Genomic DNA, 115,343 nt, shown 5'->3' with positions numbered 1-115,343 from the left:
AAACCGGATATTTTATTTGGTGCTGCGTATTCAGCCTTCCAATCCCAAAAATACGAGATGGCTATTAAACAATTAGAGGAATTGAAAGAGTTAGATCCTGATTACTTCTCAGCTTACTTATTGCTAGCAGAAAGCTATGCGATGACAGAGGAAAATCAAAAAGCCTATGCGGCAATCCAAGAGGGATTAAAACGCGATGAATATGATAAAACACTCTATTTATTTGCTGGGAAAATGGCATTGAAAAATAGTTTGCCAGTAGATGCAGAGCAATATTTACGAGAAGCAATAGCGTTAGATCCTGAATATATGGAAGCCGTATTAGCACTTATTTCTGTGTTAGGTCAACAAGAACGGAATGAAGATGTTATCGAATTATTTGAGACTCTACAGCAAAATGATTTTGAATGGAGCACGTTATACCCATTTGCGGCGGAGGCATATGAAAATTTAGAATTGTACGACCGTGCATACGAATTTTACCGTTTGGCATATAATGATTTTAAGGAAGACGCAACATTTTTAGAAAAATATGTGTACTTTTTATTAGAGGAAGGAAAACGTTCAGAGGCGAAAGTGGTTCTTGAACAATTAATGAACATTCAACCAGGTGAACCAGAATGGCAAGAGAAGTTAGAAGCCTTAGAATTTGAGTAAAGGAGGGAGTGGGTATGACTGCTTCTGTATCAGTTGTTGATAAAAAAGCATTTGTTCGATGGTTTTTAAAAAATTATCAATTGAAACGTCGTGAGTGTGTTTGGATTTTAAATTACTTACTTAGCAATGATGACTTATTAAAACGAATCCGATTTGTGGAAGAAGCTCACTATTGCCCGAGAGCAATGGTGATGTCAACAGTTGATTCAACAGGTGTTCCTTTTCGTTTCTATAAAGGCAATGTAATGACAGCAGACGCCGAAAAGTCTTTCCATGATTTACGCTTACACGAGCAAGAAGATATGTATATACAGTTGAATTTTCCAAATATACCACCAAGTGCACAATACTTAGCAGTTCTAGAAGAAAACCCTTATATGCCAGAGACACTGTTAGTTAGTGAAAAAGACCGTTTACTGGCAGAAGAACTGCTTTCCAATAGCTTACTCGTATTCCAAGAAGAAAAATTACTTGCACAAATTGATGAAGCCCTCGATCAGGGAGACGAAGAACGTTTTTATGAATTGTCTAATTTGTTACAAGCATTAAAGGAAACGGCTAATTTACCTTAGTTATAGGTAAAAATTGAATGTCCTTTACCCACTTCAATATGGTAACATTACTAGTGAATGAATGATTGTTTTCACTTTTAATTGGGTATCCTATTTGAAGAGTGGAAAAGGGCATTTTTTATTATGCGACAAAGGAGGTTTGTTGAATGTACTTTAATGCAAACGATGTGACATCGTTTTTGGGACAGAAGGATTTCATCGATACTGCGATAGTTCCGCTCATATCCATCGATTTGGCTCCTGAGAAAATGAAACAAAGTGGTGCTGAGGTAGATTTTCTAATGTCTTTAACTTCTTTCATAGAACAACAGTTTAAAGGCCGTTTACTAGTCATGCCACCTTTTTCTTATATGGCTTCTTTAAAAAACGAAGAATTACCGAAGCAATTTGAAACACAATTACATAATGCTGGCTTTAAGCATGTGTTCTTCATTACTTGTGACCACTCTTGGACAAATATTGGAGATATAGTAAATATTATTTGGTTACCAGCAATTCCGTTAGAAAGTATGGATGCAGGTGTGAAAAAATCCATTCTCGAAGATCAATTACGACAAGTGGTTCCGATGCTTTCGACCAAATGGGCACAGATTTAACAATTAGTTTCAATAAATGTTCACATTCTCCAGCTTTCCACAGAATGCTATATTGACCAAGCTATGGACTTGATATATCATATATATGTCCTAGTATTACTATTTGTAAAAGTATGTCCGTTGGACTGACCTTTAAGTTAGAGGGGGGAAAATAATGAGTAATAATCGAGTTTCACGTCGTCAATTTCTAAGTTATACTCTTACTGGTGTAGGTGGATTTATGGCGGCAGGTATGCTAATGCCAATGCTTCGCTTTGCAATTGATCCTGTGCTACAAAAGCATGAGGGTGGAGATTTTGTAAAAACAGAGCATAAAATCGCTGACTTGACTGAGGAGCCTGTAAAAGTTGACTTTTCATATGAACAAGTGGATGCATGGTACAAATCACAGGTTACAGATGTAGCTTGGGTTTATAAAAGTGGCGATCAAATCATTGCCCTTTCACCTGTTTGTAAGCATTTAGGATGTATGGTTGACTGGAATGGAGATTCTGCACACCCAGGTCAATTCTTCTGTCCATGTCACGCAGGACGTTATGAGAAAAACGGGAAAAACATTGCAGGTACACCGCCTCTAGGTCCGTTGGATGAATTTGAAGTACAAGAACAAGATGGCTATTTAATGATTGGTCCAGCTAAAGCAAATACTCTAGTTAAATAAGTAAGGGGGTACGACAACAGTGCTAAATAAAATTTATGATTGGGTCGATGAACGCCTAGATATTACACCTATTTGGCGTGATATTGCCGACCACGAAGTGCCAGAGCACGTTAACCCTGCACATCATTTTTCAGCATTCGTTTACTGCTTCGGTGGATTAACATTCTTCATCACAGTAATTCAAATTCTTTCTGGTATGTTCCTAACAATGTATTATGTACCAGACGTTGTGAATGCATGGAAATCAGTTTATTATTTACAAAACGAAGTAGCGTTTGGTGAAATCGTGCGCGGTATGCACCACTGGGGAGCTTCATTAGTTATCGTAATGATGTTCTTACATACACTTCGTGTATTCTTCACAGGTTCTTATAAGAAACCTCGTGAGTTAAACTGGATGGTTGGTGTAGGTATTTTTGGTGTAATGATGGGTCTTGGCTTTACAGGATACCTATTACCATGGGATATGAAAGCATTATTCGCTACTAAAGTAGGTATCGAAATTGCAGCATCTGTACCGTTTATCGGTTCGATGATTAAAGTATTATTAGCGGGTGACACTACAATTCTTGGTGCTCAAACGTTAACTCGATTCTTTGCGATTCATGTATTCTTCTTGCCTGCAGTATTGTTTGGGTTACTTGCAGCACACTTTATCATGATTCGTCGTCAAGGAATTTCAGGGCCGTTGTAATTGTCTTGACGGTTCGATGATCTTTAAAAGGAGGGGACACTATGCATCGCGGAAAAGGAATGAAATTTGTCGGCGATTCTCGTATTAAAGCGAATCACAGAATGCCGAATGTTCCAAAGGATTATTCCGAATATCCAGGTAAGACGGAAGCTTTCTGGCCGAACTTCTTACTGAAGGAATGGATGGTAGGTGCTGTATTTTTAATTGGATACTTATTATTAACTGTCGCTCACCCGTCACCACTTGAAGGGCCGGCAGATCCAACTAGAGCATATACACCGCTACCGGACTGGTACTTCTTATTCATGTATCAACTTTTAAAATACTCATTTGCTTCTGGTCCATACAATGTAATTGGAGCGATTGTAATTCCAGGTCTTGCATTTGGAGCGCTATTATTAATGCCATTTTTAGACAAGGGTCCAGAACGTCGTCCATCTAAACGTCCATTACCGACAGCGTTTATGTTATTAACTCTAGCTGCTATGTTCTACCTAACTTGGGAGTCAGTTGTTAACCACGACTGGGAAGCTCAAAAAGCTATGGGTGCAATCGTAGAAACAGTTGAATTCGATAAAGAATCAGAAGGTTATAAACTATACGCTGGTTCAGCATGTATTACATGTCACGGTGAAGGCTTAGAAGGTGGAGCAGGTGCACCAACTCTAATGAACACTGGATTAACAGCTGATGAAATTAAGGACATTGCTCATAATGGTCGTGGTAACATGCCACCAGGATTATGGACAGGTTCAGATGAAGATCTTCAGAAACTTGCTGAATTTATCGAAAGTTTAAAAGCTGAGTAATAGTAAAAGAGTCAGGAAACTGGCTCTTTTTTTTCGACCTTGTTATAATATTGGGACTGAAAGCTAGGCGAAAAGGTTCCCTTGTCCTAAGCAATTTAGCGAAAAATGTCGAAAAAAGATAAAAGTGAATGAATTCAATCCAATAGCACATATTGAAGTTGTGGAAATAATTTCACCTGAAAATAAGAATCATCCCTATACATAACAAAGAATTATTAGTAAAGCGCAAGGAGTTGAATTTATGCAAATAACACGTGCAAATCTTTGGTATCTTCTAAACCATAAGTCATTCTTAATAGCGCTGCTTATTATTAATCTATTAGGCACAATTTATGGCTATTATTGGTATGGATGGCAGCTTGCCATGACTAAGCCTATTTTTTATATTTTTGTTCCTGATAGCCCGACAGCCAGCTTATTCTTTTGCTTTGTGTTAATGGCTTGGATTATGGGGAAAAGATGGCCGCTAATGGAAGTATTAGCGCTTGTAACATTAGTGAAATATGGTTTGTGGGCTGATGTCATGAATATTTGGACATTAGTTGAAACGGGATCGATCGGTTGGCAAGGTTGGATGCTAGTTGGCTCACATTTTGCAATGGCCGTTCAAGCTATATTATATATGAAGAAATATGTATTCACTTATTGGCATGTAGTGATAGCAGCTGTCTGGACGCTCCATAATGATGTCATTGACTATGTGTTTGGCCAGATGCCTATGTATGGGGATTTAGTCAAGTACACAAGCTATATTGGCTACTTTACATTTTGGTTATCAATTGCATGTATTCTCCTTGCGATTTTCTCAATTAGGTGGCGCAAATATTTGCCGAATTAGGGTATAAATTATAGAATTATAGTATCGAGGTAGAAAGGGGTTAGAATATTGTCAACAAGCATGTATATTGTTTATTTTATTATTATTATGCTGCTGCCACTTTATGCACAAATGAAAGTAAAAGGCACGTATAATAAATTTGCGAAACAACGTACAATGAAAGGCCAAACAGGTGCAGAGGTAGCGCGTGCGATTTTAGATGCGAACGGCTTATATGATGTACGAGTTGTGCCAACACAGGGTGTGTTGTCTGATCATTACAATCCGGCAACCAAAACAGTTGCTTTATCAGAAAGTAACTTTTATGAAGCGAGTGTTGCAGGTGCTGCGGTAGCTGCCCATGAGGTAGGTCACGCCATCCAACATAAAGAAGCTTATTCTATGCTTACATTACGTAGTAAGCTAGTGCCCGTGGCAAATATTTCTTCGAATGCGTCTTGGATTTTCGTAATGATTGGTATTTTTGCGAGTAGTACGAATTTCTTGCTTTTAGGTATCATATTATTAGCAGCAGGTGTTGTTTTCCAATTAGTGACACTTCCAGTGGAGTTTGATGCTTCAAAGCGAGCATTAGTTCAAATGAATTCGCTTGGCATTATTACAAATGAAGAAGAACGACCAGCACGAAAAGTATTGAGTGCTGCAGCATTAACATATGTAGCAGCGGCAGCAGTAGCTGTACTAGAGTTATTACGTTTAATTTTAATTTTTACGAATATGCGTAGCGATGACTAAGAAAAAAACTTGTTATGGTGGTACACCACTATAACAAGTTTTTTATCTTCAAACCCTTAATGAAGCGGTTGTTTTTGTTCATCAAGAGTGAAGCCTTCTCCTGCTACATCGCGTACTTCTATAATAGAAACGAAAGCGTGCGGATCCACTTCATGAACAATGGATTTTAGGCGTACAACTTCGTTGCGACCGATCACACAATAAATAACTTCCTTCGGCTGTTTAGTAAAGTGTCCATGACCTTCTAATATAGTGATCCCGCGTTCCATTCGTAGGGCAATTGTTTCCGCAATAACACCTGACTTCTCGGATATAATGAGAGCACCACGCGCTGCATAGGCACCTTCCTGTACAAAGTCAATAACACGAGCCCCTACAAATACAGCGACTAATGTGTACATCATGGAACGAGCATCTAAGAATGTAAGCCATGAAAGGATGATGACAATGGCGTCGAAGACAAACATCGTTTTACCCATACTCCAGCCAAAATATTTATGCCCAAGTCGTGCCAAAATATCGACGCCGCCAGTAGTGCCACCAAAGCGGAAGACAATTCCTAGGCCAAGACCGACGAATATACCCGCGAACAGAGCAACGAGTAACATATCATCTTCTAAATGAATGGTAAACTGATATTTCTGGAAAATCTTTAGAAAAAGAGAAACAGATAAAGTGCCAACAAGCGTATAGACAAAAGATTTCTTTCCGAGTAATCGATAACCAATTATAAACATGGGAATATTTAATAATAGGTTCATTAAGGCGGGGTCCCATCCTAATGTAAAGTATAGTATGAGTGTAATTCCACTTAGTCCACCTTCACCTAGCTGATTTTGAATGTTGAAGTGAACAAAGCCAAAGCTAAAAATGGCTGCTCCGAGCATTATTGCGATAATATTACGTATTTTAATCTGTTTTAACATTTGACCTCCTGTAGTTCCAAACAAATGATGTAGTGATATCTATTATCTGACATTTTATTGGTTTTGACAACAACGGTGTAAATTATATAGGATGGTAAATAGGAGTGTGATTTTAATGACCGATCAACTAACTATGCAAGCATTACAACAGCGTGTTGATAATTATATAGGACAATTTAAAGAAGGATATTTCCCACCATTCGAACTGCTAGCTCGTTTAACAGAGGAATTAGGAGAGCTATCTCGCGAGGTTCAGGATGTATATGGACAAAAAAAGAAAAAGAATACAGAGGAAATAAACAGTATTGAAGAAGAGCTTGGTGACTTTTTCTTTGTTTTAGTATGCTTTGCCAATGCTCAGGGCATTAAATTAGATGAAGCTCTATTAAGAGTCATACATAAATTTGAAACAAGGGATAAGGATCGTTGGACGAGAAAGGATGAAGAATGATGTCGATTCGTGTAGCTATTGCAGGAGCAAGAGGAAAAATGGGGGCTGAGGCTGTACATACGGTCATGAAACATGACAAAATGGAATTAGTAGCTGTACTAGATTATAAGGAAGTAGGAAGAACATTAGCTGATTTAGACATGTTCCCAGCGAGCTATACAGTACCTGTATTTACAGAAATGCATGATCTTGTAGAAGCAACTTCTCCAGACGTATTAGTGGATTTAACGAACCCACATGCTGTATATAATCATACTAAAGAAGCATTGAATTTAAATGTACGACCAGTAATTGGTACAACAGGATTTACTGATGCACAACTAGAAGAATTATCAACCATTGCTAAAGAAAAAGAGTTGGGCTGCATTATTGCACCAAACTTTGCGATTGGCGCTATCCTGATGATGAAATTTGCGAAAGAAGCGGCCAAATACTTACCAGATGTAGAAATTATTGAAATGCATCATGATCAAAAACTGGATGCACCATCTGGAACAGCAGTGAAAACGGCTCAATTAATTCAAGAGGTACGTACGCAAAAGACTCAGGGGCATCCAGAAGAAAAAGAAACCATTGAAGGTGCAAGAGGTGGAGATTTTGATGGCATGCGCATTCACTCTGTTCGCTTACCTGGTTTAGTGGCACACCAGCAAGTATTATTTGGTGGAGATGGGCAGCTTTTAACGATTCGCCATGATTCATTGAATCGGAATTCTTTTATGTCAGGCATTGCCTTTTGCGTAGAAGAGGTTATGAAAATGGATCAGCTTGTTTATGGTTTAGAAAACATCATCTAAAGATTGGGATGGAAGCTATATGAAAATCGCATTGATTGCACATGATCGTAAAAAAGATAATTTAGTACAGTTTGCTATTGCTTACAAAGAAATTTTGCTTGAACATTCACTTTATGCTACCGGTACAACAGGACAGCGTGTCATTGAAGCTACTGGTTTAGAGGTAATACGTTTTCGTTCAGGCCCACTTGGTGGCGACCAACAAATTGGCGCAATGATTGCCAACAATGATATGGATATGGTTATTTTTTTCCGTGATCCATTAACAGCACAACCACATGAGCCAGATGTTTCTGCACTTATCCGTCTTTGTGATGTTTACCAAGTGCCACTGGCGACAAATATGGGGACAGCAGAAATATTATTAAAAGGCCTACAAGAAGGCTTTGTGGATTGGAGACTGATACAAGAAAGACGTAACTAATAAAAGACGTGATTTAGAAAGGATGATCATCGAATGAAAAAGCTAAAAATCGGCATTACCTGTTATCCAACAGTTGGAGGCTCTGGTGTAATAGCAACAGAATTAGGCAAAATGCTTGCAGAAAGAGGACATGAAATTCATTTCATTACCTCAAGCGTACCATTTCGATTGAATAAAATTTATCCAACCGTCTTTTTCCATGAAGTCGAAGTTAATAATTATTCAGTGTTTCAATATTCACCATACGATATTGCATTAGCGAGTAAAATGGCAGACGTCATCAAGGATGAAGAGTTGGATGTGTTGCATGTGCATTACGCAATTCCACATGCAGTATGTGCTGTGTTAGCACGTGAAATGAGTGGGCGAGATATTGGCATCGTTACAACACTTCATGGCACAGATATATCGGTGCTTGGGCAGGATTCTACGCTTTCACAGGCCATTAAGTATGGAATTGATAAATCTGATATTGTGACGACCGTGTCACACGCATTAAAAGAACAAACGTATGAATTAATTGATACAGTTAAGCCTATTGAAACAATTTATAACTTTGTGGATGAACGTGAGTACTTCCCTCGTAATTCAGGAAACCTAAAAGAGCAATTTGGTATTTCAGAAGATGAAAAAGTCCTCATCCATGTCTCTAACTTCCGTAAAATCAAGAATCTTCCGCATATCATTGATGCCTTTATGAAAATCCGTACTAATGTGAAGGCAAAACTCTTATTAGTCGGTGATGGGCCAGAAAAGCATCGTGTAATGGACCAAGTAAAGGAAAGTCCATATATGAAGGATGTTCTATTTTTAGGGAAGCAAGAAAATTTAGCTGAACTATATGCCATTAGTGACCTAAAGCTGTTACTTTCTCAGCAGGAATCGTTTGGATTGGTTTTACTAGAGGCAATGGCTTGTGGGGTGCCTTGTATTGGAACAAATGTAGGAGGTATCCCGGAAGTCATTGAACATGGCGTGGACGGCTTTATTGTGGAATTAGGAGATACGGAAGCCGTCGCTGAATATGCTGTTCAGTTATTGCAAGATGAGGAAAAATTACTGCGTTTCAGAGAAGCGGCCATTCATGCAGTCAGTGACAAATTTCACTCGTCCAAAATTGTAGAACAATACGAAAATCTGTACGAGAAGGTTGCGGAAAGAAATCATGCAAAACAATAAAGAATGGCAAACAGCCTATTCAGTAATAGAACAATTAGAACAAGCGGGCTTTGAGGCGGTTATTGTTGGTGGAGCTGTTAGAGATGCTTTACTGAATCGTCCTGCACATGATGTCGATGTGGCGACAAATGCCTTGCCTGAAGAGGTAAAAACAGTTTTTCAACGGACAGTTGATATTGGAATTCAGCATGGGACGGTACTTGTTATCGTACCTGCTGGGCCAGTTGAAGTAACTACTTATCGTACAGATGGGGAATATACAGACCATCGAAGACCAGATAAAGTGCAATTCGTTCGCTCTCTACAAGACGATTTACAACGCCGTGATTTTACAATGAACGCCATCGCTATGCGACGTGATGGCTCTTTTGTTGATTATTATGGTGGTCGTCAAGATATTGATCTTCGTATTATTCGAGCTGTTGGAGATGCTCAAGAACGCTTTACTGAGGACGCCTTGCGCATGTTACGAGCAATCCGTTTTTCAGCGCAGCTTGATTTCACAATAGCGGAAGATACATTGATGGCGATACAACATAGAGCGGCCGATATCGCTTTTATTGCGAAAGAGCGAATCAAGGCAGAGCTAGATAAGCTATGGCTGGGAACGACTGTTTTTAGTGGCCTACAAAAATTAGAGGAAAGTGGCTTGGCAGCTTATTTACAAGGGAGTTTTCAGGCTGATCGCTGGTATGAATTTCAGACTGAGGACAAGCATGTAGGCTGGGCTTATTTTGCGCTACTTCAAGGCGCAAACTGGCGCGAGATTTTGCGGGATTATCGATTGTCCAATAAAGAAATGGCGTTTGTTAAATCTGTTTTGACAGCATATGAAGCGTTAAAAAGTGGCTGGACAAACTCCCATTATTTTACCTATAAAGAACAGGAGTTGGAAGCAGCAATATATTTTGCAAAACTGCTCCAAGCGGACGTTTGTGTACCAAGCGAGCCTATTCGTATACTGCAGGACAAGCTGCCGATTCGACAAAAGCAAGAAGTTGCGGTGAATGGGGCGGATTTACTTAAATGGTCTGGCAAAAAAGGAGGCCCTTGGGTAAAAGAAGCATTAGAGGACATACTGGAAGCGATACTTCATAATGAGCTTGCAAATGATCAGCAGCAAATAAAAAGTTGGCTGGATCACAACTATTTCCATGAAACATGAGTATATATACCTTACAACAAGCCGTCTCAGGAAAGTGTGGGACGGCTTGTTTTTTATATCACTGATGGTCATTTCAGTTGATTTACAGTATGATTAAATTTAGTTACATAAAAAGCAGAGTTTACAAAAGGATTGATGTGAACATGACAATGTCCATGAAAGATGAAATTTTAAAAAGAATACTAGCTGCCAATGGAGAAGCGGTTTCAGGTCAAGAATTAGCGGATTCTCTTGGAGTCTCAAGGACGGCTGTCTGGAAACATATGCAGACGTTACAAGAAGAGGGCTACACATTTGAAACAATAAAGAAAAAAGGCTATGTATTAACAGGTGTACCAAATAGTTTAAGTCCCACACAAATTGAACTTTTTTTAAAAACAGAGCATTTCGGAAGAGAAATTCATTATTTCGATGTCGTAGATTCAACACAAACGATTGCCCATAAGCTGGCACAGGAAGGCGCACCACATGGCACAGTCATTATTGGTGAAGAGCAAACAGCTGGTCGTGGTCGGATGGCTCGTCCATGGGAATCAGTTCATGGTAGTGGTATTTGGATGACCGTTATCGTTCGACCAGATGTCACACCTCAACAGGCATCCTCTTTTACGCTTGTCGTAGCAGTCGCTGTCACTATGGCCATTAAAACACTATATAGCGATATGGAGCCAGCTATTAAATGGCCAAATGATCTATTAATTAATGGTAAAAAATGTACAGGCATTTTGACGGAGATGCAGGCGGAGGCAGATCTTGTACAGGCACTACTAGTGGGCATTGGAATAAATGCTAACCAGGAGACGGCTGATTTTTCACCGGATATTGCAGATATTGCTACTTCCCTACGATTAGAAGCAGGAGAAGAAATTAATCGTGCGGCACTTGTAGCCTTAATTTTACAGTATCTAGAGCAATTTACAGAGCTATATATCGAAGAAGGCTTTGCCAGTATTAAAACCCTATGGGAACAGCTGTCTTGTACAATTGGTCAACGTATTGAGGTGACGACAATACGAGAGCGCTTTGAAGGAATTGCTAGTGGAATTACAGATGATGGGGTGCTACAGCTTACGCAAGATGATGGATTGGTCCGAACTATTTATGCAGGAGATATCAAAATACTATAAAAAAGAAGCTGCAAGGTGCGTACCTGCAGCTTTTTTGATGGCTTCAATTATTATTATTGGAGTGAAACATTGACATCACCATGCGATAAAGAAACGTTTAGCTGGTCATCACCTTTATAAGGCTGAGTGATTGTGCCACTTTTTTCTGTACCATTAACCGTTGTATCGCCAAAACTTGTCTTTACTTCATAGCCAAGATCACTTTGTTTATTTTGTAAGTGAAGCGTTGCATCTCCAAAGCTAGATGTAATTGTTGATGTCCCATGTAAAGTTCCAGCAATATGAATATCACCATGCTCGCTTTCAATGTTTACACCCTTACTAGAAAATTGCTTGAAAGTTAAATCACCAAAGTCTTGTGTAATTTCTGTGTTCTCTCCAGTTATGCTGTTGAAGGTAATATCTCCGTAATTTTGCATCAGATTCAGCTGTTGATAATGCAAACCACGAAGGGTTGTATCGCCAAAATCACTATCGATTACAATCGTCTTGAGGTTAGTATTTGCTGGAACATATATTTTGATAGAGGGAGAAGAAAAGCTAGAGAAGCCAAATTCAAACCCATTTTTTTTCTTAGCCTTTGTTTCTATCTGTAAAGTTCCATTTTCAACACGATATGAGACGTCTTGTTGTTCGAGTACTTTCGTTTCTAGTTTATATTGGTCTTCAGTGGCAACAATAGTAATATCCCCATAATCATTCGCTATATTGATACTAGTGAACTGATCTAGGTTATACGATTCACTAACTAGTTTATTGCTTCCTGGCACGTGAATGCCATCCTCATCTTTGATAATGAACCATCGACCGCCTGAAAAATAGCCGACCAATGCTAGTAAAATACCTAACGCAATTATGGTCATGGCAATAAGGGTATTTTTAGAAGCCATTTACAAGCCCCCTTTCCTTGTTTTCGTTATTTTGTGGAATAATCTGCCCAATGTTTCTACAGAGAGAAGGACGGTTTTCTTAATGAAACGGGCAACGAATGGAAAGAGTAAGACACTCAACCCTGTAATGATTAAGCCAATACCCATAAATAATAAGGCGGTTGGCCAATGCTCTGTTAAAATAAAGAGGCCTGAAATAAGGGCTGCAATTCCCCCAATAAATATACTTAAAATACCTGCTCCAATCGCAAAAATCAAACTAATAATGACAGCACCAAATGATAATATAAGGGCGATAGCTGTTGCAAGAAGTGGTAAAGAAAGTGGTGCAGAAAGTATAGCAAGAATAATAAGCCATAAAGCTGTCATATTCTTTTTAGTCGATTTCTCCGAAGTGTTTTCTAAATCCTTTAAGGCAAAATCAGCCAATATTTGTGAGGCAACATGAGAAGGGGAGCCTAGTTCTGAAATAACCTTTTGCTCATTACTCTCTCCTGCTTCATCAAAGTATTCTTCATAATAGGCAAGAGCAGCGTCTAGCTCTTGCGCAGGAAGGCGCCGTAATTTCCCTCGTAGCTTTTTCAAATAACTAGCTCTATCCATCTATATTCCCTCCTAAAAGTACACAATCAACCTTTTCCTTATAGACACGCCATTCTTTTAAAAGCTCTAATAAGCGTATACGGCCATGCTCTGTAATTTGATAATAGCGTCTATTTCTACCTTGATAGGGCTGATCGTAGGTAGTTAAATAATCTGCTTTTTGTAAGCGACGTAATACGGGGTACAATGTAGACTCTGAAATATCCATGACCGATTGTACTTGCTGCGTTAAGGAATAGCCATAAGCATCCTCCTTGTCAACAATGGCCAATACACAAGCATCCAGTAAAGCTGAGCCAAGCTGAAATGTCATCTTTCCACCTCACATTCATTACTTATACTTCATTTTATATTATATGCCATATAGTATGTGGATAGTATATGATGTATAGCATTGATTGTCAAATTTTATAAATAAATGTTTTTACTATTAGAAAATAATATTTGAAGATTACAAGTTTTCTTGTTATAGTATGTGCTGAAGGGCAGTATCCATTGTGAACGGCACCTTCAAAACGTAAGATCTCATACTAACAAATATCTGCCTTGATCTTTATGACAGGGACGGAAGAAAACAATGCGTTCAAAAAGTAGCTTCCTTTCTAAGTGAAGCTAGTACCTCTTGCTGAGTGAGGCAGGGGCTTTTTGCTAACGAACGAAACACAACCCTTCTGTCCATTTTGGAACCGAGGGGTTTTTCTGTTTTCTTCCCTTAAAAAGGAGGACTACAAAATGAGAACGACAACAGATTTTTTAAAGATGAAAGCGGCAGGCGAGAAAATTGTGATGGTGACTGCCTATGATTATCCAGCCGCTAAATTTGCAGAGGCTGCCAATGTAGACATGATTCTAGTAGGGGATTCACTTGGAATGGTTGTCCTTGGCTATGATTCTACAATGCCGGTGACGGTAGAGGATATGATCCATCATGCGAAAGCATCGCGACGTGGGGCAAAGGACACTTTTGTTGTAGTAGATATGCCATTTGGTTCCTATCATGGTGATGTCAATGAAACATTGAAAACAGCCATTTATATGATGCAAGAAACAGGTGCTGACGCTTTAAAAGTGGAAGGGGCTGGTGATGTCATTCCGGTCATTCGAAAGCTAACAGCTGCAGGAATTCCAGTGGTTGCTCATTTAGGCTTGCTGCCACAATCAGCGGGAGTACTTGGTGGCTATAAGGTGCAGGGGAAAACGGCTGAACAGGCAACGCAGCTGATTGAGGATGCCAAGCAGTGTGAAAAGGCTGGTGCATGTGCGGTCGTTTTAGAATGTATCCCACATCAGCTAACAGAATTGGTGTCTGCTAGTCTTGTAATACCAACTATAGGTATTGGAGCGGGTGTCGAAGCAGATGGCCAAGTGTTAGTTTATCATGACATGTTAAGCTATGGCTCACACCATGTGCCAAAGTTTGTTCAACAATTTGCGGATATGGGGAAAGAGGCAAGTGAAGGAATGGTTCGCTATGTGGAAGCAGTCAAAGCGGGTGCTTTCCCAGCTCAAAAGCATTTCTTCACAATGAAAGAGGATGCGCTAGATCAGCTATATGGGGGCGTCAAATCATGAAAGTCATCACAACGATACAAGCATTAACAGCTGAAATTCAGGCGGCAAAACAAGCCCATAAAACTATTGGTCTTGTTCCAACTATGGGCTATTTACATGAAGGCCATTTAACATTGGCTCAAACAGCACGTGCAGAAAATGATTTAGTTGTTATGAGTATATTCGTTAACCCCACACAATTTGGGCCAAATGAGGATTTTGAAAGTTACCCACGGGATTTGCCAAGAGATATTGCGTTGGCAGAGTCTGTCAGTGTTGATCTTATTTTCGCTCCAAGTGTAGAAGAAATGTATCCGCAGGATGGAGGAATTCGTATCCATGCTGGTGAACAGGCCATGATTCTTTGTGGTGCGAGTCGTCCAGGTCACTTTGATGGTGTGTTACAGGTTGTAGCCAAACTATTCCACCTTACGCTTCCAACAAGAGCCTATTTCGGTCAAAAAGATGCCCAGCAAGTGGCCATTATTACAACAATGGTACGTGATTTTAATTTTCCGTTAGAAATGCGTGTTGTACCTATTGTTCGTGAGGAAGATGGGCTAGCGAAATCTTCGCGCAACATTTATTTAAGCGAATCGGAAAGAGAAGAGGCTCCTGCCATACATGAGGCACTACAATTGGCTCAGGATAGCTTTTTAGCGACTGGAGAGGTTGGGCACGCATTAGCAAAGGCTAAAGCCCATATTCAGGCACGAACTCATGGCCGAATTGACTATATTGAATTATTAGCCTACCCAGATTTGATACCAGTGACTGAAACGACACAACAAGTATTATTGGCAGCTGCTGTGTATATTGGGCAGACTCGCTTAATTGATAATAGTATCTTTACTGTGAAAGAGGGACTATAAATATGTTACGAATGATGATGAATAGTAAAATCCACCGTGCAACAGTGACTCAGGCGGATTTAAATTATGTGGGTTCCATAACAATCGATGAGGATATTTTAGATGCCGTCGGTATGCTGCCAAACGAAAAGGTACATGTTGTTAATAATAATAATGGCGCACGTTTTGAAACGTATATTATTGCAGGTGAGCGTGGTTCAGGTGTAATCTGTGTAAATGGAGCAGCCGCAAGACTTGTACAGCGTGGCGATATTGTCATCATTATTTCCTATGCGTATGTGGATAATGATGAGGCAAAGAATCATAAGCCGACTGTGGCCATTATGGGAGAAGGCAATACGATTAAAGAAATGATTTCCTATGAGCCTGAAGCAACAGTGATGTAAGTTAAGAAAATTGTCCAGAATCAACAATGAGGAAAGTTGCTGGAAAATAGATATCAAATAGGAGGATGGCAAGGCTCAATTAGTGTAGCCGAATAGCCATCCTCCTTTTTTTATGTGGTTAAAACTACTACCAAAGTACTGGTAAAATTTTGTTTTTCTAACTATTAAACTAGTTTGTGAAATTAAAATTTTACAAATGTTCTAGTATTTTATGAGATATTTATGTAGAATTTAGTTGTTAGTACATCATTTTACTAGTGGAGGTATCATTTGTAATGGAAAATAAACGTAACAAATTTTTAACAGCTACTGCAGCAGCATTGGCTATCACAGCGGTAGCAGCAGCACCAGCATCAGCAGCTAGTCCATTTTCGGATGTAAAGGAAAGTCATGCAGATTATAAGGGCATTTCGACTCTTTATGCGGCAGGTATTATTAGTGGATTCCCAGATGGTACATTCAAACCTGATACAAATGTCACGCGTGGACAAGCTGCAAAAATGATTGCAGGCGCGTTAAAGCTAGACACGAAAGAAGTTGTAAATCCAAACTTTAAGGATATCGATACAGCTAATACGTATTACGGCCCAATCGCTGCATTAGTAGGATTAAAAGTTGTTTCAGGCTATGGAGACAACACATTCCGTCCAAACCAAACGATTACACATGGTGATTTGGCAAAAATCTTATCATCTATTCCTAACTTACCAGAATTAGAAGGTGCTAAAAATCATGAAGCTAGTAAAAGCGTAACACGTGGACAACTAGCAACATTGATTGCAGAAGCTCTCACAAAATTAAACACAGAAACGCCTGAAAAACCGGAAGATGCATTTACATTATCAGTTCTACATGTGAATGATACACATGCTCGCGCAAATGAATTACCGAAACTAGCAACTGCTGTAAAAGAGCAACGTGAAACAAAGAAAAATGTTTTAACATTACATGCTGGCGATGCATTTAGCGGTACTTTATACTTCAACGAATTCCATGGTCAAGCAGATTTAGCGCTATTAAATGAAATTGGCTTTGATGCTATGGTATTTGGTAACCATGAATTTGATTTAGGTTCATCACCTGAAGGACATCAAGCACTTGCAGACTTTGTTAAAGGTGCTAAATTCCCATTTGTGGGTGCCAATACAGATTTCTCAGCGGATGATAAATTTACAGGCTTATTTACAGATTTAGTTTCAAGTGAGCCTGAAAACGGTAAAATCTATTCAGGTATTGTAAAAGAAATTGATGGCGAAAAAGTCGGTATCTTCGGTTTAACAACAGAAGAAACTTTGGATATTGCTTCTCCAGGTAAAGTGAAATTTACTAACTATATTGAAGAAGCGAAAAAGGCGGTAGCTGCATTTGAGGGTATGGGCGTTAATAAAATTATCGCTTTAACACATATTGGTTACAATGATAATCCAAATGTAGATAATGATATTTTACTAGCTAAAAATGTACCAGGAATCGATATAATTGTAGGTGGACATGACCATACAAAATTAGACGAGCCATTTGTTGTAGATACAAATACTGTAGGCGAAGCAAAAGATGCAACATTAATCGTACAAGCTAATGAATATGTAAAATATTTAGGAACATTGGATGTAACATTTGATGGCAAAGGTGTTGTCACTAAGTATGGTGGCGAATTAATCGACCTTGGTAAAGTTGCTGAAGATGCAGCATTAGTAAAATTACTAGCGCCATATAAAGCAAAAATTGATGAAGTCAACAACAAAGAAATCGGCGTGAAAATTACTCAGGAGTTAGCAAATCCACGTGCAACTGAAACAAACTTAGAAAGTGTACGTAGCAATGAAACAGCTCTAGGTAATATCATTACAGATGGTATGTTGGCAAAAGCACAAAAATATACAGATAAAACAGTTGTCATGGCACTACAAAACGGTGGTGGTATTCGTGCAGCGATCCCAGCTGGCAATATCACTGTTGGACAAGTGATTACAGTATTACCATTCGGTAACACATTAGCATTAATGGATGCTACAGGAGCTGAGCTTAAAGCAGCATTTGAAGTTTCCTTGAAAAATGCACCAAAAGAAAATGGTGGTTTCCTACACATTGGTGGAGCGAAATTACAATATGATTCATCAAAAGAAGCAGGCTCACGTGTTGTTTCAATCGAATATTTAGATAAAACTGGTAAGTATGTTGCACTAGAAGATGGTAAAACATATACAGTGGCAACAAATGCCTTCACTGCTAAAGGTGGAGACGGCTTTGATATGTTTGCTAAAGCATATGAAGAAGGTCGTGTAACAGATTTAGGTTTATCTGATTGGGAAAACCTACAAGAGCAATTACTATCATTAAAAGAAGTGAAAACAACAGCAGAAGGTCGTATTGTTGATGTTGCTAAAAAGCAATAGTACCTTCGATAGAATAGCTTACAAACGACATTCGCTTTAAATTTGTCACATCGCTATTTCCGCAACCTTAAGGATAACCTTGAGGTTGCGGTTTTTTATTGTACGGCAGCAAATGGGTTTGAATATTAGACGGCATATAGGGGAGAAAGGATGCCGCTGAACCGAATATATGATAAAATTCTTCTTATCTAATGTGAACTGTGAGTTGAGATGTATGATGGAAAGTCAAAAATATGCCATTGTGGATTTGGAGACAACGGGTCATTCACCAGCAAATGGGGACCGGATGATTCAAATTGCCATTGTTATTATGAAGGATTGGGAAATTGAGCGTACCTATACGAAATTTATTAACCCGGGAAAAGCCATTCCATCGTTCATTCAAGATTTAACGCATATAACGAATGAGGATGTTAAGGATTCATACCCTTTTGAGGAACATGCGGATTACATATATGAGCTACTGGCTGATTGTGTTTTTGTAGCCCATAATGCCGATTTTGACTTATCATTTTTACAAGCGGAATTTAAACGGGCTGGCCTTCCAAAGTGGCAAGGTAAAAAAATGGATACTGTAGAGCTGGCAAAAATTTTGTTTCCGATGTCACTCGGCTTTAAGCTAGGTGACTTGGCTTCAGAATTAAATATAGAGTTGGCCAATGCACATCGAGCGGACGACGATGCTCGTGCTACTGCTGAGCTGTTCAAATGTTGTTGGAAAGAGCTTTTAAATCTTCCTCAATTAACATTAGAACAAATGCATAAGCGTTCATTTCGCTTAAAATCGAATATTTCTCAGCTTTTTTTCGAGGCCTTACAAATAAAACGTCAACATAAAACAAGCAATGAGAATGTGCATTATTACCGGAATTTTGCGATTTGTAATGGGCGTAATAAACATGACCATGCATCAGAGACAATTGATTATCCGCAAACAGTGGCTAATAAAACGGCATTAATGACAAAGGCCCTCCCCAATTTTGAGGAACGTCCAGCTCAATTCAAGATGATGGATACGATTTGGCAAGCTCTACATGAACAAAAGGAATGCGTAATTGAAGCCTCTACGGGTATTGGCAAAACGGCGGGATATTTACTGCCAGCCATCGTATATGCTCGTACTGTCCATAAAAAAATCGCGATCAGTACCTATACATCCTATCTGCAAGAACAGCTTGTAGAGGAGGAGCTACCAAAGATAGAAAAAATCTTGGGAACAAAAGTAAATATTTGTGTACTCAAGGGGATGCAGCATTATATTGATCTAGATCGTTTTGAACAATCCATGGCATATGCGGACGAATCCTATGATGATACGTTTTCTATTTTACAGATTCTCGTTTGGCTGACGAAAACAGAGACCGGAGTGTTAAGTGAGCTAAATGTTTCAGGTGGGGGACAACTGTTTTTAGAGAAAATCCGCAAAATACCAAATGACAAACCATCTAAAGGCTTTGATTTCTATGAACAAGCGTTAAAGAACAGCGCATTTGCTGACTGTATCGTGACAAACCATGCTATGGTTTTAAGTGATTTAGTTCGTCAAACGCCGATATTTACACAAATAGATGGCTGGATCATTGATGAGGCACATCAATTTATTCAGGCTGCGATGCAACAGGATGAAATTGTCTTCTCCTATACGCAATGGAAATATATTTTTGGTCAAATTGGTACAATGGAAGACACAGCACTTTATCAACTTTTTTGTGATGCGGCGAAGAAGAAACAGCGCGTATCCATGCAAAGTTTACAGCGCCTGGATGCTCAATTTATACGGTTACAGCGTGCATTTGATGAGACCATTCAACGAGCAGCACAAAGCATGCAACAACAGATGAAGGGCAAGCGAGCTAGTAGTAAGTGTACCTTATTTATAGAGGATGTAACGCTTGCCAAAGAGTCATTTTTACAAGTAAGCAAATTAACGCAGCAATGGCTTGATCTTGCGACTGAAGCAGCTCAAGGATTTGAAAATAATATTGAGCAGTTAGATAAAAATGATAGGTATATTTTATCCGAATGGCATTATTGGATTCGAGAAGTGAAAATTAAAATTGCAGAGTGGGAAGACATTTTCCTGTCATCGCACGATGGAAGTTCGGTTTGGCTAGAATTCGACGTTCGAAGTGTTCCAGGCAGTTTACATGTTTTTAAGAAGCCAGCCAATGTCACACCGATTATTGAACAAGTGCTTGCACCTCTTCGCAAGCAAGCGAGCATTGTATGGACATCAGGTACATTAACGGTACCAGGCAATGAGCGCTTTGTTACACGACAATTAGGAATTTCTGATAGCGTTGAAGTGATAAAACTACAGGCACCCCCAGCCTATTACGCAGGTGCAAAAGCTTTTATTGTCACGGATATGCCAGACATTCAGCATGTCAGTCAAGAAGAATATATTGAGGCAGTTGCTCATGCGATTACGAGGACTGTTAGAATGACGGAAGGTCGTTGCTTTGTGCTCTTTACAGCTCAGGATATGCTGCGGAAAACAGTCGAGCTCATTCAAGATAGTGAACTTTTAGATGATTATATGCTTTTTGCGCAAGGTGTTACAGGTGGTAGCCGTATGCGCATTCTGAAATCATTTCAAAAATTTAGCCATGCTGTTCTTTTTGGAACAAACAGTTTCTGGGAGGGTGTCGATGTTCCTGGAGATGCTCTTGCCTCTGTTATCGTTGTACGGCTGCCATTCTCTTCACCAGAAGAGCCTGTCTTTAAGGCGAGAGCTAAGCATCTTACAGCGCAAGGACGCAATTCCTTCACAGAGTTGTCATTACCCGAAGCTATTATGCGCTTTAAGCAGGGCTTTGGTCGCTTAATTCGTTCCTCTCAGGATAAAGGCGCATTTATCGTCCTAGACCGTCGAATAACTAGCAAATCCTATGGGAAGGAATTTATTAAAGCACTACCGCCAATCGATGTAAAGAAATTGCAGCTACCCGAATTATTAAAAGAACTGAATCATTGGCAAAAATAGCAATTACCCCTTTTAGCATGAGCTAAAAGGGGTTTTTAAGTGGTTGCCAATACATTTATGACTGTTGGTTGTTATGTTCCTCATCAAAAAGATTGGCATTTCGAACAATCTTAGTAATATAGCTCATAACGATTTCTGTTGCTTGTTGGGCATCATAGCTTTTTCGATTATTTAAAAGGTTAGTAAACATACCTTGCCAAATTAAGAGGGTGATTTCATTAATGGCATCCACATTACCCTCAGTTAAATAGCCTTCTTTTAAAGCGATCTCTAACATAGAACGCCCCCGTTTTGTCAGGCTGTGCTGAAACAGTATAGTCTTTAAATCTTCAGGAATATTAATTAAATCATTGGGGTAAAAGTTATAATAATTTTCCAATAGTTTTTCTGGTGTTTCCCCTAAATCCATAATAAAGACGGCATGAAAAATTTGTGGCTGTTTGAAGGAGTATTGGCAAAAACATTCCCAAGCTAATAAATATTTATCAATAGGGTCCTTGCCTCTTTCTATGTAACGAGCAACTTCGTTCGTATAATCTTGCATGCATCTCATCGATGCAAAAAAGAGGAGATGAGAGATTTCTGAAAAATAATTGTAAATGGTTGCACTGTTATAACCTGCCTTATCGGCAACCTTTCTAATCGTGACATTTTCCATTCCTTCTTCTTCAATAATTTCCGCTGTGGCGTCTACAAAGTATTTCCACATACGACTCCTTTGTATTTCCTTTTTTTTCAAAGTAATATCCTCCCGACATACAATGGTCATGTAAAATTATTAGTTTAATTCATATATTTCCCATTTTATAAGCTAGTTTATCCTTATTATAGCATAACAATTTTTATTGCCATCTCCCATTATAGCATTAGCATTTAGCATTTTCAGTGTTGTACATTGGATTTTCAGATGATATACTAATCACAATTATTTTATAATCATGATTACTAAATAATTAAGATTCGAAATAATTAGACGAAGTGGATGCAAGGACAAAAAGCTCAAACACAAGGGGAGGATTTATTCAATGAGTAAAAAAATTGTGACACAATTTGAGTGTACATATGAAACGATTGAAAACACATGGATTGAATTAGCAGACGGCACAAAGCTTTCTAGTCGAATTTGGTTACCGACCGTGGCGGCAGGACAAAAAGTACCGGCTATTCTGGAGTATATTCCTTATCGCAAAACAGATGGAACGAGAGCGAGAGATGAGCCTATGCACGGGTATTTTGCGGGGCATGGCTATGCTGTTGTACGTGTAGATATGCGAGGCTCTGGTGAGTCAGATGGCTTATTAAAAGATGAGTATTTAAAGCAGGAGCAGGATGATGCGCTTGAAGTCATTGAATGGATTGCTAATCAAAGCTGGTGTGATGGTAATATCGGGATGATGGGGAAATCATGGGGCGGATTTAACTCTCTGCAAGTAGCTGCTCGCAGACCAAAGGCATTAAAGGCGATTATTACAGTAGGCTTCACGGATGATCGCTATAACAATGACATTCACTATAAGGGTGGTTGTTTGTTAAATGATAACTTCTGGTGGGGCGCTATTATGTTAGCGTATCAACTCCGTCCGATTGACCCTCACATTGTTGGCGATAGCTGGCGTGAAAAATGGATGGAACGCTTAGAAAATATGCCTTTATGGATGGCACAGTGGATGGAGCATCAAACAAGAGATGACTACTGGAAGCATGGTTCAGTTTGTGAGAATTACGATGACATCGAAATCCCTGTTTTTGCACTAGATGGTTGGGAAGATTCCTATACGAACACAGTCTTAAGTTTAATGGAAGGGCTTTCTGTTCCTAGAAAAGGCATTATTGGTCCATGGGCACATGTTTACCCACATGATGGAGTTCCTGGTCCAGCAATGGGCTTTTTACAAGAGGCTGTGAAATGGTGGGATCATTGGTTAAAAGGAATTGACAATGATGTAATGGATGGACCAATGGTGAATGTTTGGGTTGAAGAAAGCATGGAACCTTCTGTTAAGAAACCAGTTAGCCGTGGCTATTGGATTGGACTGGAATCATGGCCAACAGCGGAAGAGGTACAAACGAAGGCGTATCAACTGACACATGGAAAATTAGTAGAGCATCATAGTGATCAACAAGAACAGGTGCAATTAAAAACACCACAAAATCACGGTCTATTATCGGGAGAATGGATGGGTGCTGGAGTACTAGGCGAAAGTCCAGCAGATCAACGAGTTGATGATGGAATGGCTATGGTTTTTGAAACGGACATGCTAGAGAGTCCACTAGGGATTGTGGGTTATCCGAAGTTTGAAGTGGAATTAATGAGTGATAAACCACATGCGATGCTATTTGCGCAGTTGTCAGACGTAGCACCAAATGGAGCTGTCACTCGTGTATCTTATGGGGTGATGAATTTAACACATTTGAATGGTCATGACCATGTAGAACTGTTAGCTCCTGGTGAAAAAGTGAAAGCCTTTGTGCAATTAGATTGCTGCGGACATCAATTTAAAGCAGGGCATCGTTTACGCTTATCATTAGCCACAACATTTTGGCCTATGTTTTGGCCGATGCCAGAAGATGCTACATTGACATTAAATCTTGAAACAGCTACTTTCACATTGCCTACCTTCCATGGACATCAAATAGCTGGACCAAATATGAATCCTGAGAGTGCACCTTTAACACCTATCACAACACTCCAAGAAGGAAGAGTGGATCGTTCTATCTCATACGATATTTTAACAGATACATGGACATGTATTACAGATGGAGTTGGAGGCGTTTTTGGTGAAGGGATATATCGCTTTGATGACATTGATGTCACGGTAGAACATAATTTGAAGCGGGAATTAACCTTAACGAATGCTGATCCATTGTCAGCTCAGTATACAATCTATCAAAAAATGAAAATAGGTCGTGAGGGTTGGTGGATTGATGCTGATATTACGGTTACTAAAACATCTACTCTAGAAAACTTCCAAATTGTTGGGGAAATGGCGATCAAAGAAAATGACAAACCGGTCTTCCATAAGGAATGGGATCAAAAAATTAAACGTCATGGCTTGTAAATAACATATAAGGGGTAAACATATGGAAGCTAAGTTAAAAAAGAATACAGCTACTTTAGTTATTTTAGCTGTTTCAGGTGCATTAATTTATGCATTACCGTATTTTAGAAATTACTATTATGATGTCTTTCTCGATGCATTTCATTTGACGAATACTCAAATGGGGACACTTGGTAGTGCCTATGGTGTTTGTTGTTTAATTTCCTATATCTTTGGAGGATTTTGTGCAGATCGTTGGAAAACAAAATATTTATTAACTATTTCTCTAGTGGCCACAGGGCTATTAGGTTTTACATTGTTACTGTATCCACCATATCCAGTGCTTCTCCTCATCCATGCGGCTTGGGGAATCACATCCATAATGACATTTTGGGGAGCACTAGTAAAAGCAGTACGTTCTTTAGGTTCTGAAAATGAACAAGGAAAAGCTTTTGGATTTTTTGAAGGTGGCCGTGGCGTAACCAATATTATTCAATCTGCTGTGATTTTAGGGATATTTGCTTTTTTTGCGAAGCATATGAGTGATAAAATGGCGCTCTCAGCGGTTATTACGGTGTATTCGGTCATTTGTCTTTTGTTAGGATTCATGATTATGATGCTTTATAAAGACCCCGATCAAGGGACTGAAACTAGTGAGCATAAAGATGGCAGTAAATCATTTGATTGGGCGGTCTTTTGGAAAGTGTTAAAGATGCCAACAACTTGGCTTGCAACTATTCTTATTTTTACGTCTTATGCGATGATCATTAGCTATTATTACATCACACCTTATGCAACAGCCGCATTTGGTGCATCTACGTTAATTGCTGCTGCTTTAGGCTACTTTTCTCAGTATTGTCGACCAATCGGCAGTTTTAGTGCAGGCATTATTGGTGACCGGATCGGTGTGTCTAATATGGTGTTAATCGGCTATATATTATTAGCACTAGGCTTAGTGGGACTTATCTTATTACCAGGCAAAGCTTCCTTTATCCTGATGCTTTTAATATTTATCGGGATTATTTATACATCCATGTATGCTTTGCAGGCGATGCATTTTGCTATTTTAGTAGAAGGGGATTATCCTGTTGAATCAACTGGAACAGTATCCATGCCGCTAATGATTATTGGCTATAGTGGGGAAATCTTTATGCCAATCATTGCAGGCGCTTGTTTAGATTATTGGGGTGGCACAGCAGGCTATAAAGTATTCTTCGGTATATTATTAGGTTTAGCTATAATTGGATTCGTTACAGTAGTCATTTGGCAACGTGTAACGAAAGAAAAACGCAAGGAGATAGCATTACAAAGAAGGCTTGCGAAGGAACAGGTACTTACTTAATTTAGCTTCAAAAAAATTCATAGAACGTCTTTCAATGAAATAAAAGATGACTTTGGTATAAGCCGAAGTCATCTTTTTCGTCAAGAGGTATCACAGGGTGGACGCCTCTTGATTAGTCTCTGCATTTATTTCATTCTGTAAAAATTCCACACGGTTTCTACCATATTCCTTTGCCTGATATAAAGCTTTATCACATCTTGATAATAAGGTATGAATCGTATCACCAATGACAATGCTTGTCACACCAAAGCTACTCGTCTTTTGATGAACAACTGGAAATGAATGTTGTTCAAGCTGCTGTCGTAGATTTTCAGACAGTTGCACAGCATCCTTTAAGCGAGTATGTGGACAAACAACTAAAAATTCCTCGCCGCCCCATCTACCCACGATGTCTTCTACTCGTACATGATTTTTCAAAATGTCTGCTGCATGACGTAATACAAGATCACCCACTTGATGGCCAAATTCATCATTCACAGCTTTAAAATGATCAATATCCAACAAGATAATCGATAGGGGTGTGCCATTTTCTGTAGCTTGTTCAAATTCTTTTTCTAATACGTCATCTAAGCGTACACGATTTGGTATTTGAGTGAGTCGGTCTGTGTTTGCTAATGCTTCAAGCTCAAGCTTGGCTGATTCAAGCTCTTTTGTCCGTTCCTGAACTTTATACTCTAATGTCTCATTTAATGTTTCTTGCATGAGTTGATGTTCTTTTTTAATAATGTTGATTTTATCACCCAATGCTAAAGATAAAAAAATGGATTCAAAAATAGCACCTATGGCTGGTACTTCCTCAAAAACTCGAGGATGGAATGGAATAATACTTAAAAAGGCCAGCGCTTGAACAATGATGGAGCTTAGTAAAACTGTCCAGCCAATGATATAGTATCGAGCCATCTTTTGCCCTTTTTTGAAAACGAAAATGCCAGACAGCCATAGAAAGATAAAGACTATGACCGCAAAGGTAGTTGTGAAATTATTAATAAATGCAACGTCAGGAAGAATAAAAGATGCCATTAAAGAACAGATGGTGATCCATAAAAGTAGTTTTCCGATTGTATGGAATGACGGTAGAAATTTTTTCAACTCCAAAAACTGAAGACAAAATAGGAGCATAAATAAAAGCAGTAGATTGCCGCTAATGGTTAATGATTTAATAAAAAATTCTTGCGATAACCAATTGCCCAATAATTCTATGTCTAGTGAATTTAACGTTGCTTGATAGAAAATAAAACTTAGCATATATAAAACATAGAAAAAGTAAGCTTTATCCTTCAGTGAAAAAAATAAAAATAAGTTATAAATTAATAGAGCTGATAAAAAACCATAGAAAATGCCAGTTAAAAATTTATATTCACTTATCTTATTTGTAAAACTTATTTCCGTATATAAAAAGGAGGTAATACTTAGTGGTAATGCCCCATCTAGCTTAATAAAAATTTCTTGAGTAGAAGGGTCTTGGATATGAAATAAATTAGAACGAGATGGAAGTGATTGTTCCCCTAGATTAGCAATGCCTCTTCGTTGCACATTATAGGAGCCGTCCGCTTTTACCGAGTACAACTCAATGCTATCTAATTTATCTGTCACCTCTAGCCAATAAGTTTCCTCTTTATCTAATAAAATCTTGTCCATAGATAAGCGTAACCAAATGGTATCTTGAGTATGCCAAAAGAATGGATAGGGTTGATCGCTGGCCACAAAGAGATGGTCATAAGTGCCGTTTAATATATCTTCAATAGTGACCTTTTTTGAAGGATCTCGAAAAATTTCAAAATGCTCTCCTACTATAATAGGGTCTACTAGCTCATCTGTTGGGCTCATAGCACTTACAGGTGATAGAAGGATGATAAAAGAAAGGGTAAAACAAATTAATAACAGAGTTTTTCTGATCCTTTTGTTGTTCATCAAAAATTCATTGCTCCCATTCTACCGTTACTAGGTGAAGTTGAATAGCTACAACATTTGTTTAATTTTCTCTTTTTAGAAATTTAAGTTAATTGATACCTCCTTATTATAGACTATAACAGCAAGATTGAGGACGAAATAAATGGGAATTTCCTGATAATATGAGGTCTAGTAAATGATAGGGAGGCTTTCAATATGTCAAACATTCAGAAATTCAATGATTTACATGAGTCGCAGGAGCTTTTATTTTTAGGGAATGCTTGGGATGTGTTATCAGCGATCATATTAGAAAAAGCAGGTTTTCAGGCGATTGGTACAACTAGTTGGGGAATTGCGAATTCACTGGGCCATGCAGACGGGGAACTGATTGATTTTCAGCGTCATTTGGCCATTATTCAAGCTATAACAGAGCAAGTAAATATCCCCGTATCAGCGGATATTGAAGCGGGGTATGGTCATGATGAACGAAGCATTATCGATAATGTGTTAAGGACGGCAGATGTTGGAGTAGCAGGGATTAATATTGAAGATTCATTTAAACATCAAGTAGGCTTAAGAAGTCTTACAGAACACTGTCATTTACTTACAAATATGAGGTCTATGTTAGATAATCGTGGTTATCCAAATTTTTTTATTAATGCTAGAACAGATACGTATTTTCAAGTTGAACAGCCATATCAAGAAACGATGGCTAGAGCAATAGCTTATGTCCAAAGCGGAGCAAGTGGTGTTTTTATCCCAGGCTTAACAAATGTGGATGAAATAAGAGCTATCACAAGCAATGTGGATGCACCGATTAATCTACTTTCTTTACCAGGTTTAACAAATTGCCAAACATTAAAAGAATTAGGGGTAAGACGCATGAGTTTTGGCAATGCACTTTCGGATAAAATCATTGCTTATTTGACAGAGGATGCTGCACAATTAGTAAAAGATCAAGATACTTCTTCTTTATATGTGTAATCTTGAAAGTGAGGTGAGCCATTCGTGGACAATGCAATCCATTTATCCTTTGAGGAGAAGTGGGAAAAGATTATAGCGTGTGATCAAACCTATGATGGACTATTTTATACGGCGGTTAAAACGACTAAGATTTATTGCCGTCCTTCCTGTAAATCAAGAAAGCCAAAAAAGATGAATGTTGATTTTTATGAATCTATTCAAGAAGTCGAGACAGCGGGCTATCGTGCTTGTAAACGATGTCAGCCTGAAATCGAATGTTCACCACATACACAATTGATTCAACAGGTAACTGCTTTTATCATTAGTGCGTATAAACAAAAGGTAACCTTGCAGGATATGGCAGAGCATGTTGGTATTAGTCCATTCCATCTTGAGCGACTATTTAAACAAGTGACAGCGGAGACGCCTAGAGCCTATCTTGAAAAAATAAGAATTGATAAGGCGGCCCACCTTTTAAAACATACAGACTATACAAATTTGGAAATTTGCTATGAAGTTGGATTTCAAAGTCCATCTAACTTCTATAAAGTGTTTCGACGATTAAAAAATTGTTCACCCACACAATATCGAAATCTTTTATAGGAAGGGGAAGGCTATGAACTGGATGAATCACGCTCATTATGTAGAAATCGAACCGCCAGCGGAATTTAATTTTACAGAGTGTTGGATGTTTTTAAAACGATCCAAACAAGAAATTCTCCACCAAATAAAAGAGGATGTTCTCTTTAAATTACTAAAAATAAAGGGTCAGCTAATTGTATGTAGAATAAGTGAGCAAGCTTATAAAATGAAAGTAGAATTTCCGATGAATCAGCCATCACTCCATGACAGAGAAGGAATTGTCCGCTATCTTATAGAATGGTTTGATTTAGAAACGGATTTGGCTTGTTTTTATCAGATGGCTAACAAGGATAATATTTTACAGCCCTTGACAGAAAAATATAGAGGATTACGTTTATTGGGAATACCTGACTTATTCGAGGCTCTCGTGTGGGCTATTATTGGACAGCAAATTAATTTAACGTTTGCCTATACACTTAAAAAGCGCTTCGTTGAACAATTTGGAGACCGTGTTACCTTTGAAGGGGAAAGCCACTGGTTATTTCCAACACCTGAAACAATCGCTACTATTCAAGTGGAGGATTTAAGGAACCTTCAGTTTACGCAAAGAAAAGCAGAGTACATCATTGATATTGCGAAATGTATAGCGAGCGGCCAATTGACAAAAGAAATGCTGCGTCAAAAAAAGGACTACGAGGATATGAAAAAAAGTTTAATGGCTATTCGGGGCATTGGGGCATGGACGGCCGATTATGTGCTAATGAAATCTTTCCAAGAGCTATCCGCATTCCCCATAGCAGATGTGGGTCTACATAATGCTCTAAAAAGGCAATTAGGTTTAGAACGAAAACCTACGATTGAGGAGATCACCCACTATTCGCAACATTGGCAAGGATGGCAGGCTTATGCCACCTTTTATTTATGGAGGTCATTATATGAAACTGTTTAAATTAGATTATAAATCACCGATTGGCATGATTGAAATCGAAGGACATGAAGAAGCAATTGATGGCATTAATTTTGCAGAACGAGAAGAGCTCATCCATGTTCCTCAACAAGACACACCAGCAGTCCTACTTGAATGTGCTAAGCAAATACATGAATATTTTATTGGTGAACGACGTGAATTTTCTTTTCCCTATGTTTTTAAAGGAACAGACTTCCAACAAGCCGTTTGGCATGCTTTACCTAACGTAGGCTACGGTGAAACAGCTTCCTATAAAGATATAGCTGTGGCTATTCACAATGAAAAAGCAGTGAGAGCTGTTGGGAGTGCCAATGGTAAAAATAATATTAGTATCGTCGTTCCTTGTCATCGAATTATTGGCTCTAATGGATCTTTGACTGGATATGGTGGTGGAATGTGGCGTAAAGAATGGCTTCTTCAACATGAACAATCTCATCAAATAAAGGGCAATACCAAAAAAGGCTAATTACACCTAGTCCATCTGGCACCTCGACCTGTATAAAAAAGTGGTTATTGCAAAAAATAAGACCGTCAATATGGCGGTTTTAATGACTAGTCTTTATCATTTTATCGCTTCTTATGACACCTCTCTGCTAAAAAAATTAGCTAGGAGTAAAAATGATAAAGGAGGTGTACTCATGAGCGTGCTCTATAGAATCGCATTAGTGTTAGTCATTATAGGGGCAATTAACTGGGGACTCATTGGATTCTTTAGGTTTGATTTAGTGGCTTATTTATTTGGCGGGCAAACAGCGGTTTTATCGCGATGGATTTACGCACTAGTCGGAATCGCTGGTTTAATTACTTTACCAATTTTGGTGAAGCGATTTGAAGACGAGGAAGACATAGATACTTATACACGTATCGATCGAAATCCTAGCTATGGCATGGAGGCTGGGGAAGAAGCAGATTTCACTGAAGTAAAGAAGACAACTGAAGTGAAAAAAGTGGAGAAGAAAGACAATATGTAAGCTTATGATAAAAACTGGTGGCCATATTTGGTTCGTCAGTTTTTTTCAAATAGAGGAAAAACTCGCGTAGTCCATTCAACGACTACGCAAGTTTGTTTATGCTTGATTGCTTGGGAAGGCAAAGGATGATGTAGTGTCATGATCCTGTGTGATCCATTTTTCTGAAATGGTCTTTGTTTTTGTAAAGAAGCGTACCTGATCTGGTCCAAACATGTGTCCCTCACCAAATCTTGAGCGTTTCCAGCCACCAAAATTATGATAGCCTACTGGAATGGGGATAGGTACGTTCACGCCAACCATCCCTACTTCAATTTCAGTGGTGAATTTACGAGCAGCTGCACCATCATTCGTAAAAATTGTCACGCCATTACCTAGTTCATGGGCATTGATTAAGGCAATCGCTTCATCCAATGAATCCACACGAACCATATTGCGGGCTGGCCCAAAAACCTCCTGCTCATACATTTCCATCCCTGGTTTAACATGATCGAGGAGAGTAGGACCTAGATAAAACCCTTTTGATTGTTTGGCAATTTCGGGATTTCGTCCATCACAAACAATGCTTGCGCCTTCCTGCAGGCTACGATCAATATAGCCAATAATCGTTTCCTTCGAATGCTGTGTAATAACTGGACCGAAATCAACGTCGGGGTCTGTATAAGGTCCCACTTTTAATTTGGCAATTTTATCAGCTAGGATCGTGACTAATTTATTCGCCGTATCCTCCCCTACTGGGATAATGGTAGAAATCGCCATACACCGTTGAGAAGCTGCCCCATAGGCTGCTCCTAAAAAAGCATTTGCGACATGCTCTAAATCAGCGTCTGGCATGACAACCATATTATTTTTCCCGCCACCTAGCGCCGTCACACGTTTCCCATGTTTAGAAGCTGTGGCGTAAATAGCTTCTGCAACAGGAGTGGACCCTACAAAGGAAACGGCTTCAATAAGTGGATTGGATAACAGCTCATTGACAGCATCTTTATCACCGTTGATGACCGTCCATACGCCATCTGGTAAACCTGCCTTTGACCATAGCTCTGATAAATATAGCGCAGAACAAGGGACACGCTCGGATGGCTTTAAAATTACACAGTTTCCAACAGCGACAGCCATGCTTGTAATGGCTAGTGGGACCATAACAGGAAAGTTGAATGGTGAAATGGCAGCCACTACGCCTAATGGTGCTTTTGTGGAATAAGCATTAATTTGACCACCCACATTAACGGAATACTCTCCTTTTAGTAAGTGTGGGGCATTGATGGCCAAATCAACCGATTCTAAACCACGTGTAATTTCGCCCTTGGCATCTTCTTTAGTTTTGCCGCTTTCCTTACAAATCATATCGATGAGCTCATCCATATTGTCCGTTAGTAATTGGCGAAACTTGAGCATAATTTCTGCTCGTTTCCCAACGGATAATGCGCGCCATGCAGGGAATGCCTTTTGGGCAGCATTAATCGCTTCTTTTACCTCTTGTTGTGTTGCTAGGGGCACTCTCGCAATGACAGTACCCGTGCTTGGATTGTATACATCAGAAAAATGTCCACTTTTTCCTAAAACAGTTTGTCCATTCATAAAATGACCTAATTCTTGAATATCTGTATTCGTTATCATTGAGCTGTCCTCCTACAATTTTATAGCATGTAAGGCTTGGGTGAATTTTTCCACAAGGAAGTCAATCTCCTCAGAGGAGACGATTAGTGGAGGAGATAGCGTTAAAACATTATTGTAGCCTGCAACAGTTACACCGTTCTTGCCAATAATTAGCCCCTGCTCCTTACATTGCGCAATAACTTTATTAACGAGTGTAACATCTAGTGGGGCTTTGCTCTTTTTGTCTTGTACAAGCTCTATACCGATCAAAAGCCCTTTTCCACGAATATCCCCGACATATGGGTGTTCCTTTAATTGCGCTCGTAAAGTTTTAAGGAGTGTTTCTCCTAGCGTAGCGGAATAATTAAATAAATTTTCCTCTTCCATAATGTCAATGTTTTTTAATGCCACGGCACAGGCAGCTGGCGAGCCACCAAAGGTGTTAACATGGCGGAAGAAGTCGTAATCATCATTTCCTGCAAAAGCCTCATAAATTTCACGTCGAACAGCAGTAGCAGATAGTGGCATATAAGCGCTCGTTAAGCCTTTAGCCATGGTCACAATATCAGGCTGTATGCCGTAGTTTTGGAAACCAAAAGCTTTGCCTGTACGCCCAAAGCCACAAATCACTTCATCCACAATTAATAATGCGCCATGTTTTTCACAAACTGCTTTAACCCCTTGTAAGTAATTCTCATGGGGCATGATCACACCGCCGCCAGTAATGATTGGCTCCATAATTACAGCAGCAATAGAATCAGACATTTCCCAAGTCATGACATGGTCGATTGCTTGGACGGATGGCAATGCACATGGATCTTTACTTTTAATATGGTCTTCATTGGCACGATACGAATCAGGTGGCGTGACATGGATAAAACCAGGTGCCAATGGCTCATATTTGTATTTTCGCTGAGCTTGTCCAGTTGCCGCTAAAGCGCCCATGGAGCTCCCGTGATAAGCACGATAACGAGAAATGATTTTCGTTCGATTGACATGTCCTTTTTGTTGATGATACTGGCGAGCGATTTTGAAGGCAGCTTCATTCGCTTCAGAACCACTGTTCGAGTAAAAGACGACATAATCATCTCCTAATAATTCACTAATCTTTTCACTTAATTGAATGGCTGGGATATGTCCGACAGATAAAGGTGTATACGTATTTTCTAGTAATTGATCATAAGCAACTTTAGCAATTGCCTCTCGACCATAGCCCACATTTACACACCATAAACCTGCCATAGCATCTAAATAGCGTTTTCCCTCAGTGTCAGTAATCCAGGCACCCTTAGAAGATTGGACAATCATCGTTGCTTTTGGGTTGTATGGCTTCATGGAGTGCCATACAAATTGTTCATCTTTGACTTGCCAATTTGGTCTTGTTACATTGGTCACTACATTCACTCCTTAAACAGGTAATGGCTGAACATACATACGTCTTAAGTCAGATGTGGACAACAAAAATGCAAAGTCGACCCCATTTGTACTTTATATGTATGTCTTAAGAGTTTTAGAAGGAATATTTCATGATAGAAAATTCGGATAATTAAATGGCTACATAGCTACTATTGATGTGTTAAAACATCCTCTATTAAAAAGGCAATATACAAATTTGTCTTAGTAAAGGGATTACTCAAGTCCATATCTAAAAGCATTTCAATTTTTTTTATTTTATAAAGAACCGTGTTGCGATGAATAAACTGACGCTCACTAATCCTACTTGTACTGCCATTTTCCTCAAGAAAAATGCGTAAAAATGGTACATAATCTGTGTTGTGCACATCATCATAGTGATAGAGATGACCAAGAATATCTTGGCTGAAGGATTTCATGAGTGATTGATTTTGCACAGCCATAATAATTTTATAGGCACCTATTTCTTTATATTTATATAAAAAACGATTGTTGTGGAGCTGCGCTAAATGAATGACCGTTAATGATTCATCATAGCTTTTACGGACATTTTCAAGCTCTTTGTGATAGTTGCCTTTTCCAATAATCATATCCAAGCAACCATTTTTTAACGTAATTTTTTCATAGATTTCTTCAACGATTTTTGAGAAGGGTATATTTGGTGTATTGATCTGTGTTTTATCAATTAAAAAGATGAGGTAGTTTTTATGTTTTAATTTTAAGAAGCGTTGATAGCGATTTTGAAAAGCGAATTGCACCAATACCTCATATCGATCAATGGAGGCTTGAGTGCCGACCGTTGTGCAAGTAATGATGGCTAATTCTCTCCCTTGAGGAAAACCGAGCTGTGCTAGCTGATCCTTCATGGTGTTAGCGTTTTGTTTGTAATGGAATAATAAATTGAACAGAACCTTTTCTTCGATGGATAGCTCCTGATGGTGGTTGGCGATAAACTGAAAGGTCGTTTTTAATAGATCGGCAATTCGAAAATTCCATGGCATTTGAAAAATAGGGAAATCATATTGATTGGCAAATGAGATGACGGCCTCTGGAATATTAGGAATGAATGGACCTGTATTAATAATAAAACCAGCTACTTTTTTAGCGTAGGCTTGTTTCACAAGTTGTTCTAATGAATTTACATCTGCATCTAAATGAATACCAGTTGTGACGACTAATTCATTGGGTCTACAAAACATGATTAAATCATTGCTTTCAACAACATTAATACCAGTAACTCTTCGATACGTACCACTATGTCCAGCGACTAATGTGAGCATTGGGAATTGAACTCCCTCCACAATTTTACGAATCGTCCCCATATTTCCCCCCCCTTAATTATGAACATAACTTACCATATATGATGTGCAGTTGCACATATTTTTTTAGTTTTCTATCCATATCTCTCAAATTTTATCTATTTTAGAATGTTTAATAACTACTGTGAAAGAGAGGACTTGCATATGTATAAATGTAATAGTAGACGATTGCAAGAGTTAATTGAACAATTTAGTCAATTTGGGGCTACTGAAAATGGTGGCGTCACACGTTTGTCTCTTTCGGATGAGGATGTATTAGCACGAAACTATTTTTGTGAGTGTTGTGAAGCTTTAGGTATGGATATTCATGTGGATGATATGGGCAATATTTATGCGACTCTTGCTGGGAAAAAAGATGTGCCACCAATCGTTATGGGTTCCCATTTAGATTCGGTGGAAAAGGGTGGAAGATTCGATGGTGTATTAGGCATCTTAACGGCTATCGAGGCAATTCGAACGATTAAAGAAAATGAAATTGAAGTGGATATTCCGCTCATGATTGTCAATTTTACGAATGAAGAAGGGGCTCGCTTTGACCCAGCAATGATGAGTTCGGGGGTAATTACCTCTAAATTTGCCAAAGAAAAGATGCTCCAATCCACAGATAAAAATGGTGTTCGCTTCCATGAAGCGTTACAAGCAAGTGGGTATGAGGGAGAGCAAGCCAATCGTCTGAAGGAAGCACTAGCTTATATCGAATTGCATATTGAACAAGGGCCGGTGTTAGAAGCGAAACAACGTGAAATTGGGGTTGTAGAAGGTGTGCTTGGCATGGTTTGCTACGAAATTACGATTACAGGGCAATCGAACCATGCTGGAACGACGCCTATGTCAATGCGGAAAGACCCGATGATTGTTGCCTCAACGCTCATAACAGAGTTACATGAGCAATTAGGAAAGATTGATGAGCAATTAGTGTTTACATTTGGCCGTCTGAATGTTTCGCCAAATATTCACACAGTCATCCCTAATCAGGTGACATTTACGATTGATTCTCGTCATCAAGATCCTGAGGTGATGGAACAAGTTGAGGATATTCTTCATGCGCTACCCGAAACGGCAGGAGGATGTAATATCCACCCAGTAAAGCTATGGGGTAGAGAAACCGTGTATTTTGATACAGCTATTTGTAATGAGGTAGAAAGAGCCTGTCAGAGCTTCGGTTATACTGCACATCGCATGTTTAGTGGAGCAGGACACGATGCCCAGTATATGGCGAGTATGGTTCCATCGGCAATGATTTTTGTTCCTAGTATTCAGGGGAAGAGTCATTGTGAGGAAGAGAAAACAACCTTTGAGGATTGTGCAAAGGGAGCAGATATTTTACTAGAAACAGTTCTAACGCTACAAACAAAATTTAGTATGAGCGAAACGTATACATGGCATTAAACATGGAGTAGTTTCTAATTTTGTGATGAAGGGTGAGGGGCACAGTGAAAAAAATGATTAAAGGTGGAAGAGTAGCAACTGCTGCGGATACATTTGAGGCAGATATTTTAATTGATAATGGCAAGATTGTGCAAATCGGACAAAATTTAAGTGAGGATGGCGCTGAAATCATTGATGCAACTGGTAAATATGTGTTGCCAGGGGGGATTGATCCTCATACACATTTAGATATGCCATTCAATAATACGGTGACAGACGATGATTGGAAGTCAGGAACGATTGCGGCGGCTTTTGGTGGGACAACCACTATTTTAGATTTTTGTTTAACAGCAGGTGAAGAAAAATTGTCAGCGGCCGTAGAAAAATGGCATGACAAAGCCAAAGGAAAGTCTGCTATTGACTATGGTTTCCATTTAATGATTGGTGATTTAACGCCTGAAACCGAAGCCGAATTACCTCAAATTTTAGAGCAAGAGGGAATTACCTCTGTCAAAGTCTTTATGGCCTATGCTAAAGAGTTCCAGGCTTCAGATCGAACACTTTTTAAGGCCTTTAAAATTGCCAAAGATCTTGGAGCATTGGTGATGGTCCATTGTGAAAATGGCTCTGTGATTGATGAACTTGTCGAGGAAGCAAGACGTGCAGGCCACAAGGAGCCGATTTATCATGCTTTAACACGTCCGGCTGAATTAGAGGGAGAGGCAACAAAACGTGCTATCGAATTAGCGCATATTGCCGGAGCAAAGCTATATGTAGTGCATGTAACATGTAAAGAAGCGGTGGATGAAATTATCGCTGCTCGTGAAAAGGGCTATGACGTCTATGGTGAAACATGTCCACCCTATTTAACACTTGATCAATCAGCTCTTGCCCAGCCAGGCTTTGAAGGAGCCAAATATGTTTGGTCACCTCCTCTTCGCCCGAAATATCATCAAGAACATTTATGGAATGCCCTAAAGGCGAAACAGCTTCAGACAATTGGCTCTGACCAATGCTCCTTTAGCTTTAAGGGTAAAAAACAGTTAGGCCTAAATGATTTCTCAAAAATTCCAAATGGAGGGCCTTTCATTGAGGATCGCTTCAGTATTTTATATTCTGAAGGCGTTGCCAAAGGTAGAATTTCAATTCATGAATTTGTCGATATGATTTCAACAAGTGCTGCAAAAATATTTGGTTTATTCCCGCAAAAGGGAACAATCGCCATCGGCTCTGATGCAGATATCGTTATTTTTGATCCAGAGGCAAAACGCCAAATTTCGGCTAAAACACATCATATGAACGTCGACTATAACCCATATGAGGGATGGGAAGTGACTGGCGAGCCTGTTAGTGTGCTAGTACGTGGCGAATATGTCATTAAAAATAAAGAATTTGTTGGTGTACTAGGTAGTGGACAATATATTAAACGTCCATTAAAAACAGTAGCTGCGGAAGCTCTGAAAATCTAGCTTCCTTCAGTTTAGGACCGACTGTTTTGGCTGGAGAACAAAACAATCGGTCTCGTAATTGGTGCACGGAAAAAAGAACACATGAGGGGGATGTGGAATGGTTCCGATTCAAGAAAAAGCGATGACCTTGCAGCTTAAACGTAATTTTGTGGAATTGAAAAACAAGATGACAAAGAATGAGGCGATTGAGGAAGCCAATCGTTGTCTTTATTGTTATGACGCACCATGTATTAAAGCTTGTCCGACAAGTATTCAAATCCCAAATTTCATAAAAAAAATCGCATCTGGTAATATGAAGGGCTCTGCTACGACTATATTAGAAGCAAATCCTATTGGTGCAAGCTGTGCAAGGGTTTGTCCAACGGAGGAACTATGCGAAGGAGCGTGCGTCTTAAATTCTTCAACAAAGCCAATCAAAATTGGGGAGTTACAGCGTTATGCAACGGATTGGGCAATGGAAACGAATGCTCAACTATTTAAACAGGGGCCAAGTAATGGTCATAAGGTAGCTATCATTGGAGCTGGTCCTGCAGGTTTATCGGCGGCACGTGAACTAAGTCGTTTTGGCTATCAAGTAACGATCTATGAGGCTGAAGCGAAGGCAGGTGGCTTAGGTAGCTTTGGTATTGTAGCGTTCCGATTACCTAATGACGTTGTTGATTGGGAAGTCGAGCAAATTGAACAGCTTGGAGTGGATATTCAAACTAATACGACGGTTGGCGTCGATATTACTGCAGATGAAATTTTGGCAGAATATGACCATGTTATTTTAGCTGTCGGTATGGGGGCTGTTCCTAATCTAGGCATTGAGGGAGAAGATTTAGATGGTGTCCACGATGCTATTGAGTTTATTAGAAAAACAAAAATGGGACCGCTTACAAATGAGATTGTAGGGAAACGTGTTGCTGTTATTGGTGCCGGAAATACAGCGATAGACGGTGCAACAAGTGCAGTGCGTTTAGGGGCAGACAATGTCCAAATACTTTATCGAAGAACGCAAAAAGAAATGACTGCCTATCAATTTGAATATGAATTTGCGAAGCAGGATGGTGTGGAATTTAAATGGCTCACAGCACCAAAGAAGATGATTGGCAATGAGGATGGCAGGGTAACAGGTATTGAATGCGTGAAAATGAAGCTTGGTGAACCTGGGCCTGATGGTCGACAAAGACCTGAGGAAGTGCGGGGCTCTAATTTTATCATCGAAGTGGATGCGGTCATTAAAGCCATTGGGCAAACTCGTTTTGTTTCATTAATTGAAGCATTTGGTTTAGCCCATACAAATGGCGTTGTGGATATAGATGAGACGACGATGCAAACGTCCAATGACAAAGTGTTTGCATGTGGAGACGTTGTCTTTGGCAATGGACAGGGAGAAGCGATGGTGGTGACTGCTGTACAGCAAGGAAAAGATGCAGCATACAAGATTCATGAACGTTTAAGAAAACCAAGTGAGATTGCATAAAGGGGGAACTTACATGGCAGACTTACGCATTAACTTAGCAGGCATCCAATCGCCGAACCCATTTTGGTTGGCTTCCGCACCACCTACAAATTCAGGTTATCAAGTACAACGCGCATTTGAAGCTGGATGGGGTGGTGCTGTATGGAAAACATTGGGGGATCCAATTTTAAATGTATCCTCCCGTTTTGCGGCTGTTAGTTTTAACGGTCAGCGTGTAGCGGGCTTCAATAATATTGAATTAATTACAGATCGACCGTTAGAAGTAAATTTACAAGAAATTTATGAGACAAAAAAGAAATTTCCTAATCACGCGATTATAGCCTCTTTAATGGTGGAGCCAAAGCAAGAAAAGTGGCATGAAATCGTAAAACGTGTAGAAGATGTGGGGGTTGATGGTCTTGAGCTTAACTTTGGTTGTCCACATGGGATGGCAGAGCGAGGCATGGGTTCTGCCTCTGGTCAAGTCCCTGAACTGGTGGAAAAACAAACGTACTGGGTAAAGGAAGCGGCACGTACACCTGTCATTGTGAAATTAACACCAAACATTACGGATATTACAGTTACGGCAGAAGCTGCAACAAGAGGTGGAGCAGATGCCATAAGTATGATAAATACGATTAATAGTTTGGCAGGTGTAGATTTAAATACTTGGAATACAGTTCCTCATGTTGCTGGTAAAGGAGCGCATGGTGGCTATTGTGGTCCAGCTGTAAAGCCGATTGCACTCAATATGGTAGCAGAATGTGCTCGTAATCCATTAGTCAATGTACCGATTTCAGGCATTGGCGGAATTTCTAATTGGCAGGATGCCGCAGAATTCATATTAATGGGTGCAACAGGCGTTCAAGTTTGTACAGCAGCGATGCACCATGGCTTTAGTATTGTGGAGGATATGATTGATGGGTTGAACAATTATTTAGACGATAAAGGTTTAGCTTCCGTCATGGACTTAGTAGGTCGCTCCGTTTCAAGATATTCAAACTGGGGTGATTTAGACTTAAATTATAAAATTGTCGCAGAAATTAATAATGATGTTTGTATTAATTGTAACAAGTGTCATATTGCTTGCGAGGATACGTCACATCAATGTATTGATCTTTATACTGAAAATGGACGTCCATTGCTAAAAGTTCGTGAAGAAGACTGCGTAGGTTGTAATCTATGCTCTATTGTTTGTCCAGTAGATGGTGCCATTTCTATGGTTGAACGTAAATCAACCGTTCCACCAATGACATGGAATGAACGCCAATCGCTCATTAGCAGTCTCTCAAAATAAAGACTTTTCATCTTTATTCAGTAGTAGACATTTATAGGGATGAGCTATAGCCTATCGAACACCAACTGAATGAAGATCAATGAATAAAATCGAAATTCCACCTTCCTTCATCAAGCGGGGATGGAGGAGGGAGAAACTTCAAGTAGGTTGTCACGGAAATTAGAGAAAAAGGAGAGAAACTTTATGGAACGTGAAGGGAATTATTTAAAATCCCCAGATTTACTTCCAGTGACACATCAACAAAGAAATATTGGAACATTTGGTTTTGCGGTGATTTGGATAGGAATGGCGATTGTTTTAGCGGCTTTTGCCATTGGCGGTTCAGCCATTATGAATTTATCCCTACCAATGGTTATTTTAGCTACGTTGGTGGGCTCCTGCTTGATCGGTGTCTTTATGACATTAATTGGTGATATAGGTATTGAGCATGGCTTATCATTCCCTGTTTATATGCGTGCACCATTCGGTACATTTGGCACTCATATTCCTTCTCTTGTAAGGGGCATAACAGCCGCATGCTGGTTTGGTCTTAATACGTATTTTGGAGCATTGGCGATAAACGGAATTTTAAATTTATTGTTTGATTATGATAATTGGTTTATTTGTTTCCTTGTATTTGCGGCACTTCAGCTCTTTAATACATCACTCGGCATTAAGTCCATTGAGCGCTTCGCTGATTTAGCAGCGCCTGTCATTATTTTAATTTCTTGCTGGATGTATTACACATTAGCTGATAATGCTACGTCCCAAGGGAAAAATATATGGACGTGGGTAGAAACGCCAACAACGGGCTTTGCTGCCTTTACAGCTTTTATGGTAGTGGTCATGGCAAACATGGGCTTTTGGTCAACACTGGCAGCTGATATGCCATCATTATCTCGCTTTTTTAAAGCACCTAAAAATGAACGCAATTGGTTCAAACGGAATAAAACACAGCTCGTAGGCTCATTAATTGTTATGCCAATAACGAACACATTTATTGTTACAATTGGTGCAGTTTGTTATATGGCTGTAGCATCTGCTGACCCTATCAATGCTTTACAACAAAGTGCGAGTGGTTTTATTTTAGGAGTCCTTTTGCTGATGATTGTGTTAGCACAATGGTCAACGAATACGTCTGCTAATGTTGTACCAGCAGCTACTATTTTCTCAAATATCGGTGGCCCCAAAGTACCTTTTTGGGTAGGGGTTGTTATTGCGGGGATTATTGGTATTCTTGCTCAACCATGGAGTTTATTCGATGTGATGGTCAATGTTCTATTGATTATAGGTGGAATATTAACGGCAATTGTAGGGATTTTATTTGCGGATTATTATCTCATTCGCAAACGCCGTGTACATGTCAAGGAACTCTATGAATTAGATGGGCAATTTAAATACTATAAAGGTTTTAATATCGCCGGGTTAGTGGCCTGGGTAATCGGTGGTGCTATCGCCAATATTTTTTCTACTTATTCTTCATTAGTAGGGTTCTTTGTAGGAGCAATTGTCTATTATGTCTTAGCGAAGTATTGGTGGTTTAAAAAATACCCTCAAGCAGAGCTAGAAGATCCAAGTGATGCGAAGTATTTAGGTATTACAGTCGGACATAATTTGGATGAATTATTTGGCCAACAAGTACATGCGCCACTGACAGATCAAGAGGAAGAAGAGTTAGTGGAGCAACCAGACCCTCTGCTAGAAATAAAAGGTGCCGAATAAGTGACACTACATCAAGACATTTTCAAAAGAAGGTGAGGTGATGGCATGTCTGAATTCCAACAAAGCAAAGAAGAAATACAAAAAGTGGATCATTATTTAGATAGCGGCTTTAAAATCAAATATGTCTATGAAAATTTAAGTGGGATGTTTGTAGAATTTGCTCGTCAGGAAGAAGTGACATTACTACAAATTCTAACGGCAGATGCACGAAAGTATTTCACAGCAAAATTACAGGAACAAACCTTACTATAATAACGAAGTAACCTCTATTTCATTCGCCAAGGATGGGATAGAGGTTTTTATGTTTGCAGTTGGTTTTATAACAATAGAGCAAACATCTAGTTTTATGGGAATTGACATCAAAGAAATTAAAAAAGATGTCCCTATGAGAGACACCTTTTTCTTATCCTTTATTCATTACGCTATGCTTTCGACCATAAACCAAATAAACAATCAAACCGATGATAAACCAAATACCACATGCAACCCATGTAAGGACAGAAAGCTGTGATATTAAAAAGAGACATAATAGGAATGATAAAATCGGTAGGACTGGGAAAAATGGTACTTTAAAGCCCCCAGAAGGTATATTTTTATTTTTACGTAAATACACCACACCAATGGATACAATGGTAAACGCGACTAATGTACCCATATTGACTAATTCGGCAAGCTTAGAAAGTGGTACAAATCCTGCACAAAAGGCAACTAGTATTGCGAAAATCCATGTGTTTTTCACGGGAGTTTTAAATTTGGGACTGAGCTCAGCCATGCTTTTTGGCAGTAAACCATCACGGCCTAATGCGTACAGTAGTCGGGTTCCTCCATAAGACATAACTAAGATAACAGTCATCATTCCAACTACAGCACCTAGTGAGATAATTCCCGCAATCCAATCTTGGTGGACCATCTGCATCACATAGCTAACGGGGTCACTTACATTTAACGCATGATAGGGAACGATACCTGTTAAAACCATTGATACGGCAACATAGAGCACCGTACAAATAAGTAAAGAACCGATGATACCAATGGGCATATTCCGCTGTGGATTTTTAACTTCCTCAGCAGCAGAAGATACCGCATCAAAACCTAAATAAGCAAAAAATACAAGTGCCGCTCCACTGAAGACGCCGCTTATGCCAAATGGTAGAAAGGGCTCCCAGTTAGTAGGTTTTACATAAAATACCCCTACGCCAATAAATAGTAAGATGACAGCGACCTTCAAGAAAACCATCCAAGTATTGAATCGAGTGGATTCTTTAATACCAAGCGTTAATAAAAATGCCGTAGCAAAAATAATCAAAATTGCAGGTACATTCATATATGTGCCTGCAGCAGGATTAAAGGCTCCTGAAATTGCTTGAGGCAAAACGATATGAAAGCCTGCAAGAAGTGAGTTTAAGTAAGATGACCAACCTGTTGCAACAGCGGCAACAGCCAGTCCATATTCCAAAAGCAAAGCCCAACCTACTAACCATGCGATAATCTCGCCAAAGACAATATAGCCATACGTATAGGCGCTCCCAGTTACGGGGACACTTGATGCAAATTCGGAATAACACATGCCTGCAAAAGCGCAAACAATGGCAGCGATAATAAAGGAAAAAACGATCCCAGGTCCAGCATGTGTTGCTGCCACCGTTCCAGGCAAAATGAAAATACCAGTGCCAACGATGGCACCCACTCCTAATAATATAAGATCAAAGGCACCTAACGTTTTCTTTAGTTGAATAGTCCCGTTATTTTGTAATAGTTCCTCGATTTTCTTTTTTCTAAATAATATTTTACTCACGATCAATCCTCTTTTTCTTAGAAATATGTAAAAATATTATACTTTTTTGATAATTAGGTCAATCTTTTTGTCGAAATAAAGTGAAAAAACTAATATATTTAGAAATTTCCGAACAGTGATAGTGAGGTAGCTACTCTATATGCCAAATCTATCAAAAAAACATTATTTTTTGTTTTTCCTAAAAATACAATTGTCTTTTTTAGAAAAATTGATTATGATTTTAAAGTATATTCAACGTAGAAAGAACAACAGGAAAAGAGGCGTTATGGAGTGGCCAACAAAGAATTACAACGAGGATTAGAGGCACGTCACATCCAAATGATCGCACTTGGCGGTACGATTGGTGTGGGCTTATTTATGGGTTCTGCAAGTGCCATTCAATGGACAGGACCTTCAGTACTCCTTGCCTATGGGATTGCAGGTATTTTTATATTTTTCATTATGAGAGCAATGGGTGAGATGCTTTATATGGAGCCAAGTACAGGCTCTTTTGCAACATTTGGCTATAAATACATTCACCCTCTAGCAGGCTATTTAACGGCATGGAGTAACTGGTTCCAATGGGTAATTGTTGGGATGTCAGAAATTATAGCCGTGGGAACGTATATGCAGTATTGGTATCCCGATTTACCAGCATGGATACCGGGTCTAATTGCGATGATAATATTAGGTTTGGCAAACTTTATTTCGGTTAAATCTTTTGGTGAATTTGAATTTTGGTTCGCCATGATTAAAATCGTAACCATTATATTAATGATTGTAGCTGGGGTTGGATTGATCTTCTTTGGCTTTGGTAATGATGGTATTGCGATTGGCTTATCAAATCTATGGAGTCATGGTGGCTTCTTTACGGGTGGCTGGACAGGCTTCTTCTTTGCTTTATCGTTAGTAGTTGCAGCCTACCAAGGAGTAGAGCTTATTGGTATTACAGCAGGGGAAGCAAAAAATCCACAAAAGACAATTACGAATGCTATTCAAAGTATTATTTGGCGCATTTTAATTTTCTATATCGGAGCTATTTTTGTCATTGTGACAGTGTATCCGTGGGATGAATTGGGTACGATCGGTAGTCCCTTTGTTGCGACATTTGCCAAGGTAGGTATTACAGCTGCTGCAGGTATTATTAATTTTGTCGTTATTACAGCTGCTATGTCTGGCTGTAACAGTGGTATTTATAGTGCAGGACGTATGTTATATACTCTTGCGATGAATGGACAAGCACCGAAATTTTTCGCGAAGCTCTCTAAAAATGGTGTACCTTTATTTGGTACAGCTGGCGTGCTAATTGGTTTAGTGATTGGCGTCATTTTAAGCTATATTGCACCACAGAATTTATTTGTCTATGTATATAGTGCAAGTGTTTTACCTGGAATGATACCGTGGTTCATTATATTAATTAGCCAAATGAAATTTAGAAAAGTAAAAGGTGAACAATTAGCGAATCACCCGTTCAAAATGCCATTAGCCCCTATTACGAATTATTTAACGATTATCTTTTTAATCATGGTGCTGGTTGGCATGTGGATTAATGACGATACGCGTATCTCATTAATCGTAGGAATTGTATTTTTAGTAGTTGTAACTATTAGCTATTATGCATTTGGTATTGGCAAAAATCGCTACAGTTCAGATCAAGCCGAATAGCAAAAAAGATGCTTCTCTCAAAAAGAGACGCATCTTTTTTTTTGCCTATTTTTGCTAGCATTTTTTTTACATAATCAGTCGTAAACATGCCAAACTATAAAAAATTACATGTGGACTGGTATTCGTTGAAATAAAAGGGGTTGAACGGAATGCACGAAATGCCTGAACAGCTTGTTGCAAAATTAAAAAAGGAAATAAATGATGTAGATGATGTCAAGCTAAATATGATTGCAACAGAAGAAGGGGATGTTACCCTTATCTATTTTTCCTCTCTTATAGAAAAAATGACGTTACAAACAATGGTATCTATTCCGTTAACCAATAATATTAAACAAATTCATCAAATGGCTCAATATGTGGACCCTAAAGATATACAAGGTGTCATTAAAAAATTGAACTCTGGGCAAACACTGCTATTTTTCCATGAAACCAATGCACTTTTAAGTATGGATACGTATAGTGCACCTACAAGGGCCATTACAAATACTGAAACAGAATCAACAGTTATAGGGCCTCAGGATGCATTTACGGAATCTTTGGAGACCAATATTTCTCTAGTGAGAAGACGAATTCAAAGCGCTCAGCTAAAAAATGAAAATCGTACTGTTGGTTCAGAGGCTAATATTAAAATTTCTATTATGTATATGGATAATATTGTGAATCATAAAAACTTAGATGATCTTCGGAATCGTATTGATCAGGTGGAATTCCCTTTATTTACGGATATTTCGGTGTTGAAGCAATTAATTGAGGATAATCCGCTATCCCCATTTCCCCAATATTATATGACAGTACGCCCTGATAGTATTTGTCGATACTTAATTGACGGCCGGATTGTCATGTTTATGGATAATAGCCAATTAGCGATTGTCTGTCCGACCTCATTTTTTGAAATGTTCGTGTCGATTGAGGATTATTATAACCGATGGACAACAGCCTCATTACTAAGGATGCTGCGCTTCTTTGGTTTTTTCTTAACGATCATGATTACGCCTATGTATATTTCTGCCTTAACCTTTCATCCAGAAATATTGCCATATGAGCTTTTGTTAAATCTTCAAGAGTCGAGAAGTAAAGTGCCATTTCCCCCTCTTATCGAAGTGTTATTTATCGAGCTTATTGTAGAGGTATTACGGGAAGCGGGTTCCCGAATGCCTGCCAAAGTCGGACAAACAATCGGTATCGTAGGAGGTATTGTCATTGGGACTGCGGCTGTGCAGGCAGGATTGCTTAGTAATATTCTCATTGTGTTGGTGGCCACTTCTGCACTATTATCTTTCCTACCACCGATTTTCTTAATGAGTAATACGAGCCGATTTGTACGTTATATTTTCATTCTATCTGCCGGGTTATTCGGTCTATTTGGACAAATGCTTGCCTTTGCTTGGCTAATACATCATTTACTAAGTTTAAAATCATTAGGAACTCATTATATGACGCCAGGTATACCAAGAAAACCAACGGATTTATTAGATAATGTCATCAGATTTCCTATCAACTATTTAACGAAAAAATCGGGTATTTCAAGGGCTCAGAAAAAAACGACAGAGGAGAAATGAGGTAAAAGACTTGGGCGCAGCTAACGTAAAAATGTTAAATCGCTATCACGTCATTTTTTTAGCCCAAAGTGTTATGGTTGGGACTGGCATACTGTCATTGCCACAAAAATTGAGTGCGATGGGCTATACTGAGTGGTTTATGCCTGTCATATTCGGACTAGTCGCTACGTTAACGCTTTGGCCAATGGTTTGGCTTTGCTCCAAATACCCGAATGACCATTTATTTCGTATCAATGAAATTCTTTTGGGAAAAGTGCTAGGGAAAGGCCTTAATTTCTTATTTATCATTCAATTTATTATCTTTAGTGCAGGAATTATTAGCAACTATATGCACCTCATCCAAAGTACAGCCTTACAAGAGCAAACGATCACATTACCTGTTTTTTGCTTCTTACTTTTACTGATTTATATTGTAAGTGGGGGCATTAAATCCATTGCTAGATTTTGCATGATGGCTTTTTTTATTACGATTGGAATGTTCTACTTTACACGATGGGCTATTGAAAAAGGAGAGGTAAGTCATTTACTTCCTTTACTTAATTTTAGTGGGAAAGATTTTTTGAATGCATTTAAAGATGGATATTTATCAATTCTTGGCTATGAATTAATTTTATTTTACTTTCCCTATATTATCGATCAGAAAAAAGCCTTTCGTCATTCATTGATTGGTATTTGGGTTAGTATTTTTCTTTGTTTTTTTACGACAGTAGTCAGTGTCATGTATTATTCTGAATGGCAGTTGAAAAATGTAGAGTTTTCCGTCTTAAATTTATTTAAAGCAGGTGAGTTTACCTTTGTTGAACGAATCGATATTATCGGTATTACATTATGGGTATTTTTAATATTATCGACAGCCACAGCCTATGTATGGTGTGCCAAACTAGGGGTGGAATCCGTGTTTAAAAAGAAAAATAGTTTTCCATTATATGTGATTGCAGCAATCATTTTTTTCATTATTAGAATGCCGTTTTCTCGAGAATTCCAAGAAAAGCTTTTTACAGCAAGCAATTATATTGGTTATATGCTAATTATTTGGCCAATCTTCTTAAGCCTGATCTATATAGTTCGAAAAAAGAAGGTGCAACAATGAATAGAAAGCTACTACTAGTCATATTTGTGCTTTTAGTGTTATTAGCCGGATGTTCAAGAAAAGAGCTGAAAGTACCATTAGAGGATATTGGTATGGTTGGCACTATGGCTTTTGATTATATAGATGAAGACCAAATGAAATTAACGGTAGCCATTCCTCAATATGCACCAGAAGCACCACAAAACACTCAAATTTTCTCGGTGTCTACAGATCTTGTATCGAATGGCATCGTAGAAATCGAAAAGCTTTCGGATAAAAAGATTGTCTTTAACCAATTACGGGTTGTACTCGTTAATGAAGAATTTGCACGAAAAGGTGAGATACGAAAGGTAATTCAGCATCTATACAGAAATGCTGAGGTGGGTAATAAAGTACTCATTGCTATTGTGAAAGATAAAGCAGAGGGAATTATAAAAGGAAATTATCCAGATAAACCAAATATTAATTTATACATTAATGATTTATTGGAACCAAGCATAAATACGGCTTTTAATCCGAATACGAATATTCATGATTTTATGTATACAATAACGAATCCTGTAACAGATACGATTATTCCATATCTTGAAAAGCATGATGATAAAATTGAAATTAAAGGTGTGGCTGTTTTTCAAGGGAACCATATGCATGATGTCATTAAGCCTGAGGAGGCACTTATTGTTCAGGCATTACTAGGCAGAAAAAGTCTAGCGCCTCTCCATTTAGATATACATGAGGGACATGGTGAGGAAAAATTGATGATAGATTTAATTGAGAGCTCTATCAACATGCAAAGTAATAAAAATATTGAATCACCAAAGCTCATCATTCGTCTAAAGATTAAAGGAACATTAAGTGAATACAAAGGAGCAAGAGAGTACAAGCTGAATACGATTGAGAGCATTAGCCGGTTAGAAAAAGACGTTAATAAGCAACTAGAAGTGGATATTACCAAGTTTTTAGATAAACTAAAAAATATGGATGTTGATCCTAGCGGGCTAAGTGAGAAATTTAGAATGTATGATCATGGAAAGTGGACGACCCAAAAAACGAGGGAAGTCATAGGCAAATTACAAACGGAAGTACATGTCGAGACGTCAATCATAAGTACAGGTACATTAAAATAAACAGGACAATCCTTCTGAAGTTAAAGTGGATTGTCCTTTTTGTTCCTTTAAGATTTTCGCATGATAAAGCTTAAATGTCTGCCTGCCTGTTTGTCCTGACGATAGGAGAAGCCATCAGGGCTAAGGAATGTACAAGTGGCATCAATTTGGATTTGCTCAGATGGAATACCAGCAAGCTCACATTGTTTTTTCACCGTTTTTTGATTATCAATATGGTATTTATTCGTCTCGGCATTCAAATACATAAATTCCTCTGCATAACCAAGGCTGCGGAACTTCTCATAAACATCAGCATCTACCTCGAATTTTTGCTGGCTTAATGCCATACCAATTTGAACGTGAAAATCCTCTGGTCGACATTGTTCTTCTTCCAACAGATGCTGAAACAGTTTAGGAGTAATTTCTTTAATAGTGCCCTGCCAACCTGAATGAATGACGCCCACTAAACCATTGACCACATTATAAAAAATCACAGGAACGCAATCTGCCGTAAAACTACATAATAATAAATTAGGCTCAGCTGTATAAAGAGCATCTGTGTTTTTCACAGCCGTATCCATTTGCTCGGCGCCACGTCCTTTATCGGCTAAGGTCACTCGATGGAAGTTGGCACTGTGCGTTTGTTCCGTACAAATAAAATCTTGTAGGTCGCAGTTCAATGCTGTTGCTAATTGTTGACGATTGTCAATGACATCATGGATATGATCACAAACATGCAACGCCATATTATTATGCTCTAATTCCATCGTATCCTTTAAGGTAGTGCCTGCGATAAATTGATCATTATCTACATATATTTTTGATTTCATTCAATCACCCCGCTTTACTATATAGGATTCCACTAAGAATGTATAGGTTCCATTCCCTTGAATAATTGTTACTCCTTTCCCTTACCCTACTAGCAAACTTTTAGACATAATGAATAGATTTCTTCACATATAGTATGGGGAATCATATGTGGAGGGAGAGAGTAAAAAATGGCTCAACTAGATATTTTATTAATATGCCAAATAGGCATGGGCCTCTTCTGGATCATTACATATCTATTAGTTATTTACAAAGGGTGGAAGGATAAAAAATACGGCATGCCTATGGTTGCTATTTGTGCCAATATTGCATGGGAATTTACCTTTACCTTCCTTTACCCACAAAATGACCTTCAACGATTGATTACGCTCACTTGGCTCATATTAGATGTCGTAATACTGATGCAGTTTTTACGCTTTGCACCACCAGAATATCGGAGAATCCTCTCTAAAAAATTATTATATGCCTCTTTTTTGGTCACTTTAATTTTCAGCATGTTCATGATTTTAGGGATGATTCATCAATTTCAGGATTTTGAAGGGAAGTACGCAGCGTTTTTGCAAAACCTCATGATGTCAGGATTATTTATCGGTTTATTATTGCGAAGAGGGAATTTAGATGGTCAATCCATGGGCATTGCTGTCTGTAAGATGATTGGAACATTGTTTGCTGCAGTTGGCTTTTATCTTTATTTTCGTACGCCGTTCATTACCATTATTTCTATGGCTACCCTTTTTTATGACTGTCTCTATATTCTATTAATTTTCCAAATGAAGAGGAAATTAGTAGCGAAGTAGGGTTTCTGCAGTAAATAGGGAAGGTTTATTTAGTTGGTAATGTTTGTAAATGACAATTAGATTGCAACTTGATGACAAGGTGCATCATGATAAATGGTGTTAAATTGGGATTCGTAAATTTTTGTTGTTTGTCTGTCATGTATTTGTAAAAATCCTTCCAAATATTTTGTGATGATTATTGCTCAAAAACTATTTACGATAATAGGAGAGCAAACAGGAAGGATGATAGACATGTTGAAAAAAGTAAAAAAAGCGGCACTTGCTTCAGTTATTGCGGCTTCATTAATAGTACCAGTGGGGGCAATGGCGGCTGAATCCTATACAGTCTCATCTGGTGACACTCTTTGGAAAATTGCATTGAAAACAGAAACAGGCGTACAAGAACTAATTGATGCAAATCCACAGCTTGCCAATCCAAATCAAATTAATCCTGGACAAAAAATAAATGTCCCTGTAAAGGAACAAGCAAGCGTTGAACAAGAGGTCATTAAACTGGTGAATGCGGAACGCGCCAAAGCAGGACTCTCAGCATTACAAGACGACTGGGAGTTATCAAGAGTAGCCAAATACAAATCTCAAGATATGCATGATAAAAAATACTTTGACCATACAAGTCCAACGTATGGAACGCCATTTACGATGATGAAAAATTTCGGTATTTCATATCGATCAGCCGGTGAAAATATTGCCAAAGGTCAACGCTCTGCACAAGAAGTCGTTACAGCTTGGATGAACAGCGAAGGCCACCGTGCGAATATTCTCAACAAAACCTATACACATATCGGTATAGGCTATGTAGCAGATGGCAACTACTGGACGCAAATGTTTATACAAAAATAAAAGAAGAATTGCCCCGTAAACGTTAGACACCCATCTAATTTTTACGGGGGTTTTTTACTAGGGTTTATAATTTCATTGGATATTCTAAGGACGTATATAATTATTTTGTACAAATATAAATAAATGAATCTTTATAGCAAAAGGCATCAGTGTCAGTCACCGATGCCTTTTAGGAGCTTTAATGTTTTTTGAGGGCAATCGCCTTAGCACGGGAGTTGACCCCTAGCTTACTATAAATTGTAGATAAATAAACACGAACAGTGCCTTCTGATAAATGCAAACGCTTAGCGATTTCACGATTAGTTATACCATCTACTAGCAAATCATAAATATCCTTCTCCCGTTGTGTCAGCATTGATGGAGTTTTTGCAGGAAATGCTGTCCCTTCTTTCAGATAACTAAAATAAACTGTTGGTATGGATTCCCATCTTTGATGTAGCTGTTCGAAATAAATTTCTAATAGTGGCTCCAAATCCTTTTCATCTAAAAAGGATCGAACATAATACAAGGGTGCTGCGAGTTCGAAAGCCTCGTGTAAAGTTTCTAAGGCAAGTTCTTGGTGACTTAGATGGTATTGACAAATAGCTTCAAGAATTGTGGCTTCAATAATTGTAGCAATTTGCTCTTCCTGCTGGCCCTTCATTTTTATCTGAATCAATCTCGTTAAGGCTTCGCTCGGCTTTTGCTTCAATAACAGTAAACGGGCGTGTACTAAGAGCCAGAATGGTTGCTTTGATTGGGTAGACTGTAAGATCAACTCAGCCTGATAACTATCGCCTGCAATAATATGACAGTAGGCTTGCATAATTTGTATAGAAGTTCGCCAATGCTTTTCTGTCACATCCTCTAATAGCTGGGTCAGCATAGCAACAGCTGAACTTATTTGATTTTGCTGGATATAGATTTTTGCTTTCAGGAAATACATCGGGATATATAATCCAGGATCTTGTAATTGATGGCCAAGCTTAAGTGCCATTTCGATTTCTTTATGGGTAAACGGTATTAGGTTGCGTTCATACAACGATTCGGCGGCAACACCATAGCTAAAAGCAGTTACATTGGCTGTTTGTAAAGACGTTTCTCGAAAAAGCTCGCTTATGACGGCTCCTTGTTCCATTGTTTGAAGTTTTCCTTTTGAGCCAATGCTTGTTCGTAAAAGCTTATATTCAAAACTATTATAGGGAATAGGCACATGATCCCATCTAGAAGGGATATGTCCTTTGGCGAGCTGTTTTCTCATTATTTGTTCCACTAACTGTAAATCACCACCAGCGGCAACGATAGCAAAAGCCTTTGCACTCTCATAAATATAGGTCATGGCCGCATGCTCCTCTTGCTCCATCCATTGGTCAGTCAGCTGTCGCAATTCAAGTTCCTCCATCAGAGATGACGCTACTTCAACTTCCGTGGTTGAAATCGATGTCAAAAAGCCAATGACGAGTATTTCATAGGTGACTTTATATTGGTTACGACGAAGCTGACGCAACCACCGCATAAACGTCGCTGTTTGACCTGATAAAAAAAGCTGAACAAGATGATCGGTCATCCAGAGCGTCGCAAGGTCATATTGTCCATGTTTAAGGGCTAATTCAATAGCTGAAATATAATCCCCTTGGTCATAAATGAATTGAGATGTTTCCAGAACAAGATTACGTATGTCCTGCTTCGAAAATTGTCTTGTTAATTCCATTTGCAATGCTTCTGCTAATAAATGATGGTAACGGAAAATAGGCTGTTTGGATTGCAGCCGAATAGTGAAAAGTCCTTTTGCTTCTAAATGTTCCAATTGTTTAAGACTATTTGTCTGTTTGGTCAATTGATCACAAATAGCAGGGTCCAGCTCCTGCAATAAAGAAGTACGCAGCAAAAATTGTTGTGTTTCAGATGGTAGATTATGAATAATTTCTTGCCATAAAAATTCTGAAATAAAGGGCTGTGCGGCTTCTTCCAAAGCTTCTATATCAGGGTCATACGCAAAGCTGGTTAACAATAATCCGGCTACCCAGCCTTCAGTTTTATCTAAAATAGCTTGCAGCTGTTGGTGGTTGAGCGTAGGTAAATGTTTGCAGGAAAAAAATCGCTTCACCTCCTGTAACGTAAAGCGTAAATGTCCCGAATGGATTTCATGTATCCATTGTTTCACTCGCCACTTCGCTATTGGTAGTGAAGGGACGGAACGCGAGGACATATAGATATGTACATGACTAGGTAAATATTCTACGAATTGTGTCATGAGTTGATGTATCACTGGATTTTCTATGACATGATAATCATCTAGTACAATCGAGATGGGCTGTTGAATGGCATTCATTTCTTCTAACAGAGAATAGATAAAAAATTCAAGTGTTGCAGGGTCCTGCGAGTTGAGGAGCGGTGCAAGAATCTGATTTATTTCACTGTTAAAAGACCTAGCAATAGCGTGTGAAATATATGTCCAGTAACGTATCGGATCATTATCAGCAGCATCTAGGGAAACCCATGCAGTGGTTTCTTTTTTATTTTTCAACCAGCTAGTTAGTATACTGGTTTTTCCATAACCCGCTGGCGCTCGTAAAATCGTTAATTTAACATGTATATGTTGATCGAATAAATCGAATAATTGAGTTCTTTCTATTAAAGTGGGTGAATGATGTGGCATTGTGATTTTAGAAGATAATAATGTTTGAGGCATCTTAACTTCCTCCTTTAGTTCAGAAAAGTTCCACAATTTTCATTGTACTAAACTATTATCAATTTTTCGTATGTTAATAGTCCTATCATTTCCATCTTTCATTTATTTTTTGGTGTCTAAATGTAATGGTAGTGGACAATCAAAACTGAGTCCATCGTTCTTCCTCTTTTTCATGATCCATTTCAATAGGTATATAGCCTATTGCCCTAACGCAATAAAACTAAAAATCTGTGCAACTCATGTAAACAACTAATCTACACATTTCACACAGGTTCAAATAGGTGAATATACAAGAAACCCAATTTTGTGGGCATATAGTAGCCATATATGTCTGGGAGGTTGTTCAGTGTGGGAAAAGAACAAAAAATTTTTAGGATCAAGTTTAAATCAAATCCAGGTTGTCATTGTCATTGCTGCGGTTTTTGTTGCCCTTGTCGTTGTAAGCATCCATTTTTACCAGTACCACCGACTTGTCACTATCTTGTCTATGTAACAGACGCTGGACAGGTAGCAACTCCTGATAACAGAGTATCAGTGATCGATACAGCAACCAATACGATAGTTGCTTCCATTCCAGTAGGAACAGCTCCACTAGAAGTAGCAATCACACCAAATGGTGCGTTTGGTTATGTGCCAGCACTCTTCTCCGATAATGTCACAGTTTTTGATACAGCGACAAATATGGTAGTCACTACGATTCCAGTAGGAAGTGAGCCTCTTGGTGTAGCGATTTCACCAAATGGTGCCCTTGCCTATGTCTCCAATCACGGATTAGGCGCTAACTCTGTATCTGTCATAGATACAGCGACAAATACTGTCACGGCTACTATTCCAGTAGGGCTTCAACCTCAAGGTATTGCCTTTACGCCGAATAGTGCGTTTGCTTACGTGGCAAACGAAAATTCAGGGAGTGTATCTGTTATAAATACAGCGACCAATCTGGTGGTTGCTACTATTCTTGTTGGCATCCGCCCAAGATCAATTATCTTCACATTAAATGGACAATTTGCTTATGTTACCAATGAAAATAGCAATAATGTATCGATCATTAATGTTGCAACCAATACAGTAGTTGGTACAATACCTGTAGGAACAGGGCCTGTAGGGTCAGCCATTACACCTGATGGAACACTTTTATATATCGTCAACAAAGGTAGTGATACCGTATCTGTCATCAGTACAGCGACAAATATGGTAATAGACACAATCCCTGTTGGAACTTCACCTGACCAAGTAACGATCTTGCCGAATGGCACTTTTGCATATGTTACCAATCAAACGGAAAATACGGTGTCTGTCATTGATTTAGCAACCAATATGGTAGTGGATGTAATCCCTGGGTTTAATGGACCGACTGGTATAGATACAGGGGTAATTTGTCTATAGCCTGTAAAAAAGGCGGTTAATTTCATCCACCAATGTTCTGGTAGCTCAAAGGTTTCTTTGGCGGCGCGTTCGTTTGAACCAAATTGGGTGTTAAAAAGAGATAGAAAAAATAATCACAAAATAATTGTTGAACATCATATTGGGGTAGCGGTTGTTTGTTTTAACATGTCTTGATGCCAAGCTATCCCAGCTTTACATAATAAAAAGCCAACCTTATTCACTGTGATCTTCCATAGTAAGCAGATAAGGAAGTTTCATTTTGTCAGACCAACAAATAAATATCTACAAAAACCACACACTATAAGCAATAGATGAATAAGATGTCTCTGTAGTATGACCATAGAGGTAGGTGTATATGTTGAAAAGGAAGTTAGTTTCTGCATTTTGTGTTTTATGTATGGTGGGACTAGTAGGGTGTCAAAGAAATTTGAACAACGACCAAAATCTAGAGCAAGAAAATCAACCATTAAAACAGCCAGTCGAAGAAATGAAAAAGCCAGTTACCTATGAGCAAGTTCCTCAAAATGGGCAGGCTTTTGTAGAGATAGTAAATCCGAAAACAAAGGAGATTATTAAAACCATTTCACCAAAGGATAGTGGCTATGAGACAAATTTGCAAGCCTATCAGCAGCATATTGAGCAGTTAGCAAAGGAATTAGCAAGAGGGACGGATGAAATGGAAGGCTATGACCAGCGAATGATGCTTGATCGATTGGATGAAGAAGGAAGAGTAATCAAGGGAAGACCGCAAATGATTTTAAAGGAAAGTGAATTAGTACAGAGAATTCTGGAAGCCTCTGCGACTGGTGGTCAAGTGGAGATACCGCTTTATTTGACGCAAAGTGGATATTCATTTGAGGACATTCCTTATTTAGAGGAGGTCGTTGTAGCATCCTATACGACGTATTTTAATAGCGCTGATTTGGGAAGAAATAAAAATATTGAGCTTTCTGCCGAGGCCATTAATAATGTTATCGTGGGTAGTGGGGACCATTTTTCATTTAATACGATGGTTGGACCTCGAGATGAGGCAAATGGTTATCAGCCTGCACCAGAAATTATTAATAAGAAAGTGGTAATGGGGATTGGTGGGGGGATTTGTCAAACTTCCTCGACCCTCTTTAATGCAGTGGATCAGCTACAAGTCAAGTATATAGAACGTCACCATCATTCTCTGGATATTGGATATGTGCCAAAAGGAAGGGATGCGACGGTTGCCTATGGAAGCTTGGATTTTAGGTTTCAGAACACTAGTGATGTTCCATTTTTAATTCAAACTACCTATGGAAAGGATTTTTTGACGATCGACATACGAACTGCTGAAAAATATGTAGAAATATTGACAAAGGGTTAATGCTGCAAAGAGACACCATAGGACGTTGGTGTCTTTTTATAAGTGTCATGATATAGTTAAAATGGAATAGTTAGTAAACATTTGGGGAGGGGGACAGACAATGCATCCAAAACTACTGGCCGTCATAGAGACGATGGATTTATATCAGGCAACATACCCAGAAGATGCTTGTGTCATAGTGGCAGACACTGAAAAAGTACTTGCCTATCAACCGGGGAAGCATGTTGACTTGAAGGTAGGTGTAGGTGAGCCTGTACATAAATATCGAGGAACAGCAACGGAAATCGCGTTGAGTTCAGGTCAATTCGTTAAAGAGGAACGAGGAGCAGAGGGGTTTGGTATGGCGTATATCGCCTCGGCGCATCCAATTTTTGACGGAGGTCAAATTATAGGCGTAGTAAGTGCCATCATTTCTAATGAAAAAATGGATCATATGCGTCTATTGGCGACGGATCTTTCGAGTGCGGTTGAAGAAATGACTGCCACGAATGAAGGATTAGCTACAGCCAGTATAGATGTTTCCAATCGTTTAGGGGCACTATCAAATTTCTCCGAATCAATGGCAGGTGATATTGAACAAATTAATGTAATTGTTCAATTAGTAAAGGACTTAGCGATGAAATCTAAAATTCTTGGCTTGAATGCATCGATTGAGGCGGCACGTTCAGGGGAGCATGGTCGTGGTTTTGCAGTTGTTGCATCTGAAATACAAAAAATGTCCCAAAGCAGTACAGAAAGTGCGAATAGTATAACGAAACAATTAGAAAGCATTAAGCAATCGATTGATCAGGTGAATGCTTCCGCAAATCAAGTGGCTGCCTTTACCCAGCAATTTGCGACGAGTATGCATGAATTAAGTGATGCGTATAAAGGGGTAAATCAGACAGCTGAAAAGCTCATGCACATAAGCGAAATCAAAAGTTAAACATAGAAAGGATAATAGCCAGTAAAGGGCTATTATCCTTCTATTAAATAATCTCTAAAATTTCCTCAGGTGTTGCTACCTTATATTCTGGTTCTTCATTTTGTATAACTTCAATGGCATCATAGCCCCATTCCACCCAAATAATAGGTACTCCAGCTTTTTTACATGCTACAATATCCCTTTGTTCATCCCCTATATATATCACTTCAGTTGCTGAAACATTCGATTCTTTTAAAAACTTCTTCATAACTTTATCCTTGCCAAAAATACGATTGGAGCAAAGGACATCTGTAACACAGTGAATGCCATTCATTTTGAGAAACTCTACAATATTGTCCTTCGAATTGGAAGAGATAATTAAAATCTTATACCCTCTTTTATCAATTTCGAGCAAAACTTCCTTCATCCCTTCAAAAAGATGAACATCGTTTAATGATTGGCGATATAATTTGTAAAATTGTGGTAAAATCATAGGTAATTTATACATTGGGAAGTCAAATAATTTACTACGTTCTGAAATCGATAATTTTTTTAAGGTATCAATTTCCTTCAATTCAATTCCTTTAAATTTATATTTTTGTGCTAACGTATTCCATGCTGATGCAAACACGGCGGTCGAATCTGCAAGCGTTCCATCAAAATCAAAAATTATATGCTTCATGGCAAACTTTCTCCTTTATCATCTAGTTGTATTGACGTTTTATGCAAAAAAATGTTACATGGAATGGGCAATTGATTGGGTCATGAAATAGGGAACAACAATCAAAATAAAAGGTCTGTAAACATCATATGGTAAATATTATCAGAAAATGCGGCGTTTGCAACGGAAATCATGCACACAAAAATCAACTAAGACACCTAATACGCTAAATAACGAAATAACTGGGCTTCATTTTAGCCCTATTCAATTTACAAGCCGTATTTTGTGTGTTGTACAATTTCAAATCTGAAATTTTGATGTTCTACTATTCCGCTGTTAGTGAGACGAATTAAAATGAAGAGTCTTTAAGGTGAAAGTTTTGACTAATTAACGATCAAGTCAGGTTCTGACTATAGTTAGAAGGTATATTTTTTGTTTTTTTTTATGGCTGTAACGTGTGCGTCAATTTATAACTGATTTCTTTACATCATTTTGCTGTTTCGAATTTGGAATTTTTAGCTATATCTCTGATACTAAAGGGGTAATAGCTTGTATCATTCATGCCAGTCAGGATGACATTATTGGGCTGAAAGCTATGAAATAATAATAATTGGACCGAAATTAATAGGGGAGCGATACGTATTTCCAGCACCTATCACGCTAAGGTGATAGGCCTGGTATATATGTGAGTGTTATTCTATTTTTTCTCGAGTTTTCACTAAATAATAAGCATTGATGGAGGAAGCGATAGGAATAATGAGGGCAATGCCGATGCCTGCGCAAAAAATCGTCATCATTTCTGCGCTAAAGACTTTGGAATTGACGATTTCCCCAATCGAATAAGAAAGATCCTTAAACCATATTAATAAACTTAAATAGCCACCAAAGAAAGCAAAAAATAAAGTATTTGTATCGGTTCCTAAAATGTCTCTTCCAATATTTAATCCAGAGGTAAATAGAGACTTTCTACTAATCGAAGGATTACGATTAAAAATTTCATACATCGAAGTCGCGATGGAAATGGCAACATCCATAATGGCGCCAATCGTACTCATAATAATGACCGATGCACCTATCTGCACGAAATTTACCCCAATATAGAGAGAAAAAATACTTATCTCCTCCGTTGATTCTTCGCCAAAGCCTTGAATCATCGTTTTTTTCGTTATCAACGTAATAAAAAGTAATAAAACAACGATCGTCACCATTGTAGAAATAAATGCTGTAATGGTTTTACTATTCGTTTTATTAATATAAAACAAACTAATGCAACTGATAACAGTGCATGCAATTAACGTCAGGACAATAGGGCTGTTTTTAGGGTTTGTCATAAGAAAAATAGTCACAAAAAGCACGCCGAAATTTAAAAATAAAGATAGAAATGAGCGTAAGCCTTGCTTTCCTCCGACTACCACCATTAAGAAACATAAAATGCCTGCCAATACAACGATAACATTCATTCTTTCACCCTCTTTCGATTAATGAAAAAAATAGCGGTGTATTGACTGATTGGTATGGTGAGGACCACTCCAATGCCCCCTGCAAGTGCACGTGCTAGCTCTAATGAAAGATTTAAAGATAGTGTTAGTCCTAATGTTGAAGAATTTTTCAAATAGAGTATGACCATTGGTATGGAGCCACAAATATACGCAAAAAATAAAATGCTTGTAATGGTACCCATAATGTCTTTGCCAATTTCATGACCGGATGCTTTTAAAGCTTGTAAAGAAATACGAGAATCCTGTTCGTATAGAGCGAAAATAGAAGAGGACATCGTAATGGCAACATCCATAACAGCCCCAAGTGAACCGATAAATAAACCAGCCATAAAGACGGTTCGGTAGGGACGTGTTAAAAATTGCATTTCCTCATAGCGTAGACCATTTTCCCCCGTCAGCCACATTACAGCAGTGCTAATTAAAAGGGCTATCATTGTCCCAAAAAGTGTAGAGATAATGGCTGCATATGTTTTCGTATTCAAACCACTAATCAGTAACAAGGAAATGACGGTAAATAATAGGACACAAACCCCACTTATGAATAATAAATTGAGGCTGCCATGCTTTACATAAAGGTCTAATGCCAATGTTAAAATGCAGGCATTTACGACTAAGCTAATAATGGCAAATAAACCTTGTCTCTTACCGATGATGAGTAGCACAAGGATGAAAATCCAAGCGATCATCATAATTGTTTGATCTCGTTTCAAATCGAGAATGGTGCCCGTTAACTCTGATTGTGTTGAATGTGCATCTAGGGCGACAAAGATTTCATTGCCAACATGGTATTCTTGATCGAAGGCACCAGAGGAAGAATAGTCATTCTTCAAATCAATCGTTTGTCCTTTGTGCTGCCCATTTTTAAGTACGGCTTTAATTTGCTGTGTATACAACATATCTTCATTCTCATACATATCTGTTATGGGCTCAGATTCTATTACTTTGACGTTCAGAATTTCAGCAATCGGTCGATCATAAAATTGTTCATTATGGTGAACGAAAAAAATGGATAGAGCACAGCCGAGTAATAACAAGGCGTAGAAAATACGTTGTTTATACGTTATGTTTTTTAAATAGTGCAATGGAATGACCTCCAAATTAGTGGACTGAATAGTCACTTGTACAGGAACGATTTTAAGTATAGTAAGTTCCAATATATTCTCTAGTTTAACGATAGGAATGATAGATTCCAAGGGATTTATGCTATAAAAAAGCGGGAGGACATTTGTATTCTAGAAAAATATGTAGATTATTTATTACTATAAATTCGATTTAACTGAAGTAGAGGTGAAATCTTACAATCTTTATGGGGATTTGCTGGCTAAGGGAGAAGTGTGCCCTTTTTTAAGCAAATTTCATATCGATGCAGGTTCCGGTTGCTTTTTGCCTTCTTTATTTCTTACTGATTGACCTCCAATTAAAGGGGATGTATAGAATGCTAGACGCCGGTTCGTAACTGCGCTTTTTTTGTTTAATTATAAAATTTAACATGCCCTTTTTCTCATAGGGATGTTTGGAAGGTGCCGTTTTATGACGGCGCCTTTTTTGTGTTTGTTTGAAAGGAGTGAAAAGTGATGTGTAACCTTATATGTCCATTTATTTCTTGAGCAATTCGCTTAGTAGTAATGGATAAAATAAATAAGGAGATTGAAAAAATGACACTTCAATTAAATGGAATTAGTAAGAGCTAGATGTAGGGGCTACCCCTTTAGCGAGAGGTGGCCCCTTTTTAAAAAATTACAGACAGAAGTATAGATAATATAATTAAATAGTGTTATCGTAAGAACTAGCTAAATAAAATGATCCTTCGGGGTAGGGTGAAATTCCCAATCGGCGGTGATGAAGTTATTCAAAGTCCGTGAGCGCAAGCTGATTTGGTGCAATTCCAAAACCGACAGTAACAGTCTGGATGGGAGAAGGGTATAAGTGCGAGCTTTTTAAATTCAATGTAATTTAGAAGGTCTATTTGATTATGCATTTATGACACGCCTTCCCGCAAATATGTTGGGAAGTTTTTTTATTTAGCCAATCAATTGAATAGAAGATGTTCTTCGGGGTAGGGTGAAATTCCCAATCGGCGGTGATGAAGCAATTCAAAGTCCGTGAGCGCAAGCTGATTTGGTGCAAATCCAAAACCGACAGTGATAGTCTGGATGGGAGAAGAACAAATAAGATACTAGTCTATGGAAAAAATGTATATCCAAATAGGCTTATTTATTGATGTCTTATACTCCCAAAACCCCTTTGTCAAAGGGGTTTTTCTTTTTATATGAGCTTTAAGAAGGGAGACGGATAGAAACGTAAAAGTGACGGATAGAAAAGCAAAAGTGACGGATAGAAAAGCAAAAGTGATGGATAGCAAGGGCAAAGAGACGGATAGCAAGGGCAAAGCGACGGATAGAAACGTAAAAGTGGTGGATAGCAAGGCCAAAGTGGTGGATAAAAACTCAAAAGCCACGGATAGAAGCTACGTAAGATCATTGTGAAAGCAGGTGAAGAAATGTTTACGGGTATTGTGGAGGATATTGGCACTATTAAAGCCTTGCAAAGCGATAAGAACAGTATGAAAATTACGGTTCAATCATCGAAAGTTGCTGAAGATGTGGGGTTAGGGGATAGTATAGCGGTCAATGGTGTTTGTTTAACGGTGACTCATTTTACGGATCGAGAGCTTACGATGGATGTTATGCCTGAAACCGTCAAAGCTACAAATTTACATCAGCTGACAATCGGGGATACGGTTAATTTGGAGCGCGCAATGCCTGCTAATGGGCGGTTTGGAGGTCATTTTGTTGCGGGTCATGTCGATGGTGTTGGGAAGATTTTACGAAAACGTCCGGTGGCCAACGCGGTTTATATTGATATCGAATTGTCTGAGGAGCTGACACGTTTCTGTATTCCAAAGGGCTCCATAACAATTGACGGCACAAGCTTAACAATTTTTCATGTTGAAACGAATCAGGTCACGATTTCACTGATTCCTCATACTTCCAAGGAAACGATTTTAGGTATGAAAAAAGTGGGCGCTTTCGTCAATGTTGAAACAGATTTAGTCGGTAAATATATTTTAAACGAATTGAAAAATGGGCAAGGCAAGTCAATGATTACTAGAGATTATTTAGCACGACATGGTTTTTAAAATCACATAATGAGGAGCTGAAAAAATAGTGCTACATGCAATTGAAGATGCCATAGAGGATTTAAAGCAAGGGAAAGTAATCGTCGTAGTGGATGATGAGGATCGGGAAAATGAGGGGGATCTTCTAGCGCTAGCTGAATTTATTACTCCGGAAACGATCAACTTTATGGCGACTTATGGAAAAGGGCTAATTTGTACGCCGATTTCGCAGGAGCTAGCACATCAATTAGATTTGCACCCAATGGTTCAGCATAATACGGATAACCATCAAACAGCGTTTACCGTAAGTATCGATCATATGGACACTACAACGGGAATTAGTGCCTTTGAGCGGGCATTCACTATACAAAAGATGTTGGAGTCTCAGGCAAAAAAAACTGATTTTCGTCGGCCAGGACACATTTTTCCACTAATCGCAAAGGATAATGGTGTCTTAGAGAGAAGGGGCCATACGGAGGCGAGCATTGATTTAGCCAAGCTTTGTCACAGTATTCCTGCTGGAGTGATTTGTGAAATTATGGGAGATGATGGTCACATGATGCGCTTTGATGAATTGACAAAGTATGCAGCACATCATGAATTAAAAATGATTTCCATTGAGGCGTTAGCCGCTTATCGTAGTCAATCATTGACAACAAACTAATAACGAGGGAGATAAAAAAATGGGTCAAACATTTGAAGCACAATTAATTGGGACGGATTTAAAAATTGCGGTAGTCGTAGGTCGATTCAATGAGTTTATTACAAGCAAATTATTAGATGGTGCAATGGATGGGTTAAAACGACACGGTGTAGATGAAGCATCCATTGATGTTGCATGGGTACCAGGAGCTTTTGAAGTGCCTTTTATTGCGAAACAATTAGCAGAGACAAAGAAATATGATGCCATTATTGGCTTAGGGACTGTTATTCGTGGTTCTACAACACACTATGACTATGTGTGTAATGAGTCGGCAAAAGGTATTGCGAATGTATCCTTAACGACCAATGTGCCAGTTATTTTCGGTATTGTTACAACAGAAAATATTGAACAGGCGATTGAGCGTGCGGGAACAAAATCAGGTAATAAAGGCTATGATTCCGCGATTTCTGCAATTGAGATGGCTAATCTACAAAAAATGATTGGCTAAGAGCACCCTGAATAGGTTATCACAGTATTTGTTTGTTGAATAATTTTTATGTCCATGGGAAAAATATGCCTAAGTATATTTATTACTTGTCGTAGTTTTCATAAATGTACTAAATTTGAGCAGGCTCAGTAGGAGATGAGAAGTATTTCAATGGAACAAATGATGAATTTGAAAATGTTGAAATCACTATTTCAACGCTCTGCTGATATAATATTCCAACAGTATAAATTTCAGCAACATACAGTTCATATGATAACCTGTGATGCGATGATCGACGAAGAACTTCTTCAAACGGTTGTGGTCGAACGTGTTCAATCCTTATTTAATTGTGGTTCTGATGACACGTTAGAGGAGCTAATTGAACAGCATCTTCATGTGCCCTATTTACAAAAGGTTACTAAGAAAGAGGATATGATTACAAGAGTCTACAAAGGCCATGTCATATTATATTTTGAGGAAGATCATTTGATTTATTCCAGTGATATTTCAAATAGACCTAATCGTGAGCCTGGGGAAACAACGCTTGAGTTAGTTGTAAAAGGACCAAGAGATGATTTTATTGAAGATGTATTTATTAATATAGCTTTATTACGAAAACGTTTACCTACGAATTCATTTAGTGTAGAAACATTAGAAATCGGTCAACGCTCTAAAACAACGGTAGCCGTTTTATATATGGAAGACATTGTGAATTTAAATATGCTAGAACAAATCCGATTACAATTACAAAAAATTGATACAGATATTGTCGTCAATGGTGATTTACTGATGGAGGCAATTGAACAAACGGCTAAAGTTCTCCCTAGACATGATTATACGGGACGGCCAGATTTTGCTCTTCAAGCATTAATGAGAGGAAGAATACTAATAATGATCGATGGCGTTTCCTATGCCATGATTATTCCCGCCAATATTATGTTGCTCTTTAAAACAGCTGAGGACAATGAATATCCGGTCATTGTCAGTTCAATGGAACGGGTGCTCCGAATATTGGGGATACTAATTAGTATGTTACTTCCTGGTTTTTGGTTAGCCGTCACGACTTATCATCAGGAGCAGCTACCTTATCTTCTTCTTGCGACAGTGGTTGAATCAAGAACGGGGTTACCGTTTCCGACGATACTTGAAATCATGATGATGCTATTTATGTTTGAAATGTTCCGCGAGGCCAACTTACGCTTGCCTAGTGCCATCAGTGGCTCAATCAGTGTTGTTGGTGGGTTAATTATTGGAGATGCTGCGATTAAAGCTGGTGTAACAAGCCCTTCAATGATTGTTATCATTGCGATTTCAAGCATTGCTGCATTTACACTCGTCAATCAAGCCTTTGTAACAGCAATGAGTATTTTTCGTTTAATAATTATTTTATTTTCAGCCTTTTTCGGTCTGTTTGGATTTTTTATTTCGGTCTTTTTCATAATCATCTATGCAGCAAATATGCGTGTCCTAGGTGTGCCCTATATTAATTTTAGTGCAGATTTTGAACAGGGCAATATTAGAAAATCCTTACTGCGTTTATCGCCGAAGGGCTATAGTTTCCGTCCGTCCTTCCTAAAACCACAGGACCGGACACGAACGGCTAATAATAAATCAAAAAAAGATCAGGGTGTATGACCGTTACCTAACATCAGACTATAGCCAACTCAAAAAAATTGAGTTTGCCTATAGTCTTTTTTTATTAATTCCACTATTAGAGATGAGCTGTTTCCAATCCACTTTTAAGAATTTCTCCGTATATGAAAGAGAAAGAATAACAAAAACCATTGAGAGTCATCATCTCTCAATGGTTTTTGTCTAAAGCTCTCTACATTTTGAAGCTATTTGAAAGGAATATGGACGATGGCAGTCGTTTCAAGATGCTTCGATGATTCAATCGAAATATCTCCATGATATTTATGGACGATTTCTTTCACAATAAATAGTCCTTGCCCTCGAATTTTCCCATTTTCATGCTTTTTCGTAGAGAATCCTTGTTTAAATATTTGGTTTGCGTCTACTATATTCGGTCCTGTATTCGTAATTTTAAATTCATATTGTCCTTCATCAGCTTGACAGCAAATCATAATTTTACGTTGCCCCTCAGGCAATTCATTCGCAGCATCAATCGCATTGTCAATTAAGTTCGATAGAATCTTGATTAAATCGGTCGTTTTAATTTTATTAAAATCGCCCTGAGAGATGGTGAAATCCATATCAATATTATGATTCTGTGCTGTTAGCTTTTTCGTTTGTAATAATATGGATAAACCTGGATGGTCAATATTTAATTTTAATGATTTAATCGCCTGTACTTCTTTCGACAGTGATGCTAAATATTGTTTTGCTTGATCGGTTTTTTCTAATTGTAAAAGGCCATGTAAAACTTGGATATGGTTCGTGAAATCATGACGTAACGATGACACCGAAGTAATCAACGTTTTGATCTCTGCTTGATAAGTGTCTTCAGTAGCGCCTACTTCCTTCGCTACCTCTTTTTGGTACCATCTTTGTAAAAATAAAAAAGAACCAGCAACAATTAAAATAAATACACCATTGAAAATAAAAATAAAGAGGTTATCTTCAATCACTTTACCTTTAATACCATTCAATGTATCTGCACTGATATCAATGCCTAGGTAACCAATTATTTGGCCTGTATCATCTTTAATTGGCGCACCAACAGATAAATAAGAGCCATGGACTGAATCATGAATTACCTCTGTGACATAGGTTTCACCATGATAGGCTTTTTCAACTTGTTTGGCTGGAACAGTACAAACCTCACCTATTTCAAACCCTTTTTTTAGTTCGCTTGGCAGACCCATCACCATTGCTTTTGAAACTTTTGGATTATCCACCTGTAATGTATAAACAAATAATGCACCTAGCTTTACCCTTGCATCATTTAAGTAACTTCTTACTTCCCAATAATAATCATTCTTTTGCGGATTATCCAAAAATTGCTGATAAGCAATTGTATCGATGGAAGAAGCAATGGAATTTGCAGCCTCTAGACTTTGATTAGCAATTGATTCTTCAACGGTCTTTTTAATTTTTACATAGGATGTAATGATGTTTAAACTTGTAAACAAACATAATAAAATGGTGGATAGAATTAATATAAGCTTTATTTTTCGATTTTTCATATTACTCGGGACTTCCTCATCTATTAATATTCTAGAATATTAATTAACTCTATTTTTTGTTTGTAAACCAAACAATGCTTGTTTATCCTACATAAATTAAAACACAAAATCAATATGACTTTAAAATTACACACCGTAAACACTAGTTTAATAATCCTTTACAAGAAAGTAAACTAAAAAGGTGAAACAGCACGTTTTATGTCTCATTTCCTATACTCCTCGAAAATTCAAAAAGTTTCTAAAACAAAGGTCACATAAAAAATGAGCGGGTGCCAGTCCTAAATAATCTTTTCACTAATAGTTGTAGTTAGAGTACTTTATATAAAAGTTAAAAGAAATGAGGAGCGGCGACTCCTGCAGAAATCGACAGCTCCTTTATTTCCATGAAAAAATAGGGAGCTTTTTTCTATTTGTAAGTCATACATTACAAAGAATAAAGTGATAAAATGAAGGGGATGAAAGAAATGGAAAAGGATCTCCTGAAATTATTAAAAGAGGGAGGACTTATTTTATATGCAAGACATGGCACTGCAACAGTGGGTGTAGATCAAGCAAATGGTCTATTTCAAAATTGTCAGTATCAAAGAAATTTATCCGAACAAGGCCGTCATGAGGCTGTATATTATGGCCAAATGTTGCGTTATTGGCAAATTCCCATCCTTGCGCCTATCACTGCCAGTCCTTTTTGTCGAACGATTGAAACAGCTCAGTTGGCTTTTCCGAATGTTCAGGTACAAATAGACCCTTTTTTGTTTGAGATATTTATGTTAGGTGGAAATCTTTCGACTGTTCAACAAAATTCAATTTTATTGGCTTTTCAATCTATGCTGGAAATGAAACCACCAGAGGGAACCAATAGAGTCATAATTGGTCATAGTTTTCCGAAAAATGTGGGACTAGGGGTCATCTCGAATATGGGCACGGTTATTATAAAACCTAAAGGCTTAGGTCAAGGATATGAAGTTTTGGGAAAACTGACATTAGCAGATTTAGCAAAATTAGATTCCATTTGAGATGAGGGAAACGATGAATATTAAAACAGTTTCACAATGTACATTAGCGGAAGTATTACGGGCGTGGAACAAAGGCTTTGAAGGATATTTTGTGCCCATCGACATGACGGCAGAGATGTTTTTACAGCGGCTTGTTGGGGAGGGGCTGTCAGTTGAGCACTCCATTGTCGCTTTTGACGATCATGAACCCATTGGTATTGTCATGAACGGCTTTCGTCACATAGGTGGCAAGAAAATAGTTTGGAATGGGGGCACGGGTATTTCGCCTACTTATCGTGGAAAAGGCGTTTCACGATTATTAATGGAGGAAACTCTAGCTATCTATGAACGAGAAAATGTTGAAATTGCCACACTGGAAGCAATAAAGGAAAATTCAGTAGCGATTGCTTTGTATGAAAAATACGGCTATGTTATAACTGATCAACTTCAGTTTTTAAGTGGGGAATATGAGGCGCAGGTAGAAAATACGTCAGCTATTCGGACTGAAATAATTCGCCCCGAGCAATTACCTCATATGCCGTTTTATCAGGAAGCAGTTCCTTGGCAATGTAGCTGGCATAGCGTTAAGCAGGGAGAAGCTAGGGTTTTCTATAATGAAACAAATGATGTGCTTGGCTATATGTTATATAAAACAGTGTGGGGGAAACAGGGTGAGTTGGAGAGGGTCATTCTGTATCAATTGGAAGTATTAGAAGAGGATAATGTCGATTTACTACCGCACTTCTTAGCCAGTGTGACAGCTCAGAAGGTGAATCTAACCGCCGTTAATTTCCGAGCAAGCCACCTAGCAACGAGCTATTTAGTTGCAAATGGACTAACGGTGACGACAGAGCAGGTACAGATGAAAAAGCAAATCTAACCATAGTTGTCAACCTAACGAAAATCCAGTATACTAATGCGATAATGAATGGGAATAGAGGATGAAGGACATGACGTTTGAAGAAATATTACCACGCTTAAAAGCAGGAGAAAAAAGTATTCGTGCAGGCTGGGGCGGTGCTGAACTATATGTGAAGCTAGTTGGTCAAAGCCAACACGACGGTGAGACTTTGAATCCTTATTTTTTAATTAATGTACGTGGAGAAGGCTACACAATGTTCACGCCTACAGTATGTGATTTATTAGCAGAAGATTGGATTGTCGTTGAATAATAATACGAGAAGTCATCTCAATTTTGAGGTGGCTTCTTTTTGTAAGGAGACATGGTATGAAGTTTGAAGAGTATAAAAATAAAACTGTTTTCATTACCGGGGCAGCGTCAGGCATTGGATATGCTCAAGCCCTTGCATTTTTAGAAAATGGTGCGAATGTATTTGGATTTGATATAGAGGTACGAGGGTTAGTCCAGTTGCAGCAGCAATATCCAGAGCATTTTGCCTATATGGTAGGAAGTGTTTGTAGCCTACAAGATGTGGAACAGTCGTACGAAGCCGCTATTTCTTCATTTACACAAATTGATATTTTATGTAATACAGCAGGCATTTTAGACGGCTTTGCAAAAACGCTAGATACAGACGAAGCACTGTGGGATAAAATTATGAACACGAATGTCAAAGGCACGTTTTTTGTGACCAATAGAATCTTGTCTCATATGGTTGCACGTGGAGCTGGAACGATTGTCAATATGGCTTCGATTGCTGGACTTGTTGCAGGTGGTGGAGGAGCGGCCTACACAGCTTCTAAGCATGCCATTGTTGGCTACACGAAGCAGCTAGATTTAGATTACTGTAGAGCGGGAATACGGGCCAATGCAATTGCTCCTGGAGCCATACAAACGCCGATGAATCAGGCAGATTTTGAAGGTGACGGGGAAATGGCGAAATGGGTGGCAGAGGAAACGCCAGCTGGTCGCTGGGCACAACCACAGGAGGTGGCGAATTTAACCTTATTTTTAGCAAGCTCAGCAGCAGATTATATGCATGGCACTGTCTTGCCAATCGACGGCGGCTGGTTGACCAAGTAGCATTGTTCATTCAGTTATTCTTCTGCTATAATACGCAAGTAAGCAAAATTGCTTGCACTACGGCACTTCAGATAGGGCGCAAAGCTCTCTTCCTTTGGTCGTAGTTATTACTAAAATAGCGATTAGCTATTTTACAAAGGAGAATAAAATTGAATACTTCGATTGTAAAAGATTCCAGCCGTCTGTCAGTAAGTGAGCTGACAAAGATGGCTCTTGTTGCAGCTCTCTATGTTGCTGTAACGGTTTTATTGTCAGTCATTAGCTTTGGCGCTGTCCAACTACGTTTGTCAGAAATGTTTAATTATCTGGCCTTGTACAATAAGCGCTATGTAGTAGCAGTGACGTTAGGCGTTATACTAGCAAATTTCATGTCACCCACATGGATAGTAGATGTGCCGATTGGTGGGATTGCCACCTTCCTAGTCTTATTACTTTGTAGAAGTATTACAAAGCATATCGCTAATGATATTGGAAAAATGGTAGTGACAGCCCTGATATTTGCTGTATCTATGTTTACGGTTGCTGGGCAATTAACTATTCTTTATGACCTTCCTTTTTGGGCTACATGGTTCACAGTAGGAATTGGAGAATTATTGTCTATGACTGTTGGTGGACTGACCATTTACTTATTAAATAAAAAAATAGATTTGTCTAAATAATTGAATGATTATAGCATGATTCATACAGTAAGAAGGGACTCCCATTGGTCGATAAAGCACCATTGGGAGTCCCTTCTATTTATCCTATTAGTTAACTTGAGCGTCTTTGGACGCCTCACCACTAGTATTATCAGGCTTTGCCAGAAGCATCACTGAATTGGACGTATTTGATAGTATATAATTTCCTTTGACCACAGCTAAAACCTTAGCCACATATTCTGTGGATGCTATGAGTGGTTTACCAAATGCATCCGACTCCATGCTGAGATTTTGGCTTACTGTGGACTGGGTATTCTGATGAATAATAGTACTATACTTACTGTCAATGGCATTATTCACATTGAAATTATCTGCGGTATCTTTAGGTAACATAAACACTCTATATTCCGTTCCATTTTGTCCATTTTTGACATCAAAGCTAATTGTAATATCAGAATATCTATTTTGTTCCCCTTGAATATTCAGTTGCACTTTCTCCATCGTTACAGGTGCTGAATGATCCACTAAAGTAATAGAAGAAGATGGGTAGGATAAGGAATACATGGCCTTAGTAGTTCCATTACCTACGGACAATACATATACACGATACTCTTGACCATTCGTGATAAGTCTTCCATCTATATCTTTACTATCAGTTGCCAAACTCATACTAGATTGACCTTTATTTATATCTGTAAAATTAGCTACTTTACTAGCTGCGTTCACATCAAAGCCATTTGCTTTTGATGCGGGTACGACAAGAATGCGGTAACTACCTATATTCGATTCATCAGAAGGCTTCGAGAATGATATTTGTAAATCTCGACCATCTCCAAAATCACCAATATCGCTTGCAGTAACATTACTTACCGCCTGAACAGCTTTACTTTTACTAAGTGTTAGTACAGGCGAAGCGGAGGATAGGGCATAGGTATTTGGAGAATTCCCATTGGAAACAGTCAGTACATAGACGCGGTAGCTAGTTCCTTCCGTAATATAATTACCACGCACATCCCTAATCCCATCCAACGTTCTAGTTGTAGCGGTATTCCCACCTTTGCTTTCTGTAACGTAATAATTGCTACTATTGGCTTGTGAAAGATTAAAGCTGCTGTAATACGCTGTTGGTACGATTAGAATTCGATAATGATTGACATTTGATTCATTAGAGGGCTTCGTAAATGTTACTTGCACATCACGGCCATCACCATTATCGTCTATATCTGTGACATTTAGATTGGTTACAGCTTGCACATTAAAGTTCTTATTTAACGTTATTGTAGGCGTCGGCGCAGAAAGTGCATTGCTTCCTATGCCATTCGCGACAGTTAAAACATAGATACGGTAGCTAGTACCTTCTTTGATCGTATTACCGCGCACATCCCGAGTATTTTCAGATAATGTTTGCTCATACGTAGATTTTCCAGATTTGTATACAGTCGTGTAATTGCTGCTGGATACATTATTTGCTTCCGTCAGACTGAAGCTATTGTAATATGCTGTTGGTACAACTAGAATCCGATAGTGACTAATGATTGACTCGTCTACAGCTTTATTGAAAGAGACGAAGAGGTCACGTCCATTGCCATAATCACTTACATCGCTAGCATAAAGATTCGATACTGCACCTGCATTGCTACTAAATAGCGTAATCGTATTGGAGACTGAAGACAGCATATTATTCGCTGAGTTATTTGCTACGGCCATAACGAACACACGATAGCTAACTCCATTTTGAATGGGATATCCGTCAGTATCTCTTGCCCCTGAAGAGAGCACCTGAGTAATATTGTAGCCTGTTTTATTTACTTGTGTGTAATAAGTGCTAGATAAGCTGTTCGCCTTCGTCAATGTAAAGTTCGAATAGTTGTTAGCTCTTACTACAAAAATTCGGTAAGCGTTGATAGTAGATTCATCGGACACTTTATTGAAGCTCACTCTCAAATCTCGTCCATCCCCAAAGTCATTCACGTCATTCACTTGTGTAATAATCGGTGAAGACATTGTATTTTGACTAAGTGTTACTGATGACGAGCCAGTTGACAGCTTATTTCCTAATGAATTCGTATTACTTACAGATAGAACGACCGCTGTATAAGGTACGTTGTTTTTTATGAGATCACCGGCAGTATCACGTGCAGTGGAGGACAAAGTTCCTGTCAAAATACTGCCGTTACTGCCCGATTTATTCACAGTTGTATAGTAGCTGCTTGATAAATTATTCGCAGTAGTAAGACTAAAATTGTTAGCATCCCTAGTTTTTACGATAAACACACGATAATTGGCAATATTGTTATCATTTTGCGGACGAGTGAAGCTAACGGAGATATCGCGTCCATCGCCAAAATCGTTTATATCATTCATTTTCACATTTGTTACCTCTGTAACAGATGACAAATTGGTTAAGGTAATTTTTGCAGAAGAACTCGATAAAACGCTAGAATAAGAACCTTTCCCAACAGCAAGGATACGAACCACATATTGCTGATCATTTCTAATATAATCTCCGTCCACATCTCTTGAATTCTGCGTTAAAGTAATAGCACGGTTCGAACCTGATGTAGACACTACTGAATAATTAGAAGGGGAGACTTTCAGGGCAGATGCCAAATTAAAGCTCTTTGAAGCCTTCACCACCATTACCCGATAATGATCGACGTATGATTCTGTAGATGATCTGGAAAAGCTAACCTCCATGTCACGCCCATCTCCCTGATCATTGACATCGCGAACCGATACATTGCTCGCAGGAGAAATACTAATATTGCTTGGTGTGTCATCAGATATAATCGTTACGGTCTGATTTCTTGAGTTCCAGTCAACTTCCTGACCAAGCGCTTCACTTACGAAGCGGACTGGCACCATTGTTCTGCCTCTTAAAATTTGAGCAGGCACATCAAGTGTAACGGACTGGCCATTAATAGTAGCTACCTTCGATTTCATCTTGAGAACTACTGTTGTATCTCCTTTATAACCTGTTACCGTTTGACTCCTTGAATCCCAATTTACACTGGCACCCAATGCCTCAAAGATTGCTCTAAGTGGTAGCATAACGCGCCCTTGAATCATGGCTGGCGGCTGATCGGTCTTCAATTGAACCCCGTCCACAGTAATTGTGATGGCTTTTGCCGCTTGTGCGGTAGCCGGTTGCAGCAATAGCGGTACAATAAGCATTGCTGCGAAAAATAAAGTCCATATTTTTTTCATAAATTCCACCCTTCTTCATGCCATATGACTGACGCAGCATGACAACTAATTTAACGTATCAAAGGTCTAAAAGTTTCACCATTTTACCTCTAAAAGAAAATTTAACCATAAGTGGCTATGGAGCGGTGTTTTTGGGGGAGGAGGATCGACTAAAATAGAGGATTACACTGATCTTTATAAAATAAAGAAGGCAACTCTCTTACCCATAGTCACAACACTGAATGAGAGGTTGGAGACTATAGAAAAAAGAATTGCCGATAAATTAGAATGGCTTACTTTTGGGTGTTATTCCACTGTTACTGATAGTTCCTTTACAAGTAAAGATGGGGAGCCATATCCTTTTGGCAGGAAGTAAAGCTCAGAGCTAGTTTCTTTAATAGCATGTAGGAATTCGAAATAATTACCGGCTATGGTCATTTGCTTAACTGGAGAGGCAATTTTACCATTTTCAATATGAAATCCTTTTGCAGCAACTGAAAAATCGCCTGAAACCGTATTCGTACCAGAGTGAAGCCCAGACAATTCAGTAATCAATACACCATTCCTAACCGAGCGAATTAACCCATCTAGTGTTTTCTCACCAGTTGAAATATATAAATTTTGAGGCGCAATCGTTAACGTTCCCTTGTAGGAATCTTTATGGGCATGCCCAGTTGTTTCGCAGTTATCTTTTTTAGCCGTTTTTCTATTATGCAGAAGTGTTTGGAGTGTACCCTCTAAAATAATTTCCTGCTCTTTAGTTGCAACACCCTCACCATCAAAGTTTGCTCCAGACAATGAGGCAGGATGGAATGGAGTACTCAGCAATGTAACGGCTTCTGATGCCACTTTTTGCCCGACTTTTCCTTTTAGTAGAGATTGATCTTTTTGAGCATTTTCTGCGGACAGTATCGGCATAAACGTTTCTAATAAGGAGGCTGATGCATCAGAGCGAAGAATGATTGGATATTTACCCCCTGGAATCGATTTTTCACCTAAATTCGCAAGAGCTTCCTCAGCTGCTTCCTTTGCAATAGCATCCGCCTGAAGAGAATGGAAATCACGTGTCATTTTCAAATAACTGCCTGTTTTCATTTCTTCGCCTTCTTTTACAACTGTGGAAAGGAAAATCACGAAGCCGTTCTCCTTATGGGATAAGGCAAGGTTTTTACTATTCACTAATGAGCGTTCAGCCGTAAATTCTTCCATGAAACAATAATCGAGAGTAATAATGCGCGAATCGTAGGCACGAATCTTTTCCTCTACAGAACGAAGAAACTCTATTTTTTCTGAAATTCCGATCGTTTCTAATTTTTCATCGTAGTAGTTATAAGAAGAGTATTCTGAGCTACCATCAAAAATAGCTATGCCCTCATCCTCATCAAGTATGTTTGCATTGGCTTTCGCGCTATTAATTAAAAAGGGGACTGACTCATCGTCTAGCTTTTCCGTATAGGAATAGCCCATTTTACCGTTATAAAGTCCTCGTAGACCTAGACCTCCGTCCTCAGATGTTTCATAGCTATCAATCTCGCCCTTGTAGAGCATGCATTTCATCGATTTATTTTGTTCATAATAAACCTCAGCTTCTATAAAACCAGCTTCTTGTGCCTTATTTAATAGTTTTTCCTGGTAGTTAGCCATGTTCATCCATTATTCCCCCTTCGTTCCACCAACTGTTATTTCACTTACGCGAATCATTGGCTGACCTACATTGACAGGAAGACTCCCACTAAGAGAACCACACATACCTGCTCCATGAGCGAGATTATTACCTACTCGATCAACAAGCTGCAATGTTTTTGCGCCATTGCCAATGAGTGTAGCGCCACGTACAGGACGTTCGATTTTTCCGTCTTTGACGATATAGGCCTCCATTACCGCAAAATTATAATCGCCAGTAGATGGGGAAACCTGTCCACCTCCCATATATTTTGCGTAAATACCAAACTCTGTCGATGCGATAATATCGGCTGGCGTAGATGAGCCTGGGGCGATATACGTATTGGTCATACGTGATGTAGGGTTAAATCGATAGGATTGTCGACGGGAAGAGCCTGTTGGCTGTGCATCCATACGGCGAGCATTAAATTTATCAATTAAGTAGCCCTTTAAAATACCATTTTCAATTAAAATATTCTTCCTAGTTTTTTCTCCCTCGTCATCAATATTTAATGAGCCCCACTCGTTTGGAAGTGTACCATCATCAATATATGTAACAATTTCAGGAGCGACTCTTTCACCGATACGGTTGGCGAACACGGAATTATTTTTGGCAACCGCGGTTGCTTCTAAGCCATGTCCACAAGCCTCATGGAAAATGACGCCACCGAATTCATTATCAATAATGACTGGGAATTTACCGCTTGGACATTCATCGGCATGAAGCATTGTGACTGCGATACGTGCAGCTTCACTTGCATAATGGTTTAGGTCTAGCTTTTCAATAAATTCAAAGCCTGCATGTGCACCTGGGCCATAGAAGCCCGTTTGTACCTCAGTACCCTCAGTAGCTGTCGCTTGCATACTAAGTCTACTGTGAACACGCGTATCCTCAACAAATTTACCTTCTGAATTTGCAATCAGTACGTTTTGTTGTTCATCGAAATATCGAACTTTTACCTGGTGAATTCGGGGGTCATATTGTCTGGCAATCGAATCTGCTTGTCGCATAATAGCTGTTTTTCTTGCATGCTCCACTGTATGAGGCATGTGAAGAATTTGATGAATAGGAGTGATGATCTCTTTATGAAGAGGGTGAATGGTACTCGATCCACCACCTTTGATGGCTAAGGCTGCACGCTCTGCCGCTGCAAGTAAACCTTCCTCAGAAAAATCATTGGTATACGTATAAATGCTTTGAAGTCCTGAAAAAATGCGGATGCCAATTCCAAAATCACGCCCAGTAATACTTTGTTCAATCTTGCCGCTTTGTAAGACGAAGTCATTAACATATTTATCTTCAATAAAAATTTCTGAAAAGTCCCCACCAGTTGCTAGTGCGGCTTCAAGGACATTTTCAATAATGGATTGTTTGATCATATATCTTCCTCCTTTTCTTGATTATACCAAATAGTTAAAAAATTCCGCATTATCCTATTTTCCTAGATTTGAAGATAGGGCCACATAAATTTATGTATAGTACATAAAAAATTTTTTTATGACATATTTCTCTAACCATTTCACCACACTAACAGAAAGACAGAGGAAGGTGAAAAGATGCAACAACCATATAATGTCGGAGATATCGTTTATATTTTTTATCGGAATCCTCATATTCAGGATGTAGCGAATATTCAGGAAGCCGCGGTGGTTTATCATCCAGAGCAACCAGAGGAGCTAGCCGTATTTCTATTTGAATCCTATTACCCAATAACGAATGATATGTTAATTTTTTCAAGCGAAATGGCGGCTGAGCAAGCCTACCACCAGTATTTTCATTGAGGGAGGAATACGATGAATAAGCCATTTATCCCTCAGCTCGTCTATTTTGAGCCTGATGCACTTCACTATCCGTTAGGTCAGGAGTTAAAAGAAAAGTTTGAGCAAATGGGAATTGAAATACGTTATACAACTTCGCATAATCAAGTAAGAAATCTCCCTGGAGACAATGATTTTCAAAAGTATCGCGTAGCGAAATCTACGTTGGTGGTGGGCATTCGAAAAACGTTAAAGTTTGATACATCTAAGCCCTCCGCTGAATATGCCATTCCATTTGCAACTGGCTGTATGGGCCATTGCCATTATTGTTATTTACAAACAACAATGGGGAGCAAACCTTATATTCGTACTTATGTCAATGTAGATGAAATATTGGAGCAGGCGGATCATTATATGGCTGAACGAGCTCCTGACATCACACGTTTTGAGGCATCCTGTACGTCCGATATTGTAGGGATTGATCATCTTACACATACATTGAAACGTGCTATTGAGCATTTTGGGCAAAGTGAGTTAGGTCAATTACGATTTGTGACGAAGTTCCACCATGTGGATCACCTATTGGATGCTAAACATAATGGTAAGACGAGATTCCGTTTTAGCGTCAATGCGGATTATGTTATTAAACATTTTGAGCCTGGAACTTCGCCATTAGCAAAAAGAATTGAGGCGGCTGGCAAAGTGGCAAGGGCTGGCTATCCGCTCGGTTTCATCGTCGCCCCCATTTATCTACATGATGGATGGCAGGAGGGCTATTATCAAATGTTTGAGCGGTTAGATGCTGAATTACCGAAGGATGTGCGTGAGGATATTACGTTTGAATTTATCCAACATCGCTTTACGAAGCCAGCTAAACGTGTGATTGAAAAAAATTATCCTATGACAAAGCTAGAGCTTGACGAAACCGTGAGACGATATAAATGGGGGAAATATGGAATAGGTAAATACATTTATCAAAAAGATGAGGAAGAAGATATTAAAGAACATTTATATGGCTATATGAAAAAGTTCTTTCCACAAGCAAAATTAGAATATTTTACGTAATGAGAGAGAGCCTTTGTCGTTCTCTCTAAATTTTTATTTAAGCTACATATGGTTCATGACATTGTTTGTGACTGTTCCTATTGTATAATCCCCCTTTCAATGGTAACGCTAACAGAGAACGACAAGCAGAAGGGGAGAACAAGAATGGACGCATTTAGAGTAAATTGTTGGTCGGAGCATGAGGAACTAAAGGTGGTCATGCTTTGTGCACCTTCGATAGTAGATGTAACTGATTCAAAAATAGCTGAGCAGGTTGGGTGGAGTGAGCCTGTCAACCATCATAAAGCTATGGAAAATTTCCTGGCATTGAAGACAACGCTTGAAAATGCTGGGGTAAGAGTGATTGACTATGCCGAAGAATTATCAAATGATCAGCAGCTATTAAGTGAGCAGCTCATTAATCGTTATTTTGTGCGGGATTTAGCCTGTGTTGTGGGACAGCAGCTTTTACCTGGGAATGCAGGCAGCTCGTTAAGATGCCCAGAGTATCCACATGCTCATGCTATATTAGCCAAGTGGTTTCCTGAGCAATTTATGCGTACAGCACAGCCCTCTCAATCACTAGAATGTGGGGATGTGATGCTATTAAATAAGGATGCAGTCCTCATGAATCTAGGGATGAGAACATCAATAGAGGCTGTTGAAAGCTTGAAGGAGCGCTTTTTTCAACAAGGATTTTCAGAAATTGCGGTCATTGATTTACCGAAGGGCAATGATACGCTTCATTTAGATATGAATTGTAATGTTGTACATCATAACTTAATGATTGCTAAAAGCTTTGTGCGTTATTTTCCGGTACAGGTGTTCACACCCCAAGGGAATTATTATGATATGCCAGAACCATTTTTAAAGCGGCATGGCTTTGATGTTTACTGGCTCGAAACCTATAAAACCATTCCGGACATTAACTTGATTAATCTTGATCCAGAAACGTTAGTAATCAGCAAGCAGGCATCTAAGCAGCAGTTATTAAAGCATCCTTTACTGCACAAAAAGAAGGTACTAGAAGTAGACGTCACAGAGCTTGAAAAAGGTGGGGGAGGCATTCGATGCATGACATTGCCTTTAGTCAGAAAGTAGTGAAGGGTTGATTACATGACATCAAATACAAGTAAGGGCAGGTTGTCTTGGTGGCAACTTTCGCTTCTCGGTATAGGCTGCACATTAGGAACAGGTTTCTTTCTTGGGACAAGTATGGCCATTCATAAAAGTGGACCGGCTGTTTTAATTCCTTTTTTATTAGCAGCCATTTGTACGTATATTGTTTATGATGCACTTGTTAAAATGTCTGTTGAAAATCCTGATAAAGGCTCATTCCGTACTTATGCTAAACAAGCATTTGGGAGATGGGCAGGATTTAGTAATGGCTGGGTCTATTTAATCTCTGAGATTCTTATTATGGGGAGTCAGCTCATGGCACTCGGTATTTTTACGAAGTTTTGGTTTCCGGCGTTGCCATTATGGGTTGCAGCCTCTATCTATGCTGCTATAGGGCTAGTTGTGATTCTTACAGGCATGAAGGGTTTTGAAAACTTCCAAAATATCTTTGGGGCATTAAAGGCTGCAGCAATTGTAATGTTTATTATTGTAGCTATTGTAATCCTTATGAAAGGCTCACAGGCATCAACATTGGATTCACTTTATGCGAATTATGAACAGTTCTTCTCACAAGGTATAAAAGGAATTTGGCTCGGGCTATTGTATGCCTTTTACGCCTATGGTGGCATTGAAGTAATGGGGTTAATGGTCATTGATTTAAAAGATCCAAAAGAAGCACCAAAGGCAGGAAGAATAATGTTAGTCGTGATTACGATCATTTTTTTAATGGCTATTGCCCTTGCGTTAGCGCTTGTCTCTTGGAAAGACTTTACGATTGATGAGAGTCCCTTTATTACGGCCCTTCAAGGTTATCACATTCCCTTTGTGGCGGATATTTTTAATGGTGTTTTAATCATTGCTGGTTTTTCAACCATGGTCGCTTCTCTCTATGCGGTGATTACCATTCTTATTACACTTGCAGAGGATCACGATGCACCCAAAATATTAGCGAAGAAAGGAAAAAGGAAAGTACCTATTCCTGCCTTTATATTTTTAACTTGTGGCTTAGTCATAACCATTGTTATTGGCTTTCTCATGCCAGAAAAAATCTTTGAATATTTGATGACGGCAGCAGGTTTAATGTTGATTTATAACTGGCTTTTTATTTTAGTGACATATATGAAGCTAATGGAGTTATCTAAGTGGGCGCATGTGAAAAATGGGTTGGGGATGCTGCTTATTGCTGTTACGGTATCGGGTACGTTAGGAGAAAAAACAAGCAGACTCGGTTTTTTCGTGAGCCTGCTCTTTATTGTCCTAATAGGGATTGCCACCTGGATTGTTGTGAAAAGGCAAAGTCATAAGGAAGCCTAATAAATGTTAGTTTTGTTGCCCTCGTAAGAACGGACATTTGGACGGACTTTGATTGTCATCACTTAAAAAATATTGCTTCCATTCATAACTATTTTCTTGTCCGTACCATTTTAAATCGGGATGCCCCGGGAGTGCATCATAATGGGCAATGCGTTGACGGATGAGCTTTTTTAATTTTCGCCCAAATGCAGTAGAGTCGTTTATTTCTTCAAAAATCCAGCGTGGTTGGATGGCCATAAGCAAGGTAGAAAAATGGCGACTCCTGCGCAATTTGTGTGCGGGTGTTGCACAGGAAATAAAATAGGGCTCCCCGTTAAAACAAAACTCCCATTCATTGTGGGCAGGGTCAGTTGGTATTTCTTCAGGCCAATCGAGATCATCGATTTTAGTTAATTGGTTAAGAATGCTCCAAAATAATTGCTGATAATCCTCGACTTTATAGTGAGCGAGCATATCCTGAGGGGAATGAAAGAAAACGGTGAGTGTCGTATATTTACCAAAAGTTTTGGAGGATTTTGCGAAATCCTTTAAACATTGTGCTAGCTCATGAATGGATGACTCCTTCCGTGGATCTCCGATAAAACTATAGCGCAAATGGTTCGATAAAAACCCCATTCTTGCTGGTACACACGGAAAGGTATTTTCTTCATCGGCAATGGTGGCGGCAAAATCCGTGTAGGCAGATTGTTGCCAAATGGGAAGGGTGTCCAAATGTTCCTCCATCCACTTCCTATCAAATACTCCTACGTCCACTTGAGTCTCCTCCTTCTATACACCTTTATTCTATTAAAGAAAAAGCCAATAGGTTACGAAATGATGATGAATATGTAAGGATAGATGGATCGATTATTAATCACTCAATGGATGGTATCAATGGTAGGGTTTTGCTTAAGTTGAATTGTTTTGAGCACAATTGTATTGAAAACCAGTGCTGCTTCAATGGCTGACAAATCAAAACCATAGAAGTAGCACATATTAATCTTTTTGTTGAAAGACCTTTTGTTCAAGGATAGATAGGGCATGTTGAATTTCCTTTATATCCTCCTGTGTCGCATGCTGAATAAGCTGTAGAAAGCGTTCCTCGACGCATGCAAAGGCTGCCTCCATCATTTTTTCCCCCTCAATAGACAAGCGAATATACTGCTTTCTTCGGTCCCCCGTGTCGTTCCATTTTTCAATGAGGTTTTGGTCTTGTAATTTTCGCAATTCACGACTTGTGTTGGGTAAGGACATATGCTGACATTCGCTTATTTCGGTAGGCGTGACGGGCTGACTTACTTTAATATATTCAAGAATTTTATATTGAAGCGGTGTAATATTGGCAACGGTCACGTTTTGTGTCAGCTCGTGTGTCACTTGGTGGACATTGGCTGTAAACGTTACGAATTGATGAAATAAACTGCTTTTATCCAATCGGATCACCTCTTATTGTCAAGATACCAAATAACTTGTCTTAAAACAATTATCATTTGACAATAAAAAACCAATCCGTTATTATTTAGTTATCAAATGATAAGTAATGGAGGCGTAGTATGAAAACGTTAATTGTCTATACATATCCAAACCATAAGAGCTTAAATTATGCATTTTTACAGGAAGTAATGAAGGGGTGTCAAGAGAATCCTGCGATTGATGAGATACAGCTACTAGATTTATATGAGGAAGAATTCGATCCTCGTTTAATTTTCCATGAGCATAAACGACGTCGGGATATGTATCGTGATCCACAATTGGAAAAGTACCGTCAACAGCTGACATGGGCAGATCAAATTGTATTTGTCTATCCAATATGGTGGGGAAGACCGCCCGCTATGCTGTTAGGCTATATTGATCAAATGTTTGTATCGAATTTTGCGTATCGGGATACAAAGGGGTTATTTCCAGAGGGCCTTTTAAAAGGAAAGTCGGTTGTTTGTGTGTCCACGATGAAGGGGCCTACCAAATATCCACTGCTATGGCTGAATAATGCTCATAAAATTTTGATGAAAAGAGCGTTATTTAGCTTTGTAGGCATGAAGAAAGTGAAGTTTTTTGAGTTTGGAAACATGGAAAGTAAAAAAGGGCAGCAACAGCGAAAGCTGAACAAAATTTATCAGTATTTTAGAAAGGTTGCTTACTAATAAAAAACTCGTGCAGACATCCTTAGTCGTTTGCACGAGTTTCTGTAGTATCGATGGGCAATGTAATCGAAAAAGCTGTAAATTCTCCAAGCTTGCTTTCGACGGCGATAGTTCCATGGTGCATATCAATAATTTTTTTGACGATGGCTAAACCGAGACCACTGCCTCCATTTGTGGCAGTCCGTGATTGGTCGGCCTTATAAAATCGTTCAAAAATATGCATTTGCTGTTCTTCGGATAGCCCAATACCAGTATCTTGCACAATGATGGTAATGGTATCGAAATGCTGTGTCATAGTTAAAGTGATTGTACCTCTGTCGGATGTGAATTTAATGCTATTCGTTAGCAAATTCATCCAAACTTGATTCAGTAAATCTTCATCTGCTGTAATCGTTAGATTGTCTAATTGTAGATCGAAGTCCAGCTGTTTAGCCACCCAATTGGGTTCAAGAGCCAGAATGACATTCCGCAATTGTTTATCCAATCGATAGGTTGTCGTTTCAAATGGATGATGCTGTGACTCTAAGGAAGTCAGCTTCAGCAAATTATCACTAATTTTTGATAACCGATTACTTTCCAATTCGATAATTTCTAAGTAATGTTGACGCTTCTCTTCAGGCAGATGAATGTTCTTAAGAGCCTTCGCAAAGCCATTAATAGATGTTAAAGGCGATTGAATCTCATGGGAGACGTTTGAAATAAATTCCTGTCGCATTCTTTCAAGCTCTCCTAATTCAACAGCCATATGATTGATGCCATGGATTAATTGGCCAAATTGGTCTTCCTTATTGCCCTTTACATCTAATTGGATATTAAAATCCCCTTTTGCCATTTGCCTTAATGCTTCAACAATAGCGTCCCAGTAATTCCGTTGCCGATTGAGCCCAATTAAGAAGATAATAGCGGCCGAACAGGCAAAGAGCACAAAAACACCAAGGACGGTGCCTAATTGCTGCCAAAAATCATGGGGTTCTGTACCTAACTGACCATATAGCCATCCGGTCACATGATAAGAAATAAAAGCAAATAGAGTATTCGTAATGAGAAAGAGGAATAGAACAAATAGAATTCTAACAAAGAATTTTCGTTTTCTCATAATGCTAGTTCCAAGCGGTAGCCAAGACCACGAATGGTGCGGATGGCAAAGCCGCTAATCTCCTGAGGAAAACGTTCGCGTATTCTTTTAATATGGACATCTACTGTGCGTTCGTCTCCTTCATAATCATAGCCCCAAATTTCTTCAATCAATTGTTCACGAGAAAATGTTTTGCCGACATAGCTCGCTAATGTAAATAACAGTTCGAATTCCTTTAACCGAAGGACAATGATTTCTCCGTTCAGATCAACTTCATGTGTATGTCGATCCAGTTTAACATGGCCAGCTTCTACTACTTGAGAGAGTGCAATACGATATCGTTTTAAGATCGATTTTACACGTACAATTAGCTCGGCAGGTTCAAAGGGTTTTACCAAATAATCATCTGTCCCTAAATGGAAACCCTTGACCTTTTGAGCAGTTTCTCCTTTAGCAGTAAGCATGAGAATAGGGAGATCTGTGTTGTATGAGCGAATTTCCTCACATAAAGCCCACCCATCCATGTTTGGCATCATGATATCCATAATCACCATATCTACCTTTTCAGAGGCCAACTTGGACAGTGCATCGACACCGTCCGTCGCCTCAATAACCTCTAGACCTTCATTTTGTAGAAATACTTTCACTAATTCTCGAATATGGGCATCATCATCTACCATTAATAGTTTGGTCATCTAAACAATTCCCTTCGTTAGTCCTCTTTAATTCGTAATTGCTGCTTGGCAAACTCACGATACATGGCATGCGTCTCAAAGAGTGTTTCATGTGTACCACAACCTGTAATATGTCCTTTTTCTACAAATAGTATTTGATCGGCATCGACTACCGTTGAAAGGCGGTGAGCAATAACTAAAGTTGTGCGACCTTGCATTAAATTATCTAACGCCTTTTGTACATAAATTTCTGACTTACTATCTAAACTTGATGTAGCTTCATCGAGCATTAAAATTTGTGGGTTCCGTAGTAGTGCTCTGGCAATGGAAATACGCTGACGTTGCCCTCCTGAAAGCTTGATGCCTCTTTCGCCTACTTCTGTGTCAAACTTATCGGGAAGATCGTTAATAAATTGATCAGCATAAGCCATTTTAGCCACTCTTTCTAGCTCATCATCCTGCACTTCACGGTCAACACCATAGCAAATATTTTCTCGAATCGTCCCTGACAGCAGGGCACTTTCTTGAGCCACATAGCCAATTTGACTACGCCATGAGTGAAGTGAAAATGTCTCGATTGGCGTTTCTCCTAGCGTAATATTACCGCTAGTTGGCTGGTAATATCGCTCTAACAGGGAGAATGTGGTTGTTTTACCGCCACCACTTGGACCTACAATGGCCGTTACTTTGCCTGGCTCTATTGTGAAGTTGATATCGGATAAAATCGGCTCCTCACCATATGAAAAATCAACATTGTTAACATAAATCGGTTGATCTATTTTTTCAACCGTAATGCCTTCTTCAATATGTTCTTCTTCGTGGTCCAATAATTCACTAATGCGTTCAGTGGCACCCATTGCTTTTTGAAGCTGCGTAAAGAACATCGTTAATTGTGTCATGGGCATGATGATTTGGATTAAATATAAAATAAATGCCACCATATCACCAGCTGTCAGCTCTCCAGAGGAAACGCGCACGCCTCCATAGCCAATAATAGCGACGAGAACTGACATTAGAACGAATGAAATTAATGGTGAAATGAGCGCATGGATTTTTGCTTCTTTTAAGCCAAAGTTAAAGAGGTTCGTAATGCCCTTTTTCCCACGCTCATATTCTATTTGCTCGGCATTAGAAGCTTTAACCAAACGAGTTTCAGGTAAAACTTGGTTTAATACCGAAGTAAACTTAGCGGTTTCGTCTTGCATCCCTTTAGAAATCACAAACATGCGTTTTCCTAGCAGCATTAAAATAACCATCGCTAGTGGGACAGCGATTAACATCACTAATGTCATTTTCCAATCTAGGAATAAGAGAATGATAATGGAACCGATGATAGAAATAACACCCGATAAACAGTTTGCTAGATGCTCTGTAATGAGCTCCTTTACGACCGCTGTATCATTTGTTACACGACTTAATGTTTCACCCGTATCGTTTTCATCATAATAGGGGATGGGTAAATGCAGCAGCTTGCGCCAAAGTTGATCCCGCAATTTTGCTACTACATGTTGACCTACACGATTTAAATAATAGATAGATAGTCCACTTGCAACGGCTTGGGCGATAAAAGCAATACCAAGCAAAATGATCTGCCAATAATTAAGCGATTCTAATGAAAAACCGTCCACTAATTGTTTTGTAAATAATGGGACGATAAAACCTACGCCCGTAGTTGCTAAACTCATAATTAGAGCTATAACTAGGAGCCAAATAGGTGGTTCAGCTCGTTTTACTAATTGTATAAAACGACGCCAATCTGGTTTTTTAGTAGTTTCTTTTGATGTCTCTTGCAAAGAAATAAGCCTCCTTCAATATCGTCAAACAACGTATGTCGTTCCTATGGCTTTTACTATAGCATGTGTTTATGAACTGAATATGAAATGAAATAAAAGGTGATGTGCAACTCATCATCACCTTTTAAATAGGACTAGTCAGCAAACTCATCATGGTATAAAGACTTACCGAGTAGTCGATAAATTCTTAGAGCTAATTGTATTTGTAATAGCTCCTCATAGCTTTTTAAATCGGTCTTTAAAATTTCTTTTATTTTTTCGATACGATAAATTAATGTGTTGCGATGAATAAACATTTCCTTAGCGGTTTCGCTAATATTCATATGATAAATAAAATAATTTTCTAATGTAATTAAATAGCTCGTCCCATGTAATAAATCATGCTCAAAGACGGCCCCTAAGCTCTCTAAGAAAAAGTCTTTTAATTGAACCTCATTAATATTCGAGTCTAAAAAGTGATAGATGGAGTGATCGGCAAAATGCGCCACTGCTCCGCTTTCCTCGAATCGGTGCATGAGGCGGAGAGCTTCGTGAGCCTCGGCAAAGCTTTTATGAACGTAACGAATTTGTTTATATTCTTTTCCAATACCAATTAAAAAGGAAGTTTCTGCTTGATACTGACTTAATAATTGCAATATTTCCTCAGCATATTGTTTCGTTTCATTAACAGTCATATCTTGCTTACCTTCTTGTTGTCCCACCAACACAATAATTTGATGGTTTCGATAAAGGCATGTAATTTCACCATTGACGGTACTAGAATGTTTATAGATTAAATTCATACATTTTTTTGCAATATTATCGGATTCGTACTTTCGAGAAATTAAATCATGATGATCCTGCAGGTTATCACGGATCATAGAGATTACACTACAGTAATATTTATAATGGACGTTTAAGCCATGGAGGTCACAGAGCGTTTGAAGTGTCTCACTAGATGTGATTTTTCCCGTTAATAAATCATCAAAAAACTCCTGTTTAATTTTAAGTCGGACATCCTCAATTTCCTTCTGTTTAATCCTCTCTAATGCCACAATCGTGGAGGCTTGCTCTAAAACAATATAATCAAATTCATTGAGATCATGAACGGTTTGCCAAATGACGATATAGCCGTAAATATAATTGGCTACTGCTACAGGGAGAATTCTGCATTTTACAGTAAGATCCTCTAAATGATAATTTCTTGTAATCGATTTTTGCATCTCATTGAGATCCTTAGGGATGGAATCAATAAATTCCTTTGAAAAAGTCGGACGATTTTTTTTAAGGTTGATGCCATAGGCAAGTGGGACTGGATTGGCATCGAGATCAGTGAAATGGAGTAAATTCCAATCCTGATCTAAAAAAATAATCGGATTATTAATGGTTTCCGCTAATTTTGAGGAAATCGATTCGATACCTCCTCCTTCTAGTGCCACCTTAAACAATGTGTTGTGCATATCCAATGATTTTCGATTTAATAAGTCATAGCGACCAGATGCCTTTTCATTAATGATCGATATGACCTTGGATAGGATGTAGTTATAAGGTAACTCCAATAAAGGTAATCCATATTGATTGGCAATATCGATCATGTTTTGAGGTGTTTTTTGTAAATAACGTCTCATTTTAATGACGAGGCCCGCACAATTGACTTTAGACAGTTCTTGAATAATTTTATTTTGTAATTCTTCATCATCTTGGAAGATATAGCCGGTTGTTAATAATAATTCATTCGGTGTTAGCCAATCAAATGCATCGGGATTCTCGATAATGTTCACAAGTGATATTTTATTGTGAATGCCTTGCTCTCCCGCAACAATTTTAATTCCCTCCAAAGCCTTCATTTCTAATAAATCTTTAATTGTTAGCAAATGATTTCACTCCTTTGCCATAATCTTATCACAAAACATTGTACATATTGCCCAAATCATCTCCGTTCTTTTTGGTATTGCTAAACAATGATATATAGGGCATAAGAGAATAAAATAAAGCATGTAAGACGGGAATGTGAAAAAACTAACATTCTCGCGACTCATTTCCCTTTAGATGAAATGAACAATAGGTCGGGAAAATGGAGGAATGAAAGAAATTGGAAGATACAATTATCATCTCAGAATTTTTAGCGGCAGCTGAAGCGGGAGATATAGATACTTTGCAACGTTTTTTACAGCAAGGTGTAGATATTAATGCTCGCAATAAACAAAAGCGTACAGCCATTTTACTTGCTGCCATGAACGATCAATTAGAAACGGTGAAATTTCTAATACAAGAAGGGGCAGATATTAACCTTCAAGATCAAATTTGTTTAAATCCATTTTTATATGGCTGTATTAATGGAAAATTAGAGCTTGTGAAAATAATGCTCCAAGCAAACACAGATTTGGAACGTCTAACACGTTTTGGTGGAGTAGGTGTTCACCCAGCAAGTGAGAAAGGATTTGTTGAGGTAGTTCGTGAGCTTGTGACAACGACAGATATTAATGTCAATCATACAAATATTTGTGGTTGGACACCATTAATTGAAGCAATCCTTTTGAATGATGGTGGAGAGAAGCAACAAGAAATTGTTCGTTTATTAGTAGAGCATGGCGCAGATACACAATTAGTCGATCAATATGGAGTGACTCCGCTAGCAATCGCTAGAGAAAAAGGATTTACGGCCATTGAAAAAATTCTACTAGAAGCTGGAGCAAAATAGGAGCAATCCTACAACTTAAAGAGGTGTACATATGATACACGCTAAATCTGGTGATAACTATTTCCTTCAGCAATTAGTGGAGACGGAGTTTTCGGGGACGGTTCATAGTGTATTTAGGCATGCTTTAAATATTCGCAGTGCAGCAAATGATGAAATTTTTACACTTGCAACGAAAGCTATGGATAATGCTCCCAATACGCTTGTCATTAATCTTGATACTTTAGACAATTTGCACATAATCCAAAAAGACCATATTAGGATCAAGCATCACCAATTATTAATAGAAGATAAATTAACAATAGCGATAGAAACAGCCACTCATTGGCAATGTCATCTACCTATTTTCCCGTCAGACATGGCAACGTTAAAACAGAATATCGTTCAAGTGAAACAGTTTATTGATATATATGGAAAAAGTGGGGGCATGAAGCGCAGTGATTCACCAGTTAGTGAATTTGAGGCAGAAACTTCGAGATTGCTGAAAGAGCGCACAGCATTACTCCATGAAGAATTATGTAATCGCCGTTTTAATAATTTCCAGCAGTATGCACTTGATTTGGTTGGCTTGGGACCAGGGTTAACACCATCAGGTGATGATTTTTTAGTTGGATTATTGACGGTCATCCATTTAGAACAAAGTCCGTGTTCTATTTATCAGCCATTGTGTGAAAGCGTCATCAAATTAATGAAGCCTTTAACCAATGATATTAGTTACACAACATTGAACAAGGCTGCATATGGGCAGGTTAGGGAATCTATTCATGCACTTGTCTCTGCTATGCTATCTGGCACGGAAGGTGAAGCGATTGAAGCACTGAAAAAGGTACTTGCCATCGGCTCTTCATCAGGTACAGATATCGCCTTAGGGCTTATAAGTGGCTTTGAAGCCAATATAAAATTAGGAGGATAAAAATGAGTATTAAAGTCGTAATTAAGCGAAACACATATTTTGATTCAGTATCATTGATGTCACTTTCAACAAAAGCGAATCAAATTGAAGGCGTTGAACAAGCCATTATTGGTATGGGTACAGAAATGAACAAGGGAGTTATTCGCAACGTTGGTTTAATGACTCCTGAAGTAGAGGAAGCAACAGCAGGGGACTTAATGATTATTGTGAAAACTGCTAATGCGGATGAAACAGAAAGCGCTTACTTAGCGGTGGAGGAATTATTTACAAATAAAAATTCAGCACAAGCAAAAAGCGATATTAAATACGCAACGATTGATTCGGCTGCACAAGGTATCCCTGATGCAAACTTTGCTGTCATTTCTGTAAATGGTGCTTTTGCGGTTCGTGAAGCACGCAAGGCTCTTGAGAATGACTTACATGTTATGTTATTCAGCGATAATGTAAGCGTGGAAGACGAAGTGGAATTAAAAACATTAGCACATGACAAAGGCTTATTAATGATGGGTCCAGACTGTGGTACAGCAATCATTAGTAATATAGGACTTGCCTTTGCAAACGCTGTAAGAAAAGGCAGCATCGGAATCGTTGCAGCATCAGGTACTGGTAGCCAAGAGGTGAGCATTCGTATTCATGACTTCGGTGGTGGGATTACTCAACTTATCGGTACCGGTGGCCGTGATTTAAGTAAAGAAGTAGGCGGAATTATGATGCTAGATGGTATCCAAGCTCTTGATGCCGATGAAGCGACAAAAGTAATCGTCCTCGTATCAAAGCCACCTGAAGCTAGCGTGGAGAAAAAAGTATTAGCACAAATTAAAGAGTGTAGCAAACCTGTAGTTGTTTACTTTATCGGTGGTAATGAAGAAGCAGTCGTAGCAGCTGGTGGACATTTCGCTAAAACGTCTAAGGAAGCAGCATTACAAGCGGTCTTACTTGCTGGTATTGATGAAGCAGGCATTAACAAACGTGCACTGAACCTTCCATTAATTGAAGAAGTTCGTGCTAAATTATCGCCAGAGCAAAAATATATTCGTGGATTATTCTGTGGTGGAACGCTTTGTGATGAATCTATGTATTTAGCAATGGAAAAATTCGATCATGTATATAGCAATATCCAAAAAAATCCTGACTTCCTATTAAAAGATATTAATGTGAGCCAGGAACATACTTTCATAGACTTTGGGGATGATGACTTTACTAACGGTAAACCGCACCCAATGATTGATCCATCTTCTCGTATTGAGCGTTTCTTACAAGAAGCAAAAGATCCATCGGTTGGTGTCATTGTAATGGACTTCGTTTTAGGCTTCGGTTCACACGAAGATCCAGTTGGCGTTATGCTTCCGGCTATTATTGAGGCTAAGCAATTAGCAGAGAAAGAAGGCAGACACTTAGAGATTATTGGATATGTTCTAGGAACAGATTTAGATAAACCAAGTTTAGAAGATCAAGTGAAAAAATTAGTCGATGCAGGTGTGACACATGCAAGCAGCAGTACAAATGCTGGCTTACTGGCTAGAGAAATGGTTTTGAAAGGAGATCATCATGAGTAAGATTAATGAACTTTTTACAAGTAAAATCAACGTAATTAACGTAGGTATTGAACTTTTTAACAATGATATTTTAGCGCAAAATGCGAGTGCCACACATTTAGAATGGTCACCACCAGGTGGAGGGAAACCAGAAATAATCGCGGCACTAAACAAAATCGATAAAGCTGAATTGGCTGAAAAAATTGAAGCAGCAAACCGTCTTGCAGTCGAAAAAATTGTTAACTCTCAACCGGTTTTAATTGGTTTCGACCAAGCGATTAATGTAGTACCAGGCATGACGAAGAATACAATTTTACACGCTGGCCCGCCAATTACATGGGAAAACATGAATGGTCCCATGAAAGGTGCCGTTATGGGAGCCATCATATTCGAAGGCTTGGCAAAAGACCTTGAGGAAGCGGCGGAGGTTGCAGCATCAGGTGAAATTATATTCTCACCATGTCATGAACATCACTCTGTAGGATCTATGGCTGGTGTTACATCTGCCTCCATGTTTGTACACATTGTTGAAAATAAAACATACGGAAATCGTGCATTTACAAACTTAAGTGAGCAGATGGCTAAAGTTTTACGTATGGGTGCAAACGATGACAGTGTTATTGATCGTTTAGTGTGGATGCGTGATGTTTTAGGACCAATTTTACGTGACGCTATGAAGCTCAATAAAGAGGGAATCGACCTTCGTTTAATGCTCGCACAAGCACTTCATATGGGGGATGAGTGTCATAACCGTAACAATGCAGGTACTGCTTTACTCATTCAAGCTTTAACACCGCATATTTTAGAAACAGATTACCCTGTTGAACAGAAACGTGAAGTATTTGATTTTGTTGCAAGTAGTGAGTATTTTTCAGGTCCTACATGGATGGCTTGTTGTAAATGTGCATTAGATGCTGCACACGGTATTGAGTACAGTACGGTTGTGACAACAATGGCACGTAACGGTGTAGAATTTGGTGTTCGTATTAGTGGGATGGCAGGTAACACATGGTTCACTGGCCCTGCACAACAAGTTATCGGGCCAATGTTTGCTGGTTATAAGCCAGAAGATTCAGGTCTAGACATTGGAGATAGTGCAATTACAGAAACATATGGTATCGGTGGTTTTGCTATGGCTACTGCACCAGCAATCGTTGCCCTAGTAGGCGGAACAGTGGATGAAGCAATTGGTTATTCACGTCAAATGAAAGAAATTACTACAACTGAAAACCAAAACATTACTATTCCATTATTAAACTTCATGGGAATTGCTACTGGTATTGATATCCGTAAAGTCATTCAAACTGGTATTCTTCCAATTATTAATACAGCGATCGCACATAAAGACGCTGGTATTGGTATGATTGGTGCCGGTATTACTCACCCTCCAATGGAAGCTTTTGAAAAAGCATTAATCACAATTAGTGAGAAGTGGGCTTAAGCCCACTTCCTAAAAGTAGGAGGAGCTTTAAATGGAACATGCAAAAATTGAACAGTCCTATCAAGACTATAGAGCACTAGGCTATTCGGAAGAACTATTACCAAAGGGTCCTCAGGAAAGAGACTGGGGGATCACTAACTACATCACAGTTTGGATGGGCGCAGTTCACAATATTATGTCTTATATGACGGTTGCAGGATTTTTTATCTTGGGATTATCTGTTAATCAAGTTTTCTTAGCCATCATGCTATCAGCAGTGATCGTTTCCGCAGGCTATGCCTTAAATGGATATTCTGCCTCTAAATATGGTATACCATTTGCAATACTACTAAGGGATGCATTCGGAGTAAAGGGTTCCATTATTCCAGCCTTATGTCGTGGATTAATTGCTGGGGTTGTTTTCTTTGGTACAACCACAGTGGTAGGGGCACAATCTCTAAATGTTTTATTCTCTAGATTCATTCCGAACTATATGTCTATTGGTGGGGACTTCACTCTTTTTGGCTTAGATGTTCCGACAATGATTTCTTATAGTATTTTATGGATAGTTACAGTTTTACTATTTTTGGGCGGCATGGATATGCTGACTGTTTTCGGTAAATATTCATCACCAATCGTTTATATCTTCATCATTGGAGCAGCGATTTGGGCAATCAATATTGCTGGTGGCATCGGTCCAATTTTAGATTACACACCGGCAACAAAAATGGAGAGTCCATTAGTATTTATTGCTTGTGTCAGCGCATTGGTATCCAATTGGGCTGGTCCAATCGTTAATATTGCAGACTTTACAAATAGAGCTAAATCACCAAAAGCTATGATCTATGGTTTATCTATTGGTATGATCGGTTCCTATCTACTATTTGCCATCACTTGTATTAGTTTAATAGCAGGGACAGAAATTGCATTCGGACAACCAATTTTTAATATTGTCGATGCAATCGATAAAATCCAAAATCCATTTTCTGTTATTGTATTAATTTTAGCATTAAATGTTGGGGCAACTGCATTTGTCGTATTCGGTAATTTACTACCATCAGGATTACAAATGACAACGCTATTCCCTAAAGTATTTACAGTAAAAACAGCAGGAATTTTAACAGCCATTGTTGGAACAATGATTTTGCCTTGGAAGCTAGTATCTAGTACAGAAACTTTATTCTTCTTCTATAGTTTTATTGGCTCTATGTTTGGTCCAATCGCAGGTATTATGTTGTCAAGTTTCTATATCGAGCGTAAACGTCGTATTGAATTATCTACAATTTATGTGCAAGAAGGTAACAATGGGGCTTATAAATCTGGCTATAACATCGTAGCATGTGTCGTGCTCTTGATTAGTTTTATGCTACCAATGTCAGGTGCTTTCCTTAAAGGTGTGCCTTTCCTAGTGAAGCTAAATGATTTTGCCTTCTTTAGCGGACTAATCGTATCGTTCATTTTATATACAGTGTTATATCGATTTAATAACCAAAAAATTCAAAATAATGTGGAAAATGAAGTAGGGGTGTAGTTGTGAGTAAATTAGTAATTGTAGCAATCGGAGGCAACTCGTTAGTAAAAGATAGCGGTAGTGAATCTATTCAAAGCCAGCAGGAAGCTGTTGCTCAAACTGTCGAACATATAGCAGATATGATTCAAGAAGGCTATAAAGTGGTTGTCACACATGGCAATGGTCCTCAAGTAGGTTTTACGCTACAAAGAAGTGAAATTGCTAATGAAATATCTGGCATGCCAGCAGTACCTTTAGTGAACTGTGTTGCCGATACACAAGGCGGAATTGGTTATTTAATTCAACAAGCCCTAATCAATGAACTGGCGAAGCGTCAAATTAATAAAAAGGTAGTTAGTGTAATTACACAAGTGGAAATCAATGAAAATGATCCGAACTTTGTTAATCCTACTAAGCCAGTAGGTTCATTCTTTACGAAAGAGCAAGCGGATGCTATGTTAGTGGAACATCCAGATTGGAAAATGATAGAAGATTCAGGACGCGGTTATCGTCGTGTGGTGCCTTCACCACTACCAATTGATATCGTGGAAAAGGATGCAATCAAATCACTGATTGACAATGATTATGTAGTCATCGCAGTAGGCGGAGGCGGTATCCCAGTGATTAGAAAAGAAAACAATATCTATGAAGGTGTAGATGCTGTTATTGACAAAGACTTTGCAACAAGTCTGTTAGCAGCTCAAGTAAATGCGGATTCATTAATTATTACAACAGGTGTTCCACGAGTATTCATTAACTTTGGGAAGCCTGAACAACAAGCACTTAAGGAAATTACAATTGAAGAAACAAAGAAACATGTTTTAGACAATCAATTCCCACCAGGAAGTATGCTACCAAAAATCGAAGCCAGTTTGAGCTTCTTAGAAAATGGTGGTCACCGAGTTATTATTACAAATCCTGAGAGTCTAAAAGAGGCTATCAATAATCAAGCGGGTACTCATATTATTAATTAACATAGGGGGAATCACGGTATGGATTATATTCAATTAGCAGTTGACAAAACTAAAGACGGGATCGACCAAAATATTGGCGGACCTTTTGGTGCTACGATTGTAAGAGGTGATGAAATCATCGCTGTTGTCGGAAATACGATGATGCGTGACACAGACATAACTGCACATGCAGAAATAGTTGCCATTCGCGAAGCTTCTAAAAAGCTTGGCACAATGGATTTATCGGATTGTGTAATCTACGCAACATGTGAACCATGTCCAATGTGTGTTTCTGCCATTATTTGGTCAGGAATTAAAGAAGTGCATTATTGTAATACAGCAGAAGATGCTCATGTACATGGCTTCTCGGATATGCATATACGTGATTATTTTTCTGGTAAAGATAAAAGTATGCTAAACATGCATAAAATGGAGACGCCAGAAGAATGTGATGCACTATTCCATCATTTTAATAACAAAATGGCTAATAGCAAATAATAGCCTATCATCAAGACATTAGAGTAGGGATCTCGTTATCGAGAATCCCTTTTCTACTTTTCATCCAATAAGTTATGAAATAATTGGTACAATTAAAAAAGATACAGGACAAGAGCAATTTGGTTTGATTTCATCTTCGTAATTCTTAAGAAGGAGTTGTTTACATGGTTGGCAAAGAACGTTATCAACAATTACTAAATAAAATGAATCAATATAATTCAGGTGAGAAAGGAATTACGAGAGTTGCCTATACAAATGAAGAGCAGGCTTGTTTACATGCCTTCATTCGTTTATGTAAAGATGAACATCTTCAAATTCATATTGACCCATGTGGAAATCTTATTGCTCGAAGAGAAGGTAAAGTACCAGGATTACAGCCTGTAGTCATGGGCTCTCATTTAGATACAGTTTATCAGGGTGGAAAGTATGATGGTGTTGTTGGCGTAACGGCAGCTCTGGAGGTCATCAAACGTTTAAATGAGAAGTCAATCGTGACCAAGCATCCCATTGAAATTATTGCATTTGCGTGTGAGGAGTCCTCTCGTTTTGGTGTATCAACGGTTGGCAGTAAAGCAATGGCTGGGCTTATTGATAAAGAAAAATATCGTCATCTCGTAGATCGCGATGGCATTTCCATGGAAGAGGCCTTTGCACACTGTGGGCTAGATTTTAGTAGTGTAGATCAGGCAAATAGAGCAGGGGAAGGTTTTCAGGCCTTTTTTGAGTTACATATTGAGCAAGGTCCAATGCTTATTAGCTATGAGAAAAAAATTGGAATTGTTACGGGAGTGGCAGCACCAGTCCGTTTATTAATGACATTAAACGGGAAAGCCTCCCATTCAGGTACAACACCGATGAATATGAGGAAGGATGCACTTTTAGGGGCATCAGAATTAGCATTAGAATTAGAAAAAGCAGCGATAGCCGAGCAAGAGTTTGGAACAGTGGCAACAGTAGGTATATTAGACGTTGTTGCAGGGTCCATGAACGTTGTACCAGGACAAGTGGAGCTGACAGTCGACATTCGTTCCTCCTCAGTACAATCAAGGGATCGAGTTCTTCAGCAGTTCTATACGGCCATCGCAAATGTTCAACAAAAGCGACTGCTTGCTATTGACTATAAAGTCATTAGCTCGGAGGAGCCTGTCCTACTTTCACATCGTCTAATGAAAGGGTTGGAAAGTATTTGTATAGAAAAAAATCTCTCCTATCAATATATGCAAAGTGGTGCGGGACACGATTCAATGAATATGACTAGACTCGGACCAGTTGGCCTTATTTTCATCCCATCCGTGGACGGCTTAAGTCATCATCCTGATGAACATACAGACCTTGAAGATATTTTATTAGGCATAGATGTTTTAGAAGAAGCGGTTTTAAGATCCGCTATAGTTATCTAGCATGATGCGTGCTAGACAATAGCGGGAGCGTTGTTTGTCGTGCAGGCATGCACTACTTAATTACTCACCATAGCAAATTCTTATGCGGTGACAGCTAATTGTTCAGTAGAAACTCAGGTAAAAGAAAAAGCGACACACCTTGAAATGACTGGACAAGGTTTAGGAATGAAGGAAATGAGGACACTCGAAGAAAGACGACTTTTAAGTATGTAGTCGTCTTTTTCGTATGAATTTAATGGGTAGCATGGGGCTTCTGATTACCAATTTTTAATTGAATGGTGATCATGACAATTACGATTATCATCATGCCAATAATGGCAGCTGTAAAGTTCCCTGTGTAATCTCTTAAAAGGCCCACAAATAGGGGACCGAGAGCAGCAAATACGAAGCCGACAGATTGGGTCATAGCCGCTAAGAAACTAGCTTCTTGGATATCTTCGGCTTCATCTATTGGTAAAGTTAATCCTAATGAGAATAAGCCACCTGCCCCAATGCCGATCAGGACACTACTTAGCCAAGGGTTAATGGAAAATAGCAGCATTGATAAACCGATTAATTCAAGTAATGAACAAGCTACTAGCCAAACAGCTCGATGCTGGAAGCGGTTATTTAAAATAGGGACTAAAAACGTTGCAGGCATTTGGGCAACCGTTAATAGGGTGAGCATCATTCCAGCATCATGTTTACTATAGCCCATCTGCTCAGCTATTGGTGGTAACCAGGCCATAATCGTATAAAACATGAAGGCCATTAAACCAAAAAAACCTGTTAATAGCCAAGCTTTTTCACTTGTTAAAATTTGCTTGATAGAGATTGTATTTTTATTACCTGTAGTACTTGTCGAGTGTGCCTTTTGCTCGATAGGCTTCCACCAAAAAAACAAAGCGATGATCGCAAGTAAAGCCCAGGAAGCTGCAGAGATTTGCCAAGAGTGAAAAATGGTGCTTAATGGGATGGATAGACCTGAACCTAAGGCAGCCCCTACAACTAAAGAGAGTGAATAAATACCGACTATACGAGAAGGATTTGCAAACTTTGCTTTAATAAAACCTGATAGTAATGGACCAACAATGGCAATACCTATACCCGCCAATAGAGCTGTAACGTGCATGACCCAGGCAGAGTAAGCAAAGTACCTTGAAGCGGTTGCAAGCCCAATTAATATGAGGGAGTAGGCAATCGCTCGTTCAATACTCCAACGATTGGCGAGCTTGAGCGCGATCGGTGCAAATAACCCCATGCATAAGACAGCTAATGACGTTAATAAACTAGCGCTTGCCGCACTCATATGCAATGTTTCTCGGATAGTTCCTAATAAAGGTGAAACGGAAGTAATAACAGGTCTTAAATTTAAAGAAGCCAAAATAATGGCCATGATAGGTAAAATCGTTTGCTTCATTTTCATGCTATATCAACTCCATAGGTTTGAATAAATAAATCCTAAGTTGAAGTCTATAACAACATAAATAATTGGACAATACTATTATTACTATTACAATGATAGATATAAACTATGATGGGTTGTGATTCATATGGAAATACGTCATCTACATTATTTTATGGCAGTCTGTGAGGAGCTACATTTTACAAAAGCGGCTGAAAAACTAGGTATTTCTCAACCAACGTTAAGCCAGCAAATCCGGGTGCTTGAGGATGAGCTAGGAATGCCGTTATTTGATCGGATTGGCAAAAAAATAGTGGTGACGGAGGCTGGTGCCTTATTGTTTACCTATGCTACTGCAATGCTTAATACACTACAAAATGTCAAAGATGCTATTAAAGATTTACAAGAGGTTCAAGGTGGTCAAATACGGATTGGTATTATGCCATCTGATTTAGACTATCGAATTACACAACTTGTCATTGATTTTCATCAAAAATTCCCTGGGGTAAAGCTTACAATCCTTGCTTCTATCGATATTATGAGGCAAGTCCTTGAAAATGAAGTGGATATAGGGATTGGGACGAATGTTGAGCCCCATGATCATTTAGTCATTATTCCTTTACGAAAGGAGGAGTACGTTGTAACGGTTTCAAAGGAGCATCCATGGGCGCAGCGAGAAGCAGTCACTATTGCTGAATTAAAGGACCTTCCATTGGTCATGTATCCTGAAGGCTTTTTAGGAAGAGAAATAGTCGAGGAGACAGTGAAAAAGAATGGTTTCCAGCTCCATACTATTCTTGAAACAAGCTCTGTTACGTCAATTATGAATCTAGTACGCGCAAATATAGGAGCTACGGTACAGCCCTATCCATTAATTCAGCAAATGAATGATTCCGATTTACGTATCATTCGTCTAACAGATGATATTCCTAGTCGAAGTTTGTCAATTATTTACCGAGTGGATCGTTATGTAGGTCACGCCACCACAGCTTTTATAGAACAAATAAAAGCATATTTAAAAGAAGAAGGATTTTGAAAACTTCCTAAAAATATAAGTTCCTTTTTTTGGGGAGTTCCCATATACTAATTATAAACCGACAGACGGTCTAAAAGTGTAGTATAAGTTTTGTCACAACGAACATCTAAACTTATAGCTACACTTTTTTTATACAAAAATAATGACCGACAGTCGGTCTATTGAAGGGGAGACAGTATATGGATACATTTGTAAAGGAAAAAGGGTTTTCGAAAGATTTTAAAATTCTTGTATTTGGTCAGATTATTTCTATTTTAGGTTCTGCCTTATTAAGGTTTGCGCTATCGCTTTTTGTTTTAGATATGACGGGCAGGGCCGATCTTTTTGCCGTGCTATTTGCCATTTCAAGCATACCTATTCTTCTTACACCATTCGGTGGTGCCCTTGCCGACCGTTTTAATCGACGGCATTTAATGGTGTTATTTGATGTTATTAATAGTGTCGTTGTCTTGATATTCTATCTCACATTATGGACTGAATATCATTCAGTGTTAGGGATAGGCGTAGTTATGGTGCTCCTGTCCATCATTAGCGCTATGTATTCACCTGCAGTCATGGCTAGTATTCCGTTATTAGTAAGAGAACAGCATCTTGAGCAGGCAAATGGAATCGTGAATGGGGTGCAGGCTTTGGCTGGTGTTGCTGCACCAGTACTAGGTGGAATTCTTTATGGATTATTAGGCATCAAAATTCTGGTCCTTGTAAGTGGTCTATTATTTTTCGGTACAGCCATCGTAGAAATGTATATGACCATTCCATTTGTGAAACGAGATGATAATGGACAAATAATCATGACGTTATACAAGGATATAAAGGAGGGATTTGCATATGTTGTGAAGCAACCCTTTATTTTAAAATGCACGGTACTAGCCGCCTTATTAAATTTATTATTTACACCGCTCTTTATCGTAGGAGTACCGATCGTTCTTCGTGTCACGTTAGGAGTAAGTGATTCGTTGTACGGAATAGGGATGGGTATGATTGATTTTGCAACCATACTTGGTGCCTTAACGATGGGCTACTTCGCTAAAAAACTCCAAATTAACAGGCTATATATTTGGGTATTGGTGACTGCTTTTTTGGTGATTCCTATGGCCATTGCCGTCATTCAGCCCATACTTCAAATAGGCTATTATGCTTCATATTTATTATTTACCGGTTGTGCGCTTGTGATGGCGATGATGATGACAATCATTTCAATCTACGTAATGACGCTTGTGCAAAAAGAAACACCCAATGAAAATTTAGGGAAGGTCATGGCGATCATGATGGCTGTTTCACAATGCATGGCACCACTTGGGCAAATAGGCTATGGACTGTTGTTCGAGACATTTCGCGCCCACCTCTTTATACCGATTTTAATGATTTGTATGATGATGCTGCTTTTGGCGCTACTCACGCATAGATTATGGCGTATACATGCTTGAACACAAAAAAACTACCACTTAAACGGTAGTTTTCTTTGTGTGATTGGCTTGCTAAAATCTACGAGGTCTACGAGGTCTAGATTTAGGTCTATTTGTATCAGTGCGTGTGGGCGTAGTTGGGAAAAGCAGGATGGGCCTATGTTGATCATTATTTCCAATATGTGTAGACTCCTCTGCTAGTGATTCCACAATTTCTTCTTCCTCTGTGAAAGGAATTTGAGAAGCATTTAATAATGGTGCGGGCGACTCATTATGATGTGTCGTACTAGTAGTACTGGCCGTAGGGGTAGAGGCTGTCGTCGTACTAGTAGTAGTAGCCTCATGATGGGTAGGCTGTTCTATTTCAGCATGCGGCTGTTGAACAGCGTGGACATCCTTCATTACAAGAATAGGTCGCATCATATCATGGTCCTCATGCTCAAGGAAGTGACAATGCCACATGTAATTCCCCACATGATCCTTCCATTGCATAATAATTTTCGTAACTTTGCCAGCATCCACTTTCACCGTATCTTTCCAACCACGCTCATAGTCCCGAGGCTCCTCTGGTGGCCCTGTAAACGATACGATTCCTTCATTTTGATAGAGTTCTAAATCAAATGGCTGACGTTCAAGAATTTTAAATTGAATGAGATGCAAATGAATAGGATGTATAAAGGGCGTAGTATTAATAAAACTCCAAACTTCAATACTATCTAAGGAAGGCTTTTCTGTCGCTGGGTCATGGTACATTCGGTTGTTCAATAACAGCATAGGTCTGCCGAATTCATCTGTTGTTGCTGTCAAAGGTAATTGTCTATCAATATGTGCATGATGTGGATGTAAATCCATTGTGACTGCCAGCCTCTCGGGAATTTCACTCGTATCCTCACATTTTAAGGGAAGCGATACTTTAAATTGCATAATGACGTTCGTATGCTCATCGATAAAATCCGTATCTGTGTTGAGTAAGGTGATTTCCTGCCCCTCGCAAGCTGAAAAATCAATGATGATATCTGTGCGTTCAGCAGGTAGCAGCTCTACAGATTGAATCGCTTGAGGAGCTGATAAAAAACCACCATCTGTGCCTATTTGCATCATAGTTTGCTCATTTGACAAGCTGATGACATAGCCTCTTCGATTGGAGCCATTCAGGAACCGAAATCTATATTTACGAGGCTCAACATCTAAATAGGGCCAAAGCTTTCCATTGACTACAATGGTGTTACCTACGAAGCCAGGGGTAATCGAAGGATGTACAGTAACTGGGAATGGTGGTTCATCAGGATAAAATAAAGAGCCATCCTCATTAAATGATTTATCTTGAATCAAAATAGGATATTCGTATTCTCCACATGGTAAATTGGAACGTTCCTCCAAAGCATCTCTTAGTAAATAGAAACCTGCTAAGCCTGCATAGACATTTAAACGTGTTAAAGCCATAGCATGGTCATGGTACCACATTGTAGTACCAGGCTGGTGGTTCGTATATTCATGGATTTCTTTATTAAATTTTGGACCAGTATGTCGATAATCTCTTGTGTACCATGCCTCTGGATGACCGTCGCTCTCCCAATCCACATTAGCTCCATGTAAGTGAGTGACGGTTCTTACCTCTTGGGAATCGTTGGCTGCATGAAGTGTAAAATCCACTGGTAAAAAGTGCTGTAGTGGTAATTGATTTTTATATTTAACGTAAATCGGTTTATCTTTCGTCGCTTCTATAGTTGGTCCTGGATAAAGTCCGTTGTACCCCCATATTAATGTATTAGGAAAATGCTTGTGAAAACGATGCTCGCCCTCCATCATGATCAGTTCGTAATAATCGTGTTTTTTTTGCCCCCTACAGTACTTTGGCTTTGCTATCACTGGCTTCTGTAGAGCATCTACAAATTTTGGAATGGTAGCTGGATCAGAAGGGTTAATTGGTAAACTCAAAACATCACATCCCTTTTCAATTACTTAACATGCCTAGTTATCACATCATATGGGTAAAAACAACAGTTGACTGGGACAAAAATGGAGAAAAATGTGAAAGGTATAAAAATTTAATGGAGGGGGAAAACAATAGGGCATTATATAGCTGTCTTACAAAAGTTTTTTGAAATCGAGGTAATAGTTGGTATATTGCTAAAAAGTCGGACGAAGTGAATAAATATGTCTTATAATTGATACAGCAAGAAGTGAAAGTGGATTAAATAGGGGCTTGGAAAAGTGGTGAGACAGTGGTGTTAACATTAGAGGAATTAAATAAAACAATCATGGAAATGCGCATAAAGGGGTATTTAACAGATGCGCTGAAACTGGCAGATCAAGGTCTTTTAGTAGCTTTAGAGGGTAATAACTATGCGTATGTATTGGATTTGTACTATCAGAAAATTTTAGTACATCACTCTTTGGGCGATACTCTAGCCATTGTCAGCCTTATTTTCGACTATGAGGCTATCTGTGAAAAATATGGTACTAGCAAAGATTTGATGCAGTATTATTTAGTCATGTCCTTAATCTACGATATGGTGGGAATCCGTGAAAAAACAGCAGAGATGACGAAAAAGTCAATTGCTTATGCTCAAGAATTACAAGATTTTATGATGCTTGTTCGTTGTCATAATAATTTATGCTATATAGAGGTAGAAAAGGGCTGTACGAAGGAAGCCCTTCAAGCAGGTTTGTTAGCAAGAGAATACAATAAAACGCTATATGAGACACAGCCAGATTTAGCAAGATTATTAGATATTCGCATTAATAATAATTTAGCAGATGTGTATATTTTGGAAGGGGATTTTGTGGCAGGGAAGGCATTGCTTGATGACTCATTAACCTCTAGCATAATTTCTCAACATAAACCTGAAAAAGTAGCAGCTTGGTTTGGCTATGGCTTTTTATATGAAAAGCAGCACAAGCTTGAAGAAGCGGTGCAATATTATCAGCAAGCAATAGAACTTGCCAAATCCTATGGTGATAAGCCCATTACAAAAAAAGTGATGCGCTTATTGTTAAATGTCCTATACCAATTGAATTGGCGAGATGAAATTTTTGATGTCCAAAAAGAATATATTGATCTTTCCGAACAGATGAGCGTTGATAATTTATTACAGCAAGTGTTGAATTTGGAATTTAAGCGTCAAAAAGAGAGATTAGAAAGAAAAGCACATTATGATCCATTAACAGGTGTTTTGAATCGCCACTTCCTGGATCACGAGCTAGATGAATGGTTACATGCTGCCAAAATGGCCAAATCCAATGTATGTATTACAGTTCTTGATATTGATAATTTTAAATTATTTAATGATACGCATGGACATTTGTTTGGCGATCGAGTTTTACAACTGTTAGCTAATGGCTTGAGGGAGTTTTTGCGGGAGGAAGACGTAAAAATTATCCGTTATGGAGGGGATGAATTCATTGTTTGTATGCGCCATCCACAAAAGGATTACATGAAAGCACTTGTCCAAAATACACACGCTCATTTGCTTACGCTAACATTAGAAAAAGACCAGAAAAGCTATCCATTAAAGGTCAGTATGGGAGCTTGTATAAATGATCAGAAAAATTATTATTATAATGATTTATTTGAACAAGCTGATCGCTGTTTGTATGAGGCAAAAGATAAAGGCCGTGCCACCAATGTTATCTATGAACTATTATAATTTGAGTGATTCCTATTTGCAGTGTTGAATAGGAATTTTTTTCTTGTTTCAGGCAATATTCTTGAGAGAAATTGAAGCGTCATCGGAAATTAGAACGAGGTAAAATGATACGGAATGAAATTTACTGTACCAATCATTTGAAAACGTTATTCTAGCAACGTACAATATATGAAATTAAGAAACACGACAGCACAAAATTGTTGTATAATGTTGTGGTATGAGGAAAGAAAGCAGGTTGACAAAATGGAAAGCAAAATGAATTGTTATGCAGTTAAAAACACACACAAACATCAGCTATGTGTTGTGCCAAAAAGGCACGATATGAAACAACAGGTGAATAGATGAAAAACTGGTTAATTTTCATTTCTGTCTTTATTGTTTCGTTGTCACTTGTCATTAGCATTTTAGTACTCTGGAAAGCCGAGGCTCCGTTCCGTTCAATTGAAGAGCAGGCTGAACAGTTGGCACTCGATGCCAAAGCCCTCGCAGTTGTATCGGAGTCCTACACATATAATGGCAAACATTCGTATGTTACTGTGTTCGGGGTAGACGAATACGGTGATAAAAAGGCTGTCTTTGTTCCCACGAATCTAGACAAGGATTCCATTCAGGAAGTGTTAGTAGAAGATGGTATTACGGAAAAGCAAGCATTATCGGTTTTTAAAAATGAAGGAAATGTACAAAAGGTCCTCCACATGAAATTGGGCTATGAGGAGCCGGGCGCTGTTTGGGAGATTACATACCTAAACGACCATGACAAACTCAACTATGTCTATATTATGTTTAAGGATGGCGACTGGTGGAAGCGCATTACGAATTTATAAGAGGAGTAGATCCCGGATGAAAAACTTATTAGCAACACGTGTAAAAACTTTAACACCATCTTCAACATTAGCTATTACTGCGAAAGCAAAAGCATTAAAAGAGCAAGGTATTGATGTCATTGGCCTTGGAGCTGGTGAACCAGACTTTAATACACCTCAAAACATTTTAAATGCTGCCATTGATTCAATGGAAAAGGGGTATACAAAATATACACCTGCTGGCGGACTTCCAGTGCTAAAAAAAGCTATTATTGATAAACTACAGCGCGATAATAATCTTACGTATCAGCCAAATGAAGTGATTGTTGGTGTAGGTGCAAAGCATATTTTATACACATTATTCCAAGTTATTTTAAACGAGGGTGATGAAGTTATTATTCCAATCCCTTATTGGGTGTCTTATCCTGAGCAAGTTAAATTAGCGGGCGGAGTACCTGTTTATGTTGAAGGTACACGTGAACAAAACTATAAAATTACTGCTGATCAATTAAGAGCTGCTGTGACTGATAAAACAAAAGCGGTAATTATCAACTCACCTAGCAACCCATCTGGTATGATATATTCACGTGAAGAGCTTGCAGAACTTGCTGCAGTTGCAGAAGAAAAGGATATTTTAATCGTGTCAGATGAAATTTATGAGAAGCTTGTATACAATGGTATTGAGCATTTTTCAATTGCACAACTTTCTGATGCAGTAAAAGCACGTACAATCGTTGTAAATGGTGTAGCAAAATCACACTCTATGACAGGCTGGCGTATTGGTTATGCTGCGGGTGATGCGGACATAGTGAAAGCAATGACTGACCTTGCATCACATTCAACATCTAATGCGACGACAACTGCACAATATGCAACTGTTGAGGCGTATAATGGGCCACAGGACGCGGTAGAGGAAATGCGCCAAGCATTCGAATCTCGTCTTGAGAAAATTTACCCACAGGTAAGTGCAATTCCTGGCTTCCATGTATTAAAACCACAGGGTGCATTCTACTTATTACCAGATGTAGCAGAAGCTATGGCTCACACTGGATATGATTCAGTAGACGCATTCGCTGCGGATATTTTAACAGAAGCAAACGTAGCCGTAATTCCAGGCTCTGGCTTTGGTGCACCAACTACTATGCGATTATCTTATGCAACATCTTTAGACTTACTAGAAGAGGCAGTCCGTCGTATTGATACATTTGTAAAATCAAAATGGCAAGACTAATCCCTCTAGACGACTTTGGAGGATTTCTATGAAAAAAATTATGATTAAAGATATGCCACAGCATATCGGTGAAACAGTCAAAATGGGCGCTTGGCTAGCTAACAAACGTTCAAGTGGTAAAATCGCCTTCTTACAACTTCGTGATGGCTCTGGTTTTGTTCAGGGTGTTGTCGTGAAAGAAGAAGTGGGCGAAGAAATTTTTGCAACAGCTAAAGGATTAACGCAAGAAACTTCTATGTATATTACAGGAGAAGTGAAAGCTGACGAACGTTCAAGCTTTGGCTGTGAGCTAGCTGTAACAGGAATTGAGGTTCTACATACAGCAACAGATTTCCCTATTACACCGAAGGAGCACGGTCCTGAATTTTTAATGGATAACCGTCATTTATGGTTACGTTCTCGTAAACAACATGCCATTATGAAGGTCCGTAATGAAATCATTCGTGCAACTTATGAATTTTTCAACAACAATGGTTTTACAAAGATGGACCCACCAATTTTAACAGGATCTTCACCTGAAGGTACATCTGAGCTATTTCATACGAAATACTTTGATGAGGATGCATTCCTTTCTCAATCAGGGCAGCTTTATATGGAAGCGGCAGCTATGGCACTAGGAAAAGTATTTTCATTCGGTCCAACTTTCCGTGCTGAAAAATCTAAAACGCGTCGTCACTTAATCGAGTTCTGGATGATTGAGCCAGAGATGGCTTTTGTAGAGTTTGAAGAAAATCTAGAAGTACAGGAGCAATATGTGACGCATATTGTACAATCTGTTCTGGCTAACTGCAAATTAGAATTAGAGCGACTTGACCGTGATACATCGAAACTTGAAAAGATTCAAGCGCCATTCCCTCGTATTTCGTATGATGATGCGATTAAGCTTTTACATGAACAAGGTTTTGACGATATCGAATGGGGCGACGATTTTGGGGCACCTCATGAAACAGCTATTGCCAATTCATTCGACAAGCCAGTATTCATTACATGCTACCCAATAGGCATTAAGCCTTTCTATATGCAACCACATCCAGATCGTGATGATGTTGTATTATGTGCTGATTTAATCGCACCTGAAGGCTATGGTGAAATTATTGGTGGTTCTGAGCGTATCCATGACTATGATTTATTAAAATCTCGTCTTGAAGAGCATAACCTATCATTAGATGCATATGCATGGTATTTGGAGCTTCGTAAACATGGTTCTGTTCCACATTCAGGCTTCGGACTTGGATTAGAGCGAACTGTGGCATGGATTTCTGGCACAGAACATATTCGTGAAACAATTCCATTCCCACGTTTACTGAACCGCTTATATCCATAAGCAAATCAATTTAAAAGTCGCGTAGTGAAATATCTACGCGGCTTTTCTACTTACTTAAAGAAGGAGTCTAGAGGAATATGAATGCAAATAATCATCGACTCCGTACATGGACTGAGCAGAGAATGATTCCCATTCCCCAGCTTTTTTTTCAGTTTTATAAGGAGTTAAATATAGAGGATGAAGAGGCGCTAATTGTTATGCACTTATTAGCCTTTCATATGGAAGGCTATGACTTCCCTACACCAAATGATCTAAAGAATCGTCTCACAATGCCAGAAAATGAACTAACATCCCGTTTACAACGATTAATGCAAAAGGGCTTCCTTGAAATTACTCGTGATGTGGATACAGGTGGCAAGCTCTATGAAAAATATTCGGTTTATCCACTCTGGGAGCGAATTGTGCAGATGATCGAGATGAAAGAGCAACAAAAATCTGCCACAACACTTCAACAAGAAGAAGGAGAGATTTTCCGACTCTTTGAAGAAGAAATGGGACGTCTTTTATCTCCTTTAGAGCTTGAAAAAATAGGATGTTGGCTTGATGAGGACAAGCATAGTCCAACACTCATTAAAGAGGCATTGAAAGAAGCTGTTTTTGCTGGGAAACTGAGCATTCGCTATATTGATCGTATTTTGTTAGAGTGGAAGAAGAAAAATATTACGACACCTCAAGCGGCACAAAAGCAAAGTGAGCAGTTCCGAGAGAAGCAAACATTTAGCAGGACTCCAGCACGGACAGTTCAACAAGACACGCAACCAACTAACAAAGTACCTTTTTATAATTGGTTAGAAGAGAGAGAATAGGGGGCATCCAGTTTGTTAACTAAAAAACAGTGGGAGCATTGCCTAGAAGAAATGGATCGAATGTTTCCTAATGCACATTGTGAGCTAGTGCATGACAATGCCTTTGAGCTCACAATTGCGACATTATTGTCTGCACAATGTACGGATGTACTTGTTAATAAGGTAACCAAAACATTATTTCAGAAATATAAAACGCCTGAAGATTATTTGGCTGTCCCGTTGGAAGAATTACAACAGGATATTCGCTCTATTGGCTTATATCGCAATAAAGCAAAGAACATTCAGGCTTTATGTCAACGTTTACTAGATGAATATAATGGCGAAATACCAGCAACCCGAGAAGCACTTGTAACATTGCCAGGTGTAGGTCGCAAAACAGCCAATGTGGTGCTATCAGTAGCCTTTGATATCCCCGCGCTAGCAGTTGATACCCATGTAGAGCGTGTTTCCAAACGTCTAGGTCTATGTAGATGGAAGGATTCCGTACTTGAAGTAGAAGAAACAATCATGAAAAAAACGCCGATGGATAAGTGGTCGAAAACGCATCATCAGTTAATTTTCTTTGGTCGTTATCATTGTAAGGCCCAAAATCCTGGCTGCCATACCTGTCCTTTACTAAGCGATTGTCGTGAAGGTCAAAAGCGTTTGAAGAAAGGCTTGGTGAAGGAAGCATGAATAGTGAGGCGATCGCAAAAGATCAGGTAGATGCTTGGTTTGCCCAATGGACAACTCTTCAAGCAACTATCCACGAAGCTCATGATGCTAGAAATGGTACAGCGAAAGGCTTAATGGAAGAGGCAATCCAATTGTTTGAACAGCTTGTACAAGCGGCAGGAGACGAGGTACTGCCCATTAATGGGGTTGAAAGACTTGCCTTTATTAAAGCGAAGCCAGGGCAATATGCTTGTTACCGTCAGCTAGATGAATTATTTAAGGAAACGAAAAAGCGTACAGCACGTTTACGAATTCAAGCAAGTAAAAAATAGAGTGGCAGAATCAAACCTTGTGCCGACAGAAAAAACCGAGAAGCATTATATGCTTCTCGGCTTTTTGTTTATTCTGAGCTTGGTTCTTCATTATTAGGGTCAACAGGATCCGTAGGAGGAGTTGGTTGCTGGCTTCCATCTGAACCGCCATTGTTTCCACCGTTGTTTCCGTTATTCCCACCGTTGTTGCCATTACCGTTACCATTGCCATTATTATGACCGTTATCTTGGTCTTCTTCACCAGGATCTGTTGGTAAATCAATGTCTGGCTCTTCCGGCTCTTCCGTCTCTACATCCTCTTCTTCAGTTGTACTTGTAATTTGGAAAGTTGTGGTACCAGGCTCGCTTCGTGTACCATCCACAACGGCTACGACTGAAATCGTGTAATTGCCATCTTCCAACGTATTGGCAACGGATAAACCTTTGCTCTCTGTTTTACCAAGGTCAAACTTTTTACCATCATCACGGGTTGCAGTTACTTCAAATGAAGTTGGTAATGGTTCATCTGTTTCTGGATTCAAGCTGGCATCATGTTCCCAAGAAATATTGATAGACTGTGCCCCTAAATCTAAGCTTGCAGATACGTTGTATGGTGTAGCCAATTCTGGTGCCTCATAAACATTCGACACTTCTGTTGGCTCAGTACCACGAACGAATAGCTCTGTTTGACGTAATTCGCTTGGTGTAAAGTCACTTGCCAATTTCAATGGCTTAGAGCCCACTTCAATCGTTGCTTCTACAACAGTACTTGGCTTTTTAAAGCTTTCTGTTTCAACGTTTGCTGAAATGTCTTGCATAATCGATTTGAATAGATTTTGTGGTAAACGACGTTCTTCCCACGTTGTAATTGGATCAAAGTGTTTTTCATAGCCACTCCATATAGCGATGGAATAGTTTGTCGTATAACCAGCAAACCATGAATCTGGCACACTTGTATTTGGTAAATTATGTTTATTGAAATCTTCAGCTGAATAGTTGGTTGTACCTGTTTTACCTGCGATGTCTAATCCTGGGACATTGGCCGCTGTACCTGATGCGTCAGGTTTATTGCCAACTACATCACGTAGCATATCTGTGACCATATAAGCTGTAGCTTCACTCATCGCTACATTAGGCTCAGGTGTATAATTTTTAGATGTTTTCCCATCACGGTAAACAATTTTTGTAATAGCATGTGGGTCTGTGTAAACCCCGTTATTTCCGAATGCTGCATAGGAAGCCGCCATTTGAATAGGGGAGATAGTAATCGCCCCACCACCAATTGCGTCTGATTCATACAGGTTTTCTGTTTCAATCCCTAAACGTCCAACAAATTCCTTCGCATTTTCAGTACCTACCTCTTGTAATGCTTTGACAGCTGGTACGTTTCGTGAAGCATATAATGCCTTACGAGCAGTCATGGCACCCATATATCTGCCATCCCAGTTTGTAATAGTTTGCTTTGAATTGGAATAGTTCATAGGTTCATCTACAAGTGTATGACCTGTAGACCATTTTAAATATTCAATGGCTGGGCCGTAGTCCACTAATGGTTTCATGGTAGAACCAGGTTGATTTTTTGTTAAATCATCTGCATAGTTCCAGCCACGTTCGGCACCATAATGTCGACCGCCACCAACAGCTTGGATAGCTCCTGTTTTCGTATCAATGACCGCTACACCTGACTGAATCTCTTCAGTAGGGAAATTGCTGTCATCGTTCATCACATTTTCAACAACTTTTTGGGCATTTGGATCAAGAGTAGTATAAACTTTAATCCCTTCTGCCATAGCTGAACTATCGCCATTATTTTCTAATTCATTAATAACGACATCGAGGAAGGCATCGTATTTAGAGCCAGCAAATGTTTGACGAGTTGCATCGTCAGCAAGACCTGCTTGGACATCAACGTTTTTAGCTTCTTCCATTTCCGTTTTTGAAATTTTTCCGTGTTGATACATTAATCCTAAAACCGTATTACGACGTTGCTTGGCAAGGTCAGGGTTTTTCAATGGATTATAAGCATTTGGTCTTTGTACGAGCCCTGCTAATAATGCTTCTTCATCTAATGTTAAATCTTTTAATTCTTTTCCGTAGAAATATTGGGCTGCTGTACCAAAGCCATAAATACGGCCTGACATTAGCATTTTATTGAAATACATTTCAAAAATTTCTTCTTTTGAATATTTACGTTCTAATTGAAACGCTAGCCAAGCTTCCTGTGCTTTACGTTTTAATTTCTTTTCATTTTGTAAAAATGAGTTTTTCACTACTTGCTGTGTTAGGGTAGAGGCACCTTGTGCACCAAAGCCATCACGGAAGTTAGCAAGTATAGCACCACCTAGACGGTAGAAGTCCATGCCGTGATGTTTAAAAAAGCGTACATCTTCCGTTGCAAGAATAGCGTTCACCATATCTTCGGGAATATCTTCATATTTTATATATTTACGGTTTTCAGCACCGATTGTCGCGAATATTTCACCGTTTTTATCGTAGAACTCTGAAGACACAGGGTCTTTCAATAATTCCTCATCAAGCTTAGGAGCTGTACTTGCATAGTAAGCAAATAATCCTGCGCCTCCAATGAAGCCTACCACACCGATGACTAATAACGTTAAGAAAATACGTTTTATCCACATTTTAGCGGGTGTTGACGACTTTGTAGTTGTTTTCTTACCTTTTTTATTTTTTTCAGCGAGAGCCTTTTGATGCTCTCCACGTGTTCGACGACGTTCAGTCATACTATTTCTCCTCACTTTCAAACCCGCAGCATTTTTCATCGATCAATTGTTGGATGATGGGTAAATAATCGATCCGTGGATAATAGCTAGTGGGAATTTCATACGCCTCTTCTTCAATCGTTGAAAAGGGTATGGATTTACGATTGCCATTTTCCATTGCTTGCCAGGCCTTTTGTAAAACTTCATATGGCACAATAAAATATCGTTCAAAAGCTGAAAAGCGAACGATAATAAAAGCCACACCATTTTGTTCAGTCACTTGCTGCATATGGGTCATTTGATGCTCATGAATATTTTTTAAAGGGAAACTTGTCTTGGAAGCAGTTTCCTTTGCATCAAAATCAATATAATGCCCATTCCAAACACCATTGTAGTCGGTTGTAGAGGGTGTTCGAAAATATGCTTCACGAATGACAGCAGCGCTTCGTGAAGGGTACTCTACTTTGACGATTTGTACAGGAACAGGTTTCTTATGAATGATAGCAAGTCGTCTTTTAATATAATAGTCGTTTGCTTCATTAATTTCATCTTCTAGTGTCTTTCCACGATTACTAAAAGACAAATCTTTACTTTTACTCTTTTTTTCTGTTTTCTGTACAGAAGTATGGGGGGTATACAATTTCCCATTTGGATAGCGAATTGTCATTTAGCTCACCCTTTATCAAACTGCTTTCCTATATAGTAGTTTACCATGATTTGATGGCTCTTCTCTACCTCCATCCGTATTGTCTTTGTTACAAGAGTAGTAGACAGTGGATGCAAAGAATAAACAAATTGCGTCGAAAAAAAGCTAATGATTGTCTTCCTTGAATCGTCAAAATAACTGATAAATTTAAACATAGAAACGGTTGAAGAATGGTGAATTATCTACACCTTTCATTCAGGACGCTTTTTTAGTTGGAAGGTTCATTTATAAAAATTTATCGAAAATCTTCTTCTTTCAGCTAACTTACGCTTATTTTGTCACGCATGAAGGTAATTCTATACATGCGAGGAATACTTTAAGTAAAGCAAAGGGGGCGTTATTTTGAACAAGTTAGAACAATTAGTTGCGCAGTTAGATCTGGTCAATCAATTACTTTTCACGAGAGTGTCACTGGAGAACAATGCTCAGAATATGCACTTTTTTTTGCAGCTCGAAGCAGTTAGTCAGAAAGTAAGCTTAGCAGAAAAGAACTGGCAAGTAAAGAATGCTTGTTCGCCTATTAGTAGTGAAAAATGATAGACTTTGGTACACTTATCTCATAAGCAATGGAACTAACTCTATAGCATTAAAATTGATACAGTATTTACCACAAAACAAGTAAGGGAAGGTAAAGGTATCAAGAGGTGCCATATTTTCGTAGTTGCAATGATGGACAAGACATACTCATCATATATATGTACTTGCTACGAAAAATATTTGCTTACGAGTAATTGATGAGAGATGAGGTGCAAAATTGTTAGTTATTCAGCAAACATCCAAATTAATAGATGAATGTGATCGATGTGTTTCACGTTTTTGGCAAATGCGTGAGGAGGACCGTACACCTGACTTTTTTCAAGAGGTG

Annotated in this window: 103 protein-coding genes, 1 pseudogene and 2 riboswitches (2 of these 106 cut by a window edge); of the genes and pseudogenes, 75 read left to right on the top strand and 29 right to left on the bottom strand. The window is 38.8% G+C overall.

Translation table 11 applies throughout. The features are described 5' to 3' along the window. From AC07YC_RS00790 to AC07YC_RS00755, 8 genes are all read left to right on the top strand, one after another. Positions 1-657, top strand: the 3' portion of a protein-coding gene (locus AC07YC_RS00790; RefSeq protein WP_089986588.1) for a tetratricopeptide repeat protein. Its footprint begins 612 nt before the window's first position; only the last 657 of its 1,269 coding nucleotides appear in the window; its start codon lies beyond the left edge, outside the window; the stop codon is at positions 655-657. A gap of 14 nt (positions 658-671) precedes the next feature. Continuing rightward, positions 672-1,229, top strand: coding sequence for a ReoY family proteolytic degradation factor (locus AC07YC_RS00785; RefSeq protein ID WP_008181956.1), 558 nt, complete (start codon positions 672-674; stop codon positions 1,227-1,229). 146 nt (positions 1,230-1,375) lie between these two features. After that, a complete protein-coding gene (locus AC07YC_RS00780; protein ID WP_008181955.1) occupies positions 1,376-1,825 on the top strand; it encodes a DUF2487 family protein in 450 nt (149 codons plus the stop codon). A gap of 154 nt (positions 1,826-1,979) precedes the next feature. Continuing rightward, positions 1,980-2,486: a QcrA and Rieske domain-containing protein gene (locus tag AC07YC_RS00775; protein ID WP_025114703.1), complete on the top strand. Its 507-nt coding sequence runs from the start codon at positions 1,980-1,982 to the stop codon at positions 2,484-2,486. Positions 2,487-2,505: 19 nt separating this feature from the next. Beyond that, the gene (gene qcrB, locus AC07YC_RS00770) at positions 2,506-3,180 is read left to right on the top strand and encodes a menaquinol-cytochrome c reductase cytochrome b subunit (RefSeq protein ID WP_008181573.1); all 675 of its coding nucleotides are present in this window, start codon (positions 2,506-2,508) and stop codon (positions 3,178-3,180) included. A gap of 41 nt (positions 3,181-3,221) precedes the next feature. Further along, positions 3,222-3,989 (top strand): menaquinol-cytochrome c reductase cytochrome b/c subunit, encoded by a 768-nt coding sequence (locus AC07YC_RS00765; RefSeq protein ID WP_336634071.1) that lies wholly within the window; start codon positions 3,222-3,224, stop codon positions 3,987-3,989. A gap of 241 nt (positions 3,990-4,230) precedes the next feature. Beyond that, positions 4,231-4,827: a lipoprotein heptaprenylglyceryl N-acetyltransferase LhaT gene (lhaT, locus tag AC07YC_RS00760; RefSeq protein WP_008181568.1), complete on the top strand. Its 597-nt coding sequence runs from the start codon at positions 4,231-4,233 to the stop codon at positions 4,825-4,827. 60 nt (positions 4,828-4,887) lie between these two features. Next, positions 4,888-5,562 (top strand): zinc metallopeptidase, encoded by a 675-nt coding sequence (locus tag AC07YC_RS00755; protein ID WP_008181566.1) that lies wholly within the window; start codon positions 4,888-4,890, stop codon positions 5,560-5,562. A 56-nt stretch (positions 5,563-5,618) separates the two neighbouring features. Here the strand turns inward: AC07YC_RS00755 and AC07YC_RS00750 are convergent, their stop codons facing one another. After that, positions 5,619-6,488, bottom strand: a complete 870-nt coding sequence (locus AC07YC_RS00750; protein ID WP_494918107.1) for a YitT family protein — start codon at positions 6,486-6,488, stop codon at positions 5,619-5,621. 115 nt (positions 6,489-6,603) lie between these two features. On the opposite strand from AC07YC_RS00750, the gene AC07YC_RS00745 reads away from it, so the two are divergent. From AC07YC_RS00745 to AC07YC_RS00720, 6 genes are all read left to right on the top strand, one after another. Further along, complete coding sequence (locus AC07YC_RS00745) at positions 6,604-6,939, top strand: nucleotide pyrophosphohydrolase (RefSeq protein WP_008181563.1); 336 nt, start codon at positions 6,604-6,606, stop codon at positions 6,937-6,939. Next, entirely contained in the window at positions 6,939-7,736 is a 798-nt protein-coding gene (dapB, locus tag AC07YC_RS00740; RefSeq protein WP_036124601.1) for a 4-hydroxy-tetrahydrodipicolinate reductase, read from the top strand. Before AC07YC_RS00745 ends, dapB begins: the two co-directional genes overlap by 1 nt. Positions 7,737-7,755: 19 nt before the next feature. Continuing rightward, positions 7,756-8,160, top strand: a complete 405-nt coding sequence (gene mgsA, locus AC07YC_RS00735; RefSeq protein WP_144786979.1) for a methylglyoxal synthase — start codon at positions 7,756-7,758, stop codon at positions 8,158-8,160. Positions 8,161-8,193: 33 nt separating this feature from the next. Continuing rightward, positions 8,194-9,339 carry an N-acetyl-alpha-D-glucosaminyl L-malate synthase BshA gene (gene bshA / locus AC07YC_RS00730; RefSeq protein ID WP_336634070.1) on the top strand — a complete coding sequence of 382 codons (1,146 nt, stop codon included), beginning with the start codon at positions 8,194-8,196 and terminating at the stop codon, positions 9,337-9,339. Next, positions 9,326-10,504: a CCA tRNA nucleotidyltransferase gene (locus tag AC07YC_RS00725; RefSeq protein WP_336634069.1), complete on the top strand. Its 1,179-nt coding sequence runs from the start codon at positions 9,326-9,328 to the stop codon at positions 10,502-10,504. The genes bshA and AC07YC_RS00725 overlap by 14 nt, the downstream gene beginning before the upstream one ends. 143 nt (positions 10,505-10,647) lie before the next feature. Continuing rightward, positions 10,648-11,631 carry a biotin--[acetyl-CoA-carboxylase] ligase gene (locus tag AC07YC_RS00720; RefSeq protein ID WP_494918372.1) on the top strand — a complete coding sequence of 328 codons (984 nt, stop codon included), beginning with the start codon at positions 10,648-10,650 and terminating at the stop codon, positions 11,629-11,631. Between the two features lie 53 nt (positions 11,632-11,684). Here the strand turns inward: AC07YC_RS00720 and AC07YC_RS00715 are convergent, their stop codons facing one another. The 3 genes from AC07YC_RS00715 to AC07YC_RS00705 are packed head-to-tail and all read right to left on the bottom strand — an operon-like array spanning position 11,685 to position 13,437. Then, positions 11,685-12,521, bottom strand: coding sequence for a DUF4097 family beta strand repeat-containing protein (locus AC07YC_RS00715; protein ID WP_494918106.1), 837 nt, complete (start codon positions 12,519-12,521; stop codon positions 11,685-11,687). Then, positions 12,522-13,124 (bottom strand): DUF1700 domain-containing protein, encoded by a 603-nt coding sequence (locus AC07YC_RS00710; protein ID WP_494918105.1) that lies wholly within the window; start codon positions 13,122-13,124, stop codon positions 12,522-12,524. After that, positions 13,117-13,437, bottom strand: coding sequence for a PadR family transcriptional regulator (locus AC07YC_RS00705; RefSeq protein WP_008181900.1), 321 nt, complete (start codon positions 13,435-13,437; stop codon positions 13,117-13,119). Before AC07YC_RS00705 ends, AC07YC_RS00710 begins: the two co-directional genes overlap by 8 nt. A 419-nt stretch (positions 13,438-13,856) precedes the next feature. Between AC07YC_RS00705 and panB the strand changes: the two genes are divergently transcribed. The 5 genes from panB to dinG all read left to right on the top strand — a co-directional run bounded on the left by panB (position 13,857) and on the right by dinG (position 21,315). Further along, the gene (gene panB / locus AC07YC_RS00700) at positions 13,857-14,696 is read left to right on the top strand and encodes a 3-methyl-2-oxobutanoate hydroxymethyltransferase (protein WP_494918103.1); all 840 of its coding nucleotides are present in this window, start codon (positions 13,857-13,859) and stop codon (positions 14,694-14,696) included. Continuing rightward, entirely contained in the window at positions 14,693-15,547 is an 855-nt protein-coding gene (panC, locus tag AC07YC_RS00695; protein WP_336634064.1) for a pantoate--beta-alanine ligase, read from the top strand. The genes panB and panC overlap by 4 nt, the downstream gene beginning before the upstream one ends. A 2-nt stretch (positions 15,548-15,549) precedes the next feature. After that, positions 15,550-15,933 (top strand): aspartate 1-decarboxylase, encoded by a 384-nt coding sequence (gene panD, locus AC07YC_RS00690; RefSeq protein WP_336634063.1) that lies wholly within the window; start codon positions 15,550-15,552, stop codon positions 15,931-15,933. A 275-nt stretch (positions 15,934-16,208) separates the two neighbouring features. Continuing rightward, entirely contained in the window at positions 16,209-18,329 is a 2,121-nt protein-coding gene (locus AC07YC_RS00685) for a 5'-nucleotidase C-terminal domain-containing protein (protein ID WP_336634062.1), read from the top strand. Between the two features lie 214 nt (positions 18,330-18,543). Continuing rightward, positions 18,544-21,315 carry an ATP-dependent DNA helicase DinG gene (dinG, locus tag AC07YC_RS00680; RefSeq protein ID WP_494918102.1) on the top strand — a complete coding sequence of 924 codons (2,772 nt, stop codon included), beginning with the start codon at positions 18,544-18,546 and terminating at the stop codon, positions 21,313-21,315. A 55-nt stretch (positions 21,316-21,370) separates the two neighbouring features. Here the strand turns inward: dinG and AC07YC_RS00675 are convergent, their stop codons facing one another. Further along, a complete protein-coding gene (locus tag AC07YC_RS00675; protein ID WP_336634060.1) occupies positions 21,371-22,084 on the bottom strand; it encodes a TetR/AcrR family transcriptional regulator in 714 nt (237 codons plus the stop codon). Positions 22,085-22,340: 256 nt separating this feature from the next. Here AC07YC_RS00675 and AC07YC_RS00670 point away from each other — a divergent pair, with 256 nt between their 5' ends. Together AC07YC_RS00670 and AC07YC_RS00665 are read left to right on the top strand one after the other, a co-directional pair. Continuing rightward, on the top strand, positions 22,341-24,374 hold the full coding sequence (locus AC07YC_RS00670; RefSeq protein ID WP_494918101.1) for a CocE/NonD family hydrolase: 2,034 nt from the start codon (positions 22,341-22,343) through the stop codon (positions 24,372-24,374). A 22-nt stretch (positions 24,375-24,396) separates the two neighbouring features. Beyond that, a complete protein-coding gene (locus AC07YC_RS00665) occupies positions 24,397-25,695 on the top strand; it encodes an MFS transporter (protein ID WP_494918100.1) in 1,299 nt (432 codons plus the stop codon). Between the two features lie 90 nt (positions 25,696-25,785). Here AC07YC_RS00665 and AC07YC_RS00660 read toward each other — a convergent pair whose 3' ends face one another. Next, entirely contained in the window at positions 25,786-27,606 is a 1,821-nt protein-coding gene (locus tag AC07YC_RS00660) for a sensor domain-containing diguanylate cyclase (RefSeq protein ID WP_494918099.1), read from the bottom strand. A gap of 195 nt (positions 27,607-27,801) precedes the next feature. On the opposite strand from AC07YC_RS00660, the gene AC07YC_RS00655 reads away from it, so the two are divergent. From AC07YC_RS00655 to AC07YC_RS00635, 5 genes are all read left to right on the top strand, one after another. After that, positions 27,802-28,569, top strand: a complete 768-nt coding sequence (locus tag AC07YC_RS00655; protein WP_494918098.1) for an isocitrate lyase/PEP mutase family protein — start codon at positions 27,802-27,804, stop codon at positions 28,567-28,569. 24 nt (positions 28,570-28,593) lie between these two features. Next, on the top strand, positions 28,594-29,151 hold the full coding sequence (locus tag AC07YC_RS00650) for a bifunctional transcriptional activator/DNA repair enzyme AdaA (RefSeq protein WP_494918097.1): 558 nt from the start codon (positions 28,594-28,596) through the stop codon (positions 29,149-29,151). A gap of 13 nt (positions 29,152-29,164) precedes the next feature. Then, complete coding sequence (locus AC07YC_RS00645; protein ID WP_494918096.1) at positions 29,165-30,079, top strand: DNA-3-methyladenine glycosylase family protein; 915 nt, start codon at positions 29,165-29,167, stop codon at positions 30,077-30,079. Continuing rightward, on the top strand, positions 30,066-30,563 hold the full coding sequence (locus tag AC07YC_RS00640; RefSeq protein ID WP_494918095.1) for a methylated-DNA--[protein]-cysteine S-methyltransferase: 498 nt from the start codon (positions 30,066-30,068) through the stop codon (positions 30,561-30,563). The genes AC07YC_RS00645 and AC07YC_RS00640 overlap by 14 nt, the downstream gene beginning before the upstream one ends. Before the next feature lie 172 nt (positions 30,564-30,735). After that, positions 30,736-31,068, top strand: coding sequence for a DUF378 domain-containing protein (locus AC07YC_RS00635; RefSeq protein WP_036124637.1), 333 nt, complete (start codon positions 30,736-30,738; stop codon positions 31,066-31,068). Between the two features lie 96 nt (positions 31,069-31,164). On the opposite strand, the gene AC07YC_RS00630 is transcribed toward AC07YC_RS00635, so the two are convergent. From AC07YC_RS00630 to AC07YC_RS00620, 3 genes are all read right to left on the bottom strand, one after another. After that, on the bottom strand, positions 31,165-32,685 hold the full coding sequence (locus tag AC07YC_RS00630) for a CoA-acylating methylmalonate-semialdehyde dehydrogenase (protein WP_494918093.1): 1,521 nt from the start codon (positions 32,683-32,685) through the stop codon (positions 31,165-31,167). Positions 32,686-32,697: 12 nt separating this feature from the next. Then, the gene (locus AC07YC_RS00625; protein ID WP_494918092.1) at positions 32,698-34,059 is read right to left on the bottom strand and encodes an aspartate aminotransferase family protein; all 1,362 of its coding nucleotides are present in this window, start codon (positions 34,057-34,059) and stop codon (positions 32,698-32,700) included. 170 nt (positions 34,060-34,229) lie between these two features. Next, positions 34,230-35,399, bottom strand: coding sequence for a PucR family transcriptional regulator (locus tag AC07YC_RS00620; protein ID WP_036147677.1), 1,170 nt, complete (start codon positions 35,397-35,399; stop codon positions 34,230-34,232). A gap of 141 nt (positions 35,400-35,540) precedes the next feature. Between AC07YC_RS00620 and AC07YC_RS00615 the strand changes: the two genes are divergently transcribed. The 6 genes from AC07YC_RS00615 (at position 35,541) to AC07YC_RS00590 (ending at position 42,927) form a co-directional block, all read left to right on the top strand. Further along, on the top strand, positions 35,541-36,785 hold the full coding sequence (locus AC07YC_RS00615; RefSeq protein ID WP_336634050.1) for a Zn-dependent hydrolase: 1,245 nt from the start codon (positions 35,541-35,543) through the stop codon (positions 36,783-36,785). A 44-nt stretch (positions 36,786-36,829) separates the two neighbouring features. Beyond that, positions 36,830-38,233, top strand: coding sequence for a dihydropyrimidinase (gene hydA / locus AC07YC_RS00610; RefSeq protein ID WP_336634049.1), 1,404 nt, complete (start codon positions 36,830-36,832; stop codon positions 38,231-38,233). Positions 38,234-38,330: 97 nt separating this feature from the next. Continuing rightward, the gene (locus AC07YC_RS00605; protein ID WP_494918091.1) at positions 38,331-39,698 is read left to right on the top strand and encodes an NAD(P)-dependent oxidoreductase; all 1,368 of its coding nucleotides are present in this window, start codon (positions 38,331-38,333) and stop codon (positions 39,696-39,698) included. Positions 39,699-39,711: 13 nt separating this feature from the next. Continuing rightward, on the top strand, positions 39,712-40,974 hold the full coding sequence (preA, locus tag AC07YC_RS00600; RefSeq protein ID WP_494918090.1) for an NAD-dependent dihydropyrimidine dehydrogenase subunit PreA: 1,263 nt from the start codon (positions 39,712-39,714) through the stop codon (positions 40,972-40,974). 183 nt (positions 40,975-41,157) lie between these two features. After that, on the top strand, positions 41,158-42,675 hold the full coding sequence (locus AC07YC_RS00595; RefSeq protein ID WP_036147681.1) for an NCS1 family transporter: 1,518 nt from the start codon (positions 41,158-41,160) through the stop codon (positions 42,673-42,675). Between the two features lie 45 nt (positions 42,676-42,720). Beyond that, positions 42,721-42,927, top strand: a complete 207-nt coding sequence (locus tag AC07YC_RS00590) for a hypothetical protein (protein WP_036147683.1) — start codon at positions 42,721-42,723, stop codon at positions 42,925-42,927. A gap of 151 nt (positions 42,928-43,078) precedes the next feature. Here the strand turns inward: AC07YC_RS00590 and bcaP are convergent, their stop codons facing one another. Next, on the bottom strand, positions 43,079-44,470 hold the full coding sequence (bcaP, locus tag AC07YC_RS00585) for a branched-chain amino acid transporter BcaP (RefSeq protein ID WP_494918089.1): 1,392 nt from the start codon (positions 44,468-44,470) through the stop codon (positions 43,079-43,081). A gap of 270 nt (positions 44,471-44,740) precedes the next feature. Here bcaP and AC07YC_RS00580 point away from each other — a divergent pair, with 270 nt between their 5' ends. The 4 genes from AC07YC_RS00580 (at position 44,741) to AC07YC_RS00565 (ending at position 49,869) form a co-directional block, all read left to right on the top strand. Continuing rightward, positions 44,741-46,114: an amino acid permease gene (locus tag AC07YC_RS00580; RefSeq protein WP_336634044.1), complete on the top strand. Its 1,374-nt coding sequence runs from the start codon at positions 44,741-44,743 to the stop codon at positions 46,112-46,114. Between the two features lie 149 nt (positions 46,115-46,263). Beyond that, positions 46,264-47,673, top strand: coding sequence for a spore germination protein (locus AC07YC_RS00575; protein WP_336634043.1), 1,410 nt, complete (start codon positions 46,264-46,266; stop codon positions 47,671-47,673). Between the two features lie 31 nt (positions 47,674-47,704). After that, a complete protein-coding gene (locus tag AC07YC_RS00570; protein WP_494918371.1) occupies positions 47,705-48,763 on the top strand; it encodes a GerAB/ArcD/ProY family transporter in 1,059 nt (352 codons plus the stop codon). Beyond that, positions 48,760-49,869, top strand: a complete 1,110-nt coding sequence (locus tag AC07YC_RS00565; protein ID WP_494918088.1) for a Ger(x)C family spore germination protein — start codon at positions 48,760-48,762, stop codon at positions 49,867-49,869. Before AC07YC_RS00570 ends, AC07YC_RS00565 begins: the two co-directional genes overlap by 4 nt. 47 nt (positions 49,870-49,916) lie before the next feature. Here AC07YC_RS00565 and pgeF read toward each other — a convergent pair whose 3' ends face one another. Next, positions 49,917-50,678, bottom strand: a complete 762-nt coding sequence (pgeF, locus tag AC07YC_RS00560; protein WP_494918087.1) for a peptidoglycan editing factor PgeF — start codon at positions 50,676-50,678, stop codon at positions 49,917-49,919. Between the two features lie 168 nt (positions 50,679-50,846). Between pgeF and AC07YC_RS00555 the strand changes: the two genes are divergently transcribed. Together AC07YC_RS00555 and AC07YC_RS00550 are read left to right on the top strand one after the other, a co-directional pair. Beyond that, complete coding sequence (locus tag AC07YC_RS00555) at positions 50,847-51,473, top strand: transmembrane-type terpene cyclase (RefSeq protein WP_494918086.1); 627 nt, start codon at positions 50,847-50,849, stop codon at positions 51,471-51,473. A gap of 231 nt (positions 51,474-51,704) precedes the next feature. Beyond that, entirely contained in the window at positions 51,705-52,313 is a 609-nt protein-coding gene (locus tag AC07YC_RS00550) for a CAP domain-containing protein (protein WP_494918085.1), read from the top strand. Between the two features lie 178 nt (positions 52,314-52,491). On the opposite strand, the gene AC07YC_RS00545 is transcribed toward AC07YC_RS00550, so the two are convergent. Then, positions 52,492-54,984 (bottom strand): winged helix-turn-helix domain-containing protein, encoded by a 2,493-nt coding sequence (locus AC07YC_RS00545; protein WP_494918084.1) that lies wholly within the window; start codon positions 54,982-54,984, stop codon positions 52,492-52,494. Between the two features lie 348 nt (positions 54,985-55,332). Between AC07YC_RS00545 and AC07YC_RS00540 the strand changes: the two genes are divergently transcribed. The 3 genes from AC07YC_RS00540 (at position 55,333) to AC07YC_RS00530 (ending at position 58,649) form a co-directional block, all read left to right on the top strand. Further along, a complete protein-coding gene (locus AC07YC_RS00540; protein WP_494918083.1) occupies positions 55,333-56,370 on the top strand; it encodes a beta-propeller fold lactonase family protein in 1,038 nt (345 codons plus the stop codon). A 397-nt stretch (positions 56,371-56,767) separates the two neighbouring features. Then, entirely contained in the window at positions 56,768-57,724 is a 957-nt protein-coding gene (locus AC07YC_RS00535) for a VanW family protein (protein WP_494918082.1), read from the top strand. A 100-nt stretch (positions 57,725-57,824) separates the two neighbouring features. Further along, the gene (locus AC07YC_RS00530; RefSeq protein ID WP_494918081.1) at positions 57,825-58,649 is read left to right on the top strand and encodes a methyl-accepting chemotaxis protein; all 825 of its coding nucleotides are present in this window, start codon (positions 57,825-57,827) and stop codon (positions 58,647-58,649) included. A gap of 43 nt (positions 58,650-58,692) precedes the next feature. Here the strand turns inward: AC07YC_RS00530 and AC07YC_RS00525 are convergent, their stop codons facing one another. The 3 genes from AC07YC_RS00525 to AC07YC_RS00515 form a co-directional block, all read right to left on the bottom strand. Beyond that, entirely contained in the window at positions 58,693-59,310 is a 618-nt protein-coding gene (locus AC07YC_RS00525; RefSeq protein WP_336634035.1) for an HAD-IA family hydrolase, read from the bottom strand. 671 nt (positions 59,311-59,981) lie between these two features. Next, a complete protein-coding gene (locus AC07YC_RS00520) occupies positions 59,982-60,749 on the bottom strand; it encodes a YibE/F family protein (protein WP_494918080.1) in 768 nt (255 codons plus the stop codon). Continuing rightward, positions 60,746-61,870, bottom strand: coding sequence for a YibE/F family protein (locus AC07YC_RS00515; RefSeq protein ID WP_336634033.1), 1,125 nt, complete (start codon positions 61,868-61,870; stop codon positions 60,746-60,748). Before AC07YC_RS00515 ends, AC07YC_RS00520 begins: the two co-directional genes overlap by 4 nt. A gap of 717 nt (positions 61,871-62,587) precedes the next feature. Then, positions 62,588-62,713: riboswitch (FMN riboswitch) on the top strand. 118 nt (positions 62,714-62,831) lie between these two features. After that, a riboswitch (FMN riboswitch) is annotated at positions 62,832-62,957 on the top strand. Positions 62,958-63,094: 137 nt separating this feature from the next. On the opposite strand from AC07YC_RS00515, the gene AC07YC_RS00510 reads away from it, so the two are divergent. The 5 genes and pseudogenes from AC07YC_RS00510 to AC07YC_RS00490 all read left to right on the top strand — a co-directional run bounded on the left by AC07YC_RS00510 (position 63,095) and on the right by AC07YC_RS00490 (position 66,671). Continuing rightward, positions 63,095-63,274 carry a hypothetical protein gene (locus tag AC07YC_RS00510; protein ID WP_494918078.1) on the top strand — a complete coding sequence of 60 codons (180 nt, stop codon included), beginning with the start codon at positions 63,095-63,097 and terminating at the stop codon, positions 63,272-63,274. Positions 63,275-63,288: 14 nt separating this feature from the next. Then, on the top strand, positions 63,289-63,927 hold the full coding sequence (ribE, locus tag AC07YC_RS00505; RefSeq protein WP_336634031.1) for a riboflavin synthase: 639 nt from the start codon (positions 63,289-63,291) through the stop codon (positions 63,925-63,927). 28 nt (positions 63,928-63,955) lie between these two features. Beyond that, positions 63,956-64,564 (top strand): annotated as a pseudogene (ribB, locus tag AC07YC_RS00500) (3,4-dihydroxy-2-butanone-4-phosphate synthase); the annotation flags it as partial. 25 nt (positions 64,565-64,589) lie between these two features. After that, positions 64,590-65,057, top strand: coding sequence for a 6,7-dimethyl-8-ribityllumazine synthase (gene ribH, locus AC07YC_RS00495; protein ID WP_008176574.1), 468 nt, complete (start codon positions 64,590-64,592; stop codon positions 65,055-65,057). A 150-nt stretch (positions 65,058-65,207) separates the two neighbouring features. Further along, positions 65,208-66,671: a spore germination protein gene (locus AC07YC_RS00490; protein ID WP_336634029.1), complete on the top strand. Its 1,464-nt coding sequence runs from the start codon at positions 65,208-65,210 to the stop codon at positions 66,669-66,671. Positions 66,672-66,874: 203 nt separating this feature from the next. Here the strand turns inward: AC07YC_RS00490 and AC07YC_RS00485 are convergent, their stop codons facing one another. Continuing rightward, positions 66,875-68,182 (bottom strand): ATP-binding protein, encoded by a 1,308-nt coding sequence (locus tag AC07YC_RS00485; protein WP_336634028.1) that lies wholly within the window; start codon positions 68,180-68,182, stop codon positions 66,875-66,877. Positions 68,183-68,646: 464 nt separating this feature from the next. On the opposite strand from AC07YC_RS00485, the gene AC07YC_RS00480 reads away from it, so the two are divergent. The 5 genes from AC07YC_RS00480 (at position 68,647) to AC07YC_RS00460 (ending at position 71,817) form a co-directional block, all read left to right on the top strand. Further along, positions 68,647-69,195 carry a histidine phosphatase family protein gene (locus tag AC07YC_RS00480; RefSeq protein ID WP_494918076.1) on the top strand — a complete coding sequence of 183 codons (549 nt, stop codon included), beginning with the start codon at positions 68,647-68,649 and terminating at the stop codon, positions 69,193-69,195. Positions 69,196-69,208: 13 nt separating this feature from the next. Further along, complete coding sequence (locus tag AC07YC_RS00475) at positions 69,209-70,054, top strand: GNAT family N-acetyltransferase (protein ID WP_494918075.1); 846 nt, start codon at positions 69,209-69,211, stop codon at positions 70,052-70,054. Between the two features lie 70 nt (positions 70,055-70,124). Further along, on the top strand, positions 70,125-70,346 hold the full coding sequence (locus tag AC07YC_RS00470; protein WP_043990157.1) for a DUF2829 domain-containing protein: 222 nt from the start codon (positions 70,125-70,127) through the stop codon (positions 70,344-70,346). A gap of 56 nt (positions 70,347-70,402) precedes the next feature. Beyond that, the gene (locus tag AC07YC_RS00465; protein WP_494918073.1) at positions 70,403-71,158 is read left to right on the top strand and encodes a 3-oxoacyl-ACP reductase; all 756 of its coding nucleotides are present in this window, start codon (positions 70,403-70,405) and stop codon (positions 71,156-71,158) included. 149 nt (positions 71,159-71,307) lie between these two features. After that, entirely contained in the window at positions 71,308-71,817 is a 510-nt protein-coding gene (locus AC07YC_RS00460; protein ID WP_301337913.1) for a QueT transporter family protein, read from the top strand. An 87-nt stretch (positions 71,818-71,904) separates the two neighbouring features. On the opposite strand, the gene AC07YC_RS00455 is transcribed toward AC07YC_RS00460, so the two are convergent. The 3 genes from AC07YC_RS00455 to AC07YC_RS00445 form a co-directional block, all read right to left on the bottom strand. Continuing rightward, the gene (locus AC07YC_RS00455) at positions 71,905-75,003 is read right to left on the bottom strand and encodes a stalk domain-containing protein (RefSeq protein WP_494918072.1); all 3,099 of its coding nucleotides are present in this window, start codon (positions 75,001-75,003) and stop codon (positions 71,905-71,907) included. Positions 75,004-75,288: 285 nt separating this feature from the next. Continuing rightward, positions 75,289-76,632, bottom strand: coding sequence for a TldD/PmbA family protein (locus tag AC07YC_RS00450; RefSeq protein WP_336634022.1), 1,344 nt, complete (start codon positions 76,630-76,632; stop codon positions 75,289-75,291). A gap of 3 nt (positions 76,633-76,635) precedes the next feature. Beyond that, complete coding sequence (locus tag AC07YC_RS00445; protein WP_336634021.1) at positions 76,636-78,024, bottom strand: TldD/PmbA family protein; 1,389 nt, start codon at positions 78,022-78,024, stop codon at positions 76,636-76,638. Between the two features lie 177 nt (positions 78,025-78,201). On the opposite strand from AC07YC_RS00445, the gene AC07YC_RS00440 reads away from it, so the two are divergent. The 4 genes from AC07YC_RS00440 (at position 78,202) to AC07YC_RS00425 (ending at position 81,879) form a co-directional block, all read left to right on the top strand. After that, complete coding sequence (locus tag AC07YC_RS00440; RefSeq protein WP_025115166.1) at positions 78,202-78,426, top strand: transcriptional regulator SplA domain-containing protein; 225 nt, start codon at positions 78,202-78,204, stop codon at positions 78,424-78,426. 12 nt (positions 78,427-78,438) lie between these two features. Beyond that, positions 78,439-79,467 (top strand): spore photoproduct lyase, encoded by a 1,029-nt coding sequence (gene splB / locus AC07YC_RS00435; protein ID WP_012293725.1) that lies wholly within the window; start codon positions 78,439-78,441, stop codon positions 79,465-79,467. Between the two features lie 144 nt (positions 79,468-79,611). Beyond that, positions 79,612-80,547, top strand: a complete 936-nt coding sequence (locus tag AC07YC_RS00430; RefSeq protein ID WP_494918071.1) for an arginine deiminase family protein — start codon at positions 79,612-79,614, stop codon at positions 80,545-80,547. A 15-nt stretch (positions 80,548-80,562) separates the two neighbouring features. Next, entirely contained in the window at positions 80,563-81,879 is a 1,317-nt protein-coding gene (locus tag AC07YC_RS00425) for an amino acid permease (protein WP_494918070.1), read from the top strand. 6 nt (positions 81,880-81,885) lie between these two features. Here AC07YC_RS00425 and AC07YC_RS00420 read toward each other — a convergent pair whose 3' ends face one another. Both AC07YC_RS00420 and AC07YC_RS00415 read right to left on the bottom strand, forming a co-directional pair. Next, a complete protein-coding gene (locus AC07YC_RS00420) occupies positions 81,886-82,632 on the bottom strand; it encodes a YqcI/YcgG family protein (protein ID WP_494918069.1) in 747 nt (248 codons plus the stop codon). A gap of 222 nt (positions 82,633-82,854) precedes the next feature. Further along, positions 82,855-83,292: a MarR family winged helix-turn-helix transcriptional regulator gene (locus AC07YC_RS00415; protein ID WP_494918068.1), complete on the bottom strand. Its 438-nt coding sequence runs from the start codon at positions 83,290-83,292 to the stop codon at positions 82,855-82,857. Between the two features lie 119 nt (positions 83,293-83,411). Here AC07YC_RS00415 and AC07YC_RS00410 point away from each other — a divergent pair, with 119 nt between their 5' ends. Beyond that, positions 83,412-83,999 (top strand): NAD(P)H-dependent oxidoreductase, encoded by a 588-nt coding sequence (locus AC07YC_RS00410; protein WP_336634016.1) that lies wholly within the window; start codon positions 83,412-83,414, stop codon positions 83,997-83,999. Positions 84,000-84,021: 22 nt separating this feature from the next. Here AC07YC_RS00410 and AC07YC_RS00405 read toward each other — a convergent pair whose 3' ends face one another. The 4 genes from AC07YC_RS00405 to AC07YC_RS00390 all read right to left on the bottom strand — a co-directional run bounded on the left by AC07YC_RS00405 (position 84,022) and on the right by AC07YC_RS00390 (position 89,394). After that, positions 84,022-85,095, bottom strand: a complete 1,074-nt coding sequence (locus tag AC07YC_RS00405) for a sensor histidine kinase (protein ID WP_336634015.1) — start codon at positions 85,093-85,095, stop codon at positions 84,022-84,024. Next, positions 85,092-85,769, bottom strand: coding sequence for a response regulator transcription factor (locus AC07YC_RS00400; RefSeq protein WP_336634014.1), 678 nt, complete (start codon positions 85,767-85,769; stop codon positions 85,092-85,094). Before AC07YC_RS00400 ends, AC07YC_RS00405 begins: the two co-directional genes overlap by 4 nt. Before the next feature lie 17 nt (positions 85,770-85,786). Beyond that, a complete protein-coding gene (locus AC07YC_RS00395; protein WP_336634013.1) occupies positions 85,787-87,541 on the bottom strand; it encodes an ABC transporter ATP-binding protein in 1,755 nt (584 codons plus the stop codon). A gap of 134 nt (positions 87,542-87,675) precedes the next feature. Further along, on the bottom strand, positions 87,676-89,394 hold the full coding sequence (locus AC07YC_RS00390) for a PucR family transcriptional regulator (RefSeq protein ID WP_494918067.1): 1,719 nt from the start codon (positions 89,392-89,394) through the stop codon (positions 87,676-87,678). 218 nt (positions 89,395-89,612) lie between these two features. Between AC07YC_RS00390 and AC07YC_RS00385 the strand changes: the two genes are divergently transcribed. From AC07YC_RS00385 to AC07YC_RS00350, 8 genes are all read left to right on the top strand, one after another. Beyond that, a complete protein-coding gene (locus AC07YC_RS00385) occupies positions 89,613-90,221 on the top strand; it encodes an ankyrin repeat domain-containing protein (protein WP_081937069.1) in 609 nt (202 codons plus the stop codon). A 31-nt stretch (positions 90,222-90,252) separates the two neighbouring features. Continuing rightward, positions 90,253-91,131, top strand: coding sequence for an oxamate carbamoyltransferase subunit AllH family protein (locus AC07YC_RS00380; protein WP_494918066.1), 879 nt, complete (start codon positions 90,253-90,255; stop codon positions 91,129-91,131). Positions 91,132-91,133: 2 nt separating this feature from the next. Further along, positions 91,134-92,687 (top strand): acyl-CoA synthetase FdrA, encoded by a 1,554-nt coding sequence (gene fdrA / locus AC07YC_RS00375; protein WP_494918065.1) that lies wholly within the window; start codon positions 91,134-91,136, stop codon positions 92,685-92,687. Beyond that, positions 92,680-94,107 (top strand): YlbE family protein, encoded by a 1,428-nt coding sequence (locus AC07YC_RS00370; protein ID WP_336634009.1) that lies wholly within the window; start codon positions 92,680-92,682, stop codon positions 94,105-94,107. The genes fdrA and AC07YC_RS00370 overlap by 8 nt, the downstream gene beginning before the upstream one ends. 31 nt (positions 94,108-94,138) lie before the next feature. Then, a complete protein-coding gene (locus AC07YC_RS00365; protein WP_494918064.1) occupies positions 94,139-95,617 on the top strand; it encodes a cytosine permease in 1,479 nt (492 codons plus the stop codon). 2 nt (positions 95,618-95,619) lie between these two features. Further along, positions 95,620-96,570, top strand: coding sequence for a carbamate kinase (gene arcC / locus AC07YC_RS00360; protein ID WP_494918063.1), 951 nt, complete (start codon positions 95,620-95,622; stop codon positions 96,568-96,570). Positions 96,571-96,588: 18 nt separating this feature from the next. Next, positions 96,589-97,047 carry a nucleoside deaminase gene (locus AC07YC_RS00355; RefSeq protein ID WP_336634006.1) on the top strand — a complete coding sequence of 153 codons (459 nt, stop codon included), beginning with the start codon at positions 96,589-96,591 and terminating at the stop codon, positions 97,045-97,047. 164 nt (positions 97,048-97,211) lie between these two features. Beyond that, complete coding sequence (locus tag AC07YC_RS00350) at positions 97,212-98,447, top strand: M20 family metallo-hydrolase (RefSeq protein ID WP_336634005.1); 1,236 nt, start codon at positions 97,212-97,214, stop codon at positions 98,445-98,447. Between the two features lie 232 nt (positions 98,448-98,679). Here AC07YC_RS00350 and AC07YC_RS00345 read toward each other — a convergent pair whose 3' ends face one another. Beyond that, complete coding sequence (locus tag AC07YC_RS00345; RefSeq protein ID WP_494918062.1) at positions 98,680-99,852, bottom strand: MFS transporter; 1,173 nt, start codon at positions 99,850-99,852, stop codon at positions 98,680-98,682. Positions 99,853-99,979: 127 nt separating this feature from the next. Here AC07YC_RS00345 and AC07YC_RS00340 point away from each other — a divergent pair, with 127 nt between their 5' ends. Next, a complete protein-coding gene (locus AC07YC_RS00340; protein ID WP_494918061.1) occupies positions 99,980-100,867 on the top strand; it encodes a LysR family transcriptional regulator in 888 nt (295 codons plus the stop codon). A gap of 179 nt (positions 100,868-101,046) precedes the next feature. Further along, a complete protein-coding gene (locus AC07YC_RS00335; protein WP_494918060.1) occupies positions 101,047-102,294 on the top strand; it encodes an MFS transporter in 1,248 nt (415 codons plus the stop codon). Positions 102,295-102,345: 51 nt separating this feature from the next. Here the strand turns inward: AC07YC_RS00335 and AC07YC_RS00330 are convergent, their stop codons facing one another. Then, positions 102,346-104,211 (bottom strand): multicopper oxidase family protein, encoded by a 1,866-nt coding sequence (locus AC07YC_RS00330; protein ID WP_494918059.1) that lies wholly within the window; start codon positions 104,209-104,211, stop codon positions 102,346-102,348. A gap of 287 nt (positions 104,212-104,498) precedes the next feature. Between AC07YC_RS00330 and AC07YC_RS00325 the strand changes: the two genes are divergently transcribed. The 7 genes from AC07YC_RS00325 (at position 104,499) to AC07YC_RS00295 (ending at position 111,073) form a co-directional block, all read left to right on the top strand. Continuing rightward, positions 104,499-105,923 (top strand): GGDEF domain-containing protein, encoded by a 1,425-nt coding sequence (locus tag AC07YC_RS00325; protein WP_494918057.1) that lies wholly within the window; start codon positions 104,499-104,501, stop codon positions 105,921-105,923. A 341-nt stretch (positions 105,924-106,264) separates the two neighbouring features. After that, positions 106,265-106,747 carry a cell wall elongation regulator TseB-like domain-containing protein gene (locus AC07YC_RS00320; RefSeq protein ID WP_336633999.1) on the top strand — a complete coding sequence of 161 codons (483 nt, stop codon included), beginning with the start codon at positions 106,265-106,267 and terminating at the stop codon, positions 106,745-106,747. A 16-nt stretch (positions 106,748-106,763) separates the two neighbouring features. Further along, positions 106,764-107,957, top strand: coding sequence for a pyridoxal phosphate-dependent aminotransferase (locus AC07YC_RS00315; protein WP_336633998.1), 1,194 nt, complete (start codon positions 106,764-106,766; stop codon positions 107,955-107,957). Positions 107,958-107,985: 28 nt separating this feature from the next. Beyond that, complete coding sequence (asnS, locus tag AC07YC_RS00310) at positions 107,986-109,281, top strand: asparagine--tRNA ligase (RefSeq protein ID WP_036124723.1); 1,296 nt, start codon at positions 107,986-107,988, stop codon at positions 109,279-109,281. A 77-nt stretch (positions 109,282-109,358) separates the two neighbouring features. Beyond that, positions 109,359-110,087, top strand: a complete 729-nt coding sequence (locus tag AC07YC_RS00305; RefSeq protein ID WP_008176501.1) for a DnaD domain-containing protein — start codon at positions 109,359-109,361, stop codon at positions 110,085-110,087. A 12-nt stretch (positions 110,088-110,099) separates the two neighbouring features. After that, positions 110,100-110,762, top strand: coding sequence for an endonuclease III (nth, locus tag AC07YC_RS00300; RefSeq protein ID WP_089985122.1), 663 nt, complete (start codon positions 110,100-110,102; stop codon positions 110,760-110,762). Next, positions 110,759-111,073, top strand: coding sequence for a YpoC family protein (locus AC07YC_RS00295; protein WP_036124728.1), 315 nt, complete (start codon positions 110,759-110,761; stop codon positions 111,071-111,073). Before nth ends, AC07YC_RS00295 begins: the two co-directional genes overlap by 4 nt. A gap of 68 nt (positions 111,074-111,141) precedes the next feature. On the opposite strand, the gene AC07YC_RS00290 is transcribed toward AC07YC_RS00295, so the two are convergent. Next, positions 111,142-113,793, bottom strand: coding sequence for a PBP1A family penicillin-binding protein (locus AC07YC_RS00290; RefSeq protein ID WP_494918056.1), 2,652 nt, complete (start codon positions 113,791-113,793; stop codon positions 111,142-111,144). A 1-nt stretch (position 113,794) separates the two neighbouring features. Beyond that, entirely contained in the window at positions 113,795-114,439 is a 645-nt protein-coding gene (recU, locus tag AC07YC_RS00285; protein ID WP_336633996.1) for a Holliday junction resolvase RecU, read from the bottom strand. A gap of 381 nt (positions 114,440-114,820) precedes the next feature. On the opposite strand from recU, the gene AC07YC_RS00280 reads away from it, so the two are divergent. Both AC07YC_RS00280 and AC07YC_RS00275 read left to right on the top strand, forming a co-directional pair. Then, on the top strand, positions 114,821-115,015 hold the full coding sequence (locus tag AC07YC_RS00280; protein ID WP_336633995.1) for an endonuclease: 195 nt from the start codon (positions 114,821-114,823) through the stop codon (positions 115,013-115,015). A gap of 217 nt (positions 115,016-115,232) precedes the next feature. After that, positions 115,233-115,343, top strand: the 5' portion of a protein-coding gene (locus AC07YC_RS00275; protein WP_494918053.1) for a YppE family protein. The gene runs 273 nt beyond the window's last position; only the first 111 of its 384 coding nucleotides appear in the window; the start codon lies at positions 115,233-115,235; its stop codon lies off the right edge, out of view.

The organism is Lysinibacillus sp. GW247-5R2A (assembly GCF_059424475.1).
Note: the sequence above shows the minus strand (reverse complement) of the source record. Positions and strands in the feature narration are given on the sequence as shown.

Excerpts from the sequence above, each read along its gene's own strand:
- AC07YC_RS00645 (WP_494918096.1), top strand. The coding sequence starts at position 29,165 with ATGAACTGGATGAATCACGCTCATTATGTAGAAATCGAACCGCCAGCG.
- asnS (WP_036124723.1), top strand. The coding sequence starts at position 107,986 with ATGAAAAAAATTATGATTAAAGATATGCCACAGCATATCGGTGAAACA.
- AC07YC_RS00380 (WP_494918066.1), top strand. The coding sequence starts at position 90,253 with ATGATACACGCTAAATCTGGTGATAACTATTTCCTTCAGCAATTAGTG.
- AC07YC_RS00710 (WP_494918105.1), bottom strand. The coding sequence starts at position 13,124 with ATGGATAGAGCTAGTTATTTGAAAAAGCTACGAGGGAAATTACGGCGC.
- AC07YC_RS00705 (WP_008181900.1), bottom strand. The coding sequence starts at position 13,437 with ATGACATTTCAGCTTGGCTCAGCTTTACTGGATGCTTGTGTATTGGCC.
- AC07YC_RS00365 (WP_494918064.1), top strand. The coding sequence starts at position 94,139 with ATGGAACATGCAAAAATTGAACAGTCCTATCAAGACTATAGAGCACTA.
- dinG (WP_494918102.1), top strand. The coding sequence starts at position 18,544 with ATGATGGAAAGTCAAAAATATGCCATTGTGGATTTGGAGACAACGGGT.
- AC07YC_RS00520 (WP_494918080.1), bottom strand. The coding sequence starts at position 60,749 with ATGAATGTTATCGTTGTATTGGCAGGCATTTTATGTTTCTTAATGGTG.
- AC07YC_RS00775 (WP_025114703.1), top strand. The coding sequence starts at position 1,980 with ATGAGTAATAATCGAGTTTCACGTCGTCAATTTCTAAGTTATACTCTT.
- panC (WP_336634064.1), top strand. The coding sequence starts at position 14,693 with ATGAAAGTCATCACAACGATACAAGCATTAACAGCTGAAATTCAGGCG.
- panD (WP_336634063.1), top strand. The coding sequence starts at position 15,550 with ATGTTACGAATGATGATGAATAGTAAAATCCACCGTGCAACAGTGACT.
- AC07YC_RS00455 (WP_494918072.1), bottom strand. The coding sequence starts at position 75,003 with ATGAAAAAAATATGGACTTTATTTTTCGCAGCAATGCTTATTGTACCG.
- ribE (WP_336634031.1), top strand. The coding sequence starts at position 63,289 with ATGTTTACGGGTATTGTGGAGGATATTGGCACTATTAAAGCCTTGCAA.
- AC07YC_RS00640 (WP_494918095.1), top strand. The coding sequence starts at position 30,066 with ATGAAACTGTTTAAATTAGATTATAAATCACCGATTGGCATGATTGAA.
- fdrA (WP_494918065.1), top strand. The coding sequence starts at position 91,134 with ATGAGTATTAAAGTCGTAATTAAGCGAAACACATATTTTGATTCAGTA.
- AC07YC_RS00745 (WP_008181563.1), top strand. The coding sequence starts at position 6,604 with ATGACCGATCAACTAACTATGCAAGCATTACAACAGCGTGTTGATAAT.
- ribH (WP_008176574.1), top strand. The coding sequence starts at position 64,590 with ATGGGTCAAACATTTGAAGCACAATTAATTGGGACGGATTTAAAAATT.
- AC07YC_RS00565 (WP_494918088.1), top strand. The coding sequence starts at position 48,760 with ATGAATAGAAAGCTACTACTAGTCATATTTGTGCTTTTAGTGTTATTA.
- AC07YC_RS00785 (WP_008181956.1), top strand. The coding sequence starts at position 672 with ATGACTGCTTCTGTATCAGTTGTTGATAAAAAAGCATTTGTTCGATGG.
- AC07YC_RS00660 (WP_494918099.1), bottom strand. The coding sequence starts at position 27,606 with ATGAACAACAAAAGGATCAGAAAAACTCTGTTATTAATTTGTTTTACC.
- AC07YC_RS00605 (WP_494918091.1), top strand. The coding sequence starts at position 38,331 with ATGGTTCCGATTCAAGAAAAAGCGATGACCTTGCAGCTTAAACGTAAT.
- pgeF (WP_494918087.1), bottom strand. The coding sequence starts at position 50,678 with ATGAAATCAAAAATATATGTAGATAATGATCAATTTATCGCAGGCACT.
- AC07YC_RS00405 (WP_336634015.1), bottom strand. The coding sequence starts at position 85,095 with ATGAGAAAACGAAAATTCTTTGTTAGAATTCTATTTGTTCTATTCCTC.
- AC07YC_RS00670 (WP_494918101.1), top strand. The coding sequence starts at position 22,341 with ATGAGTAAAAAAATTGTGACACAATTTGAGTGTACATATGAAACGATT.
- AC07YC_RS00665 (WP_494918100.1), top strand. The coding sequence starts at position 24,397 with ATGGAAGCTAAGTTAAAAAAGAATACAGCTACTTTAGTTATTTTAGCT.
- AC07YC_RS00465 (WP_494918073.1), top strand. The coding sequence starts at position 70,403 with ATGAAGTTTGAAGAGTATAAAAATAAAACTGTTTTCATTACCGGGGCA.
- AC07YC_RS00485 (WP_336634028.1), bottom strand. The coding sequence starts at position 68,182 with ATGAAAAATCGAAAAATAAAGCTTATATTAATTCTATCCACCATTTTA.
- AC07YC_RS00630 (WP_494918093.1), bottom strand. The coding sequence starts at position 32,685 with ATGATAACGAATACAGATATTCAAGAATTAGGTCATTTTATGAATGGA.
- AC07YC_RS00620 (WP_036147677.1), bottom strand. The coding sequence starts at position 35,399 with ATGGGGACGATTCGTAAAATTGTGGAGGGAGTTCAATTCCCAATGCTC.
- splB (WP_012293725.1), top strand. The coding sequence starts at position 78,439 with ATGAATAAGCCATTTATCCCTCAGCTCGTCTATTTTGAGCCTGATGCA.
- AC07YC_RS00370 (WP_336634009.1), top strand. The coding sequence starts at position 92,680 with ATGAGTAAGATTAATGAACTTTTTACAAGTAAAATCAACGTAATTAAC.
- recU (WP_336633996.1), bottom strand. The coding sequence starts at position 114,439 with ATGACAATTCGCTATCCAAATGGGAAATTGTATACCCCCCATACTTCT.
- AC07YC_RS00725 (WP_336634069.1), top strand. The coding sequence starts at position 9,326 with ATGCAAAACAATAAAGAATGGCAAACAGCCTATTCAGTAATAGAACAA.
- AC07YC_RS00535 (WP_494918082.1), top strand. The coding sequence starts at position 56,768 with ATGGTGGGACTAGTAGGGTGTCAAAGAAATTTGAACAACGACCAAAAT.
- dapB (WP_036124601.1), top strand. The coding sequence starts at position 6,939 with ATGTCGATTCGTGTAGCTATTGCAGGAGCAAGAGGAAAAATGGGGGCT.
- mgsA (WP_144786979.1), top strand. The coding sequence starts at position 7,756 with ATGAAAATCGCATTGATTGCACATGATCGTAAAAAAGATAATTTAGTA.
- AC07YC_RS00400 (WP_336634014.1), bottom strand. The coding sequence starts at position 85,769 with ATGACCAAACTATTAATGGTAGATGATGATGCCCATATTCGAGAATTA.
- AC07YC_RS00480 (WP_494918076.1), top strand. The coding sequence starts at position 68,647 with ATGGAAAAGGATCTCCTGAAATTATTAAAAGAGGGAGGACTTATTTTA.
- AC07YC_RS00470 (WP_043990157.1), top strand. The coding sequence starts at position 70,125 with ATGACGTTTGAAGAAATATTACCACGCTTAAAAGCAGGAGAAAAAAGT.
- AC07YC_RS00570 (WP_494918371.1), top strand. The coding sequence starts at position 47,705 with ATGTTAAATCGCTATCACGTCATTTTTTTAGCCCAAAGTGTTATGGTT.
- panB (WP_494918103.1), top strand. The coding sequence starts at position 13,857 with ATGAGAACGACAACAGATTTTTTAAAGATGAAAGCGGCAGGCGAGAAA.
- AC07YC_RS00750 (WP_494918107.1), bottom strand. The coding sequence starts at position 6,488 with ATGTTAAAACAGATTAAAATACGTAATATTATCGCAATAATGCTCGGA.
- bshA (WP_336634070.1), top strand. The coding sequence starts at position 8,194 with ATGAAAAAGCTAAAAATCGGCATTACCTGTTATCCAACAGTTGGAGGC.
- AC07YC_RS00340 (WP_494918061.1), top strand. The coding sequence starts at position 99,980 with ATGGAAATACGTCATCTACATTATTTTATGGCAGTCTGTGAGGAGCTA.
- AC07YC_RS00450 (WP_336634022.1), bottom strand. The coding sequence starts at position 76,632 with ATGAACATGGCTAACTACCAGGAAAAACTATTAAATAAGGCACAAGAA.
- AC07YC_RS00475 (WP_494918075.1), top strand. The coding sequence starts at position 69,209 with ATGAATATTAAAACAGTTTCACAATGTACATTAGCGGAAGTATTACGG.
- AC07YC_RS00780 (WP_008181955.1), top strand. The coding sequence starts at position 1,376 with ATGTACTTTAATGCAAACGATGTGACATCGTTTTTGGGACAGAAGGAT.
- AC07YC_RS00335 (WP_494918060.1), top strand. The coding sequence starts at position 101,047 with ATGGATACATTTGTAAAGGAAAAAGGGTTTTCGAAAGATTTTAAAATT.
- preA (WP_494918090.1), top strand. The coding sequence starts at position 39,712 with ATGGCAGACTTACGCATTAACTTAGCAGGCATCCAATCGCCGAACCCA.
- AC07YC_RS00305 (WP_008176501.1), top strand. The coding sequence starts at position 109,359 with ATGAATGCAAATAATCATCGACTCCGTACATGGACTGAGCAGAGAATG.
- AC07YC_RS00720 (WP_494918372.1), top strand. The coding sequence starts at position 10,648 with ATGACAATGTCCATGAAAGATGAAATTTTAAAAAGAATACTAGCTGCC.
- AC07YC_RS00290 (WP_494918056.1), bottom strand. The coding sequence starts at position 113,793 with ATGACTGAACGTCGTCGAACACGTGGAGAGCATCAAAAGGCTCTCGCT.
- AC07YC_RS00350 (WP_336634005.1), top strand. The coding sequence starts at position 97,212 with ATGGTTGGCAAAGAACGTTATCAACAATTACTAAATAAAATGAATCAA.
- AC07YC_RS00655 (WP_494918098.1), top strand. The coding sequence starts at position 27,802 with ATGTCAAACATTCAGAAATTCAATGATTTACATGAGTCGCAGGAGCTT.
- AC07YC_RS00410 (WP_336634016.1), top strand. The coding sequence starts at position 83,412 with ATGAAAACGTTAATTGTCTATACATATCCAAACCATAAGAGCTTAAAT.
- AC07YC_RS00445 (WP_336634021.1), bottom strand. The coding sequence starts at position 78,024 with ATGATCAAACAATCCATTATTGAAAATGTCCTTGAAGCCGCACTAGCA.
- AC07YC_RS00530 (WP_494918081.1), top strand. The coding sequence starts at position 57,825 with ATGCATCCAAAACTACTGGCCGTCATAGAGACGATGGATTTATATCAG.
- AC07YC_RS00765 (WP_336634071.1), top strand. The coding sequence starts at position 3,222 with ATGCATCGCGGAAAAGGAATGAAATTTGTCGGCGATTCTCGTATTAAA.
- AC07YC_RS00685 (WP_336634062.1), top strand. The coding sequence starts at position 16,209 with ATGGAAAATAAACGTAACAAATTTTTAACAGCTACTGCAGCAGCATTG.
- AC07YC_RS00635 (WP_036124637.1), top strand. The coding sequence starts at position 30,736 with ATGAGCGTGCTCTATAGAATCGCATTAGTGTTAGTCATTATAGGGGCA.
- AC07YC_RS00675 (WP_336634060.1), bottom strand. The coding sequence starts at position 22,084 with ATGACCATTGTATGTCGGGAGGATATTACTTTGAAAAAAAAGGAAATA.
- AC07YC_RS00525 (WP_336634035.1), bottom strand. The coding sequence starts at position 59,310 with ATGAAGCATATAATTTTTGATTTTGATGGAACGCTTGCAGATTCGACC.
- lhaT (WP_008181568.1), top strand. The coding sequence starts at position 4,231 with ATGCAAATAACACGTGCAAATCTTTGGTATCTTCTAAACCATAAGTCA.
- AC07YC_RS00590 (WP_036147683.1), top strand. The coding sequence starts at position 42,721 with ATGTCTGAATTCCAACAAAGCAAAGAAGAAATACAAAAAGTGGATCAT.
- AC07YC_RS00345 (WP_494918062.1), bottom strand. The coding sequence starts at position 99,852 with ATGAAAATGAAGCAAACGATTTTACCTATCATGGCCATTATTTTGGCT.
- AC07YC_RS00315 (WP_336633998.1), top strand. The coding sequence starts at position 106,764 with ATGAAAAACTTATTAGCAACACGTGTAAAAACTTTAACACCATCTTCA.
- AC07YC_RS00355 (WP_336634006.1), top strand. The coding sequence starts at position 96,589 with ATGGATTATATTCAATTAGCAGTTGACAAAACTAAAGACGGGATCGAC.
- AC07YC_RS00440 (WP_025115166.1), top strand. The coding sequence starts at position 78,202 with ATGCAACAACCATATAATGTCGGAGATATCGTTTATATTTTTTATCGG.
- AC07YC_RS00755 (WP_008181566.1), top strand. The coding sequence starts at position 4,888 with ATGTATATTGTTTATTTTATTATTATTATGCTGCTGCCACTTTATGCA.
- AC07YC_RS00715 (WP_494918106.1), bottom strand. The coding sequence starts at position 12,521 with ATGGCTTCTAAAAATACCCTTATTGCCATGACCATAATTGCGTTAGGT.
- AC07YC_RS00595 (WP_036147681.1), top strand. The coding sequence starts at position 41,158 with ATGGAACGTGAAGGGAATTATTTAAAATCCCCAGATTTACTTCCAGTG.
- AC07YC_RS00550 (WP_494918085.1), top strand. The coding sequence starts at position 51,705 with ATGTTGAAAAAAGTAAAAAAAGCGGCACTTGCTTCAGTTATTGCGGCT.
- AC07YC_RS00545 (WP_494918084.1), bottom strand. The coding sequence starts at position 54,984 with ATGCCTCAAACATTATTATCTTCTAAAATCACAATGCCACATCATTCA.
- AC07YC_RS00490 (WP_336634029.1), top strand. The coding sequence starts at position 65,208 with ATGGAACAAATGATGAATTTGAAAATGTTGAAATCACTATTTCAACGC.
- AC07YC_RS00575 (WP_336634043.1), top strand. The coding sequence starts at position 46,264 with ATGCACGAAATGCCTGAACAGCTTGTTGCAAAATTAAAAAAGGAAATA.
- AC07YC_RS00430 (WP_494918071.1), top strand. The coding sequence starts at position 79,612 with ATGGACGCATTTAGAGTAAATTGTTGGTCGGAGCATGAGGAACTAAAG.
- AC07YC_RS00425 (WP_494918070.1), top strand. The coding sequence starts at position 80,563 with ATGACATCAAATACAAGTAAGGGCAGGTTGTCTTGGTGGCAACTTTCG.
- AC07YC_RS00615 (WP_336634050.1), top strand. The coding sequence starts at position 35,541 with ATGTATAAATGTAATAGTAGACGATTGCAAGAGTTAATTGAACAATTT.
- AC07YC_RS00320 (WP_336633999.1), top strand. The coding sequence starts at position 106,265 with ATGAAAAACTGGTTAATTTTCATTTCTGTCTTTATTGTTTCGTTGTCA.
- AC07YC_RS00295 (WP_036124728.1), top strand. The coding sequence starts at position 110,759 with ATGAATAGTGAGGCGATCGCAAAAGATCAGGTAGATGCTTGGTTTGCC.
- AC07YC_RS00555 (WP_494918086.1), top strand. The coding sequence starts at position 50,847 with ATGGCTCAACTAGATATTTTATTAATATGCCAAATAGGCATGGGCCTC.